Origin of the sequence: Arthrobacter sp. efr-133-TYG-104, from assembly GCF_030208915.1 — a bacterium.
Taxonomy (GTDB): Bacteria; Actinomycetota; Actinomycetes; order Actinomycetales; family Micrococcaceae; genus Arthrobacter.
Genome location: NZ_JARVTA010000001.1, coordinates 55,534 through 170,876 on the forward strand (window position 1 = coordinate 55,534; position 115,343 = coordinate 170,876).

Below are 115,343 nucleotides of genomic sequence, written 5' to 3' on the forward strand. Positions count from 1 at the left end.
CGGCATACACGCCGTATCAGCCGGAAATTTCGCAGGGCCGCCTCGAAGCGCTCCTGAATTTCCAGACCATGGTCCAGGACCTGGTTGGCCTCCCGATCGCCAACGCGTCGTTGTTGGACGAAGCCACGGCCGTTGCCGAAGCCGTCCTGATGATGCGCCGGGCGAACAAGTCCGCAGCGGCACGTGATGGCAAGACCGTCCTCGACGCCGACTGCCTCCCGCAGACCATCGCCGTGGTCAAGGGCCGTGCCGAGGCGTTGGGTTTCGAAGTTGAGGTCGCGGACCTGTCGCTCGGGCTTCCCGAGGGTGCCATCAACGGTGTTGTGCTGCAGCAGCCCGGCGTTTCTGGCCGGGTGTTCGATCACTCTGCTGTGATCGCTGAGGCCAAGGAGCGCGGTGCGTTGGTCACGGTTGCTGCCGACCTTCTGTCCCTGACGCTCATCACCCCTCCCGGTGAGCAGGGCGCTGACATTGCGGTCGGTTCCGCGCAGCGCCTTGGTGTGCCGTTGTTCTTCGGCGGCCCGCACGCGGCCTACATGGCCGTCCAGAAGGGCCTGGAGCGTTCCATGCCGGGCCGCTTGGTGGGTGTTTCCAAGGACGACGCCGGCGTCCCGGCCTACCGCTTGGCGCTGCAGACCCGTGAACAGCACATCCGCCGTGAGAAGGCCACGTCCAACATCTGCACGGCCCAGGCGCTGCTCGCGATCGTTGCTTCGATGTACGCGGTGTACCACGGCCCCGACGGCCTGAAAGCGATCGCTGAGACGGCTCACAACCACGCCCGTACCCTCGCGGCATCCCTGAAGGCTGCCGGCGTCGAGGTCCTTCACGGTTCCTTCTTCGACACCGTCACCGTCCGCGTCCCCGGTCGCGCTGCAGAGATCGTGGCTGATGCCGAGACCAAGGGCATCAACCTCCGCGGCATCGACGCCGACACGGTTGGCATCTCGGTTGATGAAACCACCACGACGGCGGTAGTGGCCGACGTTGCTTCGGTCTTCGGCGCTTCGGTTGCCGAGTCCACGGAGGGCTTCGCACTTGAGGGGTCCGTGGAGCGTACGAGTGACTTCATGCAGCACCCGGTATTCAACACGCACCGTTCCGAGACCCAGCTTCTCCGTTATATCCGTAAGCTCTCTGACCGGGATCTGGCGTTGGACCGCACCATGATTCCGCTGGGTTCGTGCACCATGAAGCTGAACGCGACCGCTGAGATGGAAGCGATTTCGTGGCCGGAGTTCGCCTCCATCCACCCGTTCGCCCCGGAGTCCCAGACCGAGGGGTGGCGTGAACTGATCAGCGACCTTGAGGCGCAGCTGACCGAGATCACCGGTTATGACCAAGTGTCCATCCAGCCGAACGCCGGGTCCCAGGGTGAGCTCGCCGGTTTGCTCGCGATCCGCGGGTACCACCGCTCCAATGGCGACGACCAGCGCAACGTGTGCCTGATCCCCGCATCGGCGCATGGAACCAACGCAGCGTCCGCCGTGCTGGCCGGGATGAAGGTTGTCGTTGTGGCCACCGCACCGGACGGCACCATCGACCACGTGGACCTCAAGAACAAGATCGAGGCCCACCGGGACGCGCTCTCGGCCATCATGATCACCTACCCGTCCACGCATGGTGTCTACGACGCCGACGTCCGTGAAGTGTGCGACGCGATCCACGAGGCCGGCGGCCAGGTGTACATCGACGGCGCGAACCTCAACGCACTCGTGGGCCTTGCCCAGCCGGGCAAGTTCGGCGGGGACGTTTCGCACCTGAACCTGCACAAGACCTTCTGCATCCCGCACGGCGGCGGCGGACCCGGTGTTGGCCCGGTCGCAGCGAAAGCACACCTGGCACCGTTCATGCCCGGCGATGCTGCGTCCTGGACCGAAGGCAACGGCGTCCCGATCTCGGCGTCCCGTTTCGGTTCGGCCGGTGTCCTGCCGATCTCCTGGGCGTACGTGAAGCTCATGGGCGGCCAGGGCCTGACCGACGCCACCAAGTCCGCGCTGCTCGCGGCGAACTACATCGCGTCCCGTCTCAACGACCACTTCCCGGTCCTCTACACGGGCGAGGGCGGACTCGTTGCCCACGAATGCATCCTGGACCTTCGCGAACTGACGGCCACTACGGGTGTTACCGCTGAGGACGTGGCCAAGCGTCTCATCGACTTCGGCTTCCACGCCCCCACCCTGGCGTTCCCGGTTGCGGGCACCCTGATGGTGGAGCCCACCGAGTCCGAGGACCTGGCCGAGATCGACCGGTTCATCGAGGCGATGATCACCATACGTGCCGAGATCGACCAGGTCGCCGCCGGGGACTTCTCCGTGCAGGATTCCCCTCTCCGCCGCGCACCGCACACGGCAGCCGCCGTCGTCAGTTCCGATTGGGACCGCGCGTACCCGCGTGAGCAGGCCGCGTTCCCCGTCCACCACCTCAAGCAGGACAAGTACTTCCCGCCGGTAGGACGCATCGACGGCGCAGCCGGTGACCGGAACCTCGTGTGCTCCTGCCCTCCGATCGAAGACTTCGAGAACTAAGGGGTTCCTGCAATGACTGAGAATTACACCGCTCTCTACGAAGAGCACAAGAAGCTCGGCGCGTCCTTCACGGACTTCGGTGGTTGGCAGATGCCGCTGAAGTACTCCTCCGAGTTGGCCGAGCACCACGCCGTCCGTAAGTCCGCAGGCCTGTTCGACCTCTCCCACATGGGCGAAGTCTGGGTCACGGGCCCCGAGGCGGCCGCCTTCCTGGACTACGCGCTGGTGGGCAAAATTTCCGCCATGGCCCAGGGCAAGGCAAAGTACTCGCTGATCTGCAACGCCGACGGCGGCATCATCGATGACCTCATCACCTACCGCCGCCCCTCCTCAGTGGAAGGCGAGGACAAGTTCCTCGTGGTTCCCAACGCGGGCAACGCCAAGGTTGTGGCCGCCGAGCTGCTGGAACGCGCTGCCGGCTTCGACGTTGTGGTGGAGGACGCCTCCGCGGCGACTTCCCTGATTGCCGTCCAGGGCCCCCTCGCGGAAGCCATCCTCCTGCGCCTGGTGCCGGCCGAACAGCACGCGCTGGTCCAGGATCTGAAGTACTACGCCGCCGTCGAGGTCCCGTTCACGTTCGACGGCGGAACCCAGGACCTGCTGCTCGCCCGCACCGGATACACCGGCGAAGACGGCTTCGAGATCTTCGTGCCCAACGAATCCGCGGCTGCGCTCTGGCAGGCGATCACCGAGGTCGCAGAAGACGGAGAGCTCGTCCCGGCAGGACTCGCCTCGCGTGACTCCCTGCGTCTGGAAGCCGGAATGCCCCTCTACGGGAACGAGCTCTCCCGCGAAGGGAACCCGTTCGCTGCAGGGCTCGGGCCTGTGGTGGCCGTGTCCAAGGAAGGCGACTTCGTCGGCAAGGATGCACTCGCGGCCCTGAAGGCAGACGGCGCCGGTTCCACCAACGGGCGCAAGCTCGTGGGCCTCAAAGGCCTGGGGCGTCGCGCTGGACGCGGGCACTACCCGGTCTTGAAGGACGGCGCAGTGGTCGGTGAGGTGACCTCGGGCCAGCCGAGCCCCACGCTCGGCTACCCGGTAGCGTTGGCTTATGTCAACGTCGAATTCTCCGAGGTTGGCACCCCGCTGGACATCGATCTCCGGGGGAAGAGCGAGCCGTTCGAAGTCGTAGCACTGCCGTTCTACAAGCGCCAAAAGTAAAACCCGCCGGTTTAGTTGTAGTCACCACACGTAAAGGAAACAGAATGCCCAAAGTAGCGCCCGAACTGCAGTACTCCGACGAGCACGAGTGGGTCTCCCGCGGCGAGGGAAACTCGGTGTCCGTTGGGATTTCCGAGGTTGCCACCGACGCACTGGGCGACATCGTCTACGTTGACTTGCCCGAGGTTGGAACTGCCGTAACTGCTGGCCAGACCTGCGGAGAGGTCGAGTCCACCAAGTCCGTCTCGGACCTGTACTCGCCTGTCACCGGCGAGGTCACCGAGATCAACGACGCCGTTGTCAGTGATCCGGCCCTGATCAACAACGACCCCTACGGCGCGGGGTGGCTCTTCAAGGTAGCCGCTGAGTCCGAGGGGCCGTTGCTTTCCGCCCAGGAGTACGCCTCCAAGAACGGCGGAGACCTTTCCTGATCTCTGTGCCCGCCATTTCGTGGGCTCGCTGCGCAGGACGCCGTACGCACGGCACTATCCGCAGCGAGGCCCCGAAACGGGCGCGGATGGGCGTAGCGTTGAATGCAGTAACTGAATAACTTGCGACGCCGGATTGCCGCCTTTGGGGGCCGTCCGGCGTCGTGCTTCGGTCGCCTTCCGTCACGAGCGGGAGTGGCCATCCGGCAGGACCATCTGCCGGAACGCCTCAAGTTTTATGAAGGAATCACGGCTATGGCTGTTGGTGTTTTTGATTTGTTCACGGTCGGCATTGGTCCGTCGAGTTCGCATACGGTGGGGCCGATGCGGGCTGGCGCGGTCTTTGCGCGGGAGCTTGTGGATAGCGGCGTGCTGGGGGACGTTGCGGGTTTACGGGTGGATTTGTATGGATCGTTGGCTGCGACGGGTCGTGGGCACGGGACCATGACGGCGACGTTGTTGGGGTTGGAGGGGTTTCAGCCCGAATTGATCCTGCCCGATGAGGTGGAGGAGCGTCTCGCGGCGATCGCTGACACCGGGTTGTTGAACCTTGCTGGTGCTTCGGGTGGGGGTGTGCAGCTGCCGTATGCGGTGGAGGATATGGTGCTGCATCCGTTGACGGTGTTGCCGCGGCATACGAACGGGATGAGGTTCGCGGTTTCTGATGCTGAGGGGAACGTTCTCAAGGAGGCGACGTTTTTCTCGGTAGGTGGCGGGTTCATTGTCCGTGAGGGTGAGGAGAACGCGGCCCGGGCTGAGTTGGAGGAGTCGAAGAAGGAGTTGCCGTTGCCGTTCCGGACGGCGGCCGAGTTGCTGGGCCGGTGTGCCTCGAAGGGGTTGGGGATCAGCGACATCATGTTCATCAATGAGCGGGCGTCCCGGTCTGAGGAGGAGATCCGGGAGGGCTTGCTGCATATTTGGGCTGTGATGGAGGCCTGTGTTGAGACGTCCTTGAAGCGTGAGGGTGTGTTGCCTGGTGGGTTGCGGGTCCGGCGTCGTGCTCCTGATTGGTTGGAGCGGCTCCTGAAGGAAGACAAGGACCGGAATGATCCGAAGTACTGGCAGGAGTGGGTGAACCTGATCGCGCTGGCGGTTAACGAGGAGAATGCCTCCGGTGGCCGGGTGGTCACGGCTCCCACGAATGGTGCTGCGGGGATCATCCCGGCAGTGTTGTATTACGCGTTGCACTACGCCCCGGGCATGGAGAACGCCACCCAGCGGGACCGCGATGATGTGGTGGTGAAGTTCTTGCTCGCTGCCGGTGCCGTGGGTGTGTTGTATAAGGAGCAGGCGTCCATTTCCGGTGCTGAGGTGGGGTGTCAGGGCGAGGTGGGGTCGGCGTCGTCGATGGCTGCTGCCGGGCTGGCTGAGGTGATGGGTGGTACGCCGGGTCAAGTGGAGAACGCCGCGGAGATCGCGATGGAGCACAACCTGGGGCTCACCTGTGATCCGATCGGCGGGTTGGTGCAGATCCCGTGTATTGAGCGGAACGCGATTGCTGCGGCGAAGGCGATCAATGCCGCGAAGATGGCGTTGTGGGGCGACGGGACACACCGGGTGTCCCTCGATGAGGTGATCGTGACCATGCGGGAAACGGGCAAGGACATGTCCGATAAGTACAAGGAAACCGCGATGGGCGGCCTCGCCGTCAACGTCGTCGAATGCTGAGCGCAACCACCTGATTTTTTGATCCCGATAGACTGGGTCCTGCATGTCCGCATGCACGCTCCACTCTGAACACCTACGCTCAACACGGCACCAAACCCTGAGATTGGACACGGCCACCTTGCGAGAATTTACCGCCCGCTTTGCCACCGCCGAGGAAACCGATAACTGGGACAAGCACGTCACGGCGAATCCCAACGGCGGCAACATGCTGCAGTCGGACGCCTATGCGGCAGTCAAGGACGGTAACGGTTGGCTGGTCCGCCGCCTGGTGGTGGAGACTGCCGACTACGCCAGCTACAACCTGTTGCTGGAGAAGAAGTTCCCGGTCCTCGGCCGCCTCTGGTACCTCATCAAGGGGCCAGACGCCGCCTCAGTCGAGGACATCAAACCCATGCTCACGGCCGTTGCGGCCCTGGCGAAGGAACAGAAGCTAAACGTCTTCACCATCAAGGTAGAGCCCGACGTCGTCGAGTCACCTGAGGTGACAGCGCAACTGCGGGCAGCCGGTTTGGTCAAGGCTCCGAACATCCAGTCGAACGACTTCACGGCGATCCTGGACATCTCGGCACCGGCCAATGAAGTGCTCAGGAGCATCTCGTCACGGGCCCGGAACGCCGTCCGCAGGGCTGAACGCGAGGGGTGCGAGGTTCTGCCGGCCGAGCCGGGCGAGGACAGCTACCGCAAGCTCTACGCCCTGATGCAGAACACCGTGAACGCCAAAGGCGCCATGCCGCTACGCAGCTACGAGTACTACGCCACTTTCTGGGGCGAGTTCTGCAGCCGCGGCCAGGGACACTTTTTCTTCGTCTACGAGGACGGGGCACCGAGCGTCGGCGCGTTCGTCATCAATTACGGTTCTAAGGCTACGTACAAGGACGGCGGTTCCACGCAGAACCGTAAGCAGTACGGCGACTCGCACTTGGCCCAATGGGCAGCCATCCAGCGGATGCAGGAACTCGGCTGTGTTGAGTACGATTTCTGCGGAACCCCTCCGGCTGCCCGCATCAAAGACAAATCCCACCCGCTGTACGGCCTTGGATCCTTCAAGACGAGCTTCACCAAGACCGTCACGGATTTCGTGGGGTGCTACGACATGGTCCTGAGCCCGCTCCGCTACAAGCTGTGGCTCAAGGGTGCCGAGAAGGTCTTCCGTCGACTCGAAACAATGCGCACCGGCGGCCAGTTCTACTGAGCGCGTAAGAACAGGCAACAAGCACGGCCCGGCCCGGCTACTCACGGGTGCAAAATCTACTTTTAGGTGAGGTAATTTCTTTGACACCGATTCAGGCTGGAACCGAGATGGAATTCGTGATTCTCAGCGACACTGATTACGAGACGTTCGCCAAAGGACACCCTCAGGGTAGCTTCATCCAATCCATGGATCTGACCAGGTTCCAGCGCGCACGCGGGCAGGAAGTGGAGCTCTTCGGCGTTACCAGGGGTGGAAGCCTCATCGCTGCCGGGAAACTCGTCTACGCGTCGAATCGCTTCGGTTACAAGACCGCGGACTGCGCCAAGGGCCCGCTGATGGATTATTCCGACGCCGTGGCGGTGCGCTTCGTCGTCGAGCAGTTGAAGAAGCACGCGGCTACCAAGAAGGCTGCTGAACTGCGGATCTCACCCAACGTCCGGTACATCGCGCGGGATGAGGAAGGCGCGGAACACCCGGAGATCGAGGACAACCGGCCTCTGATGAAGGAATTGCAGGGCCTTGGATTCCAGCACCAGGGTTTCGATATGAACTTTGCCAACATCAACTGGATGTTCGTGAAGCAGCTCGACGGGATCGCGGATTCCGAGGAACTCATCATGGGCATGAACTACCGGACCCGCAAGGCCATCCGTAAGGCCGAGAAGAACGGCGTCTACCTAGAACAGGCCACCCTGGAAACACTGGACGACTTCTACAATGCCCTCAGCACGGCAGGGGATGAGAAGGGCTTCACCTACCGCGAACGCGAGTACTACGAGCAACTCCTCCGCAACACCTCCGATGAGTTCACCAAGCTCATGATGGCCAAGATCAATATCCCTGAGTATCGGGCGTCCATCACCGAGCGCCTGGAAGCTGAATCCAAGACGTTGGCCGAGCTCAAGCGTGAGGTCGAAGAAACCGGCAGCAAAAAGAAGGCCAACCGGATCAAGGTTGTACAGGACCTCGTGGACAGCTACGAGCGGAGCCTAAAGGACATTGAACGATTCCCGGACTCGGTGGGCGTGGCCACCGTTGCCGCCATCCACTTCGCATGCTCAGGTGATGAACTGGTGTGCGTCATAGGTGGAACCGTCCAGGACTACATCTATTTCAACGGCGCAACATCCCTTTACTGGGGCATGATGCTCCACGCGCTGAACAACGGGTACTCCCGTTACAACTTCTATGGCACGTTCGGAATCCAAGGCCAGGACGAGACTGGTCACGGCGGTTACGAATTCAAGAAGGGATTCGGCGGCGAAGTGGTCCAACTGGTTGGTGATTTCGTGGCGCCCGTGAATCCCTTGGCATTCACCGCGTACCGCACGGCCAGGAAGCTTGCAGGGACTGTCCAGACGGTTCTGGGAAGATTACCAGTAGAGAAGTTGCCCGTACTGAGGAAACTCCGGAGAAACCGCTGATCAAAAAGGCGCTGATCAAAAAAGCAACGGGAGGATCGCTGCGTGACTGAATGGCCCGAAGGGTCCGGCGGCCGTCCGCCAACGGATGGCTTGCCCAAGACCCAGCCGCTGCGACCATCGCAGGTGCGGCAGAACGTCACCGCAAAACGCATGCTGATGCGCTTGGTTCAAGGGGACAGTCCGCCCACCGCGCCCATGAATATCGTGGACCGGCTGGCGGGAAGTCCTTACGCCAATCCCACCATCCAGGTGGCGGGCGTGGATGCCTCCGCCCGGAAAACGATCGACTTCGCCCTGCATTTGGCCGAAGTCATGTTCCGTTACGGTGCCGGTGCCCTTGAGGTTGAGACCAGCATGATTGCCGTGACAGCAGCCCTGGGCCTCAAAAACGTTGAAGTGGACATCACCAACCAGTCGGTCGCCATCAACTACGCGCCCAAGGACCAGACCCCCATTACGCTTCTTCGCGTGGTCCGTTCCTGGACGAATAATTATGCGGGACTCGCCCAGGTCCACCAGCTGGTGACCGACATCATCGCAGGGGGAGTGGGCCGTGACGAAGCAGTTCGTCGCCTGAACGGCATCATTCGCAGCGCCAAGCCGTTTCCCCGCTGGATGGTAACCATGGCCTTCGCAGTATTTGCCGCGGTCTTCGTGGGCGTCCTGGGTGGGGGCCTCGGAGCGTCCGCCGTTGCTTTCGCTTCCAACCTCATGGTCAGCCTGCTGGCACGTCGACTGACCAAGTGGCGGACCGCGGATTTCTTCGTCACCATGGCGTGCGCGTTCCTGGTGACCTTTATCGCGTTGATGCTTCGATGGGCCGGCGTAGACATCGCGCCATCGATTGTGGTTGCTGGCGGGATCTTGCTGTTGTTGCCTACAGGTCGGCTCGTTTCAGCCGTGCAGGACGCCATCAATGGCTTCCCCGTCACAGCCGCGGGACGGTTCCTCTCAACATTGCTCACCTTTGGCGCCATCGTTGCGGGCATCGCCGTCGCTGTGGTGGTGGGAACGGTGATGGGAAGCGCGGTGCTGGACGTCACCCAAACATTCCCGGACGCGTACCCTTTGTGGGGCAAAGCGGTCTTGATAGCCATCGCTGTGCTGGCCATCGGTGTTACCGAACAGACCCAGATGCGATTGCTCCTCCCGACGGCGGCCGTAGGTATCGTGGGCTTCTTTGTCCTGTGGGGGGTCGGCCAAGGGGGTGTCGGGGACCGCCTGTCTCCGGCCGTTGCCGCCGTCGTCATCGGATTGTTGGCCAGGGTCCTCGCGCTCAAACTGGGCGCCCCGCAGCTGGTGGTCGCTGTTCCGGCGGCACTGATCCTGCTTCCCGGGCTAACTATATTCCGCTCCATGTATGTTTTGACCGTTGAGGGTGGCAACATTTTGGTGGGCGCCGGAGGCATGCTGAATGCAGGTGCGATTGTGCTCGGGGTGGCAGCCGGAATTGTGCTCGGTGACAACCTTGCCAGGCCGCTGACCAAGGGGCTGTCCAGCAATGAGCGGCGCCGGGTACGGCGGCGTTAGTTCCTGAAAGGCCTAGATTTTGCCTACGGGCAATTTCTTCTCGGCTTGGAATACTTCCTCCACGCGGCCCTGCGCCCAGTACCCCGAGAGGGAGACCTGAGAACGCTCCAAGCCCCTTTGGCTGAAGAAGATCTCGCGGAGACCCTTCATATAGCCACGCTCCCCATGGGCGAACACGTCTACCTGGCCCGGTAACCACTCGATGCCGCGGAGCGACTCAAGCAGCAGCTCGCTGGATCCGGCGGGTACTCCGCGGCGGAACAGCCAGTGAAGTTCGACGCCCGGGGGCCCCGCGATCGGGAGAATATCGGCCTCGCTGTCCACCTCCAGGAACACCATGCCCCGGGCTTCTTCGGAGAGGGACTCGACGCAGGCTGCGATGGCCGGAATCGCGGCGTCGTCGCCGGCAAAAAGATGCCAGTCGGCGTCCGGCGCTGGGCTGTAGGCACCACCGGGACCAGTGAAGATCAGGTCGTCTCCGGGTTGGGCGGCGGCGGCCCACGGTCCAGCCAGGCCTTCGTCGCCGTGGACCACAAAGTCGATGGCCAGTTCCTTGACTTCCATGTTGACCCAGCGGACGGTGTAGGTCCGTGTGTGCGGCCACTGCTCGCGGGGCATGGTTTCCCGGATGGCCCACAAGTCCAGCGGCAGTTGGTAGTCGACGCCCGGCTGCGGGAAAACGATCTTGACGTATCTGTCTACGTGCTCGTTGTTTTCGTAGTCCGCGAAGCCCTCTCCGCCCGCCACAATCCGCACCATGTGGGGCGAAAGGAGCTCTTTACTCAGCACTGTCAGGTTGACCTGCGGGCGGGTTTTGCGTGTGGCAGAGGATGTCGATGGGAGTGCGGCGTTCATAGAAGCAAGCCTAGGCCACTGCGTCTCAGCAACCGCCCCCTCGTTGTGGGGCCCGCTCTGCAGCCTAAATCACCCTCCAACCCTGCAGAGCGGGCCCCACAACGGAGCAAGGGCGACCCTCCAGCTCGTGGGGCCGCCACTCGTGGCGCCGCTACTCGTGGCCCTTTAGAGGACCGGGAGTTCCCAGTCAATCGGGGCGGCGCCCTGCTCGCGCAGCAACTCATCGGCCTGGCTGAAGGGCTTGGAGCCGAAGAAACCGCGAGAGGCCGAAAGCGGACTGGGATGGGGAGACGAGATGGACGGGGCACCTCCCAGCAGGGGTTCGACGGACAACGCATCTTTTCCCCACAGGATCGCCACCAGCGGGCTCTGCCGGCCCGAGCCGTCGGTGCGTTCCGCCACCGCCGTGACGGCCGCCGTCGTGATAGCCTCCCAGCCTTTCCCTCGATGCGAGCCGGCAGCTCCCGCGGAGACACTGAGGACCCTGTTCAAGAGGAGGACGCCTTGATCGGACCAAGCGCTGAGGTCTCCGTGGACACGGGGCGGCAGGCCAAGGTCATCGTGGAGCTCGCGGTAGATGTTTGCCAGACTTCGCGGGATGGGCCGGGTCTGCCTGGCCACGGCGAAGGAAAGTCCGACGGCATGTCCCGGCGTCGGATACGGATCCTGGCCGAGTATCAGTACCTTGACATCGGCGAGGGGGCGCCGGAACGCCCGCAGGAGGTTGTCCGCAGAGGGCAGCACTTGGATGCCGGCGTCGGCCTGGGCCGCGACGAAAGCGAAAACGTCGCGGAACTGTCCTTCCAGAGGAGATAAGGCAGCCGCCCAGTCGGGCGCCATCAGCTCATCCAACGGCCTGCCCACCAGTTCGGCAAAGCCAAGGTCCGGCACCGCCGCCGGTTCAAGATCAAAGAGAGCATCCTCGCCAGTCACCACGCCATTGTCTCCTGCGTCCGGCGCCCATGCGAATGACAGCGTTGTTATTCGCCCCTAACATGGGGGTAGGTCTTTTCCCATCTGAGCGTCGAAGGAGCCTGCCATGGCCGAACCAGCACCGGATCCGATGGCGCAGCAAGCCACCGACTTTGACCGCGCGGACTTTGTCGGAAATACCCGCCCTGATTCCCCGCTCAGTGAGCGGGATCAGCAGATGTTGTCCTTGGAAAGGCAATGGTGGAAGTACTCCGGCGCCAAGGAACAAGCCATCCGTGAGCTGTTCGATCTCTCGGCGACGCACTACTACCAGATCCTGAATGCGCTGATCGATACGGAAGATGCGTTGGCGCACGATCCCATGCTGGTCAAGAGATTGCGTAGACTACGTACGTCCCGCCAGCGCGCGCGGACTGCGCGCCGCTTGGGGTCCGACGCGTAAAACGCCCGGCTGATCTGTCAGCAGCAACCAGCAAGGACAACGCTTCACCATGACCAAATATGCCAGGGACGAGTTCGACCAGGTCCCAGAGAACAGCTCCCGGCAAGGCGTCCACCGCGACGCCCAAGCAACGTCCCGGCCCGCTTTGTGGCCGGTCCTCACCGTCGGGGCAGTGGCCTTGGTGCTTGGCTTGGTGGCGTTCTTGATCCTTCCGCGCCTTGGGTTTGTGGCACCGAGCGCAGCCCCTGGCGTTTCGACGTCGGCACCCCGCCAGAGCAGCGCGCCGCCGTCGGCGGCCCCCAGCGCATCGAGCAGCGCCCCGGCTGCGTCCCCGGCGCCCAGCGCGACGCCGTCCGAAACTCCCTCCGCGACCCCGACGGCGGCTCCCGTGGACAAGTCCACCCCGGTGGCTGTCTACAACGGTGCCGGCACGGCCGGTTTGGCCTCCAAGGTCGCCGGCTTGGTCCAAGGCGGCGGCTGGACCTTGGGTACGGTGGGCAACTGGGGCGGCCTGCCACAGAAATCTTCCGTCATCTTCTATAACGCGCCGGCCCAGAAGGCTAATGCCGAAGCTTTGGGTACCCTTCTCGGGATCCAGCAAGTAGTCGAGGCCCCTGACGTCCAGCAGCCGCTCGTGGTGGTCGCAGGCCCGGGCTACCAGTAAGCGCCGGGTTACCAGCAAACGCAGGGTCACCAGTAAACACGGCACCATCCCGGTTAAGCCTCAATAACAAAAGCGATGCACTTCGCCAGCGCGGCACCGCGTTGCGATCACAGTGGTTACAGTGGATTAACTCCGGCCCGGAGATCCCGGCTACCGGACTTTGGCTACTGTGAAAGTGGGCATCATGGCTTTGGGAACCGTCAAATGGTTCAACGCCGAAAAGGGTTACGGCTTCATCACTGTGGATGATTCCGGCGACGACATCTTTGTACACTGGTCCGCCCTTCAAATGGACGGATTCCGGGCCCTTGAGGAGGGCCAGAGGGTTGAGTTCGAATTGGGGGAGGGGCAGAAGGGCCCCCAAGCGGAGAGTGTACGCGTCGCCTAAGCCGCGGACACTGGCGGCGGACGCCGGCAGGAACCTTTTCGTTTATAGCGCAGCGTGGAGCCGCTGCTTGCACTCTCCCCGGGTGAGTGCTAATTATTGAGTTAGCACTCCAACGGTTCGACTGCTAAGTGCGGCCCGGTTAATCCGGCCCAAAAGCTAGCGAACCGGCGGGGGATCAAGAAACACCTTTTGGTGGGGTGAGGTCCGGAAGCGCGCGGCATACAGAGGCCGCAAGCGAAAGGCCGTCCGTCGCGGGCACTCCATCAGACAGGTACCTTCTTAACGACTGTCCCGAAAGGACTACCGCCGTTATGGCCAAGATCATTGCATTTGATGAAGAGGCACGCCGCGGCCTCGAGCGGGGTTTGAACATCCTCGCAGACGCCGTCAAGGTCACCCTCGGTCCGCGTGGACGCAACGTCGTCCTCGAAAAGAAGTGGGGCGCCCCCACGATCACCAACGATGGTGTTTCCATCGCCAAGGAGATCGAGCTGGACGATCCTTACGAGAAGATCGGTGCGGAACTGGTCAAGGAAGTTGCCAAGAAGACGGATGACGTCGCTGGCGACGGAACCACCACCGCAACGGTTCTTGCCCAGGCATTGGTCAAGGAAGGCCTGCGCAACGTCGCGGCCGGCGCTGACCCGCTGTCCCTCAAGCGCGGCATCGAGAAGGCTGTTGAAGCAGTCATCAAGGAACTGCTGTCCTCGGCCAAGGAAATCGAAACCAAGGAAGAGATCGCAGCCACGGCTTCCATCTCCGCCGGCGACCCGGAAATTGGCGCACTGATCGCCGAGGCCCTGGACAAGGTGGGCAAGGAAGGCGTCATCACGGTCGAGGAATCCAACACCTTCGGCTTGGAGCTTGAGCTCACCGAGGGCATGCGCTTCGACAAGGGTTACATCTCCGCATACTTCGTCACCGACGCTGAGCGCCAGGAAACGGTCCTCGAAGACCCGTACATCCTGATCGTGAACTCCAAGATCTCCAACGTGAAGGAACTCGTTGCAGTCCTGGAGAAGGTCATGCAGTCGAACAAGCCGCTGCTGATCATCGCTGAAGACATCGAGGGCGAGGCCTTGGCCACCCTGATCGTCAACAAGATCCGTGGCACCTTCAAGTCCGTTGCCGTCAAGGCTCCGGGCTTCGGTGACCGCCGCAAGGCACAGCTCGCCGACATCGCCATCCTCACTGGTGGCCAGGTCATCTCCGAAGAAGTTGGCCTCAAGCTCGAGAACGCCGGCCTCGAACTCCTCGGCACCGCCCGCAAGGTCGTTGTCACCAAGGACGAGACCACCATCGTTGAAGGTGCCGGCGACGCCGAGCAGATCGCTGGCCGCGTGGCCCAGATCCGCGCCGAGATCGAGAACTCCGATTCCGACTACGACCGCGAGAAGCTGCAGGAGCGCCTGGCCAAGCTGGCCGGCGGCGTTGCAGTCATCAAGGCTGGCGCGGCTACCGAAGTTGAGCTGAAGGAACGCAAGCACCGCATTGAGGACGCTGTCCGCAACGCAAAGGCTGCCGTTGAAGAAGGCATCGTTGCCGGTGGTGGCGTGGCCCTCATCCAGGCCGGCGCCAAGGCGTTCGCCAACCTCAACCTCGAAGGTGACGAGGCAACTGGTGCCAACATCGTCAAGGTTGCCATCGACGCTCCGCTCAAGCAGATCGCTTTCAACGCTGGCCTCGAGCCGGGCGTTGTAGCGGACAAGGTTCGCGGCCTGCCCTCCGGCCACGGCCTGAACGCTGCCACGGGCGTCTACGAAGACCTTCTGGCTGCCGGCGTCAATGACCCCGTAAAGGTCACCCGCTCGGCTCTCCAGAACGCTGCTTCCATCGCTGGTCTGTTCCTGACCACCGAGGCAGTGGTTGCTGACAAGCCCGAAAAGAACGCCCCGGCTGCCGGTGGCGACGACATGGGCGGCATGGGCGGCTTCTAAGCCCTCCCGCTCTTTGCAGTAAGAGCATCACGACGGCGGTCCCCACCATTTGGTGGGGGCCGCCGTTTTGCTGTGCCCGAGTACTTTGTGTGGTCTTTGAGCTGCGCGTTTTAGTGTCAGTAAGGTCTGGCAGGATTAAGTCCATGACGATTATTGCTGCCGCCGACGGGTCCGCCCTCGGTAATCCTGGGCCGGCCGGTTGGGCCTGGTACGTTGACGATTCCTGTTGGCGGGCAGGGGGATGGCCGCATGGGACCAACAACCAAGGCGAGTTGATGGCTGTCCTGGACTTGTTCCGGTCCACGGCGCATGTTCCCGACCAAGATTTGCTGATCCTGTGCGATAGCCAGTACGTCATCAACTGCATCACCAAGTGGATGCCGGGTTGGAAGCGGAAGGGGTGGCGGAAGGCAGACGGCAAGGCTGTCCTGAATGTGGATCTGCTCAAGGACATCGATCAAGCCATCACCGGACGCAAGTACACCTTTGAATGGGTAAAGGGCCATGCCGGGCATGACCTCAACGAAGCGGCGGACGAGCGTGCACGCGCGGTGGCCGTTGCTTATCAGCAGGGCGTAGCTCCCCGCAGCGGGCCGGGCTTCCCGGGAGCTCCGGCTGCGGTAGGTAGCGAGCTTGGGGACCGTCCTGCCGGGCTGCAGAGCCCAGCCGCGAAGCCCCAAGCGCTGGCCTCGTTAGCCCAGGGCACCCGCCAGCAAACCCCCGCCGGTCAGCAGCAATCTCGGGCAGGGCGGACATCCTGGCCGCATTCGGAGCCGACCCTTTTTGGCGAGTCCGGAATCTTTGGCCAACCTGACCTTTTCAGCGAACTCGACGAACAAACTTCGGTGGTGCCGCCGTCAGCCGAAGACACGGTCTTGGCGTTGGAACGCGAGATGCTCAGGCCGGAGGTGCGGGCGGACATCGGCAGGATTGGCGTTTTGCTCCACCCGGACTTTGCCGAGATCGGGAGCTCCGGCCGATTTTGGACCCGGGATGCCATGATGATGGCCCTGGAGGAAGATCCCGGTGAACCCACTGAGCTAGAGCTCCTGAGCGCAGATCGCCTGAACGAGGACACCATACTCCTGAACTATCGCAGTCTGGCACCTGCAGGAGCTGCTTTACGCAGCTCCGTGTGGATGCTGGACCGGGGCCAATGGCGGCTGAGGTTCCACCAAGGGACACGTGAACAGTAGCGGAACGCGCTAGCCGGCCGGACCAGCCCAATCAAGACCTGCGAGGGCCGCCTTCAAGGGGGAAGAGAGGGGCCCCGCAGGAGTCATCTCGGCCGATGGCCGGGCAATGAAAAGGCTAGAAAGCGAAGCGCTGTGTGTTGCCCTGTTCCACCTCAAGGTAACTGGTAGCTGCTGAGGAGAGCGCGGCGTCAATGGACGCAAGCGACGCTTCCACCTTGCTCTGGGTCAGGGACCACTCCACGAGGAGTGCTTGGAAATTGGTAGCGGCCGAGCCCTTCCAGGTGGCCTGTAGTTCCTCCAAACCCCGCCTCATGGCTTGGACGTCGGTACTGACTCTGTCCACTGTTGCCTTGACGTTGGCGGACTTGAGCTGGAGCAGTTCGGTATCGACGGAGATGACGCTCATAGGGGATGCCTTTCGACGAAGATGTTCCGCTGGATGCGGCGGGTTGCGTGGCCACACCAATCAGCCTAGGTATCCGGCACCCTGGGCAGTACCAGCCATCACCTCTATGTGGATAACGGTCGGTGGAACAGCTACGTGGACAAAAGCTCGGCGGGCTCTTCGTGGAAGGGGAGGCTGACCACCATGGTGGCACCGCCGCCGTCGGTCTCTTTGACCCGGACGGAGCCGCCGTGTGACCCGACGATCGCAGCAACGATAGCCAATCCGAGTCCGCTGCCACCGGTTTCCCGGGTGCGGGACGTGTCCGCCCGATAGAAGCGCTCAAAGATCTTGTTGGTTTCTTCTTCGGGAATGCCGGGGCCGTGGTCCCTGATCTCTATGACCGATTCCGCGCCGGTGGGAGTGTGCTGAACTCCCACAGCAAGTTCGATGGGACTTCCCTCCGGCGTGTATCGCAGGGCATTGCCAACGAGGTTTCCGATGACCTGGCGGAGCTTCGCCTCGTCGCCCTGTACGGGGGCGGGGGTTGGTGCAGCGCCGGCAAGTCCTTGCAGCGTGATGGAACGGTCGCCGCAGGAAGCCTTGGTATCGACCACGGCGTCGTTGGCTAGGAGTTGAAGGTCCACCGGTTTGAGCTGCAAGGGGCGCTGCTCATCCAACCTGGCCAAGAGCAGCAGGTCCTCCACCATGGAGCCCATCCGTTTTGCTTCGCTTTCGATGCGCCCCATGGCCATGGCAACATCTTCCTCGGTGGACAAGGCGCCATGGCGATACAGCTCGGAGAAACCACGGATGGTCACCAAAGGAGTGCGGAGTTCATGGGAGGCATCAGCGGCGAAGCGGCGCATGCGCCCCTCGGACGCCGCACGCGCAGCGAACGAGGCCTCAATGTGGGAGAGCATGGTGTTCAGTGACCTGCCCAGCCTGCCCACCTCGGTGTGCGGGCTGTCGAATTCCACGCGGCGGGAAAGGTCACCCGCAGCAATGGCCGCAGCTGTTTTCTCCACCCGTGCCAGCGGCCGGAAGGACCGCGCGACCGTCCAGGTGGCGATGAAGAATGCCAGCACCAGCGTCAGCAAACCAACGCCCACCACCACCAGGAGGGCGTGCTCCATGACCTTGTCCACAGGGGTAAGGGGGAGCCCGATGATGACAACGCCGCTCTGCCCGTTGGCGACCACTCCCACGGCAACTACACGCCAGTTGGTACCGGCCGTGCCCCTGACCTGGAAGGGGACATTGCCGCGATCCTTGGCTTCGGCCGGAGTGATGTTGGAGATCGCCGGCCGGTCGTTCTGGCTTCCGCCGAACGGGTAGGGGGCAAGGTTGGGTACGTAAAGGGTCAGCGAATAATCGGTGGGCACCGCAGTGTTGGGCTCAGACAGCTTGTCGAAGGATTGCTGGTCCTGGGCCAGCGCTACTGCGGCCTTGAGCTTATCGTCCACCTGGCCTTGCAGATAGCTCTTGACGAGGGTCAAGGTGCCAGCGCCGGTGGCCGCCAGCGCCAACAGCAGCAGTCCCATGATGATCGCGACCAGCTGCGACCTCAGGGACGCCGACTTCCAGCGTTGCAGCAAGGTCAGCGCTTCTCTGCCGTCCGCAGCACGTAGCCGACGCCGCGCTTGGTCTGGATGAGGGCGGCAGCGTCAGGATCGATGTCCACTTTGCGCCGTAGGTAGGAGATGTAGGACTCGACGATCGACGCATCACCGTTGAAGTCGTACTCCCACACGTGGTCGAGGATTTGCGCTTTGGACAGGACGCGGTTGGGGTTGAGCATCAGGTAGCGCAGGAGCTTGAACTCTGTCGGCGAGAGCTCGATGACCGTCCCGCCGCGGCGGACCTCGTGGGCGTCGTCGTCCAGTTCAAGATCGTCAACCCGGATCACGGCGTCGTCATCTTCAAGCGGCTGCGTCCGCCGGAGGACCGCCCTGATACGTGCAACTACTTCGTCGAGGCTGAAGGGCTTGGTGACGTAGTCATCGCCGCCCACCGTGAGGCCGGTGACCTTGTCCTCGGTGTCGTCCTTGGCCGTGAGGAACAGGACCGGGAAGTGCTTGCCCGCCGCGCGAAGGCGCCGGGTGACGGTGAAGCCGTCCATGTCCGGCAACATCACATCCAGTACGGCGAGGTCCGGAGCATGGAGTTCCGCGGCAGCCAGGGCCTCGCGACCGTTCGACGCAGCAACGACCTCGAAGCCTGCAAAGCGCAGCGACGTGGACAGCAGCTCGCGAATGTTGGGTTCGTCATCGACGACAAGCAGCTTTGCTTCCGGACCGTTCTTTTTCATGCATCCATGATGCTCCCAGTTTCTGGGAGTTTTCTGGATACCGCATGTGTGCTTACTGCGCGTCGCCGTTGGTGCCGCTGGTGGCGGGCCCATGTGGATTCGCTGCCGTCACCGGCCGAGTATCAGCCCGAGGCCCAAGGCCACCATCGTGACGGCGATGGTGCCGTCAAGGATTCGCCAGGACAGGGGGCGGGCGAAGAAGCCGCGCAGGAAGCGCGCTCCGAATCCCAGGGAGCAGAACCAGAGGAGACTTGCAGCCATGGCGCCGGCGCCGAACCACCACTGCAGGGCAGCCCCCTGTGCGCTGGCCAGCGAACCAATGAGGGCGATGTCCAAGTACACGTGTGGATTAAGCCACGTCAGTGCCAGCATCGTAGTCACGAGGGCAATCGCGCCCCGCTTAGGTTCCCCCGGCGCTGGAGCCGCGTCCGCGCTGAGCGATTGCGGAGTCAGCGCACGCTTGGCCGCCATGACGCCATAGGTCACCAGGAAGGCCGCGCCAACAAAGCGAAGCACGACGACGGCGGTAGGCGCCGCCGTCACGAGGGCGCCGACGCCCAATACTCCTGCAGCGATAAGGACGGCGTCGGACAGGGCGCAGACCGCAACAATCGGAATTATGTGCTCCCCGCGGATTCCCTGCCGTAGAACGAAGGCGTTCTGAGCGCCTATGGCAACGATGAGGGCCAGTCCCGTGGCGAGGCCGAGGCCGGCGGCGTGGAGAAAGTCTTGGTAGGTCACTCGTTCAAGCTACTGATAGACGGGTGCATTAGACCAGCTAAAGAAACTTCGTTCGCATAAGATCTGCTTATGTCCAGTTTCTCGTCCGAGCAGTTGCTCACGTTTGCCACGGTCCTCTCGGAGGGCACATTGGATGCTGCCGCGCGGGTACTGCACATCACGCCGTCGGCCGTTTCGCAGCGCCTTAAGGCCTTGGAGCAGTCGGCCGGCAGGGTTTTGCTGCAGAGAAGCAACCCCGCCCACGCCACTGAAGCCGGCGAGGTGGTGTTGCGTTTAGCGAGGCAGGTGGCCCAACTCGAGGCGGACGCCGGGCGGGAATTGGGGCTCAGCCTGGACGGGGCGCAGGTGGCTGTCCCCATCGTGGTGAACGCTGACTCTTTGGCGGTCTGGTTTTTGAAGGCCCTGGCCCAGGTCTCCGACGAACTCAACCTCACCTTTGATCTCCATCGCGACGACGAACAGTATTCCACCTCGCTGCTACGCTCCGGGACGGTCATGGCAGCGGTTACGTCAACACCTGAGGCCGTTCAGGGGTGCCGCGTGGAGAGCCTCGGGGTCATGAGGTACCGAGCTGTCGCGCGACCCTCCTTTGTAGAGCGGTGGTTCTCCGAGTTTCCGCAGGGGATGGACGCCAACGTCCTCAACGCAGCACCTGCGGTCGATTTCGATCGGAAAGACACATACCAGTGGGCGTATGTGCAGGCACTCGGCAGAGCGAAAGGGGCTGTGGTTCCTGAGGGCAAGGGACCGCGACACTATGTACCGGCAACCCAGGACTTTGCGGACGCCATCCGTCTGGGGCTTGGCTGGGGCTTGATCCCCGAGGCCCAATGCGCACCGGATATCGCCAGGGGCCGGCTGACGGAACTCTTTCCGGACCGCCCCTTTGATGTGCCGTTGTATTGGCAACGGTGGAAGACGGCATCCCCGGTCCTGGATGCGCTCAGCGAAACCGTGCGGGCGGTCTCCGGACAGTACCTGCTGCAGATGCCCTGAACAGGGTCCGTTGAAATTCAGAACACGCCCACGGATGCTGCTAAAAATGTCAGTGCCCGGTTCCACACTTGAGACATGGCAAACTCAGCAGCTCCAGTAAGCATCCACCAGCTCCAAGACCTCGAGGGTGTCGAGTTCCACGTGACTTACCTGGACACCGATACCGGCCGGGTCCGCCGCGAAGACTTCCAGGACCTCGCCGCGGCGGAACGCTTTGCCAGCGCCCAACTTCGCGACGCCGACTGCTGGGCTGTCGTGGACCACGTCAAGGTCGCGGCCACCAGCAGGATGGTTGCATAGCGGCTGCCATGGTTGCGCAGCGGTCGCCCATGGTTGCCTGGCAACTGCGCACGCATCAAGTTTGGAGCCGGTGTTCCGGGTTCCTCAGCAATGACGGAACACCGGCTCTCGCGGCCCAAGCCGCGCGGATGGCGGTCCGAGGCAAGTTGCTGGTCGCCCGATCGATGGGCCAGACCACAACTGCCCGCCACCAAAGCAGGAAGGAGACACTGACAACAGCAAGCAACGGATAGTTCCCGCGTACATCACTGATCCAAGCGTGGACCACCGGGCATTACGCAGGTGGCGTGCTCGTGGGAATATCGCAGGATTTCAGGCCCGTAAACCGTCGGCTCCCTGGCTACGGGCTACCCCCACCGCCGACGACTGGCCGCCAAGTTGCCTGGACCAGGGGCAACGCTTCAGGGCGGAAAGCTTCACTTCGAATCGTAAAGTCGCTGGAGGCTAACCGCAAGACCCCCGGCTGGGATAACAGTGGCTACTGGCCTTGCTCGATGCCCTTCCCAACGTCTTTGGCGTCCATGATCCGGTACGCGTAGCCTTGCTCAGCCAAGAAGCGTTGGCGTTTGGCCGCGAAGTCCTGGTCCAAGGTGTCCCGGGCCACCAGCGAGTAGAAACGCGCGGCACGGCCGTCTTTTTTGGGACGCAGCAGCCGACCCAGCCGCTGCGCTTCTTCCTGGCGAGAGCCGAAGGAACCGGAGACCTGGATGGCTACCGAAGCTTCTGGCAGATCGATCGAAAAGTTGGCCACTTTGGACACCACCAGCGTGGTGATTTCGCCCTTTCTGAAGGCGTCAAAGAGGCTCTGGCGTGCTTTGACCGTGGTTTCGCCTTTGATAAGCGGGGCACCCAAACGCTCGGCGATCTCGTCCAGTTGGTCAATGTACTGCCCGATCACCAAGAGCTGTTCGCCTTTGTGCACGTCAACGAGTTCCTCCACCAGGGCAGTCTTGGTTTCCGAGGTAGCACAGAGCCGGTATTTGTCCGCGTCGTCGGCCATGGCGTAGGCCACCCGTTCGTCCCTGGGGAGGTCTACCCGTACCTCCACGCAGTCCGCGGGCGCGATATAACCTTGGGCCTCGATGTCCTTCCACGGGGCGTCATACCTCTTGGGGCCAATCAGGCTGAAAACCTCGCCTTCACGGCCATCCTCCCGCACCAGGGTTGCAGTTAGTCCCAGCCGACGGCGGGCCTGGAGGTCTGCTGTCATGCGGAAGATCGGGGCGGGCAGCAGATGGACCTCGTCATAGATGATGAGCCCCCAGTCGTGGCCGTCCACGAGTTCCAAATGCGGATAGAGGCCTCCGCGCTTGGTGGTAAGCACCTGGTACGTGGCAATGGTGACAGGCCGTACTTCTTTGACGGCACCGGAGTACTCGCCAATCTCATCCTCCGTGAGTGAGGTCCGCTTGAGCAGCTCATCCCTCCACTGCCGGGCCGAGACCGTGTTGGTCACGAGAATGAGCGTGGTGGTGGAGGATGTTGCCATCGCTGCGGCGCCCACGAGCGTCTTTCCGGCACCGCAAGGAAGTACCACGACGCCGCTTCCGCCGGCCCAGAAATTCTCGGTGGCCACCTTCTGGTAGGGGCGTAGCTGCCAGTTGCTTTCATCAAGCCTGATTAGGTGCGGCTGCCCATCGACGTACCCGGCCAGGTCTTCCGCCGGCCAGCCGAGCTTGAGCAGCAGTTGCTTCAGCTGACCACGCTGGGAGGAATGGACCACCACGGTTTCGCCATCGATTCTGGGCCCGAGCAGCGGGGCGATCTTCTTGGCCCGGATGACCTCCTCCAAGACTGGGTAATCGTCGGTGCGCATCACCAAGCCGTGCTGGGGGTCTTTCTCGAGGCGAAGCCGCCCATAGCGGGACATGGTTTCTTCGACATCGATCAACAGCGAGTGCGGCACGGGAAACCGCGAATACTTCAGCAGCGTGTCCAGCACCTGCTCGGCGTCCAATCCGGCAGCCCTCGCGTTCCAGAGACCCAGAGGAGTCAAACGGTAGCTGTGCATATGTTCAGGGGCACGCTCAAGTTCGGCGAAAGCGGCGATGGCATGCCGGGCCTCCGTGGCCAGCTCATGATCCACCTCGAGCAGGATGGTCTTGTCACTTTGAACGATCAGGGGACCGTCGGTCACGGTTGATTCCTCACTAGCACGGCTTGGGCGAAGGCAGCCGTCATGAATGCACTTCTCCTGCGGGTTCCACATCGATAATCCGATGAATTGACAGCACACGCTCTGTTTCTTTGGCGGGATCGAATACGCGCACACGTCCACCGGACACGGACACTGGAACAACGGTTTCAGTGTTTGCATTCCCCAAGCTGTCCACCACATTCATGGTCACAGCCTGCTTAAGCCGGATGGCCTTTTGGAGTGTTTCCAGCCCCAGTTGCGTGGCAGTTTCACCGGTGGAATCAGCCGGAGCCGGCTGTTGGCGCCGCAGAACCGACAACTGCGCCTCGACGTCGTCGTCAGGGGGAGCTGTGCGCGGAGCCGTATAGACGGGGCGGACACTGCCGGGACCCGGCGCCGTCCGCTTGAAACGTACGACGGCGGGTTCGGCCTCTTGCAAGGCAGGGGAGAGTCCCAGCTCACGCAGCACGCGCGCCGTTTCGCGCGGGCTGGCCGAAGAGGTCAAGACAGTGGGCGCGATACGCACCAGGCTCAGGGCGGACGTGCGGGCTTCGCGCAGCAGGTCCATAATGGCTGTCTCGTCATCGCTTTGAATGAAGCTGGCACTCGTGCCGATCCGCAAGCGGCCGTGCCTGGACGCTGTGTCCTGCACGAGGTACGCCAGCGGTTGCGGCACCGGGGTTGCGGAGTGTTCGCGGAGGAACGCCAACAGCGAGTCCGCATCCTGTCCGGCGTCGAGCGCCCTGCGGATGGTGGTGGGGGAGAACCGGTAGATCGACGCCGGGCCCTGGCCTTCGGCGTCGGCCATTAACAGGAGTGTCTCGCTGAGTTCGGGGGCCAAATACCCGGGTGCCACGGCCGTGAGGTCCGCCTGCAAGAGGATGTGGTTGACGGCAGCAGGCAGGTGTTCGCCGAGGATATCGAGTGCGCGCTCAGGTTGGCCGGCCGCGATCGCTGAGCCCAACTGCGTGAACGCACCGGAGCCCATCAGCCCCAGGATTTCCGCCTCTTCCAGGATCCCGCGGACCAGCGAGCTGAACCGGCGGGCCATCCGGGGCTGGGCCCACTCGGCACGCTGCAGCACGGCCTGGGCATCCAGGACAGGCGCCTTGCCGTCCGGCGCGGCTGCTTCGGCCGTGAGTTCGTTGAGGATTTCCAAGATCCTCCGCCGGACCACCGGGGCGTCGGGACGCTGGGCCTCTGCGGACAGCACGTTAATGGTGGCCGAAGCCCCTCCCGGGTGGGCTGCAGACGTGGGACCCGCGAGCCGTTGACCCACCAATGAGGGTGCGCGCTCACTGGCCAACCACGCGTTGACAAGCCATAGCCACTGCTCCTGCCGGGGCAAGCCGAGCCACTCCAGGGACGGTGGCTGTACCCACGACGAGCTGTCCACATCCAGGCGAACAAGTCCCGCCAAAGCGCACAGCTCAAGCAGCACCGCAGTCTGGTGCTCGCCGCAACGGATCGATTCAGCCAAACGGCGTAGCTCGCGGACGCCCACCCCACCGCTGCGAAGCGTAGCCAAGGGTTGCTCACGGACCGCGAAGAGCAACTCCCCGGCCAAGCGCAGCGTCTCGGCGATGGCGCCCATGGCCGCGTTGCGGCGAAGGGAGGCACTGGTGCTGCCGAGCTCCGGCGCTGGCGGTGAGAGCGTGAAGTCCTCCACGATGTAGCCGCCACGAAGAGCCAGCCCCACGCTGTGGGGCAACTCCACGTGGCCAGCGTCCAGGGGGACTAAGAGACTGCGCGCCAGTAACCAATCGATAGGTCCGACGTCGGAATTCTCGTGGGTTACGGAAGCCCGGCGTTGCGCTTGGGGCACAGCGCCCATGGCCCAGTCGCCGAACTTTTCCAATAACGCCAGGGTACGTTCGGGGGCTGTGGCCAGAATGGCGTGCACTTTCTCCGGCGTTGCCGTCCAGCGTTGCAGGGCGAGCGCCGCGTCCATGGGGGTGCTTGCCGCTTGTATGTCTTCGCCGCTGTGGTGGAGTTCGGCCACGAGTTGGACCACGCGCTGGGCGTAAGCAGGCTGGAGCCGGACCAGTTCCGTATAGCTACGACCCAACCCCGCGGGGTAGATGCCGATCACGTCCTTAAGGCTTCCAACGGGAAGGTAGAAGCGCTGCCGCGCTGTCGCGGCCGGCGACCCCGCGGGCGGATCCGCACGGTGGACCAAGGCCAGCTCCTGCAGTTTGGCGAGGAGGCGGTCCAGGGCCGTTAACGTGGACCCGGCGATGACTTTCTTCAGCCCGGCAGCTGAAACGCTGTGGCCGGTATCGGTATTGGTGCAAAGGTGCAGTGTTTCCAGGACCTGCATTTCCGGTTTATTCAGCCGTTCCAAGGCCCGTTGCACACTGACACGTGCGCTGGCCCGCGCTGCCAGGGCGGCGAAATCCGGTGCCATGGGGGAGATCAAGTCCGGTCGCGCAGCAAACAACGCCCGCAGCGAGTTATCGCTGCGCGCTTCCAGTTCCTTGCTGAGCGCGCGAATAAGGGACATCAATCCAACGTTACCGCCAGTGGAGCGCCGCTGGTTGTTCGCGGACTTTCTTGGGGGTTGTTATCGCCGGTATTGCAGGCTCATGCCGCGCTACTGGCGGCGGCGCTCCCGGATGGCACCCAGCATCACCAGGGCAGCGAGTACGAACGCCAGCGGCAATCCGTACAGCGCCGTTGACGTGACCCACACCGGTGCCACACCGCCGTCGAACGCCACAGCCATGACAACCCCGACGGCGGCGAGGGACACCGCTGCTACCAGCGCGGCCAAAACCAAGAGGGGGCGGCGAGGGCCCGGAGAAGTCATATCCCAACGCTAGCAGCAGCATTCGCAGGAGGGTTTAGCACGAGGAGGCACCCCTCCACTGCCGCCGCGGGCGTGCAAAGCGGGAATAGCGTGTCCGGCAGGATAACCTTGGAGGAACAGACCAACACGGACCGGGCTGCCACCCTCGATCCCGCAGAATCCTGCGGATGCGGTGTAGGCCCGGCGTGTCTCCCAGAGCAAGAACGAAGAAGGTTGATTACGTGCCTACCGGCAAGGTCAAATGGTATGACAAAGAAAAGGGCTTCGGGTTCCTCGCGGCCGAAGACGGGCAGGAAGTATTCCTGCCCAAAACGTCGCTGCCTGCCGGCGTCACCGAACTGAAGGCTGGAACGCGGGTCGAATTCGGCGTCGCAGATGGCCGTCGGGGTGCCCAAGCATTGGGACTGCGCGTACTTGAAAAGACGCCGTCCGTTGCCAAGGCCAAGCGGATGGGAGCCAAGGACCTCGCGCCCCTGGTGCAGGATCTGGTGACGGTGCTTGATAACTTGTCCGGCACGCTTTCTGCAGGGAAGTACCCGGAGGGCAATAAAGCCAAGGCCATCGGTATGGCGCTCCGCAAGGTCGCCGACGAGCTGGAAGCCTAGGACCCCGCATGACACCCGAATCCGCACAGGATGCGAAGGCCGGAAGGCGCACGGGCTTGCCCTCATGGCGCACGGGAAAGCCGGACGCATTCCTCGCAGCGGCCGTGGATACCGCCCGCCAAGCAGTGGAAACCATAGCCAAGCCGGGTGAAATTGGCGCGCACATCGGCGCCAAGTCAGAAGGTGACCGCGTGGTGACCCACTTGTTCGAGTCCAAACTTGCCGGTTACGGCGGCTGGCAATGGTACGCCGTGGTCACCCGCAATTCGCGATCCAAGGTGGTGACCGTCAACGAACTCGGACTTCTTCCGTCTGAGGACTCCATCCTGGCACCCGAATGGGTTCCGTGGGCCAAGCGTGTTCGGCCGGAAGATGAGAGGCCCTTGGTGGAAGAAAGCGTTGAAGAGGTCTCCGAGGAGTCCGTCCAAGCGGACGAGGACGACGCTTCGGCGTCCGATGACGACGCGTCGGACGACGACGAGGCCTCCGACACTCTCGAAGAGTCCGGTGCTGCCATGGACGAGTCCGGCACCTCCGACAACAACGGAGCTGGCTAGGTCTTCACGACGACGGCGGACCTCGCCCGGGCGTTAAAGGCAATCGGCGCCGTCCGGACCCAACCGAACGACGCCGACCCATGCATGCGCGGCAGGCGCGCCTGAGGCTACTTCTTCAGCTCGCCCACCACGTAGTCGATGCTGGCCAGGAGCGCGGTGACATCATCCGGCTCGATGGCCACGAAGGTGGCGATCCGGAGCTGGTTCCGGCCAAGCTTGCGGTACGGTTCGGTGTCTACCACTCCGTTGGCGCGCAACACCTTGGCAATGGCGGCAGCGTCAATGGAATCGTCAAAGTCGATGGTGGCGATCACGTTGGAGCGGTCCTCGGCGTTGGCCACAAACGGCGTGGCATATTCGGACGCCTCTGCCCACGAGTAGATGCGGCCGGCTGAATCAGCCGTGCGTTTGCTGGCGAAGTCCAGGCCGCCGTTGCTGTTCAACCACTGCACCTGTGCATCCAGCGTTACCAAGGTGGACAGGGACGGGGTGTTGTATGTCTGGTTCAGCTTGGAGTTGTCGATGGCGGTCTGCAGATCCAGGAAGTCCGGAATCCAGCGGCCGCTCGCCTTGACGCGGGCCGCGCGTTCCAAAGCGGCGGGGGAGAACAGTCCCAGCCACAGGCCGCCGTCGGACGCGAAGTTCTTCTGGGGCGCGAAGTAGTAGACATCCGACTCGGCAACGTCAACGTCCAAGCCGCCGGCCGCTGACGTTGCATCGACCAAAACCAGCGCCCCGTCGTCGGTACCTTCAACGCGCTTGACGGGAGCGGCGACGCCGGTGGACGTCTCATTCTGCGGCCATGCGTAAACATCCACGCCTGCCTCGGCTGTGGCGACGGGACGGGTGCCAGGCTCCGATTTGATAATGGATGACGCGTCCAGGAAAGGCGCCTTGTCAGTGGCCGCGGCGAACTTGGATCCGAACTCGCCGAAGGAAAGGTGCTGGGCTTTCCTCTCCACCAAGCCGAAGGCTGCGATGTCCCAGAACGCCGTCGAACCGCCTACTCCCAAGACGACCTCGTAGCCCTCCGGGGCACGGAAGAACTCGCTGAGGCCTTCACGGACCGAGCCCACCAGGTTCTTGACAGGGGCTTGGCGGTGCGAGGTGCCCAGAATGGTGGTGGCTGCGGCAGACAATGCCTCGACCTGTTCCGGACGGACCTTGGAGGGTCCTGCGCCGAACCGTCCGTCCTTGGGCAGCAGGTTGGCGGGAATGGTGATGCTGTTGTCGCTCACGTTGGCTCCATGGGGTATCGGTTAGAGGGGGGTCGTGGCAGGTGGCATCTACTGCCCCTTCGACTCCCCAATTCTGCCCGAACACCCTCCTTGGCAGGAACCTGGAGTTGTCATAGTCCGCCACGTGGAACGCACCCAGACCATATGCAACCGGTCCCGTTGACGGAATTATCAAGAGTAATTCCTAATAAGCTAGGCTGGTCTTGCGTTAAGGGCGGGCGAATCAAGCCCCGCCCACCGAGTTGGGCGCGGTACGGTGGAGCTACGCAAGAGACTGCGTTCGAGGAGAGCTGAGCGGGATGACGGATCTGATCGATACCACTGAGATGTATCTTCGGACCATTTTGGAGCTTGAAGAAGAGAACATTGTTGCCCTTCGCGCACGAATTGCCGAGCGTCTCCGACACTCCGGCCCCACCGTGTCACAGACCATCGGACGAATGGAAAGGGACGGCCTGGTCATAGTTTCCAATGACCGCCACCTGGAACTGACCCAAGCGGGCCGGAAGCGGGCCACCGAAGTAATGCGTAAGCATCGGCTGGCCGAGCGGCTCTTGGCAGATGTGATCGGATTGGATTGGGCCTACGTCCATGACGAAGCCTGCCGTTGGGAACACGTTATGAGCGAACGCGTCGAACGCAGGCTTTACGAGCTTCTTGAGCACCCCACCGAATCTCCCTACGGCAATCCGATTCCAGGGCTTGAAGCAATCGGTGGTTTGGCCGCCGTCCCTGCGGGCCGGCCGGATGTCAACCTTTTGCAGGCCATGGACGGTTACGGCTCCGATTCGCGGGTGCTCATCAGCCGCCTCGCCGAACCTATCCAAGTGGAGCCGGAGCTGTTGACCCAGTTGGATGAAGGCGGAATCCGGCCAGGAGCATTAGTGTCACTGGAGCGAGTGGGCGAGTACATCTCCGTTCGGGTCCCCGGCATTGAAGGCGCCTTGGAACTCCCTCCTGAGGTCGCCGGCCACGTCTTTGTTTCCCTCGGCTAATACGCCGGGCGACATCTAGCGCGGCTGCAATTCTCCCGCTGCGGCACGGCTTAGCATCACCCTTTCCTGTTGATAACGAATTTATTACTGGGGGACTTAATCCCCTATAGTTGATTATTGGCGCCGATACCAAAGCGTTACCTGATCCGGAGCCAAACTCTGCCAGCGGATCAGGTGTTCCACCCCTTACTGGCAGAGGCGGGGGAACCACTAGCGGCTGTCTAAAGAAGCAGCCTTGGGGTGAAGTCCGCAGCAGAAGTGCCCACTGATACAGGTCCTCCTGGGGATACCTGTGTGCCGTGAGCGCTGAGCGCGGGCCGGGTCTTTGAACTCTCTGACTCGAATCCGACAGCTAACTTCGCAGGCTTTTCAGAGAGGAATAGAGTTTGACATCGCAGAACGTCAGGGGCCGCCGTCGCGCATCCGGCCCTGCTGCTGAGGTGGGGCCTGCCCGCGTTGCTACGGAAATCCGGCCCCGCGAAGCCAGCCGCCAGCGCCGTCGGAAAGGTCCGCTGCGTCAAGTGGCCGACTTCGCCGCAGCCAGCGGAGTGGGTCAGAAAGCCGGCATCGCACTTGCTGCTACCGGCTTGGCACTGACAGTCGGCCTGCCAGGCACCAGCCCGATGATGGCTACCTCGGACTCTGGCCAAACCGAGTCTGCGCTGTCTGTAGCCGGTACCCAGCCGGAGGTATCCGCGGCGGCATCGGCCAAAATCGACTTCAGCCGTGCTGCCGTTTCCACGGCAGCGGATCCCGATGGCAAGCTGAAGCAGCTGCTGAGCGCCCAGTCTGTGGCCAGCATCCAGCGTTCATCGTCCCAAGGCACTTTGGGTGCCCCCTTGGACACGCTCGTCACGGCATCGCCGTTCGGTTACCGCGTCAGTCCGCTGACGGGCGGCACCGGTGACTTCCACCGCGGCCAGGACTTCGTGGCGCAGTGCGGCACCGCGGTCCATGCTGCCGCGGCCGGCAAAGTAACTTTCGCAGGATGGCACGAGTACGGTGGCGGCAACCGTGTGGTTATAGATCACGGAAACGGCTTGGAAACTACCTACAACCACCTGTCGTCCTTCAACGTCAAGGTGGGCCAGACGGTCAGCCGCGGCGACGTTGTGGCCCTCAGCGGCACCACGGGAGCCTCCACGGGCTGCCACCTCCACTTTGAAGTCCAGGTCAATGGCGAAGTCGTTGACCCCATGGGCTGGCTCTGACCAACGTGATGGCCATCTCTCGATTCCGTGAGGCCGCTCGTGACCTGAATGTGACATTCGCGTTCAACTGTTGTACCGTACATAACGCATCGGCTTTTTAGGGGGCCGGTGCACTTGAGTGGATTGCCTAGCTCTGCCACCGCTCGAGTTCCGTTCGCAAAATCGTCTGGCAGGGGCGGGGGAACCACTTCTGGTCTTCGCAAGAAGACCTTGGGGTTAAGTCGCAAAGCTTCTCTGAAGCAGCGCGGCCGGATGACTCCCATCCGAATCCGACAGCTCACCTCGCAGGCATTGGGAGAGGCTACCTACGTGTCATCACGCACTACCCCTGCGCGCCACCGCGCCCAAGCGGTTCGAAAGAACCCCTTGAACACTCTTTCCACGGCTGTTTCTTCCAACGCAGGTACAGTAGGCCGCCAGGCCGTCGTGTTGGCAGCAGCCTCCGGTCTTATTCTCAGCGTTGGTCTGCCCGCACAGGCTGCCGACACCGGCGTTTCCGCTTCGGAAGCTTCCGGTACCCAGCAGATGGTAGCCACGGCAGTGGTAACCGCGGAGCCCACCGCTAACGTTGCCTTCGAGAGCCCCGTTGTGGCCACTCAGGAGGCTCCGAAGGTTGTCCAGGCGGTCGCCGGGACTCCCGATGCCACAACCCAGACCACTGCAGGCGCCACAAACAACGCAGGCACTTCGGAAACTGTTACCGCACAGTCGGCCGTAGCCAAGGATGGCGTTTCCAGCGCCGCCGCTTCGGGCCTGGCAGCAATCGCCTACACCGGCATCGGCCACCCCTACGTTTGGGGCGGCACCACGCCCAACGGTTGGGACTGCTCCGGCTTCGCCCAGTGGGTCTACGCCCAGGCAGGCATCAGCATTCCTCGCACGAACGCTTGGACCGTCATGAAGCCCACCAACACTCCTGCTCCTGGCGATCTCGTCATGCAGAATGGCGGCGCCCACGTTGGCATCTACGTTGGCAACGGCATGATGATCAGCGCCTTGAACCCGAGCCAGGGCACGTTGCTGCATGCAGCAGCTGCCACGGGTACATCCTCCTTCTTCACTCTCCGCTAGAAAAATACCCAGTTCACGACTGAGCAGCATTCCCCCAAGTGCTGGTCGGTCACTACCCGCGCGTAACCCCATAGCGCGGATACGAAAGAGAAAAAACATCATGATCAGTGCAAACAAGGTTGCACGGCACCGCGCGGAAGCTCCCAAGACGAGCTCGCTTGCCGTCATCGCAAAAGCAGTCAGTGAGAACGCAGGTGGCGTCGGCCGCCAGGCCGCAGTAATTGCCGCCGCTTCAGGCCTTGTCCTGACCAGCGGTGTAGCTGCCAACGCGGCTGATACGAACGTTCAGCGTGAGTCGACCTCCACGTCCACGCTCGACGTCCAGTCGGTAGCGCAGGCAACGATCGCAGCTGATTCCACTGTTGCCATCTCTTACGAGAGCCCCGTGATCACCACGGTCGAAGCTCCGGCCCCCGTGGTTGAGCAGGCTCCTGCCAAGGCGGAAGCTGCGCCGACGGCTGCTGCGCAGACCACTGCCCCCGCGACCACCGCCACCACCGGCGGTAACGCAACCCTGGCTGTGAACTCCACCTCCAGCGCAACCAAGGCTCCGGTTGCCTCCAGCGGCCTCGGTGCTGCAATTGCTGCAGCCGCCTACGCGCAGCTGGGCGTGAACCAGGACTGCACCATGCTGGTCACCAACTCCCTGGCCGCCGTGGGCATCCACTTCCACGACTGGCCTGCTGGTTACCTTTCCCTCGGCCGCACGGTTAGTGCAGCAGAAGCACAGCCCGGTGACCTCGCCTACTACGCCAACGGCGGTTTGGCCGGCGAGGCCCACATCGCCGTGTACGTAGGCAACGGCATGGCAGTCCACGGTGGCTGGGACGGCTACACCACCAAGCTGTTCAGCGTAAACGTAGGCTCCGGCCCGGTGTTCATCCGCGTCAACGGCTAAGTTCACCGCTTCGGAACACCCTGCTGGCTCCATGCCGGCGGGGTGTTCTGCTTTAAACCGGTGTGTTCTTCTTGAACCTGCAGAGGATGCTCTCGAACGCCGCACATGGGGCGCCTAATCCTGAACACCGCACAAATTTTTGCCGACATCGCACGTGAAACGACAGATAAATTCGTTGATATGGCGTAGAAGTGCTTACCCTTATGGTGTCGATCCACAGCCCGTACATGCAGAGGGCAGCCGGCCCTCGTGCCCCTGACGGGTGCGGCCGTGAAGAGGTACGTGCATGCGCACACTCGTTCTGAATGCTGGATATGAACCGCTGGCGGTTGTAACTTTCCGCCGGGCGCTGGTCCTTGTGCTCACTGGGAAAGCAAGCGTGGTAGCCGAAGGCGACGATCCCGTCGTCGGGCCGCAAGAGATTCTCGGAAGACCTTCCGTGATCCTCCTCAACCGCTACATCCGACCCAAGTACAACCGGGTCACCGCCGTGAGCCGGCGCGGTGTTCTTCGCCGCGACGGACACCGCTGCGCCTATTGCGGCAAAACAGCACACACTATTGACCACGTCCACCCCAAATCCAGGGGCGGCGCGGATTCTTGGGAAAATTTGGTTGCGGCGTGCCTTAAGTGCAATAACGCCAAGAGCGATCACACGTTGGCGGAAATGGGCTGGAAACTCCGTTTTAAACCCGGCGTGCCCCAAGGAGCAATGTGGCAGATCAAGGAACTTGAGAAGCCTGCCCCGGACTGGGATCCCTTCCTGTTGCCTGAATCCGCTGCCTGACATACGGGATCGCGGCTTACGGTGAGTCCGGCCCATGACCGGTAGTGTGGGCGGATGGAATTCGACGCCATAATTCTCGCTGGCGGCAAGGCCACGCGGCTGGGTGGTGCGCCCAAGAACGAACTGCGGTACGACGGCGACACCCTCCTGACGCATGCCCTGCGCGCTGCCGAAGGTGCCGGTGGAGTGGTGGTTGTGGGACCATGCAGCTTGGAGGTCCCTGAGGGGATCCTCAGTGCGCGTGAAGAGCCCGTTTTTGCCGGGCCAGCCGCCGCTATCGCGGCCGGGTTGGATCGTCTTGACGCCAACGGTGGTTCCGCGCCCTGGACGTTGGTACTGGCATGCGACATGCCACATGCTGTTCGTGGCGTAGCCCCTTTGGTGCAGGGGCTCCAATCGGAGCCGGGCGTGGATGGTGCCATGGCGGTGGCCACCGATGGCCGGAAGCAGCCGCTCCTCGGGATGTACAGCACGGCCGCCCTCCAGCGGGAAGTTAAAGCGGCACGCGATTCGGGTAGGTTGACCAACTCCTCTGTTTTCGGGCTGCTTGCTAGGCTGAACCTGCTGACTGTTGCCGTCCCTGCCGGATCCACCGATGACGTAGATACTTGGGCGGACGCAGCGGCTTTGGGCATTGAGGACCTTGGGCATTGACGATGAGTTGGAGGCGGACGTGAAGAGCCAGGAAGAGACGCTCGAGGAATGGTGCCGCGTACTGTTGCAGGCTTTTGAGCTAGAGGGTGTGGAAGTAGACGTCAATGGGGTCCTCTCCGTAGCAGGGGTAGCCGCGCATTCGGTGGTGCGGCCTGCGGCACCCCTGACCACGTTCATCGCCGGTTATGCAGCGGGCATGGCCCGGGGCATTGGCCAGGCAACCGACGCCGACTCCATGGCTGCTGCCTTGGATGTGGCCCGGAAAGCTGCCATTGACTACACGGAGCCGGGGACCGAAGCGGAATGACCGAGGCCCCCCACCCGGGCCACCACGCGGCACATACGTGGGCTGAGGCCCGGCAGCGTGCCTTTGAGGTCGCCACCCCGATTCCGCCGAGCCCGGTTCCGCTCCGGCGAGCCCTCGGGCGCGTCCTGGCCAAGGACGTCGTGGCAGTCCAGGACATGCCCCACTACGCATCGTCAGCCATGGATGGCTGGGCAGTGAACGGCAGCGGGCCGTGGATCTTGAGCGAGCGGGACCACAGGCTGGCGCCGCACCAAGCCAGCCCCATCGTCACCGGAGGACTCATCCCGCCCGGTGCCAAGGCGGTTCTCCGCAGCGAAAGCGGCGTCATTGCCACCGATGATGACGGGCTGCCTGTCCTTGTCTTGGGCGGGGCCGCAAAACCGGGTGAGCCCCGCAACGGGCAGCACATCCGGAAGGCCGGGGAGGAAGCCGCTGCAGGTGAAGTGCTGATCAAAGCCGGGACTGTGCTAAATCCAGCCCATATAGCGTTTGCCGCCCTTGCCGGGCTGGACGAACTCAACGTGCTCGGCAAGCCCTTGGTCAGATTCCTGCTGACGGGATCGGAAGTGGTGACCTCGGGTGTCCCACTGCCGGGGCAGGTCCGGGACACCTTCGGGCCGCAACTGGGAGCCGTCGTCGAAATGTTGGGCGGTATCGCGGGCGAACAAACAAGGGTGGGAGACGACTACGGCCAGTGGCTCGCTGCGCTTCAGGAGCCCGAACCACACGTGGCTGGAGCGGAGCTCATCCGCCCAGAACCAGCCGTTGAAACGGAAGTTCCTGCCGACGTCGTCATCACCACGGGCGGGACGGGGGGCTCGGCGACGGACCATCTCCGGCGAGCCGTGTCCGAGCTGGGCGGCCGGTTGCTGATCGACGGGATCGCAATGCGGCCAGGCCATCCCGCGGTGCTTGCAGAGCTCCCGGACGGACGGTTCATACTCGGCCTGCCGGGCAACCCGCTGGCTGCCATGATGGCACTTCTTACCATCGGTGGTCCGCTGCTGGCAGCCCTGGGCCATGGTCGCATGGACACCGCGCAAGACGTTCCCTGCGGCACGATGATCGACCCCGATCCGGGACGGACCCGCCTCATGCCGTTCAAGCTGCTGTACGGCTTGGCATCTCCTGCGGGTCATTCAGCCGCCGGAATGATGCGCGGTCTGGCGGCCGCCGACGGCGTCATGGTGGTCCCGCCGCACGGCGTGCAGCTGGGAGATATGGTCCCGGCTTTTGCATTGCCCTGGGGCAAACCACTTCCTTCGCCCAAGCCTGCCGAGGACAAACCCCGCAAGCCGCCTGTGCGGGCAAGGGGTAAGGCGCCGGCAGGGCCTGTGGACTGGAGCGCTTTGGACGCTTGAGGCGTTTGTTGGACTGAGGTGGCCAGCGGTGGTGCGGCTTGCCATGATGGACTCATGAACAGGGAAGAACGGAGCGTGACATGGGACGCGTGACCCAGCGCCGCAAGGTGCACAAATTTGTCCTGGACGGCTCCCCCCAAGCCCTGGAACACCCCGTCCGTTACAAGGAGGACGTCCTTGCGGTGGAAGAACCCCTAGAGATCCGCCTTGGGGACATGTCCTTCTCCGTGACCATGCGGACGCCGGGGGACGATTTCGACCTCGTGGCCGGATTCCTGGTTTCCGAAGGCATCATCTGGGAACCCTCGCAGTTGATCTCGGAGCGTTTCTGCGCAGGAGAAGACGAGAACGGGGTGCAGACGTTCAACGTGGTGGACGCGCAACTGAGGCCTGACGTGGCACTGCCGGCCACCGGACGGAATGTATACACCTCCAGTTCGTGCGGAATTTGCGGCACGGATTCCATCGAGGCGGTCCGGAAGTCCTCGCATCACAGCCCTGCCGACGACGATCTGGTGGTTCCGGTGCGTACGCTCGCCTCGCTCCCGGACAGGCTTCGGGAGGCTCAGGCTGTCTTCGCGAAGACCGGCGGGGTCCATGCCGCCGGCCTTTTCAAGATCCACGACGACGGCGGGGCGGAACTGCTCTGCCTGCGCGAGGATGTGGGGCGGCATAACGCGGTGGACAAGGTTGTAGGCTGGGCGCTCCGTGCGGGCCTGTTGCCGTTGCGGGGGATGGTACTCCAGGTATCCGGCCGGGCCTCATTCGAACTCGTGCAAAAGGCGGCCATGGCCGGTGTCCCAGTACTGGCCGCCGTTAGCGCGCCGTCGAGCCTTGCCGTGGAGCTTGCCGAAGAGTCCGGAATCACCGTGGCCGGATTCAGTCGGGGAGCAAGCCTGAACGTCTATACCGGCCGGGAAAGGATTTTGGCCGAAGGTCCGGAATGACGCGGGCCGGGTACGGCGAGCCTCGCCTGGCGTTGCTTGGTTATGGGGCCGCAACCACGTAGATTTTATCCATCGATTGGAACCGCGGACGGGTTGGAATCGCCGCCTGCGTCAACTCGCGGGGAGCATGCTGCCAGCCTCGACCGAAAGCTGATGCCCAAAGGGGAATTCATTGCACGATGACCGCCGGATCACTGAACAGCGCCTGGACAGGTTTGTCAGGGATCGCCTTCTTCCGGCCATCTATGGCAGGTCCGTGCCACTGCGCCTCAGCAGCTGGGAAGCGCCCGATGAACCGGTTCCGGCCGCGGAGGCTATCAGGCAGGTGTTCAGTCCGCAGGAGCACGGAGCACCGTGGGGCAGGGCGTGGAGTACCAAATGGTTGCGCTTACAGGGCGAGGTTCCCCAGGGATGGGGCAGCGGCGACGCCACGGCCGTGGAGATCGTGGTGGACCTGGGCTTCACAAGCGACGTACCCGGTTTCCAATGCGAAGGCACGGCCTGGTCCGCTGACGGCAGCATCATCAAGGCCATCTCGCCGCGCAATTACCACGTTCCGCTGAAACTGCTGGGTGGCGGAATGTCCGTGGACTTCTACGTGGAGGCCGCTGCAAATCCCGATGTCTCACAGGGGTGGTCGTTCGCTCCCACACCGCTGGGCAGCAAGGCAACGTCCGGCCAGGGGCCCCAATACCGGTTGGGCCGGATCGCCATCGCGGAACTGAATGAGACAGTCTGGGAACTGAACCAGGATGTCTGGACGCTGAACGGTTTGATGCACGAGCTTCCTGTGGAGCTACCGCGCCGACAAGAGATCTTGCGGGCGCTCGAACACATGCTTGATGTCATGGACCCGGACGACGTCGCGGGGACGGCTGCAGCGGGCCGGGAAGCATTGGCCGAGGTTCTCAGCCGACCGGCCTACGCTTCTGCCCACCAACTGCTGGCCACCGGACACGCTCATATCGATTCGGCGTGGCTATGGCCGGTCCGTGAAACCATCCGCAAGTGCGCCCGTACGTTCTCCAACGTGGTGGCATTGATGGAGGAGAACCCGGATTTTGTGTTTTCGTGTTCCTCCGCCCAACAGTTGGCCTGGATCAAGGAATATTTCCCGGAGCTCTTTGTCCGCATCCGGGAAAAGGTGAAATCCGGGCAGTTCGTCCCTGTGGGCGGAATGTGGGTGGAGTCGGATACCAACATGCCTGGCGGGGAAGCCATGGCCCGCCAGTTCATCGAAGGCAAAAGCTTCTTCCTGAAAGAGTTCGACGTCGAATGCCAGGAAGCCTGGCTGCCCGATTCCTTCGGATACTCCGGGGCCCTCCCGCAAATCGTCAAGGAGGCCGGTTCGCGTTGGTTCCTCACCCAGAAGATCTCCTGGAACAAGGTCAACCGCATGCCCCACCACACCTTCCTGTGGGAAGGCATCGACGGTACCCGGCTCTTCACGCACTTCCCGCCGGTTGATACCTACAACGCCGAGTTGCATGGGCGGGAACTGGCCCACGCGGAGCGGAATTATCGTGAGCATGGCCGCGGCACCATGTCCCTGGTTCCGTTCGGTTATGGCGACGGCGGCGGCGGGCCCACCCGGGAGATGGTGGCCGCCGCGCATCGCACGGAAGACCTGGAAGGCTCGCCCAAGGTCCGGATGGGGACAGCAAAGGACTTCTTCATCGCTGCTGAGGCCGAATATGCCAACCCACCGGTGTGGGTGGGGGAGATGTACCTGGAGATGCATCGTGGAACCTACACGAGCCAGGCCAAGACCAAGCGTGGTAACCGTCGCAGTGAGCACCTGCTGCGGGAAGCGGAGCTGTGGTGCTCTACCGCAGCAGTCCGCCTCGGTGCCGCTTACCTCTATCCCCGGGACGAGCTCAAGCGGCTGTGGCGGCTGGTATTGCTTCAGCAATTCCATGACATCCTGCCAGGTAGTTCCATCGCTTGGGTGCACCAGGACGCTGAACGGAACTACGATGCCATTGCCCGCGACCTTGAAGCCATCATCACCGAGGCAGCCCAAGCCTTAGTGGGGCACGGCGGGACGGAATTCCTTCTCAATGCCACGCCGCATCAGCGCGACGGCGTAGTGGCGCTGGGGGCCGCCGAAACCCGCGCCCCCGCCTCAACCGTTCAGGTGACCGAAGCGGACAGCATCATCCTGGACAACGGAATCATCCGCGCAGTGATGGACGCCAACGGCCTGCTCACCTCCTTGGTGGACCACGCCAGCGGCCGCAACGCGATCGCCCCCGGCCAGGCCGGCAACCTCTTGGAGCTGTTCCGGGACACACCCAACGAATGGGACGCCTGGGACATTGAAGAGTTCTACCGCCGCAACGTCACGCCGCTCACGCACGCGGACGCCGTCGTCGTCGAACGGACGGCTGGCGGGGTGGTCGTTGTGGTCAAGCGCCAGGTGGGCACGTCCGCCATCACGCAGCGCATAACCCTCGACGCCGGTTCGCCGTCGCTGGGGATTGCTACCACCGTGGACTGGCAAGAACGCGAAAAACTGCTGAAGATCGCCTTCCCGCTGGACATCAGGGCGGACCGTTCAGCGTCCGAAACGCAGTTCGGGCACGTGTTCCGGCCGACGCATACCAACACCTCCTGGGACGCGGCAAAGTTCGAGATCTGCGCGCACCGTTGGATCCATGTGGCCGAACCGGGTTACGGCGTGGCCGTCAGTAACTCATCCAGCTACGGACATGACGTCACCAGGGCCGTCCGCCCGGATGGTGGAACCACGACGACGGTGCGCACCTCGCTGCTGCGTTCTGCCACCTTCCCGGACCCGGACGCGGACCGCGGCGAGCACACGCTCGAACTGACCATCCGCCCGGGAGCCAGCATCGCGGACGCAGTGGAGGAAGGCTACCGGACCAACCTCAAGCCCAGGTTCGTCGCTGGTGGCCGGCCGGTAGAGCCTCTGGTGTCCGTGTCCAACCCAGGGATAGTGGTCGAAGCCGTGAAGCTGGCCGAGGACGGATCGGGCGATGTCATCGTCCGCCTGTACGAATCCCTGGGAGAGCGTTCCACGGGCACGGTCACGCCCGGATTCGCTGCGACAGCGGCGACCGCGACGGATTTGTTGGAACGGTCCCCGTCAGCAGACGTAATAGCAGCGGTTGGAATGACAACCGGCGGAGTGGCAGCGGTTGAAGCGGCAGAGGATTCTGCCGTCCACTTGGTGCTGCGTCCGTTCCAGCTGGTGACTTTGCGCTTCAGCCGCTAGCTGTCCACCTCAGACGTCGTGCTGGAGGCGTTTGACGAAGAGCTTGGTCCGTTCCTGACGGGGTGCGCGCAGCACCTCTGCCGCCGGACCGCGCTCCACCACAACACCGCCGTCCATGAAGATAACCTCATCGGCGACATTTCGGGCGAACGCGAGCTCGTGGGTCACGATCACCATGGTCCATCCTTCTTCGGCGAGTTCCTTGATGACACCCAGGACGTCGCCCACGAGTTCGGGATCCAAAGCCGACGTCGGCTCGTCGAACAGAAGCAGCTGCGGCTTCAAGGCGAGAGCCCGCACAATGCCCACCCGCTGTTGCTGCCCGCCTGAGAGCTCAAAGGGATAAGCGTCACGCTTATCGGCGAGCCCCACACGCTCCAACAGCCGTTCTGCCTCGGCGATGGCCTCGGAGCGTGGCCGCTTCTGGACCTGGACCGGACCCTCGATGATGTTCTTCAGCACGGTCATGTGCGGGAACAAGTTGTAGTGCTGGAACACCATGGCGCTGCGGTCGCGGAGCTCCGCGACGTCCTTCTTGCCTACCTTGGCAGCGAAATCGATGGATAGTCCCGCGGAAGAATCACCATCGACGCCGGTCCCGCCGAAGGTGACCGTTCCGCCGTCGGGAGTTTCCAAGCCGTTCAAGCACCGCAGCACCGTTGTCTTACCCGAACCCGAAGGTCCGATAAGGGCCACGACCTGCCCGCGGTGGATATCGATGTCGATATCCTTCAGCACCGTGTTGCTGCCAAAAGCCTTGGCCAGGTTCCTGGCCTTCAACACGGAGGGGGAGGAGGAATGGTTAGTGGGCGACATAGCGGTCCAATCTCCTCTCCACGGCGGACTGCGCCGTGGACAGGACCAAGCAGATGACCCAGTAGACCAAGGCTGCCTGCAGGTACAGGGCCATGAACTCCTGGCTGAACGCAGCAATCTGCTGGGCGTTCCGGAACAGTTCGGTGACCAGGATCAGGGACGCCAGCGACGTGTCCTTGACCAACGAGATAAAGGTATTGGACAAGGGCGGGACAGACACCCTGGCGGCCTGGGGGAGAATGATGCGCAGTAGGGTCTGCGGGCGGGACATGCCGATGGTGTGGCCGGCTTCCCACTGCCCCTTGGGCACGGACAGGATCGCGGCGCGGATGATTTCGGCAGCGTAGCCGCCGACGTTCAGGGAGAACGCGATGATGGCGCTGGGCCACGGATCCAGTTTGATCCCCATACTGGGCAGGCCGTAGAAGATCACGAACAGCTGCACCAGAAGTGGCGTTCCGCGAATCACGGAGACGTAGAAGCGTCCGATCCCTGCAAGCAGCCAGTTGGGGCTAAGCCTCAGGAGGGCGACCACCAGTGCCAGTACCAGGCCGAAAGCAAAGGACGCCAGGGTCAGGGGAATAGTCCCCGTCACTGCGCCGGTGATCAGCGGGCCGAAGGAACTCCAAACGAGGTCCCAGTTCATCTACTTGGTGACGTCCGAGCCGAAGTACTTCTCTGAAATCTTAGCGAGCGTCCCGTCAGCCCGGAGATCATCCAGGGCCTTGTTCACTGCGTTGGTGAGTTCGTTCGCGCCCTTCCGGAAGGCCATGGCGCTTTGGCTCTTGTCCGGTGCCTCGGCGGCGACTTTCAGTCCCGCATTCGGGTTGGTCTTGGCGTAGTCGAGGTAGGTGAGCTTGTCATTGACGGTGGCGTCCACCCGTCCCTGCTGAACCAGTGTCACGGACTGGGCCCAGCCTTCAACGGCCTGGACGTTTGCTCCGGCTTGCACAGCCATCTTGTAGAAATTGCTGGTCAGCGACTGGGCAGTGGTTTTGCCCTTCAGGTCAGCGAAGCTCTTGATGCTGGAGTTATCGGACTTGGTGACGACGACGCCGGTGGAAACGGTGTACGGCGTCGAGAGGTTGTACTTCGCTTTGCGGTCATCGTTGATCGAGATTTGGTTTGCGATGGCATCGAAGCGCTTGGCGTCAAGGCCGGCAAAGATACCGTCGAACTGGGTTTCCTGGAAGGTGGCTTTGACCCCCAGCTTCCCGGCCACGGCCTTGGCGATTTCGACGTCGAAGCCGGTGAGGTCGCCTGCGCCTTCAGCATGGAAGGTGAAGGGGCGGTACGTTCCCTCAGTGGCAATAACGAGTTCGCCCTTGGACTTCACGTCGGACAAGGAAGTATCTCCACCCGATTGTGCTGATGTGGAACCTCCACCGCACGCAGAGAGTGCCAGGGCGGCGGAGGCCAAAGTGGCTGCGAGGACAGAGCGGCGTGTGTGAACGGTGGTCATGGAGCAATCTTAGTCATCGTGACGGGCCGGTCCGGTCACCTGCCATGGGAAACGAAGAGATGCTGCCTGATTGCCGCTTAAAAAGGCTGAGTGGGGGCGGTCCCCAACAGTCCGCCACCACTCATCCCCCCAATTGCGTTCACATGAGCGCCACTTCCGCCGGAGACCCGTTCCCTGTCTCCGGTGTTGGGTCGCTGCCTCGTTCACACATTCATGATTGTGCCACGATCTAATGCTTTTGTGAAAGTCCTAAACCGAAATTTTACGTTTACGACGCGCGTACGCCTTGGAAAGCCATATTCCCGCTAGGCCCAGCGCGGTAGCGAGCACCGCGGAGTAGTTGATGAGCGAGCGCAGCCATAGGTGGACTGCAGGGATCAGCGGGAACAGTTGCGATACCAGCAGGAGGGCCAGGCCCACGAAGAGGAGCGCGGCTGCGCCGCGCAGTAACGCCGGGGGTCGTCCTGTGACAGTGCGCCAGATCGCCGGCAGCAGGCACGCGGCAACGAATCCGGGATAGAAGCGACCCAGCGCCGCGTAGGCCTCCATGGAAGGTCCCCACGTCAGCCCGTTCATGCCCACTGTGGATCCCCGCGTGTCCGTGATGACGAAGAAGAACGTGGTCAGCCCCACCGTGAGGCCGAGGACGGTCAGCCCCCACGGGCCACGGATGGCGCGTTCGGCCGAGGCGGAAGCGAACCCCATGGCGATCTTGACACCCATCAACAGGAACGTTCCGTACAGGAGGAAACGGAGGATGAGGTTGGTGACATTGACGCCGCCGAGCACAGCGTCCAGCGCCAGGTAGGGGCCTTCGATGCTGAGGAGGATATCCAGGGTCATCAACGCGAAGATGTAGAACAGAACCCGATTTTCACCCCGCAACAAGCTTGGTAGCCGAGCAATGGTGATAGCCAGACAGACCACGAGCGTGGCCCAGGGCAGGACAGCCGTCATCCGAGGTTCTCCCAAATCCGTTCAGTGCGTTCGTGGTCTTGTTCTTGGCGGCGCAACGTTTTGCCGAGGGCTTGGAGCCGCTCTCCGGCCAGCGTCACCAGCTCGCCCTGCGTCATGGCGTCCAAGGCTTCTTGCCGGGCGTTTGGCGGCCACCCCGCCTCCGCCTCAGTGATCAATCCGCCGGCCACCAGCCCGCCAGCGGGTCCGACGCCGGCAGCGCGCGAAGTAGCGATGGCCAGTTCCGGGGGAAGCCTGTTCGCGGTCAGATGTGCCGAGAAATTCTGTGGCGCGATTCCGGTTGCCTGGCTGACCCGGTGCCGCAACTCGCCGTCGTCGATCGCGTCCACCCAGTTCCGCACAGCGGTGGGATGCGGTGTGGCGGACAGGACCATGGCCGGGATGGAACCTGGTTGGCTGCGTTCAACCACTGCCCGGAGCAGGTCAACTGTTGCTATTTGGCTCACCAGTTCGCCGGCTGTGGGAGGGACCGGGTCACCTCGAAGGACGGCGTAGAGATCGAAGGTGGCGAGTGCCTGCACCGGGTTGATGTCAAAGCCGCGGCTGATGCTCACCAAAGTGGACTCCGCCACCTTGCCGCGGACCAGTTGCTGAGCCAGCGTTGTCCGTTTGATCCCGGCAATCCTGCAGACGTCCGCCGTGCTGGCATGTGGCGCAACGCCATGGAGCCAGCGTTGGAACGACTTGGACTGTAACGGCATGTGGGTCTTTCCGGGATGAAGTTTGGGCCGGGGTGATGTTCGGGCCACGACGATTTTACGCCGACGCCACATTGAATTATGCTTGATGCTTGAACCCGTTGGTCCGTACACCCCCCAAGTCCGGACCAACGGGTTTTTCCATGCCTGCGCATATCGCGGCCTGAATCTCGCGTTTTGAGGACTGACAATGACTGCAACCTTGGTGGCCAAGGATCTCGCAGGTGGTCATGGCCACCGTACCCTCTTTTCCAAGCTGTCCCTGACCGTGGCTCCCGGCGACGTTGTGGGGGTCGTTGGCGCGAACGGGGCCGGCAAGTCGACGCTGCTGCGCATCCTCGCGGGCGTGGACCAGCCCCAAGAAGGGGCCGTCAGCTTGGCGCCGTCGGATGCCTTCGTCGGCTGGTTGCCGCAGGAACATGAGCGCGTAGAGGGCGAGACCATCGCGGCCTACATCGCCAGGCGTACCGGCTGCGCCCAAGCCACCGCAGAGATGGAGTCCTCGGCAGAAGCGCTCGGCTCGGGTGCCCCTGGATCTGATGATGCCTACTCGTTGGCGTTCGATCGCTGGATGGCGTCCGGAGCTGCCGACATTGACGATCGGATTCCCGCCGTCCTTGCCGACCTGGGCCTGGAACTTGGCGCGGACGCCCTGATGACCGGGCTCTCCGGTGGCCAGGCTGCCCGCGTTGCGTTGGCCGCGCTGCTGCTTAGCCGATTCGACGTCGTGCTTCTTGACGAGCCGACCAACGACCTCGACTTGGACGGCCTTGCCCGCCTTGAGGCCTTTGTCCAAGGTTTGCGGGGCGGGGTGGTCCTGGTATCACACGACCGTGAGTTCCTGGCCCGCTGTGTCACAACCGTGGTGGAACTCGATCTTGCCCAGAACTCCGTTGCTGTGTACGACGGCGGCTATGAGGCTTTCCTCGAGGAGCGGGCTGTGGCTAAACGCCATGCCCGTGAGCGCTTCGAAGAGTTCGCCAACACCAAAGCGGATCTGGTGTCCCGCGCGCGCACACAGCGGGAATGGAGCTCCCAAGGTGTACGCAACGCCATGAAGAAGAGCCCGGATAACGACAAGATCCGCCGCGCGGCGAGTACTGAGTCCTCCGAGAAGCAGGCTCAGAAGGTCCGCCAGATGGAGTCCCGGATTGCGCGGCTTACCGAGGTGGAGGAGCCGCGCAAGGAATGGCAATTGCAGTTCAGCATCGGCCAAGCACCGCGTTCCAGTGCCGTCGTGGCCACCTTGCGTAACGTCGTCGCACGCCAGGGCGACTTCACGCTGGGACCGGTCAACCTCCAGCTGAACGGCGGTGAGCGAATCGGTATTACGGGCCCTAACGGCGCCGGCAAATCCACGCTGCTGCGCCTGTTGCTGGGTACACAGGAACCCGACGACGGCGACGCTTCCATGGGTGCCTCGGTGGCCATTGGCGAGATCGACCAGGCCCGCGGGCTGCTCGACGGCGAACGGCAGCTCGGTGACGCCGTGGAGGCTGTGCTGGCAGACTGGAACAGTGCAGAAGTTCGCACGCTGCTGGCCAAGTTCGGTCTCAAGGCGGACCACACCTCACGCACGGTGGATTCGTTGTCCCCGGGTGAACGGACGCGTGCCGCGCTTGCCCTGCTCCAGGCCCGGGGCGTGAATCTTCTAGTGCTCGACGAACCTACCAACCACCTGGATCTTCCGGCAATCGAGCAACTCGAGGAGGCGCTGGAGGGCTACGAAGGCGCGCTTTTGCTGGTCACCCATGATCGCCGGCTTCTGGAGAACGTGCGGCTCGACTCGCGCTGGCACTTGGAAAACGGCCAAGTCCAGGAATTGCATCACACCTCAAGCCAGGAGAAGTAACCAATGAGCATGGACCGCGTGGCTTGGAGCTCGCTGTACAACATCACCACGGCGAAGAGTGGCTCACAGCCATTTTCCCGGGCCACCCTGAAGCGGGTGCTGGGTTTCGCTGCTCCGCACAAAGCAAAGCTGATCGCCTTCGTCATCGCCTCAATCGTGGCCGCCTTCCTGGCTGTTGCCACTCCGGTGCTCGCAGGCCAGGTAGTTGGTGCGCTAATCGCTAAGTCCGGAGTGGACAAAGTAGTGTGGCTTGCCATCCTGATCGCCATCGTGGCTGTTGGCGAGGCCGGTGTTGGGCTCCTGACCCGATGGTTGTCCTCCACGATCGGTGAGGGCGTCATCGTGGACCTCCGTACCCGCGTGTTCGATCACGTGCAGCGGATGCCCATTGCCTTCTTCACACGAACCCGGACCGGCGCGCTGGTCAGCCGGCTGAACAATGACGTCATCGGCGCGCAGTCCGCTTTCGCCGGAACACTTTCCGGCGTGGTGAGCAACGTGGTGGCCCTGGCTTTGACTTTGGCCGTCATGCTCAATACTTCGTGGCTGGTGACGGTGCTCGCCATGATCCTGCTGCCGATCTTCCTCGTTCCGGCCCGGCGCATGGGTTCCAAATTGGCCGATCTGCGGCGCGAGGCGGCAGCGCACAACGCGGCCATGGGCACCCAGATGACGGAGCGCTTCTCAGCCCCGGGCGCCACCTTGGTGAAGCTTTTCGGCCGGCCGGACGAGGAGTCCCGTGAGTTCGCGGCCCGGGCAGGCCGTGTGCGGGACATCGGCATCCGCATGGCAATGCTCCAGTTCACGTTCGTCACCGCCCTGACCCTGGTCTCGGCGCTTGCTTTGGCTTTGGTGTACGGCCTCGGTGGGTGGCTGGCGCTCGGCGGGCAGTTGGCGCCCGGCGACGTGGTGGTTCTGGCCTTGCTCTTGACGCGCCTCTACGCTCCGCTGACCGCGCTGTCGAACGCCCGGGTTGAAATCATGAGCGCTTTGGTCAGCTTTGAAAGGGTGTTCGAGATTCTGGACCTGCAGCCGCTCATCACGGAAAAGACGGATGCCGTGGCTGTTCCGGCAGGGCCGGTTGCCGTGGAATTCGACGACGTCCGGTTCTCCTACCCTTCCGCGGACAAGGTCTCCCTTGCTTCCCTTGAGGATGTCGCCACCCTGGATACCAGGGGCGGCGAGGAGGTTCTCCACGGGATCAGTTTCAGGGTGGAACCGGGACAAACGGTGGCCCTGGTGGGTTCCTCCGGTGCCGGTAAGTCCACCGTGGCCCAGCTGCTCTCGCGGCTGTACGACGTCGACTCCGGAGCCGTGCGTTTGGGCGGACACGGGCCAGGCGCCGGCGTTGACGTGCGCGATCTCCGCTTTGATTCGCTGCGGGACACCTTGGGCATGGTGACCCAGGACGGGCACCTGTTCCACGAAACCATTGCCTCCAACCTCCGTCTCGCACGGCCCGGGGCCACCGAGGAAGAAATGTGGAGTGTCATCCGGCGGGCCCGGTTGGAGCCCATGGTCCGGTCATTGCCTGACGGGTTGGAGACCGTGGTGGGGGAGCGGGGTTACCGGCTTTCCGGCGGCGAACGCCAACGTCTCACCATTGCCCGCCTGCTCATCAAGCAGCCGCGCGTCGTGATTCTTGATGAGGCGACTGCCGCGCTTGACTCCACCAACGAAGCAGCAGTCCAAGCAGCCTTGGGGGAGGCGCTCGAGGGGCGCACCGCCGTCGTGATTGCTCACCGCCTCTCCACCATCCGTGCCGCGGACGTCATTCTGGTGGTTGAGGACGGAACGATTGTGGAGCGCGGTACCCACACAGAACTGCTGGCCGCCGACGGCCGATATACGGAGCTGTACCAAACCCAGTTCGCTGAGGCCACCGCGGCTGTCCAGGAAGCGCTGCCCGAGCTCTAAGCCATCTGCCAGCTGCTGGGCCCCGTCTGCGAGCTACTTGGGCGGGGTCAGCAGCGGGATGATGTGGTCGGTCAGCAAGGGGGCCAGGTCATCGGGCAGGGGAGCGGCGACGTCCAGCCACCGAATCTCCGCGATCTCCGCGGACGGGTGTGCCTCCCACGTTCCGGGCGCAGTGAAAACCGTGGCCTCGATGTTCGTGGCAGCTTCATTGGCGGCGGCCGCGAGCCACACGCCCAACGGTTCAAGATCCGCCGCCGGCACGTCGATGCCGACCTCCTCGGCGAGTTCCCGCGAGGCAGCCTCGGCGGCGGTTTCGCCCTGTTCCGGCTTGCCGCCGGGGTGCATGAACTTGTCCGTGCCGCGCTTGCGCACGGTCAGCAGGTGGCCTTCTCTGTTGTAGACGCAGACGGCGCTGACGATGATTAGGTCCGTGTCGGTATGGCGCACATTTACCTCCCGGAGTCGATTCTGCTCAGGTGCGATGTGAGCAACAGATCTTTGGCAGGGCCGCGCACGTCCCAGCTGAAGCTGAACGAGTCCGGCCCGAGGTAGCTGTAGTTGACGCGGTAATCGTCCGGATCGCACCAGTGCTCGTCCTGATGGCCTTGCTCGGAGAAGCTCATGACGTGGAATGGCCTGCCGTCGGGGAAGAATACGTCCATCGAGGCGGCATCCGGCCCGGCTTTGAGAACGTACTCGCGGAAGGCCGGGCCCGAGTGGGTAGGCCAGTGCATGGTGCCGTCTTCACGGTAGTCAAGGCCGCCGTCGAGGTTCTGGAGGTAACGCACGACGCCGGTAAAGGTGCCGCGGGTGCCGGTGGAGCGGTCCACGAGATCCCTTTTCACCCTCCAGTTTCCGGCCAAGTAGGACCGCAAATCCTCGGGGGGCTGCTGGTGGTTCAAGTGCCCTCGATTGGAATCGAACCAACGACACCGGCTTTAGGAGAGCCGTGCTCTATCCACTGAGCTACGAGGGCCTGTGTGTCCACGGCTCAAATCCCGCTGCTGGAGCTCCAGGTCCTGGACACGACTACAAGCATACAAGCTGGCAGGGCAGTGCTCGAACACCGCTAGGCTGGCTTCCATGAAAGGTCATGCGGCTGTAACGGCAGGAGCCGGCTCCATCCTTCACTCCGTCCGGCGGATCAGGGCAGACATCGGTGCCTGGGCGCAGCTAAGTGTGCTCCAGTACTTCCTTGCTGAAGCTGCAGTCATCGAGGCTTGGGCAGGACCCGAGCCGTACAGCAGGGCCACCGGACTCATCAGCGATCTCGGGGCCAAATATTGCGGCATATATGACGATCGCGCCGTGTGTTCGCCGTTGCACGAGCTGATGAACGCCTCCTTTGTGGTCCAAGGCCTGGCATTGATCTTCGGCGCCATCTTCCTCACAGCCGGCCTGCTGTCGGTGGCAGCCCGCCCCGGCGTGGAACCGCAACGGTTCCGGCTGGTCGAAAGCTCCAACAACCCTTCCGATGCCGCCCGGGCCAGGCTGGTTGCCCCGCCGTGGATCATGGCCGTAGCCATCCGGATTCTCACGGGAGTCGCGGGTGTGGGAACCGTAGTGGTGGGGCTGGTTCCAGAGGACCTGCATTCACCGTGGCACTTCGCCGGGGCGTTGATGTTCTTTGGCGGGGGAGCCGTAACGCTCCTCTTGTTGGGAATCCTGTGGTTCCGTCAGACCCCGGTCAGTTGGTTCCTGTTGGCCTGCGGTCTCGTTTCCCTTGTGGCTCTGGTGACGGGAGGCCTTACGCGGATGGAGGTGGCGGAACCCGGCCTGCTGGAACGGCTCATGGGATATCCCGTGACGATCGGCCTGGCCGTAGCCGGGTTGGTGATCGCCCGTCGCGTTCACAAGGCACGGAAAGAAGCTGCTCGCTAGCGCTGATCCCGCTGTTCCGCCCGAGCCTGTTCCGCCCGAGCCTGCTTTGACCGCTTTCGGCCGAGGTATACCGCTGCCGCGCCACAAAGGATGCTCAGCAGGAAAAGTACCCAGGAAGCAACGGTGACGGCCGAGGCCAAGGCCACCAAACCGGCGTCGGGCGTGGCCGCGGCCACCATCGAATCGATGGCGATGTTGGACCACAAGTGGGCCACCACGAAGAGCAGGGGAGCGGCCCACATGGCCCGTCGCCACGACCTGCGGGACACATTGGTCCCTATCAGCAGAAGCCAACTGAAGCCGAAGATCAGCGGAAACAGCGTCCCAGCGGTCTTGTGGAGATAGCTGAGCTGCCCGCGGGCGGCATCATCCATTGCGGCATGCAGGTGGGTGATGTAATCGGTCGAGAACCCACCGATCAGCGAGTCGGGCATGGCCATCCCGCCCGAGAGCTGAGTCATCTGGTTCAGCGTGAGCAAGTGCAGGTACCAAAAAAGGAACAGGCTGGCCACAACACCGGCGATCACGATCAGCTTTGAGTTGTTCGGCGCCTGCTCCGGCGAGCGCCCGGCAGGCGTGCTGGTGCCGGCGGCCGGTTTGATCACGGGAGGCGGGGTGTGATCCACAACCACTGCCTTGGCTCCGTGCTTCTTGATGCGCTGCGCTTGTGTTTTGGCCATGGTATTCATTATCCCGCCACATAAGCTGTAACCATGACCACCGGCAGGCACACCGCAACTGAACTGGACCCCACGCTCGATGACTACCAACTGGCCAGCGCCTTGGTTCGGGAAGCAGGCCAGCTCGCCCTCCTCATGCGCATGGGCGGGCTGGAAGGTGAACGGAAGACCTCGGTGTCCGACGTCGTCACGGCAGCTGACCACGCGGCCGAGGCTTACGTCATGGAACAGCTGCGACGCTGCCGCCCGGAGGACGGCATCTTGGGTGAGGAAGGCGCATCTGTTTCCGGAACCAGCGGCCGTACGTGGGTGATCGATCCTGTGGATGGCACGTACAACTTCCTGCACGGATCCACCTACTGGTGCTCCGCAATCGCGCTGAAGCACGACGACGGGACAGATGCCGGGCAGCGTACCGTTGACCCGTCCGTGGTGCTTGGCGCCATTTACCAACCGGAGTTGGATAAGTTGTGGCTAGGCGGCCAGGAGCACGCTGCCACGTTGAATGGCGAGCCCATCTCGGGTCCAGGCGGAGCCTCGGTTGCTGGGATCTGCGCCGCCACCTACATCCATCCCACGTGGCTTGCCGATCCCCGCACGGCCATGCCGTGGCATGCTGCCGCCGTTTCCGCAGCGTCGCTGCGCATGTTCGGTTCCGGCTCATGCGACTTGGGCCGCGTAGCCGACGGCGAACTCGGTTGCTGGTTCCAGCACAGCTGCCCGGAATGGGATTGGTTGCCGGGCAAGGCGATCGTCCGTGCCGCAGGTGGGGACACCGCCGTCGTGCAGGTCAACGGAATGAATTGGTTCGTCGCTGGAGGCCCGACGGCGGTTCGGGAGTTGAGCGCGGCGCTCACCTCAGTCCCGCAGTTTACCTAGCGCAGGCTCGCCGCGGGTGGCTGGCTTCTGGATGATCCGGGCCACCGCTGAGCGCGTGCGGTGAGCGTCCGTCGTGAGTGTCAGGGGCACCGCCTAGACTGGTAGGCACCATGGATATGTTGTTTGACCCTTACGCAAACGGACCCTTCAAAGCAGGCACCAAAACCGCAGTCAAGGCTGCCCCGGAGCTATCCCGCACTGGTGGAGGCTCCATGGCAACGCCTGCGCCCGCTCCAGAGGGTCCGGCAGCAGGCGGTTGGGGCAACCAGGCGTCCTCGGGACTCCCGACGGCGGATGCCCTCCTTCAGGGGTTGAACCCACAGCAGGAAGAGGCCGTCAAGCACGCAGGAAGCCCGTTGCTCATCGTGGCCGGCGCGGGTTCGGGCAAGACCCGCGTGCTGAGTAACCGCATCGCCTACCTCATAGCCACCAAGCGCGCCCATCACGGCGAAATCCTGGCCATCACCTTCACCAACAAGGCAGCGGCGGAAATGCGGGAACGCATCGAGGCTTTGGTGGGTGGCCGGGCCAAGTCCATGTGGATCTCCACCTTCCACTCCTCCTGCGTCCGGATTCTGCGGAGGGAGGCCGCGAGCGTTGGCCTGAACTCGAATTTCTCCATCTATGACTCGGCCGATTCCCTGCGCCTGATCACCCTGGTCTCAAAGAACCTGGATCTTGATCCCAAGAAGTTCGCCCCCAAGGCCATCCAGCACAAAATCTCAGCGCTCAAGAACGAACTGATCGACGCCGATTCGTACGCCTCTTCTGCGAACTACAACGACCCCTTCGACACGGCCGTGGCCGAGGTCTTCAAGGGTTACACGCAGCGATTGCGCCAGGCCAACGCGATGGACTTCGATGACCTCATCGCAGAGACTGTCTACATGTTCCGGGCTTTCCCTGCGCTCGCAGAGTCTTACAGGCGCCGGTTCCGCCATGTCCTGGTGGACGAGTACCAGGACACCAACCACGCCCAGTACGCGCTGGTCAGGGAAATCGTGGGCACGGGAGCGGACACCGACGTCGAACCGAGCGAACTCACGGTGGTGGGCGATTCCGATCAATCAATTTATGCGTTCCGTGGCGCCGACATCCGCAACATCGTGGAGTTCGAGGCAGACTATCCCAACGCGCGCACCATCAAGCTCGAACAGAACTACCGCTCAACGCAGAACATCCTCAGCGCTGCCAACTCGGTCATCTCCCGCAATCCCAACCGCCAGGAAAAGCGCTTGTGGACCGCGGAAGGCGACGGCGAAAAAATAGTGGGCTACGTGGGGGAGAACGAGCACGACGAAGCCCAGTTCATCGCCAAGGAAATCGACCGCCTGCAGGACGAGGAAGGCCTGCGCCCTGGTGACGTCGCGATCTTCTACCGGACCAATGCCCAGTCACGGTCCATCGAGGACGTCCTGGTCCGGGTGGGCTTGCCGTACAAGGTTGTTGGCGGCACCCGGTTCTACGAGCGCAAGGAAATTAAGGATGCCCTGGCGTACTTGCGCGTGTTGGTGAACCCGGACGACGACGTCAACCTCCGGCGCGTGTTGAACGAACCCAAACGGGGGATCGGCGATCGCGCTGAAGGTGCCGTGGCGGCCTTGGCTGAGCGGGAACGGACATCATTCATGACGGCCGCCCGCCGCGCAGACCAGGCACCTGGCATGGCAACCCGCTCCGTTAACGCGGTGCTGGGCTTCGTTAAACTGCTGGACGACCTTGCCGAAGTCGCGTCCGGTTCAGGCGCGTCGGCAGCACTTGAAGCCGTCCTTGAGCAGACCGGCTACCTTGCCGGGCTTCGGGCCAGCAACGACCCCCAAGATGAGTCGCGGGTTGAGAACCTCGCCGAACTTGTGGCTGTGGTCAGGGAGTATGAGCGTGACAACCCGGAAGGCTCGCTCGGCGAGTTCTTGGAGCAGGTCTCGCTGGTGGCAGACGCTGACCAGATTCCGGATGCTCCCGGTGGGGACATTGATGCCGCAGTGGCTGAGGCCAAGCGCATGGGAGTGGTCACGCTGATGACCCTCCACACGGCCAAGGGCTTGGAGTTTCCCGTCGTCTTCCTCACGGGCATGGAGCATGGAATTTTCCCCCACCAACGCTCGGCAACGGACCCGAAGGAGCTCGCGGAAGAACGCCGGCTCGCCTACGTGGGCCTCACGCGTGCTCGGAAACGCCTCTACGTGACGCGCTCAGAGGTCCGCAGTATGTGGGGCCAAAGCCAGTACAACCCTGCCAGCCAGTTCCTCGAAGAAATCCCCTCCGAGCTCGTGGAGTGGAAGCGCGAAGGCATGAGCCGCCAAGCAGGCGGCTGGGGGAGTGCCCCCATCGGCTCAAACCGGTACGGTGGCTCGTTCTGGGGTGCCGGAACCTCCCGCGGCGCTGCCGCCAGCCCCACCGCAGGATTCGACGCCGACGTCCCTGCCGCCGTCGTCCGCAGCAGGGTTCAGCCCCAAAAGGAAGTCATTTCCGTGGTGGTCGGGGACAAGGTGAACCACACGAGCTTCGGCAACGGCGTGGTGCTGGGTATCGAAGGCGCAGGGGACAAGACGGTTGCCAAAGTGAAGTTCGACGTCGGCGAAAAGCGCCTGCTGTTGCGCTACGCGCCGTTGACGAAATTGGACGTATAAGAGCGTGATTCTGCGGCATTTCTACACGTGATAGAAGTGTAAGGTTACTCACTTAACAGGTAGTGTGTAGCTGGCGGGACTCCTCAACGGGCTAAAGTTCCGAGAGGACCTTACGCAATGTGACTGGCTTTAAACCCGGTTGTTTACCGCGTACTTTCCGCAGCTGGCTAACGCGGTCATCGCGGTTCCCGGCTGAACAGAAAACTACTTCGACGTAGAAGGACACTAAACCGTGGACCTGTTTGAATATCAGGCGCGCGATATGTTCGAGGCGCACGGTGTACCCGTGCTCGCTGGCATCGTGGCGCACACCCCTGAAGAAGCAAAGGCAGCTGCTGAGAAAATCGGCGGCGTAACTGTCGTAAAGGCACAGGTTAAGGTCGGTGGCCGCGGTAAGGCTGGCGGCGTCAAGGTTGCCAAGACTGCCGAAGAGGCACTTGAGTACTCCACCAACATCCTGGGCATGGACATCAAGGGCCACACCGTCAACAAGGTGATGATCGCCCAAGGCGCGGACATCGCCGAGGAATTCTACTTTTCGGTCCTCTTGGACCGCGCCAACCGCAACTACCTGGCCATGTGCTCGGTTGAGGGCGGTATGGAAATCGAGCAGCTGGCAGTTGAGCGTCCCGAGGCTCTGGCCAAGGTTGCCATCGACCCCGCTGTCGGCATCGACCAGGCCAAGGCCGACGAGATCGTCGCAACAGCAGGCTTCCCCGAGGAATTGCGCGGCAAAGTTGCCGACGTCATCCTGAAGCTCTGGGATGTCTTCAAGAAGGAAGACGCAACGCTGGTCGAGGTCAACCCGCTGGTTCGCACCGGTGCAGGCGAGATCGTTGCTCTCGACGGCAAGGTTTCCTTGGACGAGAACGCAGACTTCCGCCACGTGCACCACGCCACGTTGGAGGACAAGGACGCAGCTGATCCGCTCGAGGCCAAGGCCAAGGCGCAGGACCTCAACTACGTCAAGCTCGACGGCGAGGTCGGCATCATCGGCAATGGCGCCGGTCTTGTGATGTCAACCCTCGACGTCGTTGCTTACGCCGGCGAAAACCACGGCAACGTCAAGCCCGCCAACTTCCTTGACATCGGCGGTGGAGCGTCCGCTGAGGTCATGGCCAACGGACTGGACGTCATCCTCGGCGATGACCAGGTCAAGAGCGTTTTCGTGAACGTGTTCGGTGGCATTACCGCGTGTGACGCCGTCGCAAAGGGCATCGTGGGTGCGCTTGCTGAGCTTGGTTCCTCCGCGAACAAGCCGCTGGTAGTTCGCCTCGACGGCAACAACGTTGAGGAAGGCCGCCGCATCCTGACCGAGGCCAACCACCCGCTGGTTACCCTGGCCGCCACCATGGACGAGGGCGCCGACAAGGCCGCCGAGCTCGCCAACGCAGCTAAGTAAAGGGACCCGAGAATGTCTATCTACCTCAACAAAGACTCCAAGGTCATCGTTCAGGGCATCACCGGCGGCGAAGGCACCAAGCACACCGCCCTGATGCTCAAGGCCGGCACCAACATTGTTGGCGGCGTCAACGCCCGCAAGGCCGGCACCACGGTCATGCATGGCGAGAATGAAATCACGGTCTTTGGCACCGTCAAGGAAGCCATGGCTGAGACGGGCGCGGACGTGTCCATCGTCTTCGTCCCGCCCGCATTCACCAAGGACGCCGTCGTCGAAGCAATCGAAGCAGGCATTGGCCTGGTCGTTGTCATCACTGAAGGCGTACCGGTCCAGGATTCCGCCGAGTTCTGGGCGCTGGCCCAGTCCAAGGTGGACGCCGACGGCAAGCAGGTCACCCGTATCATCGGCCCGAACTGCCCCGGCATCATCACCCCGGGTGAGGCCTTGGTTGGCATCACCCCGGCCAACATCACGGGCAAGGGCCCCATCGGCCTCGTGTCCAAGTCCGGTACGTTGACCTACCAGATGATGTACGAACTCCGCGACCTCGGCTTCTCCACCGCGATCGGCATCGGCGGCGACCCCATCATCGGCACCACGCACATCGACGCCTTGGCTGCGTTCGAAGCTGATCCCGAGACCAAGGCCATCGTCATGATCGGTGAAATTGGTGGTGACGCTGAAGAGCGCGCCGCTGATTACATCAAGGCCAACGTCACCAAGCCGGTTGTCGGCTACGTGGCCGGCTTTACCGCTCCCGAGGGCAAGACCATGGGCCACGCAGGCGCCATCGTGTCCGGTTCCGCCGGTACAGCACAGGCAAAGAAGGAAGCTCTCGAAGCTGCAGGCGTGAAGGTCGGCAAGACGCCGTCCGAAACGGCCACGCTCTTGCGCGAAGTTTTCGCCACGCTCTAGTTCCCAGAACGCCAGTACGACGACGGCCCGGTGCCTTCCCACGGAAGGTACCGGGCCGTCGTCGCGCGTTAACCACTCGTTGTGGGGCCCGCTCTGCATGTCAATCGCGCGTCCGAGGGAGCAGAGCGGGCCCCACAACGAGCCGTGCATAGCTGACGCGGGCCGAAGAGTCTGGGGGAAAACTCCGGCCCGCGCCAGGTTCATGGAGCCGGTCAGCCGATGATCTTCATCGACTGCCAGCCAGTGCCAAGGCTCGTGGGGGTGCCGAATCCTCCACTTCCTGTGCCCGGATAGAGCCAGAGCGTGTCGCCGATGCGGCCAATGACGTCGTTTTTACCGTCGCCGTTGAGGTCCCGGGGGCCGGCTATGGCTGTCCGGTCGCTCCAGCTTGTGGTGATCTTGCTCCACGTGCTCCATCCGCCCGCTCCGTTTCCGAGGTACAGCCAGAGGGAACCCGAGCTGGCGCCGCGGGCCAGTACGTCCGGCTTCCCATCACCATTGAAGTCGCCCGTGCTGAAGATCGTATCCATTACGTCCCAGCCGGTGCCGACCGTCGTCGGCGTCCGGAGCCCGCCGGTGCCGGTGCCTTGATACAGCCGCAGATCACCGTTGGCGCGCATCGCCATCACGTCAGGGATACCGTCTCCGTTGAAGTCCCCCGGGGAGAACAACTGCGTCAGGAGGCTCCAGCCGGTACTGACCTGGATCCTGGGTCCGAAACCGCCTGCGCCGTCACCCGGGTACAGCCAGAGGACATCTCCGGCCCGGGCCAGCAGGTCTGGCTTGCCGTCTCCATTGAAGTCTCCCGGAGTGATCACATCAGTCACGGTGGACCAATTCGAGGCAGGTATCGCGAGCTGCCGCGGCAGCAGGCCGCCGGCGCCGTCACCCGGATAGAGGTACAGATTTCCTGAGGCATCCGAGGCCAAGACATCGGCTTTGCCGTCCCCGTTGAAATCATGGGCCGACGGCGGCCCGGCTGCTGGGACGCTGTACGTCTGCGTTCCGACGGCGGACGTGTTGCCGGCGGTGTCCACGCCAATGTACTTCAGGACCATGGCCGAGTTGCCCATGGTGATGGGTCCTGTGTACTTGAAGTCCGTGGCAGACGTGGTGGCCGAAGGGGCGCTGCCATCTTGCGTGTAGTAGATCGTGGCCGGCTCATTTGCCGTCAGGGTGATCGTTGCACCGCTGGCCAGGGCGCGACTGGTGGGATTGGCAGTCACCACAGGAGCGGTTGTATCCGGTGGCACTGTATACGTCTGGGTGACGACGTCGGACACGTTGCCCGCCGTATCACGGGCGAAGTACTTCAAGGTCATGGGGTCAGGACCGTTGAAGGTTATTGGCGAGCTATATACCACTCCCGCCGTCAGCGGATCGCTGCCGTCGGTGGTGTAACGGATCTCCGCCGGCTCGTTTGCGGTCAAAGTGATCTTAGTGCCGGGCGTGTAGGCCCCGCTCAAGGGATTTGCCGTGACCACGGGTTTAGTGGTGTCTGGGCCGGTGGAGTACGTCTGGGTTACTACCGCGGACGAGTTATTCGAGGAATCCACGGCGAAGTACTTCAGGGTCAGCGCACCGTTGAGGGTGATCGGAGTGGTGTACTTGCTGCTGGCTGCCGTGGGAGTTGATCCGTCGGTGGTGTAGTAGATCGTCGCGGTCTCGTTGGTGCTCAAGGCAACTTGTTGACCTGGATTGTATGTTCCTCCGGCTGGAGTGGCGGTCACTACGGGAGCAGTGGTGTCTGTTCCCAAGTAGGTCTCGAACTCGGCCAGCCCGACGTCGGTGGTGGTAGAGCTGACGGAGGTGATGTTGAACCGGACGGAGCTAACGGTCCGTGCCGGGAACTTGATGGTGAGCCCTGATCCATTGTTGGGCAAAGCCGGTACCTGCACGGTGCTTCCATCCGAGAACTGGAGATTTCCGCCGGTCACTTGGTTGTTGAGGTCAGGGCGATCGAACAACGTGACTGAGCCAATGGTACGGGTCGGAGCGTAGTTGTACTGGATCCAAGCCCCCGCTTTTTCTCCCGACGTCACCCATTCGCGGGTAGCGTCCATCGGAGCTCCCCAGTCGTACCCGTCGCGCGCCTTTTCGGGACTTTGGTCCGGTCCCTTTTGGGAGGAGGCGGTGACAGTAGCTCCTGTGGACTTGTCCGCGTTGCCCGTCCATTCAATGGCTGTGATGTACTGCCGCTTGAGCCATTGGTCATACGGCGAATCCGGGCAACCTTCGCCGGGCGAATCACAAATGTACATGTCATAGCCGGCAAACTTCACGAACGTATCCACCTTGGCGGTGAGCTCCGCGCCCGTGACGTTTTGTGGGTACTCGTCAATAACGTAGGCGTCGTAGGCCGTCGCCGTATGTGGTCCGGTGTAGCTCCGCGAGGCAAGTTGGGCGAACTTGGCAGTGGCCCAGTGGTCGCTGTGGTCATACGGTTGCTTGTACGTTCCGGTCCAATCCTGAGTGCGGAATGTGGTGGGCTGGAAGTCGGCGACCAGGCGGTTCAGCGTGTTCTGGAACTGTGTTTTGGTGAACGTCGCGGAGTTGTCCACCGGTCGGATGGCTGAGAGCCTGCCGTCCCAGAGCTTCAAAATGCTTTGGTCGTTGTACGCGGCGCTACCGTCTCCGTTGGGGAAACCATCGGGCAACCGCATGAAGATCACAGAGATATTGGGAGCAGCGTTGAGGGTCTCCTTGGTCAGCGCACGGTTCGGCAGACCGGCGTCGCCTATGGTCCAAGAGTCGGCGACGCCGGCCATCTTGGCGTAGCTGGCCCGGATTCCTGCTTCGAGGCTGTGCCAGTAGGAGGGCCCCTCGCCTGCCTCGCCAGCGGTGGTGTACACGGTCTCGAGGCAACGCTTGGCCTGGATATCACGCATGAAGTCCGGGCTGAGGAAGATCAGGTCGTCGTCGGTATGCGCAACAATTTGCATTGCGCCGCCCGCGCCCGAACATGACGGACTGGCAGCAACAACTGCTGGCGCGAAGCCGAAAACCAGGGTGGTCAGGCCAAGCGAAAGGCCTGAGAGGAATCCCAAAGCGCGCCTGGGTATGGAGGCGCGCTGGGACACAGAGGAATCACGGCGAGCGTGGGAGGAAAAGTGGGTGCCGCCAAGCGGACGGCGAAGGGAATTTGAACGGACCACAATCATGCTCCTTGAGCAGATGTTGGGCCCCCCAGCCGGCAAGCTTACGGCGTCCCTTTCGACGCCGATTCAATGGCATTGGCTACTTCAACCGCGTTCCCCGAGGTACTAAGGACGTGGTGCGTGTCACGATACTCCCTCCGCTTGGATCTGGAAAGTGCCCGGCTGGCCCCAGATTCACGGTCATCGGTCCCTTAGGCTAAACCCATGAATCGAACCGGAGCTTTGAGTCCGAGCCCCCGGACACTCGACGTCGAAAGCGTGGCCCGCTTCGATGAATTGGTGAATGCAGGTGCTCGCTCCCTCCACGGTTGGCACGCACAATCACTGGATCTTCGCGGCCGTTCCCGTGAGCTCAAGGCCCTCGACCCCCGCGGGGCTGTTTTCTTGGGGTGCACGTTCGACAATGGTGTGGAGGAGAGCTTGAGAAGCCGCGGTGCGCTCATCTTTCCCCAGCTTCGCGGTGTCCCCTTCAACCCTTACCGCGCCAGCCTCTACAGTGCGCAGGAACTCTACGAGGACATAGCCACCGAGGAATACGAGTCCACACTGGACGCCCGCGTGTATCAGTGGAGCATCCTTCCAGGCCGGCGTGGAAGCCTGGACTCAACACTCGCTGCCGCCCTCCATGACCACGCGATCGGCGATGCCTTGGATGAGTTGCTGGAGCACGGAGTTCTCGCGGGAAGGAAGCTCGTGGGTGTCATGGGCGGGCATGCTGCCCAGCGTGGCACCAGCGAGTTCACCGACGCCGCCCGGTTAGGCCGCCTGCTGGCCCAATCCGGCTTCACTGTCGCCACAGGAGGCGGTCCGGGCGCGATGGAAGCCGCCAACTTAGGTGCCTACCTTAGCGGAATGCCCGACGCCGATTCCGCGGCTGCCCTTCAGGCGCTCGGCGCAGTGCCCGGGTTCCGGCCCTCGGTGACGGCTTGGGCGCGTCAGGCGGCCGCCGTCGTCGAGCGTTATCCCCAAGGCACGGCGACGCTGGGGATTCCGACATGGTTCTACGGCCACGAGCCGCCTAACCTCTTCGCCACCCACATCGCCAAGTACTTTGCCAATTCAGTCCGGGAAGCTATCCTCCTGGAACTCTGCAACGGAGGTGTCGTCTACCTTCCCGGTGCGGCCGGCACAGTCCAGGAAATCTTCCAAGATGCCTGCGAAAACTACTACGGCACACCGGAAACGGTCACTCCCATGGTGCTGGTTGGCCGCGATTACTGGGTCAGGGATTTCCCGGCGTGGCCCATGGTGCAGAGCCTCGCGGCGGGCCGTCCCATGGCGGACCGTATCTTCCTGGTGGATACCATCGAGGATGCGCTGGCGGTCCTGACGCGGTAGCCCTCAGATGTCCTTCCGGCAGGGCGCTGATGCCAGGCGGTAGAGGCCGTTGAGGTCCCCGGGGGCGAGGCCATCCGGGGCGCCGATTTCCGGGTACATGAGTTGGACCGGATCATTCACATGGTCCAGCCCCATCACGTGCCCCAGTTCGTGTTGCATGACGGCCAGTACGTAGTCCTTGCCGCCCTGTTCGGCGAGCAGTTCGGTGATCTGGGGAGTGTCCAACTCCAGGCTGCCGGTGATGTAGCTTTTAGGCCCTTTGTTGAGCGAATACATGGTGCTCCCGCCGGTCCCTATGACGTTCCCGGCCAAGGCCGGAGCCACGTCCGGAGTTGTCCAGGAGATGAGTAGGGGAGCCCAGCGGTCACCGTATTTGGCCCGCTGATACGGTTCGCGGTGGGGCACTGGAAGCTCGTCCGTGCTGCCATCATTGACGAACCTGATGCCGGTGGCGGTCGAAATCTTCGCGATGGCAGTGCTCAGGAGCGCGTCGCTCCCGGGCGGGGCGGTGGCGTTGTTCACCACATAGTGCAGCGGCCGGCATGGCGAGTACCCCACGGGAGTGCCGTCGTCGTTAGTGGCCAGGAACTTGTATGAGTCGCTGGCCGCAGCTGGTGCGGGAGGCGAGGCCAGCGGGGCGGCCGCCTCTTCACGGCCCGGCGGCGGCGCGTTGTCTGCCCGCGGAGGCGACGGATGGACGATTCCTGCTTGCGGGGAAGCCATCGCGCTGAAGGGCGGGAGCAGTTCTTTGAATCGGGGGTTGCCGTGAAGGAACAGGCCGATGACGACGGCAAGCACCGCCGACGCTACCACCAGGAGACTTCGCGCCGCCGCCTTAACGCCTCGGTGTCTCGGCCGATTCAAACTCAGACGATCAAGGCGCCGAATAGCAGCCCCAGCCCGTAAGTGGCAGCAGCCGCACCGAAGCCGATAGCCAGCTGCCGGAGGCCGCGGCTCAGCGGCGATGTTCCGGAGAGTAATCCGACGACGGCGCCCGTGCCCATGAGTACGATACCCACCAATACAGCGGCTACTGTCAGCGCTCCCAAGCCTGTCATGCCAAGCAGGAAGGGGATGACAGGCACGATAGCGCCGGAGGCGAAGAAGCAGAAACTGGACATGGCCGCGCCCCACGCAGAGCCCACGGTTTCGTGATCGTCGGTGGGCGGCTTCTCCGGCTGCAACGACAGGCTGGGGTCACAGTCGCAGGTGAACAACCCCATGCGTTCGGCTACGCGGTGCTCGGCTGCTTCCCGTGTCATCCCGCGGGCCAGATAGACCAGAACGAGTTCGTTGTGCTCGATGTCCAGGGAAGGGGCCGCTGTCAGCGTTGCCTGGGTTGGCAAGGTGGCGTTGAGAAGCTCGCGCTGCGACCGCACGGACACGTACTCCCCGGCGCCCATCGAGAGCGCACCGGCAAGGAGCCCGGCCACGCCACTCATGAGGACCACTGAGCTGGATACGCCCGTGGCGGCCATGCCCATGACCAGGGAAAGGTTGCTCACCAGGCCGTCGTTGGCGCCAAAGACAGCCGCGCGGAAGGATCCGGACAGCCGGTTCCGTCCCCGTGTGGCCAAGCCGCGAACAACTTCCTCGTGGATTTGTTCGTCGGCCACCATGGCCGGGGTTGCAGCCGGTTCGGTTCCGTAGGGGGAGCGGCCTTCTGCACGCTGCGCCAACGCAAGGACGAATACCGAGCCGAAGTGCCGGGCCAGGAATCCGAGGAGCCGGCTCCGGTTGGACGCGGCCTTGGGCATCCCGGCGTGCTCGCCCAGGAGTTTGAGCCAGTGTGCCTCGTGCCGGCCCTCAGCCTCGGCGAGGGCCAGCAGGATCTGACGTTCTTCGCCCTCTCGCCGCTGTGCCAGTTGCCTGTACACGGCTGCTTCTGCTCGTTCATCGGCCAGGTATTGCCGCCAACGCCGCAGATCTGCTGCGGTGGGAGGCTTGGGGGCGGCGTCCGGAGCGGGGCTCGACGAACCGGGGGATTCTTGGTGCGCTTGCACGGTGTGTCTCCTGTGCTGGGTGGGGTAAAAGTCGGCCCCTTTGCACGCACCACTGTACCTCTTATCGGCGTCGAATTTTGGCCGGTATTCCTTAAACGGAATGTTCGGCGCACCTCAATTTCGCGCCATCCTTGACCGCCGATTGCGACGGTGCTCAGATGGAAGGACACCGGCGGGAACTCCCCGCGTTTCGGATGAGGGCTCTTGCCAGCCCACGGGATGGAGGTCGCATCATGAACTCTATTGATCCAACTGCGAACTACCCTGAGCGGACACGCATCGAGTCAGACCCGGCCTACGACTACAGCGAAGACCAAGAGGTTGACCAGCCTTGGGTGGAAGACGTCGACGCACCCGAGGACGATGAACGGGTGGTCCCGATTGATGAAACCGAGGAATTCCGGGGCGAAGAGGACGACATCTAGCCGGATTGCCCGCCCACGCCGTCCCCTCCGGCCCAGGTTACTTGGTGGTGACCGGGTGCAGCGCCGGGGGCAATTCCTCTGAAACCGCCCCTGCAACGCGGGCATCCCATGCAGCCCGGACCGCCGGATCCGTGGGCGGCGTGAGCAGTGAGATGACCACATAGGCGGTGAAAGAGGCAGCGAGGCCGTAGTAGATCGGTTCGTTGGCGTAAACGCCGTCCTCGCTTGCGATAGCGCCGGTGGCAAACAGGATCAGCAGGCCCAAGGTGAGGATCGAGCCAATGGCCATCGACCACGCTGCGGCTATGCCTGTTCCGCGTTTCCAGACCAATCCGCCGAGGATTGCCACCAGAAGTCCACCCACCAGGATGTCGTAGGCAATGGTCAGGGCTACCACAACGTCCTGTGCCGCCATCGAGATCAGTACGGCAACAACGCCCAGGCCCAGAACCCAATAACGGTTGGCCTTGACATCGTGCTCAGGATTTTCGGTGTCGTCGGTGGAGATCGTCTTACCGAACCAGCTGGCAACGAACGGTACGACGTCGGCGCGAGCCACCGTTGCGGCAGCGATCAGGGCACCCGATGCGGTGGACATCATGGCCGCGACAGCAGCTGCCATGACAAGGCCGCCGATTCCGATGGGCAGGATGTGGGTGGCCACCTCTGCGTACACCACGTCTTTACCGAGGGTGGCGACGTCGATATTGGGAAGAGCCACCCGGGCAGCCAAGCCGATCAGGGCACCTGCCACACCATAGAAGATGCAGTAGACGCCGGCGGTGGCGCCTCCCCACCGTGCCACCGTGGGGGTTTTGGCGGTGAAGACGCGCTGCCAGATGTCCTGTCCGATCAGCAGGCCGAGGGTATAGACCACGAAGTACGTGATGATCGTCTGGACACCGATGCCATCGATCTGGAAGAAGCTGGCGTTGACCCGTGCGCGGATCCCGTCGAAGCCACCCGCGGCGTTAAGGACGAAGGGGAGCATCAAGAAGAAGATGCCCACCGTTTTGATGATGAACTGGACCTGATCGGCCAAAGTGATGGACCACATGCCGCCGACGGTCGAATATACGAGGACGATGGCCCCGCCGATGGCGATGGCCAGCCAGCGCTCCCAGCCGAACAGGACAACGAAGATGGTGGCGTAGGCCCCGGTGGAGGTTGCGCAGAGCATCAAGGTGTACGCGAGCATCACGATGCCGGAGGTCTGTGTTGCCTTGCTTCCGTAGCGAAGGCTCAGCATCTGGGACACCGTGTAGATCTTCAACCGTTGGATGGTTCCGGCAAAAAGCAAGCTCAGGAGCAGCACGCCGGCGCCGATCGCCACCACCAGCCACATGCCGGAGATACCAAACTTGTATCCGAGGCCCACGCCACCAACAGTGGATGCCCCGCCGAGGACAACGGCTGCCATGGTGCCCGTATACAGGAAGGGTCCCAGGCGGCGCCCTGCCACGAGGAAGTCGCTGTTGTTCTTGGTGCGGGACTTGCCCCACCAACCGAACGCGAGCATGGCCAGCAGGTACACCACCACTATTGCGATGTTTAGAGCCGAAGATTCCATGGATGGTCCTTGAAGCTAATGCACGGTGGGGAACGACGCCGCTCCTGCAAAAGTCCTGCGGGCGTGGGTCTCCGTGCGGGCGAGGGGGAGTGGCTGAATGCCTACCAGTCAACACTTGTTGCCTGTGAGGATATGTTGTGACGGGCGCAACAGTCAAGCAAGGGCCTCCAGCTGTGCGGCAGGCGACTCCCGCGGACCGATCCGGCTACTATTGCTCCAATGAATGGGCCGGAGTGTAGGCCTGAAAGGTTCGTGAATGAAGGCTCTTCCCGTTGAACCGAGCAACGTACCTGTTGCCATAGGTTCCAGAATCCGTGCTGCCCGCCAGGCCCAGCGACTCACCATCGAACAAGTGGCAGACGCCACCGGCCTCACCAAGGGCTTCCTGAGCCGCGTGGAGCGCGACCTGACGTCGCCGTCGGTCGCGTCCCTCGTGACACTGTGCCAAGTCCTATCCGTCTCTGTGGGCGATCTCTTCATTGCTCCTGAGACCCACCTGACCAGGCGAAACGACGGTCCCCGGATTTCCCTCGGCGGCCAGGGCATCGTGGAACGGCTCTTGACCGCCCGCTCGGAACGCCGCCTGCAAATACTCCAGGCCACCATCGAACCGCGTGGGCGTGGTGAGAGTGAGTTGTACGCCGTGGACTGCGACGTCGACGTGCTGCATGTGGTTAAAGGCCGGATCAAGCTCGTCCTGACCAACGAGGAGTACGACCTCGAGGAAGGGGACACTCTTTCCTTCCCCGGGCGGGAACCACACACCTGGATCAACCCGACAGACCATCCCGTAGAGGTGCTCTGGGTTCTTGTGCCCGCGGCGAGCCGGTAGCGCGTTCCTCAGCCCACGTGGACCCAGGGGCGCCGGGTGATGTCCGGCTCCGCTTCCCGCAAGACCTCGCGGGTGACTGGCGCGATCTCGCCTTCTCCGAAGAACAGGAACCTGCTCAAGTTGGAGATGGGATTCCCCTCAGTCCAGCGGAAGTAGATGTGAGGCATGAATCCGGTGACGTCCCGGATGTGCAGCAGGACCGCGGCCACGGTGTTGGGAACGTTGTTGCTGTGGACCTCGAGGATTTTGAAGCCGAACCGCTCTTTGCCCACCACCTGGAGCTCCTGCTCAAAGTCGGAACTGTCGTCCACGATGACCTCGATGAACAGAACTTCGCTGTCCACGGGTAGGTGGTTGGCCTGTTGGGCGTGCTGGAGCTTTTCCCTGTATCTGTTGGCGCTGAGGCGTTTCGGTTCGTGGGCGATGATGCGCACGGGACCATCAGCGTTCTCTGCCGTGAATTCCAACGCTTTCTGGTCCATCTTGATGTAGGTGGCGCGCAGTTCGAAAGCCCGCCGGATACGGGATACAAAGCTCACCACCATGATTCCCAGGATGAACAAAGCTGCGATCTTCAAGCCATCCGGGCGCTCAATGGAGTTGACCACGGTGGTGTAGACAAATGCCACGGAAACGATCCCAAAGCCTATGACTTGTCCCCGCTGCTTCTTCCGCCGGGCGGACAGCGTCACGGCAATGGAGGCAGAAGTGATCAGCACCAACACTCCGGTGGCGTAGGCGCCACCCTGTGCGTTGACGTCGGCTTTGAAGATCAGCGTGACCACAAAAGCGATGACGGTGAAGACGAGCACCAAGGGGCGCAATGCCCGGGCCCACGCGGGAGCCATTCCATACCGCGGCAGGTACCTCGGCACGAGGTTCAGCAGTCCGGCCATGGCAGAGGCGCCTGCAAACCACAGGATGGCAATGGTGCTGACGTCGTACACGGTGCCGAATCCGTCGCCCAAATACTTGTGCGCAAGGTAGGCGAGTGCGCGGCCGTCCGCCTTTCCGCCGGCGTCGAACTCCGCAGCGGGGATCAGCATCACGGTGGTGAAACTGGACGTGATCAGGAACGTACTCATGATGATGGCCGCCGTGGTCAAGAGTTTGTGGGCTCCCGTGATCCGGCCTGCAGGATTGGCCTCTGTGTCGGCGTCGTGTCCCTTGATTTGGGGCATTACGGCAACGCCGGTCTCGAAGCCGGAAAGACCCAGGGCAAGTCGTGGGAACACGAGCAGCGCCAAAGCAAGCATCATGATCGGGTCACCGTGTGAGGTGGTGAGGCCCGTCCACCAGTCCGGAATGACTCGGGAGTCGCTAAAGACATGGCCGATGGATACGCCCACCACCACGAGGTTCAGGGTGAGGAAGAGGCCAACCAAGACGACGGCGACGTTGATGGCTTCCTTGAATCCACGCAGGAAGACGATACCCAGCCCGGCAATCAAAGCGAGCGTGATGACCACCTGCTGGCCTTCGAGGAAGTCCGGAGCGAAAGGATTCTCGATGAGGTGGGCGGTGGCGTCAGCGGCAGAAAGCGTGATGGTGATCATGAAGTCCGTAGCAGCGAAGCCGAGCAGCGCCAGGACGAACAGTTTGCCGCCCCAGCGGGGGAGCAGGCGCTCCAACATCGCAATGGAGCCTTCTCCCCGGGGACTCTCCTTGGCCACCCGGCGGTATACGGGCAAGGCGCCCGCCAATGTGGCGATGACGAGGAGAAGCGTGGCCAACGGGGACAGGAGGCCGGCAGCCAATGCCGCGATGGCAGGCTGGTACCCGAGTGTGGAGAAGTAGTCCAGGCCGGTGAGGCACATGACTTTCCACCACGCTTGGGGTTTGTGCGACTCCGCAGGGCGGCCGTGGGGACCTTGCCGCTTGCCCGAGGTTTCCGGCATTCCTTCCAACAACCACGATTTGAGGTTGAAGGGAATCTTTGGCCCGGTGGCCGGATCGGCCGGAGGCCTCGTCAGCGTAGTCACATGGTCCTTTCGTGCAGCACTGTGCTGCGTCCGCTAGGAGCGTATGGCTGCCGCCGGCGTCGAACTGCCGTTTTTTATGGAATCTTTACGTCGTGTGTGAGCGGGATCTCATGTGTTTCACGGGACTGTGCTTGGGGCTTCACTTGTGGCTGTGCTTGTAAACAACTGATGCATGCTACGAAACTTTGAGTGTATGATGGGTGTCACAGAGAACTGATCCCATTTCACCGATCCACTAAGGAGTGGCGCACTTTGGAAGAGCTCCGCATTGAGGCCAACGGCAACCTCGGCCCTATCGATTCATCCCGCATTCCGCGCTACGCAGGTGCTGCCACCTACGCCCGGTTGCCGCGTTTGGACCAGGTCTCCAAGGCGGACGTCACGGTAGTCGGCGTTCCTTTCGACTCCGGCGTTTCCTACCGCCCGGGCGCCCGCTTCGGCGCCAACCATGTTCGCGAAGCCAGCCGGTTGCTGCGCCCGTACAACCCGGCGTGGGACGTCAGCCCCTTCGAAAACATCCAAGTCGCCGACGCCGGTGACATGGCGGTAAACCCGTTCAATATCAACGAGGCCATCGAGACCATCCAGCAAAACGCATTGGACCTTACGGCAAAGGGAAGCAAGCTGGTCACGCTCGGTGGCGATCACACTATTGCCCTTCCGTTGCTGAGGGCCGCTGCCGAGCGCGCTGGAGAACCCATCGCCATGCTGCACTTCGATGCGCACTTGGACACCTGGGACACCTATTTCGGTGCTGAGTACACGCACGGGACCCCGTTCCGTCGCGCCGTCGAAGAAGGAATCCTGGACACAGAGGCCATCAGTCACGTGGGCACCCGCGGCCCCCTTTATGGCAAGAAAGACCTCGACGACGACCACCGCTTCGGCTTCGGGATCGTCACCTCAGCGGACGTCTACTACCAGGGCGTCCTCGAGACAGTCGCAAAGATCCGTGACCGTATCGGCAACCGTCCCCTGTACATCTCCGTGGACATCGACGTCCTGGACCCGGCCCACGCACCGGGAACCGGCACCCCTGAGGCCGGCGGCATCAGCAGCCGCGAGTTGCTGGAGATCATCCGCGGCTTCCGCGGCATGAACCTGGTGGGCGCGGACATCGTGGAGGTCGCCCCGGCATACGATCACGCAGAAATCACCGGTGTGGCGGGCAGCCACGTTGCCTACGAGCTCGTGACCCTTATGGCGGACAACGCAGTGGAACGCGATCGGCACGGCGCACCCAACGGGTACGCACAGCAGGCTCTGGGCGCCCGCATCGAAGAATTTGCGCAGGCATCCGGGGCGCAGGCCGGCGCAGCGAGCGCTTCCACAATCGGGGCCGAGCAGCGATGATCGACGTCGATCCCACAGCGGCAGCGGCGGCCGATGGAGTGTCGGGGACCGGCCAGCGCAATGGTGGGGACCTCGTCGTCGAAACCCTTGAGGCACTCGGTGCCAAGACCGTTTTCGGGATTCCGGGCCAGCACGCGCTGGGACTCTTTGACGCGATGGGCCGCGGCAACCTGCACTTTGTCTCTTCCCGGGTGGAGAACAACTCTGCGTTCGCCGCTGACGGCTACTCGCGTGCCACCGGCGAAGTCGGTGTGCTGTTCCTGTCCACCGGCCCTGGCGCGTTGACGTCCCTGGCCGGTTTGCAGGAGGCCTATGCAACGGGTGTTCCCATGGTGGTAGTGGCGAGCCAGATCCCCCTGGATGGCCTCGGTGCGCGCCGGAAGGGCATGCTCCACCAGCTCGATGACCAGAAGGCCTCGGCTGCGAACGTCACCAAGAGCCAGCGGTTGATCCAGCATGCCTCCGGAATCCCGTCAGCCATCCAGGACGCGTGGACCGAGGCGATCTCCTCGCCGCAGGGACCCGTGTGGATCGAAATTCCCCAGAACGTCCTGCTGGACCCGATCGTTGTCCCGCCCGTTGAGGACGCGCTCGCCGAAGCCTTCGACAACCCGCCGCGAGTCGAGCTGATCCGCGAGGCCGTCAAGTGGCTCTCGACGGCGGAACGTCCGGCCATCATTGCCGGCGGCGGCACACGTCGCGGCCGGGCGGAGAAGTCCTTGCTCTCCATCGCGGAGCAGCTACGGGCTCCGGTCATCTGCACGCCGGGTGGAAATGGGGCGTTCCCTTGGACCCATGAGCTGTCCCTGCAGTCCTGGATCGAGGACCGCTACATGACCGACGTGCTCGAAGATGCCGACGTGCTGGTGGTCATCGGATCGTCGCTGGGCGAGGTAACGTCCAACTACTTCACATTCGAACCCCGCGGCCGCATCATCCAGATCGACGCCGAGCCGCGCGTCCTTGAATCCAACCGGCCAGGTTTGGGTATCCGGGCCGACGCCGGCCAGGCTCTTGCAGCGTTGGACGAAGCCCTGTCCCAGGCAGGTCCGGGGGACCGGTCGTTGCGTTCATGGCATGGCACGACGCCGGAACACCTCACCAAAGAGACGCTGGCAAAGGTCCGGGCCCGCCTCGAATCACAGGATCTGGCCAAGGAACTGAAGTTTATGGCCGATATCCGCGAGGCTGTTCCGGCTGACATGCAAACGTTCTGGGACATGACCATCTCCGCTTATTGGGGCTGGAGTTGCTGGGATGCCCGGCAGGGTCAGTTCCACTCCGCCCAAGGCGCCGGCGGCCTGGGTTACGGTTTTCCGGCGGCCATCGGCGGCGCGGTGGGCTTGGAAACCACAGGCAAGCCGAGCAGGGTGCTGGCGGTGTCCGGCGATGGATCGTCCATGTACTCCATCTCCGAACTTGCCACCGCCAAGCAGCACAACATCCCGGTCACCTGGCTGATTGTGGACGACGGCGGCTACGGCATCCTCCGTGAGTACATGGTGGGAGCCTTCGGGAAAGCCACAGCCACCGAGCTCGCGCGCCCGGACTTCGTCAAACTTGCCGAGTCCTTCGGAGTCCCGGCGCGCCGTGTCGCACCAGAGGACGTCGGGGACGCGCTTAAGGCGTCCTTTGAAGGCGATGGACCCAACGTCGTCGTCGTGGAGACGCTCCTGAAGATGTTCGGTCCCACGCATTTGGGCGACTAGCTTTGTCCCCAGCCAGCCCCCTCACGGATGTTCCGTGCGGGGGCTGGCCCATTTTCGGCCTCATCTTCTTTAGTTTCCCAAAGCAATCATTTTAAGCTATGGTTGCTTAGGGCAAATAAAAAAGGGGTATTGGCAATGTCTGTCGGATCTGCCACGGCAACCGATTTGGTACATCAAATTTTTGATCTGCAGCGGACTCTGCGCTGCGTGGTGATGGCGCATCAGTCAAAGGCTGGCGACGTCGGAATGGCGATCCAGGGCGTCATGCGGTTCATCGGCGAAGGGGAAACCCGTGCCACCCAACTCGCTGCGCGCCTGGGTGTCAGCCCGCCGGTGCTGAGCAGGCATATTGCCGAGCTGGAAGATCTCGGGTTCGTCACCAGGCGGCCGGATCCAGCAGACGGCAGGGCCCAGCTTCTCGCGTTGACAGAAGAGGGCGCCACCAAACTCCGTGATTTCGAGGAGCAACGCAGTGTCAGGCTGCGGGACTACTTGGGCGGCTGGAGCGAGGAAGACGCCCGGGACGCATCCGAGGTGCTGCAGAAACTGACCGATTCACTCAAAGACTCACTCCGGGCAACGGCGGCCGGTTCCACTACGACGAACTACACAGTTTAGGAGCCTGGAATGGCTAAACCATCAACTCACACCCCCGTGGCGGCCGCCGCGATGGGCACTGCCGCGCCCATGACGCACCGCCAAATCATGGAGGCATTGACCGGCCTCCTGGCAGCATTCTTTACGGCAATCCTGAGCAGCACCATCGTGTCCAACGCGCTGCCCACCATCATGTCCGAGCTCAAGGGCACGCAGACGGACTTTGCCTGGGTTATCACTGCCGCCCTCTTGGCGAACGCTGCCACCACTCCCATCTGGGGCAAGCTTGCCGACCTGTTCGACAAGAAGCTCCTGGTTCAGTTGAGCATCGTTATTTTCGTCGCCGGTTCGGTCATGGCGGGCCTTTCCCAGACCATTCCGCTTTTGCTGACCGCCCGCGTCATCCAAGGCGTGGCACTGGGTGGCCTCACCGCCTTGGCCCAGGCCATCATCGGTTCCATGATTCCGCCAAGGGATCGCGGTAAGTACTCCGGATACATGGGCGCGGTCATGGCTGTTGGTACAGCCGGCGGTCCTTTGCTCGGTGGTTTCATTGTCGATAGTCCGCTCGGATGGCGCTGGACGTTCTTCGTCTGCGTCCCGCTTGCCGTCGTCGCGCTTATCCTGCTCCAGGTGACCCTGAAGATCGAGCACATCAAGCGGCCCGCAAAGATCGACTGGCTCGGCTCCATCTTGCTGACTTCAGGCGTGAGCCTGCTCCTCATTTGGGTTTCCTTCGCTGGCAACCCGGACTACTACGACTGGATCTCCTGGCAATCCGCCCTCATGGTCGGCGGCGGCGTGGTGCTGTTGGGCCTTTTGGTTCTTGTCGAAACCAAGGTTGCCCAGCCGATCATCCCGTTGAAGATCATCTCGGAGCGCACCACGGCACTGGCTATCGTCGCTTCGGTGGCCGTGGGTATCGCCATGTTCGGTTCCTCCACCTTCCTGGGTCAGTATTACCAGGTTGCCCGGGGTGCCACGCCTACTGAGGCAGGCCTGCTCACGCTGCCGATGATTGCTGGAAACCTGGTCGGTTCGGTCGCATCCGGCATCTTGATCAGCCGGTTCGGGAAGTGGAAGCGGTTCCTGATCGCCGGATCCGTCTTGCTGGTGGGCGGCCTCGCCTTTGCCGGCACTTTGGATCACACCACGGCTCTGTGGCTGGTGGCCATCTACATCGGAGTCTTCGGCCTGGGCCTTGGCATGCTGATGCAGAACCTGGTCCTCGCCGTGCAGAACACCGTCCAGGCCAAGGACATTGGAACGGCTAGTGCTTCGGTTGCCTTCTTCCGCTCTGTCGGCGGCGCGATCGGCGTATCAGTCCTCGGTGCCGTCATGGCCAACCACGTCAAGGACTTGGCGGTCAGCGGGATGGCCAAGGCCGGGATCCCGGTGCAGGGTGGTGGGGCCTCCGGCTCCAGCATGGACCTGACGGACATGCCGGCTCCGATCCGCGACATCATGCGTGCAGCCTATGGTGACGCGACGGCACAGATCTTCATGATCTCCGCGATCATCGCCGTGCTTGCCTTCGTATCCGTGCTGCTGATCAAGGAACGCCCGCTCCGCCGCACAGTCGACGCCACCCCGGACAAGGAACTTATCGCGACGGCATCCGCCGAGGCCGCGATGTCCGTGGACACCGCGTCGATGGACGCAATGAAGCTGAGCGACACTGAGGAATCTCCCGACGACGTCGAACGTCCGACGTCGGGACGCCCGCTTTCCGGGACGGCACGGCGCGAGTCCGCTCCAGCCGATGGGCCGGACCTCGACTTGGAGTTTGCCCGGATCCTCACCCAGGAACGGCCAGGCAGTGCGGGGGACGTGAGGGAGTTGCAGGAGCAACTGTCCAGGACGCAGTATGTCCTCGCTGAGCAGCAGCTGCAGTTGAGCCGGGCGAACGTTGAACTGCAGGCGCGCCTGCGGGAGCAGCAGGCCATGGCCGAACAGCAGGCCCGCACCGCCGCCGAGCTCGCCGCAATCCGCAAGGAACTCAAGCGCGAGCGTAAGCAACACGAGCGTATGGCCCTTCTGCTCCTGCAGGGAGTGGAAGCCCGCTCTGATCACGGCAAGCACGCAGGCTAATTTCGATGCACACCAAGGCACCGGCTGGGATTCCAGCCGGTGCCTTTGTTGTGTGCGGGGACTTAAATACTCCGCTGGGATGATCTTTTGCCGTGGTTGTTTCGCCGCGGCAAGGGATTTCGTAGAGTGGGGAGGCTAATAGTGTCAGCCCTTGCTGCAAAACTCTCTTTTACTTCATTCACGCACTCTTTCTAAGGACCCGTGGGCATGCTTGTCACCCTTATACGGCGGTATTCCAAGCCGTATTTGCCGCAGATAGTGGCCGTCCTCATTTTTCAGTTGGCGTCCACCATCGCCACGCTCTATCTCCCTAGCCTCAACGCCAAAATCATCGATGAAGGAGTGTCCAGGGGGGACACCGATTTCATTTGGCGTACCGGGGCGCTCATGCTCGCTGTGGCCCTCGGACAAGTCGTTTCGGCCATCATCGCGGTCTATTTCGGTGCAAAGACCGCAATGGCGATCGGCCGCGACCTGCGCCGCGGTGTCTACCGCCAGGTCAGCAGCTTCTCGGCGCAGGACGTGAACCGCTTCGGTGCCCCAACCCTCATTACGCGCGGCACAAACGATGTCCAGCAAGTACAAATGCTGGTGCTGATGGGCCTGAACTTCATGGTCTCAACCCCCATCATGTGCGTTGGCGGCATCATCATGGCTCTGCGCGAAGACCTCAGCCTTTCGTGGCTGGTCTGGGTGTCCGTGCCCGTCTTGGTGGCCGTGGTGGGTTACCTTGTGGTCCGCCTCATGCCGCTGTTCCGCTCCATGCAGAAAAAGATTGATGCCATCAACGGTGTGCTCCGGGAGCAGATCATCGGCATCCGCGTTGTGCGTGCGTTCGTCCGCGAACCTTATGAGGTCAAGCGATTCGGCGATGCCAACCAGGACCTCACAGCAGTTTCGGTCAAGATCGGCAACCTGTTCGTCCTGATGTTCCCGGCCATCGGCATGATCCTGCACCTGTCCACGGCTGCCGTGCTGTGGTTCGGCGGCCACCGTGTTGATTCGGGAGCTATGCAGGTCGGTTCCCTGACGGCGTTCCTCCAGTACTTGTTGCAGATCCTGATGGCCGTCATGATGGGTACGTTCATGGCCATGATGATCCCGCGCGCATCGGTCTGTGCGGACCGCATTGGTGAGGTCCTCGACGTCGAGCCTTCCATCCACAATCCGGTCTCGCCGGTGGCTCCTGCCGAGAAGAAGGGCCGCGTTGAGTTCCGCGACGTCACGTTCAAGTATCCTGGGGCCGAAGCGCCGGTCCTGAGCAACGTCTCGTTCACCGCCGAGCCCGGCAAGACGCTGGCCATCATCGGCTCCACCGGTGCAGGGAAAACCACCTTGGTGTCCCTGCTGCCGCGGCTGTATGACGTGGCTTCCGGCCAAGTACTGCTCGACGGCGTGCCGGTCACCGACCTTGATGCCTCCGAGATCACCAGCCGGGTGGCGGCTGTGCCGCAGCGGCCGTACCTGTTCTCCGGCACCATCGAGCACAACCTCCGATTCGGCAAGCCGGACGCCACGGACGCGGAACTGTGGGAGGCACTGGAAACCGCGCAGGCGAAGGGCTTCGTCGCGGAGAAGTCCTCGGGGTTGATCCGCCGCATCGCCCAGGGCGGCACCAACGTTTCCGGTGGCCAACGCCAGAGGCTCTCCATCGCCAGGGCTTTGGTGACCAAGCCGAACGTGTACTTGTTCGATGATTCGTTCTCGGCCTTGGACGTAGCTACCGATGCCCGGCTGCGGAAAGCCTTGAAAGCGAAGACGCAGGACTCCACGGTCATCATCGTGGCGCAGCGGGTCTCCACCATCGCCGACGCGGACGAAATCCTGGTGTTGGATAACGGCCGCATCGTGGACCGGGGGACCCACGATGAACTGCTGGAGACATCGCCTACGTACCAGGAAATCGTTGAATCCCAGCTGAGCGTGGAGGAAGTGGCATGAGCGAGCAGAACCAGCAGAAGAAACGCGGCTGGGCTGCCAAGGCAGAGGCCGCGAAGAACGCCAACGCGGCCGCCGTGGCTGAGACAGCAACCGAAACGCTTGACGACGACGACTTCGTCGAGGAGGAGTACGTTCCCTCCGAGGCCGACGGCGGCATGTTCGGTGACGTTCCCGCCAAGAAGGCCAAGGCCTTCTGGCCGTCCGCCAAACGCCTCATGGGTTTGCTCAAGCCCGAAAGTACCGGCGTGTACACGGTGATCGGCCTCGTGGTGGTCTCCGTGGTCCTCAACGTGATCGCTCCCAAGATCCTTGGCAACGCCATGGACGTGATTTTCGGTGGCGTCATGGGCAAGCAGCTTCCGCCGGGCGTCACTCAGGCGCAATTCGCTGACCTGATGCGCCAGCAGGGCCAGAACAACTTCGCGGACATGGTCTCCAAGATGGAACTGACCAATGGAATCAACTTTTCCAAGCTGACATTCCTGATTTCGATCGTGCTTTTGATGTACTTCGTGGCCAACATCTTCATGTGGGCGCAAGGGTGGTTGCTCAACAGGATCGTCATGCGGGTCATCAAACGGCTCCGTGACGATGTCCAGGCAAAGCTCAACCGGTTGCCGTTGAACTACTTCGACACCCGTCAGCGCGGCGACATCCTTTCCCGGGTGACCAACGACGTCGACAACGTCCAGCAGGGCCTCCAGCAAGCGTTCTCGCAGTTGGTCAGCTCCGTGCTCACGGTGCTGGGCATCATCGTGATGATGTTCATTGTGTCCTGGGAGTTGGCACTCATTGCATTGGTGGCGCTACCTCTCTCCGGGATCGTGGCCGGCGTCATTGGCGCACGCAGCCAGAAGCTCTTCGCTGCGCAATGGAAGAACACCGGAACCCTGAACGGGCAGATCGAGGAATCCTTCTCCGGACACGACCTCGTCAAGGTCTTCGGCCGGGATGCCGACATGCTCGAGCGGTTCGACGAACGCAACGAGGCCCTTTACAAGGCGTCCTTCGGTGCGCAGTTCGTTTCCGGCGTGATCTTCCCGGCCATGAACTTCGTTTCCTACCTCGCTTACGTCGGCATTGCCGTGGTGGGTGGGCTGCGGGTCGCCTCCGGTTCCATGAGCCTTGGTGACGCGACGGCCTTCATCCAGTACTCGCGCGAGTTCACCCAGCCTCTCGGCCAGATTGCCGGCATGGCAAACATGCTGCAATCCGGGGTCGCCTCGGCGGAACGCGTCTTCGAATTCCTCGACGCCGATGAAGAGGTTGTGGAGACGGGAACCCGTCATCTGCCGGCCAAGACGGACGGACATGTGGAGTTCGAACACGTCTCGTTCAGCTACGTCGCGGACAAGCCCCTCATCGAGGACCTGTCCTTTAGCGCAGAGCCTGGCCATACGGTGGCAATTGTCGGCCCCACTGGCGCCGGCAAGACCACTTTGGTGAACCTCGTGATGCGGTTCTACGAGCTCAACGCCGGCCGGATCACCCTTGACGGTGTGGACATCAACGACCTGAGCCGGGCGGAACTGCGTTCCAAGGTGGGGATGGTGTTGCAGGACGCTTGGCTCTTCGGTGGGACCATCTACGACAACATCCGGTACGGCAACTTGGATGCAACCGAGGACCAGGTCATGGAGGCAGCCAGGGCCACGTACGTTGACCGCTTCGTCCGTGCCCTTCCGGACGGCTACCAGACCATCATCGATGAGGAAGGCAGCAACGTCAGCGCCGGTGAGAAGCAACTCATCACCATCGCCCGCGCTTTCGTTTCCAACCCCTCATTGCTCATCTTGGATGAAGCAACCAGCTCCGTGGACACCCGCACCGAATTGCTGCTGCAGAAGGCCATGGCAGCTTTGCGGACGGACCGAACGAGCTTCGTGATCGCCCACCGGCTTTCCACCATTCGCGACGCCGACACCATCCTGGTCATGGAAAACGGCAAGATCGTGGAGCAGGGCAACCACACCGCACTGTTGGCCCTCCAAGGTGCCTACTACCGCTTGTACATGTCGCAGTTTGCCGGTGAGGAAGACGCGGCTGTGGACGACTCGACGGCGGTGCACAGCTGAGCACGTCGACAGAACCCGGGCAGTCCGTGGCATCCCGGCGCATCGAGGTACTTGTGCCTATGCGCTGGGGTGACATGGATGCCTACGGGCACATCAACAACGTTCAGATCGTGCGCATGTTGGAAGAGGCCCGCGTTGCCGCGTTCGGGCCGCCAAGCGGCGCAGGCTTGCCTGGGGCCGAGCCGCCCGCGGCGCTGTTCAACGACGTCGGACCCGGCGTCATGACCCTGGTTGTTGAGCACAAAGTCCGGTATGTGCGGACCTTGGAGTATCGCAATATTCCGGCCGTGGTAGAGATCTGGGTCGGGGCCATCAAGGGCGCCAGCTTCGATCTTCACTACGTCATCAAGGATCCTGTCACCAGGGAGGACTGCGTGAAGGCCACCACACATTTGGCGTTCGTCAGCGAGGCCAGCAGCCGGGTCCTCAGGCTCACCCCGGAGCAAAAAGCCAAGCTGGAGGCGTACCAGGCATGAACCGCAGGGTGCATGGACTGTGAATGCCGTCCGTGTTAATCCATGTGCCCGTAGAGTTTCCTTATGAAACTGGAAATCGCCGTGGTGAGCGCTACCGGAGCAGGCACGGCCGCATCAGAAGGCGCGGACCGGGTTGAGCTCTGCAGCAGCCTGGAACTTGGCGGAGTTACCCCGAGCCAGGGGTTGATGGAGGCAAGCCTCGAACACGTCGATGGGCGGTTAGAGATCCATGCCCTGATCCGCTGCAGGCCCGGCGACTTCCGGTATTCCGCCTCGGATGTTGACACGATGGTCCACGAGACCAGACACCTTCTGGCACAAGGCGCCCGTGGCGTGGTGTTTGGGGCACTGACCGGCGAAGGGGACGTGGACCTCACAGCGACACGACGACTTGTGGACGCAGCGAGGGAGGCAAACGCGGACGCGCAGCTGACATTCCACCGGGCCATTGACCAAGCCAGGGATCCGCTTGCCGTGCTGGATGAGTTGCTGGGGCTGGGTTTCACCAGGGTACTGACGTCAGGGCATGAACCCAGCGCAGGTGCCGGTTTGCCCACCTTGGAGCGAATGGTTCAGCGCGCACACGGTGATGGGGAGATCATGGCCGGCGGCGGCCTGACACTGGAAGATATTCCGGCCATGCATGCCGCTGGGCTCGCCGCCGTCCACCTTTCAGCCAAGAAAGTGGTTTCCTCGCGGGCCGATTCCTCCCCGCAGACAGGGAAGCCCATCGACGTCGGCAGTCACGGCTGGGATCCGACGGCTTACATAGTCACCGACCGCCAGACCGTCCGTTCGGCCCGGGCGATCGTGAACGCCTTGCTGGTGCAACAGTGATGCGGACGCCTACGAGTCCAGCTATGGCACGGGTAGAGCCCTCCAACGTCACTGTCACCACCATCCCGCTCACTATGGCGGACGTGGGACGGTCGAACCCGTTGCCCCCGGTGGCATCGGAGCTCCAGCAGTCCTACCTGGTGGGCGCCGGCGTCCCGGAAGAACTTCAGGCGTCAACCAGATACGGCGGGGTGCCCAACATCTATCCCTATCTGACGCAGGACGGCTACACCCGGGAAGCAACACCCCGCGTGGTGACCGCCGTCGTTCTTGAAAACAGCAAGCTCAAGGTGACGGTGTTGCCATCACTGGGCGGCAGGATATGGGAGTTGTTCGACAAAACGGCCGGTAAGCACCTTTTGCACACGCACCACTCGCCCCAAGTGGCCAACTTGGCGCTCCGGAACGCATGGTTTGCCGGCGGCCTGGAATGGAATATCGGAACTCGGGGCCATTCACCCACCACCTGCGATCCGCTCCACGCCGCAATCGTCCACACCGCTGACGGAAAGCACATCCTCAGGCTGTGGGAGTATGAGCGGTTGCGTGAAGTGGTGTTCCAAGTGGACTTGTGGCTTCCCACGAACTCGGAGGTCCTGCTCGCGGCGGTGCGGATACGGAACCCGAATGATCATGACGTTCCCATGTATTGGTGGAGCAATGCTGCGATCCCGGAGACGGATGGGACCCGGGTGATCGCGCCTGCCGATGAAGCCTTTGGCAGCGACTACGCCGCCGCCATCACCCGTGTCCGCCCCACAGACCACGAAGGCTACGATGCCACCTGGTTGGTCAACAACCCACACGCCGCCGACTACTTCTTCGACATTGAGGGTCCGCAGCGGCGCTGGATCGTCGCAGCAGATGACGACGGCGACGGCTTGGCCATGATGTCGACGGGCCTGTTGCGCGGCAGGAAGCTTTTTGTCTGGGGGCAAGGCCGCGGCGGTAAGCGCTGGCAGGAATGGCTCAGCCCCGGTGCTGGTCCCTATGCCGAAATCCAGGGGGGGCTCGCCCAAACACAATTCGAACACTTGGCTATGCCGGCCGGCGCCGAATGGGCGTGGGTGGAGGCCTACGGGAACGGCCACCTGGATCCGGAAACCTCACATGGCCCGGACTGGGATGCTGCCGTGGCGCATGCGGGCGAACGTCTCGAGCACCTGACGCCTCAGGCATACCTTGAGGAGATGCTCCCGGCGGCGCTGCGTGACGGCGACGTACCGCCGTCGACAATGTTGTCGGTGGGAAGCGGCTGGGGCGTGGTGGAGCGGGCCCGCCGCCGGAAGACCGGCCGGGAGTGGATTGACGAGTCGGGCACGCCGTTCGTGAATGAGAGTGTGACCGGAGAGCAGCGCCCGTGGCTCGAGCTCCTCTCGGGGAAGGAGTTCGGCGAACGGCCGGACGTTGATGCACCAAGCTTTGTTGCCGGGGCTGATTGGGAGGAATTGCTGGCCACCGCCGGCAACCAAGCCAGCCCGGAAGCACAGTTTCACGTGGCCACCATGAAGCATGCGCGGCAGGAGCTGGCGGGCGCAATGGACGGGTATCGCGCGGTATTGGCGAATCGGCACGCCCGGGCCCGCACCACGGCACTCGCACACCGGGGATTGGGCTTGGCGATGATTGCTGCCAGTTTGGAGGGGCCGGACGGGCTGGACGGGCTGGACGGGCTGGAGGGGTTGGCCGAGCTCGTCAAGGGTGTCGAGGCGGACCCCTCAGCGGTGCCACTGTTGATCGAAGCGGTGACGCTGTGTATTCGCCACGGACACCCTCAGGCTGCCCTGGAACTGCTGGAGAAGAGCCCTGGGGCGGTGGCCGTCGTCGGGCGTTTGAAGTTCCTGAAAGCCGCGGCCCTTGCAGGGATCGGTGACGACGACGGTGCAGCCGCCATACTGCGTGGGGGCGTTGAGATTCCGGACCTGCGCGAAGGCGAGGACGCCATCGCGCACCTTTGGGAACGGGTATGTCCGGGGGAGCCCGTGCCCGAAAAGTACACGTTCGGGATGCGCTGAGGGAACGTCCTCAGAAAACCGGCGTACGGCAGAAAGCTTCCCCGTCGGGCTCGTGGGGCTGTGGATAGCCGGATGCTTGGGTAAGCCAAACAAGGTAAGTTGTCAGGGTGACTCCCACCGCCAAACCTGACCTTGACCGCGCCCCCGGGATCTCCAAGGAGATCGAGGATGCAGCGTGGTTTGTGCTCGGTCCTGCGCTGCAGGGAAAACCTTCGGCGTTGGATGGCAGCACTCTGACGTGGACGGCCGAAGCCGCTGCGGAGTTGCTCGAACGGCTGGAACGCGGGGTCGGGGACTCCAAAGCGCCCATGATGACCAACCTGCGCCAAAACCTGGAAGGCGCGTCCCGCGAGGCCAAGATCCTGGCTGTGGAGTTGCTGTTCCTGCAGTCCTTGCCGCTGGCCCACGAGGTCAAGTCCCTCAGGGTGAAGCGGGCACGCGTCGCAGAGGCTGCGTCCTGGGTGGAGCCGCCAATTGAGCTTCCCGAGGAACTCTACGAGGGATTGACGGACCACGGCGTCATCCGGGACCGCACCGCGGAGTTCAACTGGACCATTTGGGACCACCTGATGTGGCTTTGCCGCTTCGTCATCCATCTGGACACCCAAAGCACCGCGACCATCAACAAAGCCCTCGCGGATCCCCTGAAGTTCCACGAACTCGCCGCCGGCACCCCCGAGGACCAGCCCGCACTGCGGCGCAGCATCGAGTACCTGGTGTGGCCCAGCTACTTTGAGCCGGTGGTGGCGGACGTTGAGCGCCAAGAGATCCGGGACGCTTTTGCCTCGTTGGTCGGCGGGGCCAAGGGTGACTCGGATGAGGACATTACCGCGGACATCCACAGGATCCGGCTGCACCTTGACGAGCAGGCCGGCCAGCGGATCGATTGGTATGACCGGCAGTTGGTCAGCCAGTGGCGCAAAGTAGGCGATCCCGGCCGCCGGTCCTGGCTTCTTCGGACCCACCACGACAACGCCGAGTTGCTCGCCGCGTGGGCGGCCGAGGAGAAGGCAACCCTGGACGTGGAACACCTGCGATCACTGTCGGCCGGTGTGACCGCTGGCGTGGTGCAACGTGCCGTTGACGAGGATTACAAGCACTTGGGCTACGTGGAGAGGGAGGACACCAAGACCGCGGTTTTCGCCTTCCTCACCGTCATGAAACCAGGGGACCTCACGCTGTACCAGCATGCCGGCCGCGTGCGCGTGGGCGTCGTGTTGGGCGAGCCGGAACACCAGGAGGACAACCGCGGCATCCGCCGCAAGGTCCGCTGGTTCGAGGACAGCTATGCCATCTCCGAACTCCCTCGCCACGCACAGAGGCAGCTCTCCACCCCGGGCATCATCGTGGACGTTACCCGGGTCATCCAGGCCCTGCAGGAGCTGCTTCCCGTCGAGGCCGAAACCGACGGCGAGGAAGAGGTCCCGCCCACCGCCGTCGTCGAGGTTGTCCAGCAGGGTTTCCGCCCCCTGACGGAGGCGTTCGCCGAGTCCCTCCACATGGACCTGGAGCCCTTGCAGGAGATTGCGGAACTCCTTGAAGAGAACCGGCAGCTGGTCCTGTACGGTCCTCCCGGTACCGGAAAAACGTACTTGGCCAAGCACCTCGCTGCCGAGCTCGCGGGGGACAGCACCGATGAGCGTGTGAAGCTGGTGCAGTTCCATCCGTCATATGCCTATGAGGATTTCTTCGAGGGTTACCGACCCGACAAGACCGACGACGGCCAGGTCTCCTTCAAGCTCGTTGCGGGTCCGCTTCGCCGCCTTGCGGAGGAAGCAGCCAAGCCGGAGAACGCGCACAAGCCCTACTTCCTGATCATCGACGAGATGAACCGGGCAAACCTGGCAAAAGTCTTCGGTGAGCTGTACTTCCTCCTTGAATACCGGGACGATCGCATCTACCTGCAGTACAGCCCCAACGAACCCTTCAGCTTGCCGGACAACCTGTACATCATCGGCACCATGAACACCGCGGACCGATCCATTGCCATGATGGACGCCGCCATCCGCCGTCGCTTCGCCTTCATTGAACTCCATCCCAAAGTGGAACCGGTCCGGGGTTCCCTGCGCCGGTTCCTGCAGGCCCGCGGACTGGACACCCTCAATGCCGATCTTTTGGATGCGCTGAACGATGCGATCGATGATTGGGACCGAGACCTCATGATTGGGCCCTCCTATTTCATGAAAAACGCCGCGCAAAACCCCACAGGGTTGGGCCGTATCTGGAAATACGAGCTCATGCCGCTGCTGGAGGAGCACTATCACGGACAGTTGAACCGGGCGCAGTTGGAAGAACGCTTCGGCCTTGACCAGTTGCTGGGACGACTTGCGGCCCGCTGACCGCCGTCCTACGGGTGCAGTTCCCCGGCATGTGGTCATGGACGAGCTTTCCGGCGGCATGGTGGACAAGCTCGATCCCGAGTCCGCGGCATTCATCAACGCCAGTGGCCTGGCCAAGGTTTCGCCCATCGGCCTGGGTCTTTACCGGATTGAGCCCGTCGGAAAGGTCGGCTCCGTGCGGACCGCCTCGGTCCAACTTGAGGTTCGGCCCAAGGATCGGCTTGGCCTCAGCCGATTGCTCTTCCTGCTCAGTTACGCCGGGGAGCAAGGATTCGGCGAGCACTTAGTAGAGGCAGCGGAGCACCCGGATTTATGGAGCGCGCTGGCCGAATCACTGGCACAGCTAGCTGACCGGGCTTTGAGCCGGGGAGTCTTGCAGGGTTATCTGACGGTGGAGGAGTCCCTGCGGACGGTCAAGGGCCGCATCCGCATTTCGGACCAGATTTCGCGTCGCCCCGGGATGATGGTCCCGCTGGAAGTCTCCTATGACGAATTCACGGAGGACATCGCCGAGAACCGGATCCTCCGGGCCGCCCTGGAGCGGATGGGGCAAGTACCCGGAGTTCGTCCTGACGTCCTTAGCCGTTTACGCCAGCTCAAGGGAAAGCTCGACGCAGTCACCCGCCTCCAGTCCGGCGCGCCGCTGCCGCCGTGGCGTGCCAGCCGCATGAACGCGCGGTACCACGCCGTGTTGCGGTTGGCTGAGGTCATCCTGCGGAATGCTTCGGCAGAGGCCGGAGTCGGCAAGCAGCAGACGGCGTCGTTCGTGGTGGACATGGGGCAGGTCTTCGAAGAGTTTGTGGGGACGGCCCTGCGCAGTGCCATGAGCGCCTACCCAGGTGAGATGCGCCTGCAGTACGGGGCCATCCTGAATGAGGCTGTGCGTGACTCGGACCGCCTGACGGTAAGGCCGGACGCGGTACATTTCCTCGGTGGCCGGCCCGTGGTGGTCTATGACACAAAGTACAAGGCAGCCTCCGACGCCGGCGCCTCCGTAAGTGCCGACCACTACCAGCTGCTGGCGTACTGCACAGCGCTCCGGGTACCCACGGCGTGGCTCGTGTACGCAGGGTCCGGGGAGATCAAATTGCGGCGCATCCTTAACACGGACATCGACATCGTGGAGTACCCGCTGGACCTGTCCAGGCCGCCGTCGGAGATCCTGGCAGCCGTGGCGGACCTCGCCCAACAGTCGTGGGGCGAGGTAGTCCGCCAAGCGGTAGCAGACCTCCCCGGGGAGGACGGCTAGGCAGGCACCTTCACGGTGAACGTGGTTCCCCGGCCGGGTTGGCTGTCAAGGGTGATGGTACCGCCATGGGCCTCGACGATTGCCTTGCTGATGGGAAGGCCAAGGCCGACGCCGGGGATGGTGCTGTTGCGCACGCCGCCCGCCCGGAAAAACTTGGTGAACGCCTCCGCCTGTTCATCATCGGTCATGCCCATCCCGGTGTCAGTGACGCGGCAGAAGACGAAGTTCGAGTCCTCCCACGCCGCTACCTCCACGTCGCCGCCGTCGGGCGAGTACTTGATGGCATTGGAGACCAGGTTGTCCAGCACTTGTGCCATCCGTGAGGAGTCCACATGTGCTTCCAGGGCGTCAGGGACGTCCATGGAGAGACGGATGCCGGCCTTCGCGGCGCGGGGCTCGGCTGATGTGACGGTTCCCCGGACCAGTTCGGCCACATCCACAGCGTGCGGCTGGATGACGATGTGGCCTGAGCGCACTGACAGCAGGTCCGAGACGAGGGTCAACAGGCGTTCGGCGTTGCGGCGGACGATGTTCAATTGGGCTTTGGCTGCAGCGTCGAGTCCATGAGGATCATCAAGGATGAGTTCAACATAACCAAGAATGGATGTCAGGGGAGTGCGGAACTCATGGGAGACGTTGGCAACGAAGTCGTCCTTCGCGGCCAGTGCGTTGACCAGGTCCGTGACGTCGCTGAAGACCACCACGGAACCTGCAAACTTGCCGTCGTCGTCCGTCATGGGCCGGGCACTCGCGGTGAAGGCGCGCTGGTCTTTGGCTGTGCCAATCCAGATCAGCTGATCGGTGAATCGTTCCCCGAGGACCGCTCGCCGCACCGGACGGCGATCTGCCGCCAAGGGTGAGGTCCTGTCCCTATCGAAGACGAGCAACTCCGCCTCGGCGGGGTTCGGGTTACCTGGTGGCGCGGCAAGGGCATGTGTTTGGCGTTGCCTGCGGTTCATGAGGATATCCTGCCCGTCACTGTCGACGGCGACGACGCCCAACGGGAGCGCCTCCATGACGGTGTTCAGGAGCCGTTCCTGCGTGGTGCTGACATCCAACGCCTTCTTCAGTGCTGCATCTTTTTCCTTCAAAGCACGTTGCTGGCGCACCACACTCAGGGTCAACACGCTGACCGAAATGCCAATGCCAAGCATCAGGATCGGGAACAGAAGGGGCTTGGTGATGTCTTGCTCGGTAAGGGCGCCGCGGACGAATAGCGGCACCCACACTATTCCCAGAGGTCCGAGGAATGACATGAAGATTGCGAGCCTGGGGTAAAGACCGGAGGCGCACAGCCAAATAACCGGCAGAACCACCAGGACGCTGAGGCCGGTAATGGAATCCAGCGACCCTTCGCGGGCGAATCCTATGGAGACCATGTCCAGGATCGGGATGGAAAGGAAGCTCGCATAGGGCAGGCGGTCCCATGGCAACAGCACGCACAGGGCCAAGAGGATCGTCTGACTTAACAGGTAGATGACGAACAGTTCATTATCCAGCGTTGCGGGGAAATACAGCCACACCAAAATGGCGGAAATACACACACAAACGGACAACGGCAATTGGCTGAGGACCACCCGTATCCGGAGCGAATGTTCGTGGAATGAGCGCTCAAACACCAAGAGCTTCTTCTTCTCGCTGATGTCCCACGGCGAGGGGTGGGTCATGGCAGGACCACAAAGGTTGCAGAAGAAGTTCGATTCATGAGAATAGCCTAACCATAATGGATATACTGCTGAGGTTATCGAACGGGGCTGAGGGGCGCGATGAGTGAAGCACGTGTGGGGCTGGTCATTGAAGATGACCAGGATATTCGCGAGTTGGTTCGCGTCGTCCTATCCCAGGCAGGGTTTGACGTGCACGTTGCGTCCACCGGATCTGCCGGTGTGACCTCTGCCCGGGAGCTGAACCCGGACGTCATCACCTTGGACCTCGGGCTGCCGGACATCGATGGCTTCGAAGTCGCGCGCCAGATCCGCAAATCCTCCGACGCGTACATCATCATGCTCACAGCGCGCGCCGAGGAGTTGGACACCTTGATGGGCCTGGAAGCAGGTGGCGACGACTACCTCACCAAACCGTTCCGCCCGCGCGAGTTGCGCGCCCGCGTAGAGGCCATGATGCGCAGGCCGCGTGCGTCGTCCGAGTCCAAGCCAGTGCCGGAAGACCTGCCGGATCCGGAGATAACGCACAACGGCTTGGCTGTTTCCGCCGGCTCGCGCACCGCAGAGCTGAACGGCAGGGAGCTCAAGCTCACCCGCACCGAATTCGACCTCCTCCTCGCACTGCTGGAAACCGGCAGGATCGTGCGGACCAAGGCGGATCTGGCGCGTCGCCTGCGGAACGAACAGTACGACGTCGGAAGTTACGTCAGCGACGCCGACGAGCGTGCCGTTGAGGTGCACATGGGGAACTTGCGGAAGAAGCTCGGGGACAGTATCCAGACTCCGCACTGGCTGGAAACAGTCCGCGGTGTCGGCTACAGGCTGGCCCCGGCCGCCAGCAACAACCAGGTGGTCAGCAACAAATAGGCGACCTTAGGATAGCGGTGTCTCGAGCTCGTAAATCGTGCCGAAGACAAAGTGCTCCATTTCGGTGACCTGCGGCTTGAGCTCGCTCAGGTGTTGGCCGCTGGGCAGCAATCGGAGCCGGATTTCCATGTCGGTGGCGAGGCGGTTCATGCAGATAGCGCCCACCATGGCGCTTGATGTCTTCAGGCTCAGTACGGCGTCCATGGCATCTTCCATGTCCAGGTTTTCCAAGGCGCGATGAAGGCGGGATACCCGCCACGGCAGAAGCGCAACGTAATTTCGGACGAAGGCAAGGATGATGCCCTGATCGCCTCCCAGCTCCGCTTGAAGCTCTGTCAGGACGGTGTGGTCCACCAAGGAATCGGTGCACTCGTCATACTCAGACACCAGACTCCTCCCGTCCCGAAACAATAGATTCACGCTTCAACAGTAGGACTCGTGGAAGTGCCCGCAGGCCATCCGAGCAAAGATTGATCCAATCTTGAGCGGACTCAGAGGCAGACTTGATCCCCCTCTCCGAGAGTGGAAAAGTACCGAAGATATGGTCGCTGATTGGGGAGCACAGGCGTGGACGAAAGCACCGGAAAATGCGTGAACCAGAGGGCTCGCCCACCAGTGGGGATTGCGGCGGCCGTAGGCATTTGCCTCGTCGTCTTGCTGGGCATCGGCGGTTCCTCGGCGTACTCTCTCTGGGGCCAGGGCTCCGTCCCTGACCGCTCGACCCAGTCAGGAATGTCCTCACACGCCGGACGATAACTGGCTGTTTTTTCCCGCAGCGGCGTCGAGAAACGCCCTCATTCGGTCTTCGAGAGCCGAGCGGTCTCTGAGTTCGCATTCCCACACTGTCAACACTTCCCAGCCGGCGGCCTCCAGTTCCTGGCGCTTTTGGGCGTCCCGCTCGCGGGTGCGCGTCCTTTTGGCCGCCCAGAATTCTGCGTTGGCGGCCGGTGCGTGCTGCCCCGCTTTGCAGTCATGGAAGTGCCAAAAGCAGCCGTTGACGAAGATGACCTTGCGCCGCCCGGCAAAGACGAGGTCGGGGCGGCCTGGGAGGCGCGTCTGCCCGTGCTGGCCGTGCAGCCGATACCTATAACCCTTGGCATGCAGCAGGGAACGGACCAGCAACTCCGGCTTGGTGTCCTTGCCCCGGATTTTGGACATGTTGCTGCTACGCTGCTCCCGCGTCAGGCGGTCCCGTCCTTGGTCCACCACTGCTATGGCTTGAGCACCACCTTGATGCAGCCGTCCTGCTTCTTCTGGAACTTTTCGTAGAGCGCAGGTGCATCATCAAGTGAGCCCGTGTGGGTGACCAGGTGCATGACTCCCAGCGGATCGGCGTCGTCCTCTACCAAGGGGAGGAGTCGGTCAGTCCAGCTTCGAACGTTGCATTGCCCCATCCTCAACTGGATTTGCTTATCGAACATCGTCATCAGCGGCATCGGGTCTGCTTGCCCGCCATACACGCCGCTCAGGGAGATGGTTCCGCCGCGGCGTACGAGGTCGATTGCCGTATGGAGGGCTGCCAGCCGATCGACGCTCATCGTTTCCATCGCCACTTGGGCCGGCTTGTCCGGGAGCAGTGAGACGGCCTTGTGGAGGAATGACGCTACCGGGGAACCGTGGGCTTCCATCCCCACTGCGTCCACCACCGAATCCGGTCCTCGTCCCAATGTTTCCTCACGGATTTTGCCGGATACGTCCGGACTGTAGTCCATCGTCTCCACGCCGTGTGCCTCAGCCATGGCACGGCGCTCGGGGACGGGATCCACGCCAATCACCCGGAAGCCTTTATGGACGCCGATCCGGGCGGCAAATTGCCCCACGGGTCCGAGCCCCAACACGGCCAAGGTCCCTCCCTCCGGAACGTTGGCATATTCCACGGCTTGCCAGGCTGTAGGAAGGATGTCCGAGAGGAAAAGGTAGCGCTCGTCCGGTGCATCCGAGTCGACTTTCACAGGGCCATAGTCCGCGAAGGGAACACGCAGGTACTGTGCTTGTCCGCCCGGAACGGAGCCATACAGTTCCGAGTAGCCAAATAGCGCCGCCCCTGATCCCTTCGAGGTGACTTGCGTGGTTTCGCACTGGGACTGCAGGCCTTGGTTGCACATGTAGCAATGCCCGCAAGAGATGTTGAACGGAATGACAACCCGGTCGCCCTTCTTGAGCCGGTGGACCTCCGAGCCCACCTCTTCCACAATCCCCATGGGTTCGTGCCCGATGACATCCCCTTTGTGCATGTACGGGCCAAGGACTTCGTAGAGGTGCAGATCAGAGCCACAAATCGCAGAGGACGTGATGCGGACGATAGCGTCTGTCGGTTCCTGGAGAGTGGGATCGGGTACGTCGATGACGCTCACGCAGCGCCGGCCTTGCCAAGTAACTGCTTTCACGGTGTAGTACTCCCTGCGTTGTGGCTGGGTTGTCCCGCGCTGCAGGAGACCTCTCCAGCGAAGCAGAGAAGATGGGTCGGCACAAGGCATTCGCAAGAACAACTAGTAAGCAACCTGATCATTGGTTTACCATTACTGCAAGGGGGGAGTAACCGGGCAGAGCTGACCGAGGAGTGACCACATTGTCCACCACAAAGAAACCGTATATCCCGGGGGCCGCATCTCATGTTGAGGTGAAGGCCCTGGTCTGTTCGGCCTGCCATTCCGCAGACCACCTGAATTTGGAAATGATCGAATCCATAGAACCGCACCCCGGAGATCTCCTGGTGATGGTTTCCTACAAGTGCATGACGTGCGAGGCGTCCTACTCCCATACTGCGGCGTTCCATGATGTGGCCGAGGTCCTTAACCGGGCTGGAACAGTGTCCGGCCTTCTGCAGTTCGGCGGGGAATACTTTCACTGCGGCGAACCAATGAGCTTTGCTAACTCCTCGGCGCGGAGCCTCTACGCGCCCATGTCCACCGAAGAGGTGGACGACGGCCTCCTCGATGTCTACCTGCAGACCCGCGTGTTGCAATGCCGCTGCGGATTTCGGATGGAGCTACCCGCCTAAGTTCCCGGAGATTGGGGTGCTCATAGGGGTTGCGGCGCTGCGGCTTCGTTTAGGACGATGTGAGCAGGGGTACAGCTCGGGTAGAAGGTCAAGGGCGGCGCCGATAAAGGCCGCATAACAGGAGGTAGCCGGCATGGACACTGGACAAGTGGTACTGATCGTCGTCATCGTCGTCATTGTCATTGCGGCGATAGTTGTGGTCGCAACCATCGGCCGCCGGAAGAAGGCGGAGGTGAACCGCCGTCGAGCCGCTGAGTTGCGCGAGAAGGCGGACCAAGAAGCCATAGGCGCCCACCAGGCCAAAGCCGAATCCGCCCAAGCCGAAGCCGCCGCACTGCAGGCGGAGGTGGAAGCTAACCGCCTTCGCCGCGACGCCGAGCAGCACGCCCAAAAGGCTGACGAGGCCCACGGGCGGGTGGAAGAACATCTACGCCATGCCGACAAGCTTGATCCCAATGCAGGCAGGGACTCCGGTTCAAACGGCTTGCCCTCTGGTGGTTCCCGCACACATGACGCGGACCGCTCCGATGCCGCCGAAGGTGAAAACGTGACCCGCGACCGTGCAGGGCGCGACGGCGGTGCCACCCGCGAAGACGACGGGAACCGTTAGCTTTCGATCAGGCAAAAGGGAGGCGGGTAGTGAGCATCGTGGTGAGGAGAACAGGCCGGGACGTGCGCTCGAACGAGTCGAAAGCGAACCGGCATGCAGTGGATGTGGTTCTTGGACATTTGGGCGAGATTGGGCCGGCGGTAGCTGCGCTCCGCAGGGAATCCTCGCGACTTGCCGAATGGGGCGAGGAGTTAGCTCGCGTACGGCGGCGGGGAGGCAGTGTTTTCGCTGCCGGAAGCGACGGTTCGGCGCACGAGGCGGAACGCTTCACGTCCGAACTGGCAGCCCACGATCCCACGGGAGGCTCGGGCTTCAAAGCAATATCCCTGAGCAAGGACTCCGATGGCGCCGGAAGCCTCGCCGATCAGGTCCCGCACTTGGTGCGCGAGGGCGACGTCGTCGTCCTGCTGGCTGCCAGGGAAATCACTGATGATCTCCGGGATGCCGCGGCTGCGGCGAAATCTGCGGGAGCCCGCGTCTGGGCACTGACCGGCAGCGAATCCAAGGACCTTGACCGTTCGGTCAACGAATCCATTTGTATCAACACAGATCCGCCGCATGCCGAGGAAGCCCACTTGGTGGCTGTGCTGGCCTTGTGCGAGTGCTTTGACGACGCGCTCAAAGAGGGCCAGTCCGGTTAGCCGGAGTGTGATCTGCCCCTCCTCCGGAATAGTTGCAGGCGCCGTGCAGTTACGCAGAATGAACGTGTTTCACTCTGAAAGGAACTGCGCATGCTGTTTTCTCCCCTGGCCCTCGGCGAACTCGAACTCTCCAACCGACTGGTGATGGCCCCCCTCACCCGCCTCCGTGCGGGAGAAGATGGCGTGCCGGGTCCTTTGATCGCCGAGCACTACCGCCAGCGGGCTTCCCTCGGCCTGATCGTCAGCGAAGGCACCTACCCGGTCCGGGCGGGGCAGTCCTACCCCGGGCAGCCTGGCCTTGTCACTGAGGAGCAGATCGCGGGCTGGAAGAAGGTCACCGGCGGCGTCCACGCCGAGGGTGGCCGGATGTTCGCCCAGATCATGCACGGTGGGCGAGTCTCGCACGCCGATATCACCGGTGGTGCAGAGATCGTGGGCCCAAGCGCCGTCGCTATTGACGGTGAAGTCCGCACCCCAAACGGCAAGCAGCCTTATCCGGTGCCGCGCGAGCTTCGCACGGACGAACTGCCCGGTGTCATCCAGGAAATCGTCACAGCGTCCAAGAACGCTATCGAGGCCGGATTCGACGGCGTGGAACTCCACTCCGCCAATGGCTACCTGCTCCACGAATTCCTGGCCCCCAACTCGAACGTCCGTACCGATAGCTATGGCGGCTCCCCGCAGAACCGGGCACGGTTCGTGATCGAGACGGTCAACGCAGTAGTGGAAGCCCTTGGGGCAAACCGCGTGGGCATCCGGATCTCGCCCGAACACAATGTCCAGGGCATCGCGGAGACGGATGCCGCTGACGTGCGCGCAACGTACGAGGTCTTGGTGGAAACCATTGCGCCCCTGAACCTGGCTTACCTGAGCATCTTGCACCACGATCCCAAGAGTGCCTTGGTTCAGGACCTGCGGGAGCGTTTCAATGGGACTTTCCTGGTGAACACGGGTTTCAGTGAGATCACCACCCGGGAAGATGCCCTTGCCATCATGGAAGAGGGCCTGGCCGATGCAGTGGTGGTTGGCCGCCCGGCCATTGCCAACCCGGATCTTGCCAGGCGCTGGCGTGAAAGCTTGCCGCTCAACGAGCCGGACGCTTCCACCTTCTACGCGGACGGCGCCACGGGGTACACGGATTACCCGTTCTACGCGAACTAAAGCAGGGCGGCATGTGACACAGGCGTAGGGGCCCCGCGCCGGGTTCCTATAGGATTTGTGACATGCCTGATCCATCCGCTGCCCGTGCCGGCTTTCCCGTAAGCCGCCAAGTTCTGGCCGACCATGTCTATGAGGCGCTCCTCGAGTGGCTCATGGACGGTCGGCTGGAACCCGGGGCAGCGGTAAGCATCGATGGCATGGCCCGCGAGCTTGATGTTTCGCCCACGCCGGTGCGGGAGGCGCTCGCCAGGTTGGAGCACACGGGCATGGTCCGCCGGGTAGCGCTCAAGGGATATCGGGTTGCTCCGGTATTCACCCGTGAGGACTTCGCGGAGCTCATGGAAGCCCGACTCTCCATTGAGCCCGTCAACGCACGGCTTGCCTGTGCCCGAATGACGGCGGAGGGGCTGGAGTCACTAAAGCAGGCCGTGGAGGACCTCCGGAATGCGCCTCGTGGCGGCAGTTTCGCCGAATACCGAAGCTATCTCGAGGCCGATGAACGCTTCCACCAGATCATTGCAGCCCAAGCCAAGAACCAGTTCCTTCTCACTGCCTACAACACCCTAGGTGGTCAGATCCAGCGGTTCCGCCTGTTCGGGGGAGTAGGGATCACCGATGCTGAGCAGGCAATAGCTGAACACCAAGCGGTCCTCGATGCATTGGCCAGCGGCGACCCTGAGAAGGCCGCCGCCATGATGACCGAGCACGTGCAGAAAGTACGGGGCCGGGCTATGGCGGACGCGCCGGCTGAATGACGGGCGAAAGGCTCATCGCCGTCGGGTTTCGTGTTTCTCCGGTCCTTTCTAGGCGCCAGCACCGGACCTGTAGGATCTAGGAAACTCCTTAAAACTCTTGACAGGTCTCGCTCGTTCGTAAATCCTATAGGAAACAGGATTCCACGAAGGAGTGACCACTATGGCGTACACTGCCAAGGATTGGCCCATAACAGCGGCCCTCCTGCAGTTCCCCGGCACCGACGCCGCGGGTCAGGACATCAACGACGCCGACGCTTCCACCTGGGCTTCCGTCCTCCAGGAAGTCAAGGAAGCCGGCTTTGAGAACGCAGACCTCACGGACAGTTGGGTCCGCCCGGGAGACCTCGGCAAGGAGCGTCTGGCCGAGTTCAAGCAAGCCGCGGAACAGGTTGGCATCGGCGTGCCGGTCATCTCTGCTATCCGTCGCAGCGTGATCCACCAGACGGACTGGGCCGAGAACCTTGCCTATAGCCACCGCACCATAGACGCCGCAGCTGAGCTTGGCTGTGAAGTTGTTTCCTTCGGACTGCACCAGGCCATCACGCCCGAACAGCAGAAACAGCTCTGGTTCTGGACTGTGGAGGGCTACAAGGACCCGGTGGGAGACAAAGAAGCCTGGGGCAACGCCGTCTCCCGCATCCGTGAGCTCGGCAAGCACGCGGCTGAAGCCGGCATCCTGGTGTCCCTTGAGATGTATGAGGACACCTTCCTCGGCACCGCTGACTCCTCGGTCCAGTTGGTCCAGGACATTGGGTTGGACAACGTAGGCCTCAACCCCGACATCGGCAACCTGATCCGCCTGCACCGGCCCATCGAGGACTGGCGGGAGATGGTGGCCAAGACCCTCCCGTACTCCAATTACTGGCACATGAAGAACTACCTCAGGGATGAAGACGTGGCCCGCGACAGCTACATCACCATGCCTGCTCCCATGGAAAGCGGCCTCATCAACTACCGCGAGGCCTTCAAACTTGCCCTCTCCGTGGGCTTCCAAGGAATCCTCTGCACCGAGCACTACGGTGGCGACGGACTCAGTGTCACAGCGAGCAACCAGGAGTACCTCCGCAGGCACGTCCTGCCGAAGACGGACGGTTACGCACTCGGCAAGAGCCAGGTAGCGCAGGGCCGCCAAGAACCGGCAACAGAGCTCGCAGGAGTGTAGGGAAATGACTCAAATCTTTGACAATCCAGCAGAATTTGCCGATGAAGCCCTCGACGGTTTCGTTGCCGCCAACCGCGGCTACGTGGCCCGCGTTGATGGGGGAGTGGTCCGTTCAACCGAGATCCCTGCCGGTCAGGTTGCCCTTGTTGTGGGCGGAGGCTCCGGTCACTACCCTGCGTTTGCCGGACTGGTAGGCCCGGGACTGGCTGCGGGTTCAGCCTGCGGCAACATGTTTGCCTCCCCAGCTGCAGGGCAGGTCTACCGGGTGGCCAAGGCCGCCAACGCCGGAGGCGGAGTCCTGCTCAGCTACGGCAACTACGCCGGTGATGTATTGCATTTCGGACAAGCCCAGCTCCGGCTCAACGCGGAGGGCATCGAAACCCGCACTGTGACTGTCACGGACGACATCGCCAGCGCACCGATAGACCAACTCGAGAAGCGCCGCGGCATCGCGGGGGACCTCACCGTTTTCAAGATCGCCGGCGCCGCCGCCGAAGCGGGCCTGGACTTGGACGACGTCGAACGCCTGGCCATCAAGGCCAACTACCGGACGCGGTCACTCGGTGTTGCCTTCGATGGTTGCACACTGCCCGGTGCCAACCATCCGCTGTTCCACGTACCGGCCGGGCAGATGTCGCTTGGCTTGGGAATCCACGGCGAGCCCGGGATTTCCGAGCATCCCATGCCCACGGCGTCCCAGCTCGCTGAACTCCTGGTGTCCAGGCTCCTCGCGGACAAACCTGAGGATGCGGGCGAACGCGTGGTCGCCATCGTCAATGGTTTGGGCACGGTGAAGTACGACGAACTTTTCCTGCTTTACGGCAAAATCGAGAAGCTGCTGACGGCGGCTGGGCTCAGCGTCGTGGAGCCGGAATGCGGCGAGTTGGTGACCAGCCTGGACATGTCCGGCCTGTCGTTGACGCTCTTGTGGTTGGATGCGGAACTCGAACAGTTGTGGGCCGCGCCCGCCGATGCGCCCGCCTTCCGGAAAGGCAGCATGTCGCCCCGCGCCGCGCGGGCCGATGTCGGGGCCACCCAAGCCGGCGTGACCCAAGCAGGGGCCGTGACCGAGCAGCCCACAGTCGCTGCCGCCGAGCTCGGACGGCTGGCGGTTGCTGTTCTCGCCGAAGTCCGGGACGTCGTGGTCGAGCATGAGGCCGAACTTGGCAGGCTCGATGCCATCGCAGGCGACGGCGATCACGGCATTGGTATGCGCCGCGGCGTGGATGCAGCGGCCGCGGCCGGAATAGCAGCCTCCGGCTCCTCGGTGCAACGCATTCTGGAAGCCGCCGGGGAAGCCTGGAGCGAAAAGGCAGGCGGAACCTCCGGCGCGCTGTGGGGTTCGGCTGTCATCGCGGCCGGGCAATCGCTCGCAAACCGCGAAACGTACGCTTCTGCAGATGCAGCCGCGGTGGTCAAGGCATTCGTCCGTGCCATCACCGAACTAGGCAAGGCCGATCCTGGCGACAAGACCATGGTCGATGCCCTCCTGCCCTTCCGCGACGCTTTCCTGGCAGAGCTCGACGGCGGCACCCCGGTTGACCGGGCGCTGGCGGCAGCAGCCGCAGCTGCGCAGTCCGCTGCCGCAGCGACCGCTGAACTCCGGCCCCTCAAGGGCAGGGCACGTCCCTTGGCTGAGAAGAGCCTCGGCCACCCGGACCCCGGTGCGGTGTCCTTTGGCTTGATCGCAGCGCGCATCTCACAATTCATCGATTCAGAACTGGCGTCAGTTGCGGTAGCAGGACAGCTGCCGGAACCAGCCGGAAACGGAGCTTGAGCATGAGCAACAACCAAGGCTGGCGCATCGTCGTCGGCAATGACGAGGCAGGCGTCGAGTACAAGCAGGCGCTCCTGGCGATGTTGGAAGCGGACCCGCGCGTGGCGTCCGTGACGGATGTGGGGGTGGGTCCGCACGACTCCACCGCGTACCCGCATGTGGCTGTTGACGCAGCCCGCAAAGTGGCCGACGGCGAAGCGGACCGTGCACTCCTGATCTGCGGCACTGGACTGGGCGTGGCCATCTCCGCCAACAAAGTTCCCGGCATCCGGGCAGTTACCGCGCACGACAGCTATTCAGTGGAACGCTCGGTGCTGAGCAACAATGCCCAGGTCCTCACGCTCGGCCAGCGGGTCATCGGCCTGGAACTGGCCAAGAAACTCGTAGGTGAGTGGCTGCAGTACCGCTTTGATGAAAACTCCTCCTCCGCCGCCAAGGTGGATGCTATCTGCTCTTACGAGCCCAACTACACGAAGGCAGTCTGATCATGACGTCAACAACTCCCGCTACCGCATCCGAAGGCACCGGGGCCCGGAAGATCGCCGTCGTTGGTTCCGGTTACATGGGTGGCGGCATTGCACAGGTTCTCGCGCTGGGCGGGGCTCGCGTGGCGTTGGCCGACGTGTCTGCGGAGATCGCACAAAAGAACTACGAGCGCTTGTTGGTTGAATCTGACCAGTTCGTGGCCGATGGCCTCTTCCCGGCAGGATCCACGGAGATTCTCAAGCAAAACCTGTGGGCTGCCAAGGACATCGAGGAAGCTGTTGGCGATGCCGAATTCATCGAGGAATGCGTCCCTGAGGTCCTTGAGATCAAGCACCAGACGCTCGCCCGGATCAGCGCCGCGGCACAGCCGGATGCTGTCATCGGTTCCAACACGTCCACCATTTCCATCGCGGCCCTTGCCGAGGCGGTGACGGGGCCGGAGCGGTTCCTTGGGGTGCACTTCTCCAACCCGTCGCCCTTCATTCCTGGCGTGGAGGTGATCCCGCACGCTGGCACCGCCGCGACCACTATCGGCACAGCCTGCGATCTCGTCCATGCAGCCGGCAAGCAGACCGCCGTCGTCAAGGACGTCACGGGCTTTGTCCTTAACCGCCTGCAGTACGCGCTGTTCCACGAAGCCGCGCAGCTGGTGGAACAGGGCATCGCAACAGCCGACGACGTCGACACCCTGGTCCGTACGACCTTCGGCTTCCGCCTGCCCTTCTTCGGGCCCTTCGCCATCGCCGATATGGCCGGTCTGGACGTCTACAACTTCTGCTACAAGTCCCTGCAGACCGAGTTCCCGGAACGCTTTGCTACGCCCAAGATCCTTTCCGATCTGGTGGAAGCAGGGAAGCTCGGCACCAAGACCGGCTCGGGGTTCCTCAACGTCCCCGCTGATCGGACACCGGAACTCATCGCGTACCGCAACAAGGCCTACGTCGCCATGCAAAAACTCATCGAAGAGCTTGGCCCGGCCCCCATCAACTGAGCTTCCCAGGAGCATCACAAATGAACTTCCCCGCAACGCGCACGGCGATTGTCACCGGCGCAGTATCCGAGCGCGGCATCGGCCGCGCCACCGTCAATTACCTGGCCGCCCAAGGCTGGAACATCGGCATCATCGACCTGGACGACGCTGCCTGCAAAGCGGCAGCCAAGGAGATCGCAGCTGAACATGGCGTCAAAGCACATGGTGTTGGTGCCAACGTGGCCAACGAAGCCGAGGTCCGGGCGGCGATCGATGAGCTCGAAGCCGAGTTGCCGCAGATCGTTGCGCTGGCCAACGTTGCCGGCGTCAGCTCACCCATTGGCTACCTCGAACTTGAGCCCGCTGAGTGGGACCGCGTCCTGAACATCAACCTCAACGGCGTCCATTACGCGACCCGCCGTGTGGCTGAGTCCATGGTCAAGAACCGCATCGGCCGGATCGTCAACATCTCCTCGGTCTCAGCCCAGCGCGGAGGCGGCACGTTTTCCAAGACCCCTTACTCCGTCGCCAAAGCGGGAGTAATTGGCTTGACCCGTGCCACGGCGCGGGAACTGGGCGGCTATGACATCACCGTCAACGCCATCTCACCTGGCCCCATCGATACCGACATCATGGGCGGCACGCTCAGCCAAGAGCGCAAGGACGAGCTCACCAAGGACCTGGTGGTCAACCGCGTGGGTTCCACCCGTGACATCGCCGCCGCCATCGCCTTCCTCATCAGTGAAGACGCCGGATACATCTCCGGGCAGACGCTGAATGTGGATGGCGGACTTTACATGCACTAAACCCCCACAGATTACTCAAAGAGGAGTTTCCATGTCTGCTGCTTCAACTTCCACAAGGGAGTTGCTTGCTTCACCCGTCCTGAAGTCGGCAATCTCCAAGGCGTCGCTACGGCTGATGCCCATGATCGTCATCCTTTACGTCGTGTCCTTCCTGGACCGCACCAACGTTGGATTCGCTGAAGCCGCCCTCGGCGTGGACAAAGGAATCGGAGCAGGCGCCTACGCCCTGGGTGCCGGTATCTTCTTCATCGGATATGCACTGTTCGAGATCCCCAGCAACCTCCTGCTGACAAAGTTCGGTGCCAAGATTTGGCTTGCCCGCATTTCCATCACCTGGGGCATTGTCTCCGCGTGTTTCGCCTTTGTCCAAGGCGAGACGTCCTTCATCATCCTTAGATTCCTCCTGGGTGTTACCGAAGCCGGTCTTTTCCCAGGTGTCATCATGTTCCTCGCCGCCTGGTTCCCCAACAAGGTACGGGTAAAGATGTTTGCCATCTTCTACCTGGCCCAACCGTTGTCACAGATGCTTGGTGCTCCGCTGTCCGGCTGGCTCATCAACATCGGAGACCAGATTCCCGGCGTCGCTGGTTGGCAGGTCATGTTCTTCGTTGAGGGCTCGCTGGCCGTCGTCGCGGGCATTGCCGCGTTCTTTTTCCTCATCAACAGCCCCCAGGATGCCAAGTTTCTCAGCAAGGAAGAAAAGGTTGCCCTGACCGATGTCATGGAGCTGGAGGACACCGTCAAGGAAGAAACCGGCCCTCGCGGCATTCTGGCCTCCATGCGCAGTGGCCGTGTCTGGTACTTCACTGTGATCTACTTCTGCCTGCAGATCGCCGTTTACGGCGTCACCTTCTACCTGCCGCAGCAGGTGGCCCAGTTGACCGGCCAGAAGGTTGGGTTCGCCGTCGGGCTCTTGGCTGCCATCCCGTGGTTCTTCGGAATCTTCGCCTGCTACTTCGTGGGCAAGGCTGCCAACACCGTGGCTCTGCGCCGGCGGTGGGGCACCGTGCTGTTCCTCTCAACGGGGTTGTGCATTTTCGGATCGGCCTGGGCTGGAGCAAACCACCTGCCTGCGTTGGGCATCATCTGCATCACCTTGGCTGTGTGCAGCTTCTTGGCCATCGGGCCCATCTGCTGGTCCTATCCGACGGCGTTCCTCACCGGTACTGCCGCCGCTGCCGGTATCGGCCTCATCAACTCCTTGGGCAACCTGGGTGGTTTCGTCGCACCGATCCTGCGCACCACGGTCAACGAGGCCACCGCCTCCGACACCGGCACCATGGGGGTCTACGCCCTCGGCGTGCTGCCGTTCCTGGCGGCGCTCATGATGTTCGGTACCCGGGCATTCAGCAACAAGGCCGATGAACTGCTGGACAAGTAAGCCGTGAGCCCCGAAGCTTCCATGCAAGACACCCTGTTCATCGGCGTCAGCAGCAAGATGTACTTGGGCTACGCACAGAGCCTGGTGTGGCTGGAGCAATTGCTCGCAGAAGTGGACGCCCGTCCGGCCCTCGCGGCCGGGCGGGTTGTCCCCTTCGTCATCCCGTCCTTCCCGCTGCTGCCCGAGGCTGCACGCTTGATGGCCGGTACCCCCTTGCTTCTCGGTGCGCAGAACTGCGGTTGGGCTGAGGGACCGTGGACGGGGGAAGTTTCACCGTCGATGCTGGCGGAACTCGGTGCTGGCTTGGTGGAGATCGGCCATGCGGAGCGACGACGTTTCTTCGCGGAGGACGACCACACGGTGGCACTGAAGGTCCGCGCGGCGTTGGACGCGGGGATCACACCCTTGCTCTGCGTGGGGGAGGCGGAGATTGCCGATCCGGAAGCAGCAGCAGGTACGGCCTTTCGCCAGATCGAGGCAGCCGTGTCCGGCGACTGGTCCGCAGCCTCGAAACTCCTCATCGCGTACGAACCGGTGTGGGCAATAGGGGCACCCGAACCGGCGTCGTCCGCTTATGTGTCCCAGGTAGTTGCCGCCTTGCGCGCTGCCCTTTCCCAGTACGGCCTCTCGAGGTTGCCCGTGATTTACGGCGGCTCGGCCAAGCCGGGGCTGTTGCCCGGGCTCTCCGGGGTTTCCGGACTTTTCCTTGGCCGCTTCGCCCATGATGCCGCGAACTTTGGTGCTGTCCTCGACGAGGCACTCACACTCGCCAACCAGGCCGCACCTCAGGCCGTTTAGTGGGAACCGATCGTCTTCATCTGCTGCTTATTTGGGTGAACCCGGCGTGATGGGGCGGCCGCGCTGGCAGAGGGCCACGAAGCCACCGAGGTTCTCCAGGCCCTCGGGGTGCGTCGGGAGGTAGTTGGTCAGTTCAGGTGAACGCACGACGACGGCACGCCACTGACCGCGTGAGACCGCCACGTTGATCCGGTTGCGTGAGAGCAGGAACTCCATGCCGCGGGGAACCTCTCCGGCAGCGGACGCGGCCATGGACACGACGACCACGGGCGCTTCCTGGCCTTGGAACTTGTCCACGGTTCCTACGCGCACCTTGCCCAGACCCGCGGCCCGGAGTTCGTGCTTGATGAGCTGGACTTGGGCGTTGTAGGCCGCGACCACCAGGATGTCGGGTTGGTCGAGTGGTCTGCTGTGTTCTGAGTGGGATGGATCGAGCCAGAGCAGGCCGAGGTGTGCCTGGACTTGCCTCAACACTTCGGCTGCTTCCTCGGGCGAGGACGTCGAATTACCGGTGTGATGCACGTACACGCAGGAGACGCCGGGCTTTACTCCCTCCAGACGGCGCAACTCAGCTGCCGGTGCGGACTCGAGGCGATTGTCATAGGACAACTCGGAGACGGCGCTGCAAAGGTCCGGGTGCATCCGCCACGACGACGCCAGGAAGTAACCCAGCTCTGGCGGCAGGATGTTATGGCCGTCCGATAGCCAGCCCAACGCGGATTCATCCACCGGCTCCGGATGCTTTCCTTGGGTCACTTGCGGCAACTGTTGGGGATCGCCCAAGAGCAAAAGCCGTTTGGCCGCGCGGCTCACGGCCAGGGTGTTGGCGAGGGAGAACTGCCCGGCCTCGTCGATCACCAGCAGATCCAACGCACCTGCTGGAACGTCCTTGCCCACCATGGTCCATGCTGTCCCACCAATGAGGCCACCGCCGGGGCTGGAAAGAACTTCCTGGACATGGCCTTTGCCGCATTGCTTCCAGGGCACGGGGTCGTTGTGCTTGACCTCTTTTGCTACCCGGTAGGGATCGACTCCGGCTTTTTCCACGGCAGCGCACAGCAGGTTCTCCACCACCGCATGTGATTGCCCAACTACTCCCACCTTCCAGCCACCCGCTACGAGGTTGGCAATGACGTGCGCGCCCACATACGTTTTGCCACTTCCCGGGGGTCCTTGGACGGCGAGGTAGGAGTGTTCGAGGTCTTGAACTGCCTCAGTGATGGCTTGGATGTAGCCGTCCGGTCCTGGCCTCACGGCTGGAAGCGCTGCGAGCGTGCTGAGCTTCGGGGGCTTCCGCCGAACGAGGTCCAGTGCCGGGTCTTGGGGCCAAGCAGGCAATGAGTCACCCAGTTTTGCAGCCAAGGCAGCCAATGCAGCCTTCTGGCCGTTGGTGGGAATGGGGGTGTCCGGAGTCAGCGCCATGGGCACCTGGCTGAACTCGGTGGAGTCTTTGCGGAGACCTTCCCGGATAGTCACTGTCTCCGCGTCGCCTCTTTCCCCGATCCCGATAACTTCAGTCCCTGGCCAGCCCGCCCGGCCAAGTGCCGCTGATGCCTTCTCAGCCAGGGCGTCGGGCAGGGGCGCACCATACATGCGGAAGTACGTCTTCCCCGGCTCCAGGCCAGAGCCGTCCCCTGAACGGCCTATCAGTTCAACGATCCGGGCTGGGTTACTACGAGGTGTTGGTTTGGCCCAATCCTGCAGGACAAGGGCCTGTTCCACGACGAAAATGTCCCGCTCGTCAGGCCACTGGCTGGCGGGTTTCTCCAAACGGTCAAAGTGTCCCCACCAGTACTGTTTGTCCTCGCGGCGGTGATAGCCGACGCCCGCAGCAACGATAGCGATGGCCCGTGAATCTGCCGAGGCCCGCTGTTCCTCGGGGAGGCCGGCCAGGTAATCCAAGAGGACCGTTTCCTCAGGGGCTGCCTCGTACCCGGGCGCGGATTCTTCCGGGCCGCGGGGCAGGTCACCCTCCATGCCGCCAGCGCCGCCCGGCTCAATGTCACGTTCAGCCGCGAGCCCCAGCAGCCAGTTCCGCAGTTCCAACGTCGACAGGCAGTCGTACTCGTTGTAGTCGCGGATGCTCTCCAGAATCGTGGCGGCGTCTTCGGCCCGTCCGACGTCCCGGGCCGTGCAATAGTCAGCGTAGGCAACCACGGAAGCTCCGGCGTCGACGACGTCCCCCGAGCGCAGATGCTGACCCATATACAGCGGTTCAAGCTTCTTGATGCTGTAGGAGTTTTCCGAGATGCGGATGCTGTGCCGCACGGTGTCATACAGGTCCACCAAGACGCCGTCCCGCAGGAGGTCGTCGACGGCGTTCTCACCCACAATGTGCGTCAGGGACAGGTTCCTCAGCGCCGTTTTCTCATAAGCGGCATAGTGGTAGATATGCATGTTCGGATACTTGGCGCGCCGTTTGGCCACGTAGTCGAGGAACTCTACGAATGCTTGGCCTTCCTCGGCCCGGGAGTGGGCCCAGAAGGGCCGGAACACCGGATCAGCCCGGGGGCTCAGCGGGTTCTCAATGACGCCGAAGAGATACTCAAGGCCCCACTTTCCTGTGGCAGGATCCTGCCACAGGGGGTCGCCTTCAAAGTCGAAGAAGATATCACCGGGATCGGGTGCGGGAATGCGGCCCAAGGTGTTTTCAGGCAACACTTCGTAGCTGATGGCTTTGGCTTGTCCGGCTCTATCCGTGTACTTGACGGTCCCGTCGGGATGACCGGTTCCGGTCTGAAGCCGTGCTTGCCCGCGCAGGCGCATGAACGTGGAATCGTTGGTATCCGGGGGCGATGCCGCCAGCTGATCGATGGTGGTGATGCCGGCCATGATCAGCTTTTTCCTGCGGCTCATGCGCATACCAGCAACCATCAGGAGATCCCGGTGCAAGGTGACCTGTTCCGCGCAGTAGTCGCACCTGCCGCAGGCAGAGAAGCCGGAGTCACCCCACTCAACCGGGCCGCTGCCGGAAATATGCATGGCCGCCATGTCGAGGAAGCGCTCGCGGCGTTCCTTGAACACGGGAAGGATCTGGGAAAGGGGATGATCGCTGTGCACCCTATTGCCAAGAACCAACGTGAGGGTGGGATCCGGAGTGAGGCCCGCCTGCAGGAGCTGGTCGCCATACGCCGCGAGCTGCAAGAGGGCTGTGACTTTGGCGTGCCTGGCCAGCTTGGTGTCGTACACGGCGTACTGGCCTCCGTGCCTCTTCACCAGGAAGTCCGAGCGGCCGTGGAATCGACCGTCAAAGAAAGCGGCTTGGAAAACCACATCCGCCCCTGACCGCAGGGCTTCAATGGACTCCGCATGCTTGGCCGCAAGGGTGGCACGATCCATTGCCTCGGCGGGAACGACGTCGTAAACGCCTCTTCCCGTGACCGGATTCCAGGCACCGAAAGTGTCCACGAACTCGTCAAGGACGCGGTGTTCGTGGACGTCCCCCAACCGTGAGGTCCGCTCCAGCATGGCATCAGCGGGGAAGTCAGGCCTTGCTGAGCGGCCAAATTTCTCGTCAAGTTTGCGCAGCAGTTGGTATTCGCACGTAGCGGCGATGACGAGGTCACTGGCGGAAAAAACCAGGTCCGGCTGCGCCCCCGCTATCTCAGGATCGAGAAAGAACACCGCGGTCCACCTACCTTCCGTGCCAGGAATGAATGCCTTCCAGCCAAGCTATCAGCGGGCACCGACAAAATAGAGGGCAAGGCATTCCGGATCGGAAGGAAACCTACTTCCCGCGGACGAACGTGCTAGTCCGAGTCAAGAGGCTTTTGCCAAGTATTCGGCCAAGGCGGTGCGGAGGATTTCGCTGGGATTGCGGTGTTCGAGTTCGGATCGAGCGATCAGCTGCTCGTCCATGTCCTTTGGGAGCCTGATCGAGCGCGAGTGTGAGGTGCCCTTGCTGCTCAAAGATGGCTTGCCCACTGCGCGTTTTAGCGCCTCGGGGGAACCCAGCGCGGCTTCGAGCAGCGCGCGCCCGGCCTCGGGCCCGTCGTGCTTGCTGATGCGCGCACCGGGGGCGATGTCTGCGGTCTCCGCCCATTCGGCGAGCTCGTGGTAGAGCGCCTGTTCCTGTGCGCTCAGTTCCGCGCCTTGGCCGCCCTTGGCCTTCTTTTCAGTCATCCCGTGCTTCCCCTTTCTGCGAGGTCGAGTATTTTCCGCCGTGCTTCCATTACGTGGAAGTCCAGAATGTCATCGGGTTCAGTGATGATGGCCATGACCTCCACAATCATCCGCCGGTCCCGGCTGGGGCCGATGAACAGATCTGGCCGACTGCCGCCCGTTACGCGTGGCTCGTCAAACCGCTCTACATGATAGAGCTGGTGCAGGATCGCGTTGAGCGCATCTTCACGGGGGATTCCGTGCTTATTTGCGCTGTCTGTCCACCTGATCGCCATATCAATATTGTCGTACAATAATAATTGTATTGCAAGACAATACTGATGTGGGTGGTGGCAACGCTTCCGGAAAGAGAATTTGTCCGTAGCGCCGAAAACGGACCCCTAGAACCCCAGCCGCCGCGAGGCATCCGTGGCAGAACGCCTCGCGGCCCGCTTGTTCAAGCCTGATTCAACTACAGCACTAACCCGGCCCCCGGGATAGCCCTTGTGGAAAAGCGAACTGAAACTGTCGGCCGGGTGAGGCAAACTGTCATGGTGACTTTAAATCTCCAGCGCCAGCCAGCAGATTCCGTAGATACAGCCATCCATGCCTTGATCGCTTCTGAACTCGGCGTCAAGGCATGGCAGGTTAAGGCAGCGGTGGAACTGCTCGACGGCGGATCCACCGTCCCCTTCATCGCCCGCTATCGCAAGGAGGTCACCGGGACGCTCGATGACACCCAATTGCGGGACCTCGAAGAACGGCTCCGTTACCTGCGTGAACTGGAGGAACGCCGCCGGTCCGTCCTTGAGGCGATTGCTGCCCAAGGCAAACTGACCCCGGAACTGGAGGCCGCCGTCGTCGGAGCGGACACCAAGGCCAGGCTGGAAGATATCTACCTTCCGTTCAAATCCAAGCGCCGCACCAAAGCCCAGATCGCGCGGGAGGCGGGGCTGGAACCGCTCGCCGATGTCCTGCTGGCGAACCCGCAACTGGACCCCGCGGCTGAGGCCGCAAAATACCTCAACGCCGAGCATGCAATCGGGGACGCTGCCGCCGCGCTCGCGGGTGCCCGCGCCATTTTGGTGGAGCGGGTGGGGCAAGATGCGGATCTGGCAGAGGATCTGCGTGAGCGCCTGTGGAAGCAGGGGTGCATGGTGTCCCGCGTCAAGAAGGGCATGGAGGCCGAAGGCCAAAAGTTCAAAGACTACTTCGAGTTCACGCAGGTACCTTCCGGCATGCCGTCGCACCGCGTGCTCGCCCTTTTGCGCGGCGAGAAGGACGGGATCCTGGAGTTGGATCTCGCCGAGGCGGACCCGGCCGACGACGACGCCCTGGCCGCCGCCCGCAGCCGTTACGAGAACGCTGTGGCCACGCGCCTTGGCGTCGCCAACCATGGCCGGCCCGCTGACGCCTGGCTGATGCAGACCGCCCAACTGGCGTGGCGCGGCCGCATCTTGGATCGCCTCACAACGGACCTCCGCGGACGCATGTTTGCCGACGCCGAGGACGAAGCCGTGCGGGTCTTCGCTGCCAACCTCCGTGATGTCCTCCTTGCCGCACCCGCCGGGAACAGGGCCACACTGGGCTTGGATCCAGGGCTCCGGACGGGTGTGAAGGTCGCGGTGGTGGACGGCACCGGCAAAGTTGTCACCACGGACACCATCTACCCGCACGCTCCTGCCAGGAAGTGGGACGAAGCACTGGCCACACTGGGGCGGCTGGCCAAGCAACACAACGTGGAACTCGTCGCGATCGGCAACGGGACAGCCTCCCGAGAAACTGACAAGCTGGCCACTGAGCTCATCAAGTCCCTTGAAGCCGCCGGCTCCAAGGGCGTCCAGAAGCTTGTGGTGTCCGAGGCCGGCGCATCGGTGTATTCCGCCTCCGCCTTGGCGGCCTCTGAACTTCCCGGCATGGATGTTTCACTCCGCGGCGCGGTCTCCATTGCCCGGCGGTTGCAGGATCCGTTGGCCGAACTGGTCAAAATCGAACCCAAGTCCATTGGCGTGGGCCAGTATCAGCACGATGTCACTGCCGCGAAGCTGGATAGATCCCTTGATGCCGTAGTAGAGGACTGCGTGAACGCTGTTGGTGTTGACGTCAATACAGCCTCCCCGGCGCTACTTAGCCGGGTGGCCGGCGTCGGACCGCTCCTCAGCGAGAACATCGTGGCGTACCGCAACGAGAATGGACCTTTCGCCAAGCGAAGCGACCTGAAAAAAGTCCCGAGGCTCGGTGCCAAGGCGTTCGAACAGTGCGCGGGGTTTCTCCGGATCACCGGGGGAGCGGAACCACTCGATGCTTCCAGCGTCCACCCCGAGGCGTACTCCGTAGCGCGGAAGATCCTGGCGGCGGCGAGCGGTGGACCCACAAGCGTTCTGGATCCGCAGGCTTTCGTTGACGGCACCTTTGGCCTTCCCACAGTTCGGGACATCATGACCGAACTCGAGAAGCCCGGCCGTGACCCCCGGCCGGCGTTCAAGGCTGCCGCCTTTTCCGAAGGGATCGAGAAGATCTCGGACCTCAAACCAGGCATGATCCTTGAAGGCACGGTGACCAACGTGGCCGCGTTCGGTGCCTTCGTCGACGTCGGAGTCCACCAAGACGGTTTGGTGCACGTATCCGCACTGTCCGACAGGTTCGTCTCGGATCCGCGGGAGATCGTGAAGTCAGGGCAAGTGGTCCGGGTCAAGGTTCTCGAGGCCGACCCCGAACGCAAGCGGATCTCGCTGACGCTAAGGCTCGACGACGAGCCAGGCACCGCTGGCGGGCGCGTTTCTGGTGGGCGTGGTTCGGGTGCTCGCGATGCCGGCGCACAGCGTGCAACTGCGCAGCGTGCAGGCGGCCAGCCGGGCCAGCACGGCGTCTCGCAACCGGGGCAGGGCGAGCGCCGGCAGGGGAACTCTCGCCAAGGAAAGCCCCAAGGCAAGCCCCAGCAAGCCCAAACTGCTCCCGGCAACACAGCCATGGCCGAGGCACTCCGCCGCGCCGGACTTGGCAAGTAGCCTGCTGTCGGCATGATCCACCGTGCCGCACGGTGGGATTCGCCGGCGCGTCACAAGTCAGCCGTCCTGGCCTTCCACACGAGTGCGTCAGCTTGCTGTAGCGCCACCGGCAGCCAGCGGCCGATGCGTTCGAGGGCCAGCCGCCGGATTGGCTCGGACGACAGGAAGATGTCGTGCAAAGCGTTGGGCAGGCGGCTGATTGTGACCGTGTCCGCCAATGACAGCGCCCGGTGGGCGACGGCGTCCACGTTGAGTGCGACATCTGCTGTGAGCGCGTTGGCGGACCACTTTGGCTGGAGGTAGCTCTTGTCCGAGAGCAACACGAGCACCGGGATGTCGATGCCAAGGCCTGCGGCCACGGTTGCCTGCCCTCGAAACACGGCGTCAAGGAATGCGGGGGTGATGGGAAAGCCGCGGTCCGGCCGCCATTGAAGGTTGTAGTCCCATTCGCCGTCGAGCGTGGCTGACACGGCTCGGGTGTAGATGCCCGGATCCACTGGCGGCAACGGCACCAGGGGGTGAAGGCGGGCGCGCAGTCCTACTAGGGGCGCAATGGCACGCCGGCCGAACTCGGTGGCTTGGAATTCCAGCCACGGACTGTTGAGGATCAGTGCGTCCGCGGCGCCGGGATGGCGGTGGGCCCACAGGCTCAGGGTAAGCCCGCCGGTGGAGTGGCCCAGCAGGATCAGGGGCCGCTTTGTTCCAGCCGCAGTGCCTGACCGGCCCATGGCTTCCAATGCGGCTTCGATATCGGCGTCGTAGTCGGCAAGGTCCGTCACGAAACCCGGAGTCAGTCCCGGACGGAGGCTCCGGCCGTAATTGCGCAGGTCCAAGGCATAGAAACGTGCTCCGGCTCGGTGCCAGAACTCCGCCACATGGCGCTGGAAAAAGTAATCGGACCAACCGTGCACGTAAAGTACGTCTGCGTCGATGGACGGCGTCGCTACTGGGTCCGCCGCTCCCGCCCGGGGCTGTCCGGCGCCGTCGGGGTGCGCGCCGAGGTACCTGACCAACGTGGCGACAGCACCGGCGTCGAGCTTTAGCGTTAGTTGCTCAAAGCCTTCACCCAGAATGTCAGGAGTCCACGGCGGCGTCATAGTCAGATCGTCCCTGGGCAGTACACCTAGGACGGAACCGAGGTGCTGGGCGTCGAGGTACCACTTCCGGGGTTCTTTTCCTTTTGCCATGGCCAGCGGCCGGTGATTTCCAACTCGAGGGAGAAGCTCAAGAATGTCCGGATCAGAACAATAATCGCCAGGACTCCGACACTTTCAAACGTCGGGGTGACGGCGACGGTGCGGATGATGTCGGCAGCCACCAGGAGTTCAAGACCCAGCAGGATCGATCGCCCGAGTAGTTGCCGGTAGGCCCGGTACGGCGAGAACGGTGCCAGGCCCTCAGCACGCTTGGGTTGGTAGCCCCGGAGCGCCATCGGAAGCGAAACCACGGCGCCCACCACCATGATGGCCACACCGGCAGCGTCCATGTAGCTGCCGACCTGTTCAATGATGTGCTGGAAATCCATGGTTCTCCCGAGTACGTGCGTCCCTCCACCGTCTCACAGACCCGGTTCCGCACGCAGCGCGGCACGCGCTCCAGCAAGGTGCGGCCCGCATCAGAAAGGTGCGGCGCGCCACTGGCGCACCGCACCTTTCTGATGCCACTTCGCTGATGCCATTTCAGGTCAGGGCTTAGCGCCCAGGGATTCCCACGCCTTGCTCTTCTGCTCGGCACGCTCCTTGCGGGCGACGATGGCCTCGTCCTGGCTGACCGCGACGAATGTGGTCACCGTGCCGGGAGCCGCGCGGGCAACGAGGTCCATGTCCGCACTGATGACGGTTGCCACCATGGCGTAGCCTCCGCCGGAGACAGCGTCGCGGTGCAGGATGATGGGCTGGGTGCCTCCGGGGATCTGGATGGAACCCACGGCATAGCCCGCATCCACGATGTTGGAGGGATCTGATCCGGCGCCGAAGGGCTGTTCGCGTTCCTTCCACTCCACGCCTGGACCGGAGTAGCGCAGGCCCATGCGGTCGGCCACAGGAGTGACTTTCCATTCCCCGTTCAGGAGGTTGTCCTTTCCTGCCTCGGTGAGCCGGTGATCGTAGAGGCCCAGGACGATCCGGACAGACTGTTCCTTGGCAAAGGAAGGACGGAAGGGCTCGGGAAGCGTCTCGACGGAGGGAAGGTCACCGCGGGGCGAACCAACCGGTACAAGGTCTCCGGCTTCGAGTTTCCTGCCGTTGAGCCCGCCGATACCGCCCAAGGTGTACGTGGAGCGGCTACCCAGGACTTCAGGAACGTCGATCCCGCCCTGGACGGCGATGTAGTACCGGGTGCCGCCCTGGATCACTCCGAAGCTGAGTTCGTCGCCGGCCGCCAGGTGAAGCCGCGTCCACTGGGGCTTGGCCTCTCCGTTGACTTTGACCTCCACGGGGGCGCCGGTGATCGCTATGACGGCCTCGGCGTCGGTCACCAGGATCGGGCCCAAATAGGTGCACTCCAGGACGGCATCGCCGGGACCGTTGCCAACCAGCGCATTTCCCAGTTCCGCGGAATACTGGTCCATCGACCCGCTCTGCGGGATGCCCACGTTGTAGTAGCCCGTGCGGCCTTGGTCCTGAACCGTGGTGGCGAGGCCGGGGTTCTTGATTTCAAATGCCATTGAGGGCCTCCATGAGTTCCTGGTTGTAGGCCTGCGGATCGGACAGCGCCTTGCCGGCGTCGAAGGTGACAGGGACTTGACGGTACCGGTAGCTGCCGTCCTCAACCTGGGCTTGGATGGCGTTGTACTCGTCCTCGGTGACCGGCTTGAACTTGACGATGTCCCCGGGGCGGAAGAAGACCATGAAGTCATTGAAGTCGGCCAGCGACTGCGCGGGATCGTAAATCGGAGCTGCGGCTACCCCGAACATCTGGTAGCCGCCTGCGCCGCGCACTGAATAGATGGCCGCGAAGCAACCACCGTGGCCCACGGTGAGTTTGGGCGTATCGGTCCGAGGACTGAGGTACTTGGGGACCTGCAACTGCTTGTCGCGCTCCACCAACTGAAAGAGGAACGGCAGCCCGGCCACGAAGCCCACCATGGAAACAAGCCAGGGTTGTTCGTGGTGGCGGCGGATGAACTCTGCAGCGTCCTTCAGCCCGTTGACTTTCGCCGCGTAGTCAAGGTCCGTGCCGTCGGGTTCTTGGTGGAAGCCTTCGCGGAACCGCTGGGCTACCTCGGCCGTGAATGGGTCGTCGTACCAGACAGGGACCTCGATGATCCTGGTTTCCAGCGACTGTTCGTGGTGGTTCCGGAGTTCCAGTTCGATGTTCCGGACCGTTGATTCCAGGGTCGACGGCGGCAGGATGTCCGGGTTGAACCGCACCAGGAGCGAGGCGTTGGCGGGGCAGATATCGACGACGCCGGACAGTTCGGCGTCGGCCAGTTTCCTGGCGATCGACATGACCTTGAAGTTCGCGGCGAGGCTCATGGACTCGTCCACTTCAACGAACAGGAACTCGTCAGCACCCCAGGTGTAGCGGGCTTCACTCCGCACGGAGTTTGTCGGGAGCGCTGTGCTGGGCGTGGTCATTTCGCCTCCAAAAGATCGGGAGCGGACTCGATGAACTTGGAATGGTGGGTGACGGAGGCGAATTCGGGACGCGCCAGCAGCATTTTATGCACCGGAACGGTTGTTTTGACTCCCTCAACGTGGACGTTGTCGAGGGCTGCAAGGGTGGCGGCGATGGCGGCGTCGCGGTCAGCTGCGTGGACGATCAGCTTTGCCAGCATGGAGTCGTAGTAAGGGCTCACCACCGATCCGGTGTCGACGCCGGTGTCAACCCTGATGCCTTCACCTGCAGGCCATTCGACAGAGCCGAGTTCGCCGGGGCTGGGGAAGAAGTTGTTGCTGGGGTCCTCGGCGTTGATCCGGCACTCGATGGCGTGGCCGGTGAAATGGATGTCGTCCTGGGTGAGGGACATGGAACCGGTGCCGGCGATGAGGAGCTGCTCACGGACCAGGTCCACGCCGGTGATCTGTTCGGTGATGGGGTGTTCCACTTGGATGCGGGTGTTCATCTCGATGAACGCGGCCTCGTGATTCCGGGGGTCGTAGAGGAACTCAACGGTCCCGGCTCCCCGGTATCCGCACTGCCTCGCCAGTTCCACGGATGATTCGCGGATGGTGTGCCGCACGGCTTCCGGGAGATCAGGAGCCGGTGCTTCTTCGATGACCTTCTGGGAGCGCCGTTGCATGGAGCAGTCACGGTCGCCGAGGTGGATGAAGTTGGTGCCATCGCCCAGGATCTGGACCTCCACGTGGCGGGCATGCTCAACGAAGCGTTCCAGGTAGACTGTGGGATCGCCGAAGACCGACGCTGCCTCGCCACGGGCCATCTCGATAGTCTGCAGCAGTTCGTCCTCGCTGTTGACGAAGCGGATGCCGCGCCCACCGCCGCCGGCAGATGCTTTGACTACCAAGGGGTAGCCGATCCCGGCTGCGATGGCCACAGCGTCGGCGGCCGGATCCAAGGGACCGTCGGAGCCGCGCAGCACCGGGACCCCGGCCTTGTGGGCCGATTCGCGGGCAAGCGACTTGTTTCCCATCATCTCGATGGCATCGGCGTCCGGTCCTACCCAGATCAACCCCGCGTCCGCCACTTTGCGGGCAAAGGAGGCGTTCTCGGAGAGGAAGCCGTAGCCAGGGTGCACGGCGTCGCAACCTGTTTCAAGGGCAGCGGCGATGATCGCGTCCTGATTAAGGTAGCTGGCGGGCGCTGGTGCGGGACCAACCACCACGTACTCGTCGGCGGTTCGGGCGGCGAGGGACCTGACATCGGCCTCGCTCACGACCACGACCGTGCGGATACCCATGTCCCGCGCGGTCCGGAGGATCCGGACCGCGATCTCGCCTCGGTTGGCGATCAGCAGCTTCTGCATCATGGCTGCCTAACCTTCACGTACGACGACGATGGGGTCGCCCGGGTTGACCATGTCACCTTCGGCCACCTCGAACGATTCGAGGACGCCGGCAACGTCGGACTGGATCTCCGTGAACTGCTTCATGATTTCAACGATGCCCAGTGTTTGGCCTACTTCGATAGTGTCGCCTTCGTTGGCGAACGGCGGCTTGCCGGGACCGGGCTTCCGGTAGAAGATGCCGGGAAGCGGGGAAACGATGGTTCCCATAGGGTGTTCTCGCTTTCAGAGGGTTGTTGGAAATCAGTGTGAGGACGGGGAGGGGTCAGCGGGCGTCGAGCACGGCTCGGACGGCCGAAGCCACCGCCACCGAATTCGGGGCGTCAGAGTGGACGCAGATACTGCCGAAAGTGATGTCCAGTTCGGTGCCGTCGACAGCCAGGACGGGACCGCCGTCGAGCGCTTTCCTGACGCGGTCAGCCGCGGCATCGGGGTTGGTGGGCTCGGGCCTGCGCTGGATCAAGAGCTCGCCGGCCGGGCCGTAGTTGAGGTCCACGTACAGCTCGGGGATGAAATCCACGCCCATGGCCTTGCAGACGGACTCGTGCGCTGTGCCTGCGAGGCCGAAGAACGGGACGTTGAACAGTTTGGCAACGCCGGCAGCAGCGGCCATGAGCTCCTCGTCACCGGCCAACATTCCATACAGGGCGCCGTGGGGCTTGATGTGGTTCAGCGCCAAGCCGTGTTTACCCAGGAACGCGGTCAACGCGCCGGTCTGGTAGAGGATGATCGACTCAACCTCTTCCGGCCGGAGGACCATGCGCCGCCGGCCAAAGCCAACGGGATCGGGAAGGCCTGGGTGGGAGCCGACGGCCACGCCGTGTTCGGCGGCGAGTTCCACGGTCCTGTTCATGACGTCCGGATCGCCCGCGTGGTAGCCACAGGCCACGTTGGCGACGTCGATGATCCGCATCAGCTGTTCGTCGTTGCCGAATTCGTGAAGGCCCACGCCTTCGCCCAGGTCCGAGTTCAAGAGCACAGCTCTCACAGTGCTGGCCTCAGGAGCGCTGGACGCAGGAGTGCTGGAGGTCACATTCGTTTGCATGGGGCAACGCTATCCAAACGAGGCCTGCAGGGTAATTGTGCAAGCTGCTGAATATTCGTGGGTGGATTATGATGGCTGCACTATTAGGCGGCCGAAGCGCCGGCAATGTTGGAGGCTCACATGCGTGTTTCGGACTTGGTGGAAGACCCGGACCTGAAGATTGCCCTCCGGGTTGAAGGAGCGCCCGGCCGCTTGGCGAGGCCCATCACCTGGTGTGCGCCGACGGAACACATGGACCCTACCCCCTTCCTCAGCGTCAACGCTTTGGTACTCACCAACGGGATGGGGCTGAATGTCAAGGACTACCGGATCTGGGAAGCCTACGTCGAGCGCCTGATGGAGGTTCCGGTAGCGGGGCTGGTGTTCGGTTTGGGGGCAGCCCACCGCCAGCTCCCGTCGGGTTTGGTGGAAGCCTGTGAAGCACAAGGCCTCCCGCTGTTGGAACTGCCCCCAGAGGTCCCCTTCGTCCTGGTCATGCGACACGTCGAGCAGGTGATCGCCACCGAACGGTATGAGGAACTCCGTTCGGGGTGGGAGCTGGCCGACGAGTGTACCCGCTTGGCAGCTGACGGCCGCTCGCTGGCCACGGTCCTCGAACGGGTAGCCTCGTTCGTGCAAGCGCGCGTCACGGTGGTGGACGACGTCGGGTTCGAACTTATCGGGGCAGGAGACGCCGGGGGAGGTACTGCGCGGACAACCCTGCGCATTCCCAGCGGAGAGTCGCAGCGTTTCCGGCTCATGATCGAGGGCATCAAAAGCACCGTGGTACTGCAGCCGATCCTCGGCCCGGTGGCAGCAGTAATAGCCATGCAGTTGAGCTACACACTGGGATCGCGCTCGCCCTTGCACTCCCGTGAGGCCGCGCGTTTCATGGAGGCGCTCTACGAGGACAGGGGAACCACACCGGCGCAGCTAAAGCGCCTGGCTGTCGATACTGGCTTTGATCCGCAGGAGACGTGGGGGTCCGTGCTGATCGGTGCGTCAAAGGACATCCCGCGGCTGAAACTCCGGGCCATCGCATGGAGGGCCAGGGTGGGGCTTGAAACCAACTTCGGCATCGTCCGTTTCATGGAGGAGGAGGGGCTGACCACGCTGCTCGTGCAGCACAAGAGGGCGGCGCTGGGACTTTTGGACATGGTCCGGCACTTCTTCAACGACGCACCCGAACTTGCCGTGGTGGTCACGGAGGCGAGCACCCTGAACGAGCTTCCGCTGGCCCTCAACCTGGCCCGGCGCCACGTGGGCAAGCCCGGCGTCAGGGCCGCTCCACCGGCCGATCTGACGGGCATCGTCCAAGGGCTGCCAAGTGCCGGGCTCGTGGCCATGTCCCAGCGGCTGCTGGCGCCGCTGACGTCCGACGGTGGCAGCGCCCTGCGCGAGACCCTCGCCTCGTACTTGCGGCACAGCGGCAGCTCACGGGAAATCTGCGATGAGCTCTTCATCCACAGGAACACCCTGAGCTACAGGCTGCGGAAGATCGAGGGCGCCCTGGGCCTGGATCTTTCCAACGGTGAAGTGCGTGCGACGTGCCTGCTGGCCCTCAGCATCGTCGCGGCCCATCCCCAAGGCACGCACGCCTAAGGCACGTGCCCGGATGAGGCTTTCGGGGCTACTGCGGTGCCGGAACCGGGAAGAACACGCGCGGATCCTGCAGCAGCGCCGGGTAGTCGAAGTCGGAACGCTTGACCACGTTGGTGACCTCGAAGTTGCGGGCGAATCGTCCGTCTACCGTGATAGGACGGCCCTGAACGAGTCCGACGGCGAAGATGCGGCCGCCGTCGAACGGAACGGCGAGCTCCGACTTGCCGGGCAGCGTGTTGAACGCCCGCTCCTGGGCCTGGCGCTTCCGGGTGGGCTTCTTCTCCTGCTGCTTTACAGGCCGCTTCTTGGGCCCGCCTACCTGTCGGCGTGCCTTCTCCTCGGCGTACACGAATTCGTAACCGTCCTCAGAAGAAGCAGCAACAGGCTTCGCCTTGCCGTGCGGCGGCATGCTGACCGTGGTGAGCTGCTCCGGGCGGAGATCCTCCACGTTGGCGCGCAGGATCCAGAGGCTGTCTTCCTCGGGGTCCTCCGGGTGGAATTCGTGCTTGGGCTCCGGCCAAATGTACTCGAGCCTCTCTTCGGTGCCTGCAAAGAGCTCGCTGTAGTGTTTG

100 protein-coding genes, 1 tRNA gene and 2 riboswitches (2 of these 103 only partly in view) are annotated in these 115,343 nt (G+C 62.9%); of the genes, 62 read left to right on the forward strand and 39 right to left on the reverse strand.

What is annotated here, in order from left to right:
- From gcvP to QRN04_RS00330, 7 genes are all read left to right on the forward strand, one after another.
- On the forward strand, positions 1-2,528 hold the 3' portion of the coding sequence (gcvP, locus tag QRN04_RS00300) for an aminomethyl-transferring glycine dehydrogenase (protein ID WP_284974146.1). Its footprint begins 319 nt before the window's first position; the window shows 2,528 of its 2,847 coding nt (coding positions 320-2,847); the start codon falls outside the window, past its left edge; the stop codon is at positions 2,526-2,528.
- Positions 2,529-2,540: 12 nt separating this feature from the next.
- A complete protein-coding gene (gcvT, locus tag QRN04_RS00305) occupies positions 2,541-3,689 on the forward strand; it encodes a glycine cleavage system aminomethyltransferase GcvT (RefSeq protein WP_284974147.1) in 1,149 nt (382 codons plus the stop codon).
- Positions 3,690-3,733: 44 nt separating this feature from the next.
- Complete coding sequence (gene gcvH, locus QRN04_RS00310) at positions 3,734-4,120, forward strand: glycine cleavage system protein GcvH (RefSeq protein WP_284974148.1); 387 nt, start codon at positions 3,734-3,736, stop codon at positions 4,118-4,120.
- 252 nt (positions 4,121-4,372) lie between these two features.
- Complete coding sequence (locus QRN04_RS00315; RefSeq protein WP_284974149.1) at positions 4,373-5,785, forward strand: L-serine ammonia-lyase; 1,413 nt, start codon at positions 4,373-4,375, stop codon at positions 5,783-5,785.
- 103 nt (positions 5,786-5,888) lie between these two features.
- Positions 5,889-6,977, forward strand: coding sequence for a lipid II:glycine glycyltransferase FemX (locus tag QRN04_RS00320; RefSeq protein ID WP_284974150.1), 1,089 nt, complete (start codon positions 5,889-5,891; stop codon positions 6,975-6,977).
- Between the two features lie 107 nt (positions 6,978-7,084).
- Positions 7,085-8,401, forward strand: coding sequence for a peptidoglycan bridge formation glycyltransferase FemA/FemB family protein (locus QRN04_RS00325; protein ID WP_284974151.1), 1,317 nt, complete (start codon positions 7,085-7,087; stop codon positions 8,399-8,401).
- Positions 8,402-8,443: 42 nt separating this feature from the next.
- Positions 8,444-9,931 carry a threonine/serine exporter family protein gene (locus QRN04_RS00330; RefSeq protein WP_284974152.1) on the forward strand — a complete coding sequence of 496 codons (1,488 nt, stop codon included), beginning with the start codon at positions 8,444-8,446 and terminating at the stop codon, positions 9,929-9,931.
- 12 nt (positions 9,932-9,943) lie between these two features.
- On the opposite strand, the gene QRN04_RS00335 is transcribed toward QRN04_RS00330, so the two are convergent.
- A complete protein-coding gene (locus QRN04_RS00335) occupies positions 9,944-10,786 on the reverse strand; it encodes a siderophore-interacting protein (protein ID WP_284974153.1) in 843 nt (280 codons plus the stop codon).
- A 165-nt stretch (positions 10,787-10,951) separates the two neighbouring features.
- The gene (locus tag QRN04_RS00340) at positions 10,952-11,722 is read right to left on the reverse strand and encodes a uracil-DNA glycosylase (RefSeq protein ID WP_284974154.1); all 771 of its coding nucleotides are present in this window, start codon (positions 11,720-11,722) and stop codon (positions 10,952-10,954) included.
- A 103-nt stretch (positions 11,723-11,825) separates the two neighbouring features.
- On the opposite strand from QRN04_RS00340, the gene QRN04_RS00345 reads away from it, so the two are divergent.
- From QRN04_RS00345 to QRN04_RS00365, 5 genes are all read left to right on the forward strand, one after another.
- On the forward strand, positions 11,826-12,161 hold the full coding sequence (locus QRN04_RS00345; protein ID WP_284974155.1) for a DUF3263 domain-containing protein: 336 nt from the start codon (positions 11,826-11,828) through the stop codon (positions 12,159-12,161).
- 49 nt (positions 12,162-12,210) lie between these two features.
- Complete coding sequence (locus tag QRN04_RS00350) at positions 12,211-12,825, forward strand: LytR C-terminal domain-containing protein (RefSeq protein WP_284974156.1); 615 nt, start codon at positions 12,211-12,213, stop codon at positions 12,823-12,825.
- 184 nt (positions 12,826-13,009) lie between these two features.
- On the forward strand, positions 13,010-13,213 hold the full coding sequence (locus QRN04_RS00355; protein WP_284974157.1) for a cold-shock protein: 204 nt from the start codon (positions 13,010-13,012) through the stop codon (positions 13,211-13,213).
- 311 nt (positions 13,214-13,524) lie between these two features.
- Complete coding sequence (gene groL / locus QRN04_RS00360; RefSeq protein ID WP_284974158.1) at positions 13,525-15,150, forward strand: chaperonin GroEL; 1,626 nt, start codon at positions 13,525-13,527, stop codon at positions 15,148-15,150.
- Between the two features lie 143 nt (positions 15,151-15,293).
- Entirely contained in the window at positions 15,294-16,346 is a 1,053-nt protein-coding gene (locus QRN04_RS00365; protein WP_284974159.1) for a ribonuclease HI family protein, read from the forward strand.
- Between the two features lie 115 nt (positions 16,347-16,461).
- Here QRN04_RS00365 and QRN04_RS00370 read toward each other — a convergent pair whose 3' ends face one another.
- From QRN04_RS00370 to QRN04_RS00385, 4 genes are all read right to left on the reverse strand, one after another.
- Positions 16,462-16,752: a WXG100 family type VII secretion target gene (locus QRN04_RS00370; protein WP_284974160.1), complete on the reverse strand. Its 291-nt coding sequence runs from the start codon at positions 16,750-16,752 to the stop codon at positions 16,462-16,464.
- Between the two features lie 131 nt (positions 16,753-16,883).
- Complete coding sequence (locus QRN04_RS00375) at positions 16,884-18,329, reverse strand: sensor histidine kinase (RefSeq protein WP_284974161.1); 1,446 nt, start codon at positions 18,327-18,329, stop codon at positions 16,884-16,886.
- 2 nt (positions 18,330-18,331) lie between these two features.
- Positions 18,332-19,042, reverse strand: a complete 711-nt coding sequence (locus QRN04_RS00380; protein ID WP_284974162.1) for a response regulator transcription factor — start codon at positions 19,040-19,042, stop codon at positions 18,332-18,334.
- Between the two features lie 108 nt (positions 19,043-19,150).
- Entirely contained in the window at positions 19,151-19,783 is a 633-nt protein-coding gene (locus QRN04_RS00385; RefSeq protein ID WP_284974163.1) for a LysE/ArgO family amino acid transporter, read from the reverse strand.
- A 69-nt stretch (positions 19,784-19,852) separates the two neighbouring features.
- Here QRN04_RS00385 and QRN04_RS00390 point away from each other — a divergent pair, with 69 nt between their 5' ends.
- Positions 19,853-20,779, forward strand: a complete 927-nt coding sequence (locus QRN04_RS00390) for a LysR family transcriptional regulator ArgP (protein ID WP_284974164.1) — start codon at positions 19,853-19,855, stop codon at positions 20,777-20,779.
- 75 nt (positions 20,780-20,854) lie between these two features.
- The gene (locus QRN04_RS00395; protein WP_284974165.1) at positions 20,855-21,079 is read left to right on the forward strand and encodes a hypothetical protein; all 225 of its coding nucleotides are present in this window, start codon (positions 20,855-20,857) and stop codon (positions 21,077-21,079) included.
- 478 nt (positions 21,080-21,557) lie between these two features.
- Here the strand turns inward: QRN04_RS00395 and QRN04_RS00400 are convergent, their stop codons facing one another.
- The 3 genes from QRN04_RS00400 to QRN04_RS00410 form a co-directional block, all read right to left on the reverse strand.
- Complete coding sequence (locus QRN04_RS00400; RefSeq protein ID WP_284974166.1) at positions 21,558-23,216, reverse strand: DNA repair helicase XPB; 1,659 nt, start codon at positions 23,214-23,216, stop codon at positions 21,558-21,560.
- A gap of 40 nt (positions 23,217-23,256) precedes the next feature.
- A complete protein-coding gene (locus tag QRN04_RS00405) occupies positions 23,257-25,719 on the reverse strand; it encodes a helicase-associated domain-containing protein (RefSeq protein WP_284974167.1) in 2,463 nt (820 codons plus the stop codon).
- 90 nt (positions 25,720-25,809) lie between these two features.
- Complete coding sequence (locus tag QRN04_RS00410; RefSeq protein ID WP_284974168.1) at positions 25,810-26,025, reverse strand: hypothetical protein; 216 nt, start codon at positions 26,023-26,025, stop codon at positions 25,810-25,812.
- A gap of 221 nt (positions 26,026-26,246) precedes the next feature.
- Here QRN04_RS00410 and QRN04_RS00415 point away from each other — a divergent pair, with 221 nt between their 5' ends.
- A complete protein-coding gene (locus QRN04_RS00415) occupies positions 26,247-26,630 on the forward strand; it encodes a cold-shock protein (RefSeq protein ID WP_284974169.1) in 384 nt (127 codons plus the stop codon).
- A gap of 8 nt (positions 26,631-26,638) precedes the next feature.
- A complete protein-coding gene (locus tag QRN04_RS00420; RefSeq protein WP_284974170.1) occupies positions 26,639-27,187 on the forward strand; it encodes a DUF3027 domain-containing protein in 549 nt (182 codons plus the stop codon).
- Between the two features lie 107 nt (positions 27,188-27,294).
- Here QRN04_RS00420 and serC read toward each other — a convergent pair whose 3' ends face one another.
- A complete protein-coding gene (gene serC, locus QRN04_RS00425; RefSeq protein ID WP_284974171.1) occupies positions 27,295-28,425 on the reverse strand; it encodes a phosphoserine transaminase in 1,131 nt (376 codons plus the stop codon).
- A gap of 299 nt (positions 28,426-28,724) precedes the next feature.
- On the opposite strand from serC, the gene QRN04_RS00430 reads away from it, so the two are divergent.
- From QRN04_RS00430 to QRN04_RS00475, 10 genes are all read left to right on the forward strand, one after another.
- Positions 28,725-29,420: an iron-dependent transcriptional repressor DtxR gene (locus QRN04_RS00430; RefSeq protein WP_284974172.1), complete on the forward strand. Its 696-nt coding sequence runs from the start codon at positions 28,725-28,727 to the stop codon at positions 29,418-29,420.
- A 170-nt stretch (positions 29,421-29,590) separates the two neighbouring features.
- Positions 29,591-29,802, forward strand: a riboswitch (cyclic di-AMP (ydaO/yuaA leader).
- A 4-nt stretch (positions 29,803-29,806) separates the two neighbouring features.
- A complete protein-coding gene (locus QRN04_RS00435) occupies positions 29,807-30,631 on the forward strand; it encodes a M23 family metallopeptidase (protein ID WP_284974173.1) in 825 nt (274 codons plus the stop codon).
- Between the two features lie 145 nt (positions 30,632-30,776).
- A riboswitch (cyclic di-AMP (ydaO/yuaA leader) is annotated at positions 30,777-30,936 on the forward strand.
- 61 nt (positions 30,937-30,997) lie between these two features.
- On the forward strand, positions 30,998-31,702 hold the full coding sequence (locus tag QRN04_RS00440) for a C40 family peptidase (protein WP_502868746.1): 705 nt from the start codon (positions 30,998-31,000) through the stop codon (positions 31,700-31,702).
- A 100-nt stretch (positions 31,703-31,802) separates the two neighbouring features.
- On the forward strand, positions 31,803-32,600 hold the full coding sequence (locus QRN04_RS00445) for an NlpC/P60 family protein (RefSeq protein ID WP_284974175.1): 798 nt from the start codon (positions 31,803-31,805) through the stop codon (positions 32,598-32,600).
- Positions 32,601-32,886: 286 nt separating this feature from the next.
- Positions 32,887-33,387, forward strand: a complete 501-nt coding sequence (locus QRN04_RS00450) for an HNH endonuclease (protein ID WP_284974176.1) — start codon at positions 32,887-32,889, stop codon at positions 33,385-33,387.
- Positions 33,388-33,441: 54 nt separating this feature from the next.
- Positions 33,442-34,041: a molybdenum cofactor guanylyltransferase gene (gene mobA, locus QRN04_RS00455; RefSeq protein WP_284974177.1), complete on the forward strand. Its 600-nt coding sequence runs from the start codon at positions 33,442-33,444 to the stop codon at positions 34,039-34,041.
- A complete protein-coding gene (locus tag QRN04_RS00460; RefSeq protein ID WP_284974178.1) occupies positions 34,031-34,348 on the forward strand; it encodes a DUF6457 domain-containing protein in 318 nt (105 codons plus the stop codon). Before mobA ends, QRN04_RS00460 begins: the two co-directional genes overlap by 11 nt.
- A complete protein-coding gene (locus QRN04_RS00465) occupies positions 34,345-35,709 on the forward strand; it encodes a molybdopterin molybdotransferase MoeA (RefSeq protein WP_284974179.1) in 1,365 nt (454 codons plus the stop codon). The genes QRN04_RS00460 and QRN04_RS00465 overlap by 4 nt, the downstream gene beginning before the upstream one ends.
- An 80-nt stretch (positions 35,710-35,789) precedes the next feature.
- Positions 35,790-36,656: a formate dehydrogenase accessory sulfurtransferase FdhD gene (fdhD, locus tag QRN04_RS00470; RefSeq protein ID WP_284974180.1), complete on the forward strand. Its 867-nt coding sequence runs from the start codon at positions 35,790-35,792 to the stop codon at positions 36,654-36,656.
- Positions 36,657-36,828: 172 nt separating this feature from the next.
- The gene (locus tag QRN04_RS00475; protein WP_284974181.1) at positions 36,829-39,894 is read left to right on the forward strand and encodes an alpha-mannosidase; all 3,066 of its coding nucleotides are present in this window, start codon (positions 36,829-36,831) and stop codon (positions 39,892-39,894) included.
- A gap of 9 nt (positions 39,895-39,903) precedes the next feature.
- On the opposite strand, the gene QRN04_RS00480 is transcribed toward QRN04_RS00475, so the two are convergent.
- The 5 genes from QRN04_RS00480 to QRN04_RS00500 form a co-directional block, all read right to left on the reverse strand.
- A complete protein-coding gene (locus QRN04_RS00480; protein WP_284974182.1) occupies positions 39,904-40,710 on the reverse strand; it encodes an amino acid ABC transporter ATP-binding protein in 807 nt (268 codons plus the stop codon).
- Positions 40,697-41,356, reverse strand: a complete 660-nt coding sequence (locus QRN04_RS00485) for an amino acid ABC transporter permease (RefSeq protein ID WP_284974183.1) — start codon at positions 41,354-41,356, stop codon at positions 40,697-40,699. The genes QRN04_RS00480 and QRN04_RS00485 overlap by 14 nt, the downstream gene beginning before the upstream one ends.
- A complete protein-coding gene (locus QRN04_RS00490) occupies positions 41,357-42,172 on the reverse strand; it encodes an amino acid ABC transporter substrate-binding protein (protein ID WP_284974184.1) in 816 nt (271 codons plus the stop codon).
- Between the two features lie 249 nt (positions 42,173-42,421).
- A complete protein-coding gene (locus QRN04_RS00495) occupies positions 42,422-43,129 on the reverse strand; it encodes a hypothetical protein (protein WP_284974185.1) in 708 nt (235 codons plus the stop codon).
- Positions 43,126-43,848 carry a hypothetical protein gene (locus tag QRN04_RS00500; protein WP_284974186.1) on the reverse strand — a complete coding sequence of 241 codons (723 nt, stop codon included), beginning with the start codon at positions 43,846-43,848 and terminating at the stop codon, positions 43,126-43,128. Before QRN04_RS00500 ends, QRN04_RS00495 begins: the two co-directional genes overlap by 4 nt.
- Before the next feature lie 187 nt (positions 43,849-44,035).
- Between QRN04_RS00500 and QRN04_RS00505 the strand changes: the two genes are divergently transcribed.
- The gene (locus QRN04_RS00505; protein WP_284974187.1) at positions 44,036-45,697 is read left to right on the forward strand and encodes an ABC-F family ATP-binding cassette domain-containing protein; all 1,662 of its coding nucleotides are present in this window, start codon (positions 44,036-44,038) and stop codon (positions 45,695-45,697) included.
- 3 nt (positions 45,698-45,700) lie between these two features.
- Positions 45,701-47,614 (forward strand): ABC transporter ATP-binding protein, encoded by a 1,914-nt coding sequence (locus QRN04_RS00510; protein ID WP_284974188.1) that lies wholly within the window; start codon positions 45,701-45,703, stop codon positions 47,612-47,614.
- Positions 47,615-47,647: 33 nt separating this feature from the next.
- On the opposite strand, the gene QRN04_RS00515 is transcribed toward QRN04_RS00510, so the two are convergent.
- The 3 genes from QRN04_RS00515 to QRN04_RS00525 form a co-directional block, all read right to left on the reverse strand.
- Positions 47,648-48,061 (reverse strand): NUDIX hydrolase, encoded by a 414-nt coding sequence (locus tag QRN04_RS00515; RefSeq protein WP_284974189.1) that lies wholly within the window; start codon positions 48,059-48,061, stop codon positions 47,648-47,650.
- 2 nt (positions 48,062-48,063) lie between these two features.
- Positions 48,064-48,516, reverse strand: a complete 453-nt coding sequence (locus QRN04_RS00520; protein WP_284974190.1) for a DUF6314 family protein — start codon at positions 48,514-48,516, stop codon at positions 48,064-48,066.
- A 1-nt stretch (position 48,517) separates the two neighbouring features.
- Positions 48,518-48,590: transfer RNA gene (locus QRN04_RS00525), tRNA-Arg, on the reverse strand.
- Between the two features lie 107 nt (positions 48,591-48,697).
- Between QRN04_RS00525 and QRN04_RS00530 the strand changes: the two genes are divergently transcribed.
- Positions 48,698-49,495: a hypothetical protein gene (locus QRN04_RS00530; protein ID WP_284974191.1), complete on the forward strand. Its 798-nt coding sequence runs from the start codon at positions 48,698-48,700 to the stop codon at positions 49,493-49,495.
- Here QRN04_RS00530 and QRN04_RS00535 read toward each other — a convergent pair.
- The gene (locus tag QRN04_RS00535; protein ID WP_284974192.1) at positions 49,492-50,175 is read right to left on the reverse strand and encodes a hypothetical protein; all 684 of its coding nucleotides are present in this window, start codon (positions 50,173-50,175) and stop codon (positions 49,492-49,494) included. The two genes, QRN04_RS00530 and QRN04_RS00535, sit on opposite strands and share 4 nt — an antisense overlap.
- A gap of 33 nt (positions 50,176-50,208) precedes the next feature.
- Between QRN04_RS00535 and QRN04_RS00540 the strand changes: the two genes are divergently transcribed.
- The 4 genes from QRN04_RS00540 (at position 50,209) to sucD (ending at position 56,001) form a co-directional block, all read left to right on the forward strand.
- Complete coding sequence (locus tag QRN04_RS00540; RefSeq protein ID WP_284974193.1) at positions 50,209-51,054, forward strand: inositol monophosphatase family protein; 846 nt, start codon at positions 50,209-50,211, stop codon at positions 51,052-51,054.
- Between the two features lie 110 nt (positions 51,055-51,164).
- A complete protein-coding gene (gene pcrA, locus QRN04_RS00545; protein ID WP_284974194.1) occupies positions 51,165-53,684 on the forward strand; it encodes a DNA helicase PcrA in 2,520 nt (839 codons plus the stop codon).
- 232 nt (positions 53,685-53,916) lie between these two features.
- Positions 53,917-55,086 carry an ADP-forming succinate--CoA ligase subunit beta gene (sucC, locus tag QRN04_RS00550; RefSeq protein ID WP_284974195.1) on the forward strand — a complete coding sequence of 390 codons (1,170 nt, stop codon included), beginning with the start codon at positions 53,917-53,919 and terminating at the stop codon, positions 55,084-55,086.
- Positions 55,087-55,098: 12 nt separating this feature from the next.
- Entirely contained in the window at positions 55,099-56,001 is a 903-nt protein-coding gene (sucD, locus tag QRN04_RS00555) for a succinate--CoA ligase subunit alpha (protein WP_284974196.1), read from the forward strand.
- A 212-nt stretch (positions 56,002-56,213) separates the two neighbouring features.
- Here sucD and QRN04_RS00560 read toward each other — a convergent pair whose 3' ends face one another.
- On the reverse strand, positions 56,214-59,162 hold the full coding sequence (locus tag QRN04_RS00560; protein ID WP_502868741.1) for a chitobiase/beta-hexosaminidase C-terminal domain-containing protein: 2,949 nt from the start codon (positions 59,160-59,162) through the stop codon (positions 56,214-56,216).
- A 201-nt stretch (positions 59,163-59,363) separates the two neighbouring features.
- Here QRN04_RS00560 and QRN04_RS00565 point away from each other — a divergent pair, with 201 nt between their 5' ends.
- Positions 59,364-60,497, forward strand: coding sequence for an LOG family protein (locus tag QRN04_RS00565; RefSeq protein ID WP_284974198.1), 1,134 nt, complete (start codon positions 59,364-59,366; stop codon positions 60,495-60,497).
- 3 nt (positions 60,498-60,500) lie between these two features.
- On the opposite strand, the gene QRN04_RS00570 is transcribed toward QRN04_RS00565, so the two are convergent.
- Together QRN04_RS00570 and QRN04_RS00575 are read right to left on the reverse strand one after the other, a co-directional pair.
- Positions 60,501-61,313 carry a matrixin family metalloprotease gene (locus tag QRN04_RS00570; RefSeq protein ID WP_502868747.1) on the reverse strand — a complete coding sequence of 271 codons (813 nt, stop codon included), beginning with the start codon at positions 61,311-61,313 and terminating at the stop codon, positions 60,501-60,503.
- Between the two features lie 50 nt (positions 61,314-61,363).
- Positions 61,364-62,500 (reverse strand): VIT1/CCC1 transporter family protein, encoded by a 1,137-nt coding sequence (locus QRN04_RS00575; RefSeq protein WP_284974200.1) that lies wholly within the window; start codon positions 62,498-62,500, stop codon positions 61,364-61,366.
- A gap of 233 nt (positions 62,501-62,733) precedes the next feature.
- On the opposite strand from QRN04_RS00575, the gene QRN04_RS00580 reads away from it, so the two are divergent.
- Complete coding sequence (locus QRN04_RS00580; RefSeq protein WP_284974201.1) at positions 62,734-62,925, forward strand: hypothetical protein; 192 nt, start codon at positions 62,734-62,736, stop codon at positions 62,923-62,925.
- 37 nt (positions 62,926-62,962) lie between these two features.
- On the opposite strand, the gene QRN04_RS00585 is transcribed toward QRN04_RS00580, so the two are convergent.
- Positions 62,963-64,495, reverse strand: coding sequence for a sodium:solute symporter family protein (locus tag QRN04_RS00585; RefSeq protein WP_284974202.1), 1,533 nt, complete (start codon positions 64,493-64,495; stop codon positions 62,963-62,965).
- 256 nt (positions 64,496-64,751) lie between these two features.
- Between QRN04_RS00585 and QRN04_RS00590 the strand changes: the two genes are divergently transcribed.
- A complete protein-coding gene (locus QRN04_RS00590) occupies positions 64,752-65,327 on the forward strand; it encodes a helix-turn-helix domain-containing protein (protein WP_284974203.1) in 576 nt (191 codons plus the stop codon).
- 8 nt (positions 65,328-65,335) lie between these two features.
- On the opposite strand, the gene QRN04_RS00595 is transcribed toward QRN04_RS00590, so the two are convergent.
- The gene (locus QRN04_RS00595) at positions 65,336-67,309 is read right to left on the reverse strand and encodes an APC family permease (protein WP_284974204.1); all 1,974 of its coding nucleotides are present in this window, start codon (positions 67,307-67,309) and stop codon (positions 65,336-65,338) included.
- Positions 67,310-67,561: 252 nt separating this feature from the next.
- Between QRN04_RS00595 and speB the strand changes: the two genes are divergently transcribed.
- The 11 genes from speB (at position 67,562) to QRN04_RS00650 (ending at position 83,991) form a co-directional block, all read left to right on the forward strand.
- On the forward strand, positions 67,562-68,662 hold the full coding sequence (gene speB, locus QRN04_RS00600) for an agmatinase (protein WP_284974205.1): 1,101 nt from the start codon (positions 67,562-67,564) through the stop codon (positions 68,660-68,662).
- Entirely contained in the window at positions 68,659-70,371 is a 1,713-nt protein-coding gene (locus QRN04_RS00605; RefSeq protein WP_284974206.1) for a thiamine pyrophosphate-binding protein, read from the forward strand. The genes speB and QRN04_RS00605 overlap by 4 nt, the downstream gene beginning before the upstream one ends.
- Before the next feature lie 135 nt (positions 70,372-70,506).
- Entirely contained in the window at positions 70,507-70,989 is a 483-nt protein-coding gene (locus tag QRN04_RS00610) for a MarR family winged helix-turn-helix transcriptional regulator (RefSeq protein ID WP_284974207.1), read from the forward strand.
- Between the two features lie 9 nt (positions 70,990-70,998).
- Positions 70,999-73,059: an MFS transporter gene (locus tag QRN04_RS00615; protein ID WP_284974208.1), complete on the forward strand. Its 2,061-nt coding sequence runs from the start codon at positions 70,999-71,001 to the stop codon at positions 73,057-73,059.
- A 207-nt stretch (positions 73,060-73,266) separates the two neighbouring features.
- Entirely contained in the window at positions 73,267-75,000 is a 1,734-nt protein-coding gene (locus QRN04_RS00620; RefSeq protein WP_284974209.1) for an ABC transporter ATP-binding protein, read from the forward strand.
- The gene (locus QRN04_RS00625) at positions 74,997-77,075 is read left to right on the forward strand and encodes an ABC transporter ATP-binding protein (protein WP_284974210.1); all 2,079 of its coding nucleotides are present in this window, start codon (positions 74,997-74,999) and stop codon (positions 77,073-77,075) included. Before QRN04_RS00620 ends, QRN04_RS00625 begins: the two co-directional genes overlap by 4 nt.
- A 59-nt stretch (positions 77,076-77,134) precedes the next feature.
- Positions 77,135-77,551 carry an acyl-CoA thioesterase gene (locus tag QRN04_RS00630; protein WP_284974211.1) on the forward strand — a complete coding sequence of 139 codons (417 nt, stop codon included), beginning with the start codon at positions 77,135-77,137 and terminating at the stop codon, positions 77,549-77,551.
- A 63-nt stretch (positions 77,552-77,614) separates the two neighbouring features.
- Positions 77,615-78,388, forward strand: coding sequence for a copper homeostasis protein CutC (locus tag QRN04_RS00635; RefSeq protein WP_284974212.1), 774 nt, complete (start codon positions 77,615-77,617; stop codon positions 78,386-78,388).
- 23 nt (positions 78,389-78,411) lie between these two features.
- Positions 78,412-80,403, forward strand: a complete 1,992-nt coding sequence (locus QRN04_RS00640) for a DUF5107 domain-containing protein (RefSeq protein ID WP_284974213.1) — start codon at positions 78,412-78,414, stop codon at positions 80,401-80,403.
- Between the two features lie 107 nt (positions 80,404-80,510).
- Entirely contained in the window at positions 80,511-82,742 is a 2,232-nt protein-coding gene (locus tag QRN04_RS00645) for an McrB family protein (protein WP_284974214.1), read from the forward strand.
- A 37-nt stretch (positions 82,743-82,779) separates the two neighbouring features.
- Complete coding sequence (locus QRN04_RS00650) at positions 82,780-83,991, forward strand: 5-methylcytosine restriction system specificity protein McrC (protein WP_284974511.1); 1,212 nt, start codon at positions 82,780-82,782, stop codon at positions 83,989-83,991.
- On the opposite strand, the gene QRN04_RS00655 is transcribed toward QRN04_RS00650, so the two are convergent.
- Entirely contained in the window at positions 83,988-85,658 is a 1,671-nt protein-coding gene (locus tag QRN04_RS00655; protein WP_284974215.1) for a sensor histidine kinase, read from the reverse strand. The two genes, QRN04_RS00650 and QRN04_RS00655, sit on opposite strands and share 4 nt — an antisense overlap.
- Before the next feature lie 99 nt (positions 85,659-85,757).
- On the opposite strand from QRN04_RS00655, the gene QRN04_RS00660 reads away from it, so the two are divergent.
- On the forward strand, positions 85,758-86,522 hold the full coding sequence (locus QRN04_RS00660; RefSeq protein ID WP_284974216.1) for a response regulator transcription factor: 765 nt from the start codon (positions 85,758-85,760) through the stop codon (positions 86,520-86,522).
- Between the two features lie 6 nt (positions 86,523-86,528).
- On the opposite strand, the gene QRN04_RS00665 is transcribed toward QRN04_RS00660, so the two are convergent.
- From QRN04_RS00665 to QRN04_RS00675, 3 genes are all read right to left on the reverse strand, one after another.
- Positions 86,529-86,909 (reverse strand): Hpt domain-containing protein, encoded by a 381-nt coding sequence (locus QRN04_RS00665; protein WP_284974217.1) that lies wholly within the window; start codon positions 86,907-86,909, stop codon positions 86,529-86,531.
- Positions 86,910-87,260: 351 nt separating this feature from the next.
- Positions 87,261-87,728, reverse strand: a complete 468-nt coding sequence (locus tag QRN04_RS00670) for a very short patch repair endonuclease (RefSeq protein WP_284974218.1) — start codon at positions 87,726-87,728, stop codon at positions 87,261-87,263.
- Between the two features lie 5 nt (positions 87,729-87,733).
- Positions 87,734-88,909, reverse strand: a complete 1,176-nt coding sequence (locus QRN04_RS00675; RefSeq protein WP_284974219.1) for a zinc-dependent alcohol dehydrogenase — start codon at positions 88,907-88,909, stop codon at positions 87,734-87,736.
- 287 nt (positions 88,910-89,196) lie between these two features.
- Here QRN04_RS00675 and QRN04_RS00680 point away from each other — a divergent pair, with 287 nt between their 5' ends.
- From QRN04_RS00680 to QRN04_RS00735, 12 genes are all read left to right on the forward strand, one after another.
- Positions 89,197-89,523: a hypothetical protein gene (locus QRN04_RS00680; RefSeq protein WP_284974220.1), complete on the forward strand. Its 327-nt coding sequence runs from the start codon at positions 89,197-89,199 to the stop codon at positions 89,521-89,523.
- A 133-nt stretch (positions 89,524-89,656) separates the two neighbouring features.
- On the forward strand, positions 89,657-90,133 hold the full coding sequence (locus QRN04_RS00685; RefSeq protein ID WP_284974221.1) for a hypothetical protein: 477 nt from the start codon (positions 89,657-89,659) through the stop codon (positions 90,131-90,133).
- Positions 90,134-90,162: 29 nt separating this feature from the next.
- A complete protein-coding gene (locus QRN04_RS00690; protein WP_284974222.1) occupies positions 90,163-90,774 on the forward strand; it encodes an SIS domain-containing protein in 612 nt (203 codons plus the stop codon).
- A 90-nt stretch (positions 90,775-90,864) separates the two neighbouring features.
- The gene (locus QRN04_RS00695) at positions 90,865-91,935 is read left to right on the forward strand and encodes an alkene reductase (RefSeq protein WP_284974223.1); all 1,071 of its coding nucleotides are present in this window, start codon (positions 90,865-90,867) and stop codon (positions 91,933-91,935) included.
- 62 nt (positions 91,936-91,997) lie between these two features.
- A complete protein-coding gene (locus QRN04_RS00700) occupies positions 91,998-92,690 on the forward strand; it encodes a GntR family transcriptional regulator (RefSeq protein WP_284974224.1) in 693 nt (230 codons plus the stop codon).
- 160 nt (positions 92,691-92,850) lie between these two features.
- On the forward strand, positions 92,851-93,852 hold the full coding sequence (locus tag QRN04_RS00705) for a sugar phosphate isomerase/epimerase family protein (protein ID WP_284974225.1): 1,002 nt from the start codon (positions 92,851-92,853) through the stop codon (positions 93,850-93,852).
- Between the two features lie 4 nt (positions 93,853-93,856).
- The gene (gene dhaL, locus QRN04_RS00710) at positions 93,857-95,629 is read left to right on the forward strand and encodes a dihydroxyacetone kinase subunit DhaL (protein ID WP_284974226.1); all 1,773 of its coding nucleotides are present in this window, start codon (positions 93,857-93,859) and stop codon (positions 95,627-95,629) included.
- Positions 95,630-95,631: 2 nt separating this feature from the next.
- Complete coding sequence (locus QRN04_RS00715) at positions 95,632-96,114, forward strand: ribose-5-phosphate isomerase (RefSeq protein WP_284974227.1); 483 nt, start codon at positions 95,632-95,634, stop codon at positions 96,112-96,114.
- 2 nt (positions 96,115-96,116) lie between these two features.
- A complete protein-coding gene (locus QRN04_RS00720) occupies positions 96,117-97,106 on the forward strand; it encodes a 3-hydroxyacyl-CoA dehydrogenase family protein (protein WP_284974228.1) in 990 nt (329 codons plus the stop codon).
- Between the two features lie 20 nt (positions 97,107-97,126).
- The gene (locus QRN04_RS00725; RefSeq protein WP_284974229.1) at positions 97,127-97,891 is read left to right on the forward strand and encodes an SDR family NAD(P)-dependent oxidoreductase; all 765 of its coding nucleotides are present in this window, start codon (positions 97,127-97,129) and stop codon (positions 97,889-97,891) included.
- A 31-nt stretch (positions 97,892-97,922) separates the two neighbouring features.
- The gene (locus QRN04_RS00730) at positions 97,923-99,272 is read left to right on the forward strand and encodes an MFS transporter (RefSeq protein ID WP_284974230.1); all 1,350 of its coding nucleotides are present in this window, start codon (positions 97,923-97,925) and stop codon (positions 99,270-99,272) included.
- 21 nt (positions 99,273-99,293) lie between these two features.
- The gene (locus QRN04_RS00735) at positions 99,294-100,070 is read left to right on the forward strand and encodes a triose-phosphate isomerase family protein (RefSeq protein ID WP_284974512.1); all 777 of its coding nucleotides are present in this window, start codon (positions 99,294-99,296) and stop codon (positions 100,068-100,070) included.
- Between the two features lie 27 nt (positions 100,071-100,097).
- On the opposite strand, the gene QRN04_RS00740 is transcribed toward QRN04_RS00735, so the two are convergent.
- The 3 genes from QRN04_RS00740 to QRN04_RS00750 all read right to left on the reverse strand — a co-directional run bounded on the left by QRN04_RS00740 (position 100,098) and on the right by QRN04_RS00750 (position 104,485).
- Positions 100,098-103,694: a TM0106 family RecB-like putative nuclease gene (locus tag QRN04_RS00740; protein ID WP_284974231.1), complete on the reverse strand. Its 3,597-nt coding sequence runs from the start codon at positions 103,692-103,694 to the stop codon at positions 100,098-100,100.
- Positions 103,695-103,829: 135 nt separating this feature from the next.
- Positions 103,830-104,192, reverse strand: a complete 363-nt coding sequence (locus tag QRN04_RS00745; RefSeq protein ID WP_284974232.1) for a ribbon-helix-helix protein, CopG family — start codon at positions 104,190-104,192, stop codon at positions 103,830-103,832.
- Complete coding sequence (locus QRN04_RS00750) at positions 104,189-104,485, reverse strand: hypothetical protein (protein ID WP_284974233.1); 297 nt, start codon at positions 104,483-104,485, stop codon at positions 104,189-104,191. The genes QRN04_RS00745 and QRN04_RS00750 overlap by 4 nt, the downstream gene beginning before the upstream one ends.
- A gap of 237 nt (positions 104,486-104,722) precedes the next feature.
- Here QRN04_RS00750 and QRN04_RS00755 point away from each other — a divergent pair, with 237 nt between their 5' ends.
- Complete coding sequence (locus QRN04_RS00755) at positions 104,723-107,179, forward strand: Tex family protein (RefSeq protein WP_284974234.1); 2,457 nt, start codon at positions 104,723-104,725, stop codon at positions 107,177-107,179.
- A 50-nt stretch (positions 107,180-107,229) separates the two neighbouring features.
- Here QRN04_RS00755 and QRN04_RS00760 read toward each other — a convergent pair whose 3' ends face one another.
- The 7 genes from QRN04_RS00760 to pxpA all read right to left on the reverse strand — a co-directional run bounded on the left by QRN04_RS00760 (position 107,230) and on the right by pxpA (position 113,190).
- On the reverse strand, positions 107,230-108,276 hold the full coding sequence (locus tag QRN04_RS00760; RefSeq protein WP_350224902.1) for an alpha/beta hydrolase: 1,047 nt from the start codon (positions 108,274-108,276) through the stop codon (positions 107,230-107,232).
- A 26-nt stretch (positions 108,277-108,302) separates the two neighbouring features.
- On the reverse strand, positions 108,303-108,704 hold the full coding sequence (locus QRN04_RS00765; RefSeq protein ID WP_284974236.1) for a DUF1622 domain-containing protein: 402 nt from the start codon (positions 108,702-108,704) through the stop codon (positions 108,303-108,305).
- A 159-nt stretch (positions 108,705-108,863) separates the two neighbouring features.
- Positions 108,864-109,844, reverse strand: a complete 981-nt coding sequence (locus tag QRN04_RS00770; protein WP_284974237.1) for a 5-oxoprolinase subunit C family protein — start codon at positions 109,842-109,844, stop codon at positions 108,864-108,866.
- Positions 109,834-110,757 carry a 5-oxoprolinase subunit B family protein gene (locus QRN04_RS00775; RefSeq protein ID WP_284974238.1) on the reverse strand — a complete coding sequence of 308 codons (924 nt, stop codon included), beginning with the start codon at positions 110,755-110,757 and terminating at the stop codon, positions 109,834-109,836. Before QRN04_RS00775 ends, QRN04_RS00770 begins: the two co-directional genes overlap by 11 nt.
- Positions 110,754-112,109, reverse strand: coding sequence for an acetyl-CoA carboxylase biotin carboxylase subunit (locus QRN04_RS00780; RefSeq protein ID WP_350224900.1), 1,356 nt, complete (start codon positions 112,107-112,109; stop codon positions 110,754-110,756). The genes QRN04_RS00775 and QRN04_RS00780 overlap by 4 nt, the downstream gene beginning before the upstream one ends.
- A gap of 6 nt (positions 112,110-112,115) precedes the next feature.
- Positions 112,116-112,355 (reverse strand): acetyl-CoA carboxylase, encoded by a 240-nt coding sequence (locus QRN04_RS00785; protein ID WP_090820234.1) that lies wholly within the window; start codon positions 112,353-112,355, stop codon positions 112,116-112,118.
- Between the two features lie 55 nt (positions 112,356-112,410).
- Positions 112,411-113,190, reverse strand: a complete 780-nt coding sequence (pxpA, locus tag QRN04_RS00790; RefSeq protein ID WP_284974239.1) for a 5-oxoprolinase subunit PxpA — start codon at positions 113,188-113,190, stop codon at positions 112,411-112,413.
- Between the two features lie 120 nt (positions 113,191-113,310).
- Here pxpA and QRN04_RS00795 point away from each other — a divergent pair, with 120 nt between their 5' ends.
- Positions 113,311-114,771 (forward strand): PucR family transcriptional regulator, encoded by a 1,461-nt coding sequence (locus QRN04_RS00795; protein ID WP_284974240.1) that lies wholly within the window; start codon positions 113,311-113,313, stop codon positions 114,769-114,771.
- Between the two features lie 28 nt (positions 114,772-114,799).
- Here the strand turns inward: QRN04_RS00795 and QRN04_RS00800 are convergent, their stop codons facing one another.
- Positions 114,800-115,343, reverse strand: the 3' portion of a protein-coding gene (locus tag QRN04_RS00800) for an MSMEG_6728 family protein (RefSeq protein ID WP_284974241.1). It continues 368 nt past the right edge of the window; the window shows 544 of its 912 coding nt (coding positions 369-912); its start codon lies beyond the right edge, outside the window — the gene reads right to left on this strand; it ends in the stop codon at positions 114,800-114,802.

Coding starts and splice junctions, on each gene's coding strand:
- QRN04_RS00785 (WP_090820234.1), bottom strand. CDS start 112,355: ATGGGAACCATCGTTTCCCCGCTTCCCGGCATCTTCTACCGGAAGCCC.
- QRN04_RS00485 (WP_284974183.1), bottom strand. CDS start 41,356: ATGAACTGGGACCTCGTTTGGAGTTCCTTCGGCCCGCTGATCACCGGC.
- QRN04_RS00355 (WP_284974157.1), top strand. CDS start 13,010: ATGGCTTTGGGAACCGTCAAATGGTTCAACGCCGAAAAGGGTTACGGC.
- QRN04_RS00685 (WP_284974221.1), top strand. CDS start 89,657: ATGGACACTGGACAAGTGGTACTGATCGTCGTCATCGTCGTCATTGTC.
- QRN04_RS00705 (WP_284974225.1), top strand. CDS start 92,851: ATGGCGTACACTGCCAAGGATTGGCCCATAACAGCGGCCCTCCTGCAG.
- QRN04_RS00585 (WP_284974202.1), bottom strand. CDS start 64,495: ATGGAATCTTCGGCTCTAAACATCGCAATAGTGGTGGTGTACCTGCTG.
- QRN04_RS00745 (WP_284974232.1), bottom strand. CDS start 104,192: ATGACTGAAAAGAAGGCCAAGGGCGGCCAAGGCGCGGAACTGAGCGCA.
- QRN04_RS00535 (WP_284974192.1), bottom strand. CDS start 50,175: ATGGCCAAAACACAAGCGCAGCGCATCAAGAAGCACGGAGCCAAGGCA.
- QRN04_RS00760 (WP_350224902.1), bottom strand. CDS start 108,276: ATGACGCCGCCGTGGACTCCTGACATTCTGGGTGAAGGCTTTGAGCAA.
- QRN04_RS00335 (WP_284974153.1), bottom strand. CDS start 10,786: ATGAACGCCGCACTCCCATCGACATCCTCTGCCACACGCAAAACCCGC.
- QRN04_RS00565 (WP_284974198.1), top strand. CDS start 59,364: ATGAATCGAACCGGAGCTTTGAGTCCGAGCCCCCGGACACTCGACGTC.
- QRN04_RS00420 (WP_284974170.1), top strand. CDS start 26,639: ATGACACCCGAATCCGCACAGGATGCGAAGGCCGGAAGGCGCACGGGC.
- QRN04_RS00605 (WP_284974206.1), top strand. CDS start 68,659: ATGATCGACGTCGATCCCACAGCGGCAGCGGCGGCCGATGGAGTGTCG.
- QRN04_RS00720 (WP_284974228.1), top strand. CDS start 96,117: ATGACGTCAACAACTCCCGCTACCGCATCCGAAGGCACCGGGGCCCGG.
- QRN04_RS00465 (WP_284974179.1), top strand. CDS start 34,345: ATGACCGAGGCCCCCCACCCGGGCCACCACGCGGCACATACGTGGGCT.
- QRN04_RS00725 (WP_284974229.1), top strand. CDS start 97,127: ATGAACTTCCCCGCAACGCGCACGGCGATTGTCACCGGCGCAGTATCC.
- QRN04_RS00350 (WP_284974156.1), top strand. CDS start 12,211: ATGACCAAATATGCCAGGGACGAGTTCGACCAGGTCCCAGAGAACAGC.
- sucD (WP_284974196.1), top strand. CDS start 55,099: ATGTCTATCTACCTCAACAAAGACTCCAAGGTCATCGTTCAGGGCATC.
- QRN04_RS00430 (WP_284974172.1), top strand. CDS start 28,725: ATGACGGATCTGATCGATACCACTGAGATGTATCTTCGGACCATTTTG.
- QRN04_RS00615 (WP_284974208.1), top strand. CDS start 70,999: ATGGCTAAACCATCAACTCACACCCCCGTGGCGGCCGCCGCGATGGGC.
- QRN04_RS00625 (WP_284974210.1), top strand. CDS start 74,997: ATGAGCGAGCAGAACCAGCAGAAGAAACGCGGCTGGGCTGCCAAGGCA.
- QRN04_RS00345 (WP_284974155.1), top strand. CDS start 11,826: ATGGCCGAACCAGCACCGGATCCGATGGCGCAGCAAGCCACCGACTTT.
- QRN04_RS00610 (WP_284974207.1), top strand. CDS start 70,507: ATGTCTGTCGGATCTGCCACGGCAACCGATTTGGTACATCAAATTTTT.
- QRN04_RS00730 (WP_284974230.1), top strand. CDS start 97,923: ATGTCTGCTGCTTCAACTTCCACAAGGGAGTTGCTTGCTTCACCCGTC.
- QRN04_RS00635 (WP_284974212.1), top strand. CDS start 77,615: ATGAAACTGGAAATCGCCGTGGTGAGCGCTACCGGAGCAGGCACGGCC.
- QRN04_RS00405 (WP_284974167.1), bottom strand. CDS start 25,719: ATGTCCCTTATTCGCGCGCTCAGCAAGGAACTGGAAGCGCGCAGCGAT.
- QRN04_RS00715 (WP_284974227.1), top strand. CDS start 95,632: ATGAGCAACAACCAAGGCTGGCGCATCGTCGTCGGCAATGACGAGGCA.
- QRN04_RS00795 (WP_284974240.1), top strand. CDS start 113,311: ATGCGTGTTTCGGACTTGGTGGAAGACCCGGACCTGAAGATTGCCCTC.
- QRN04_RS00450 (WP_284974176.1), top strand. CDS start 32,887: ATGCGCACACTCGTTCTGAATGCTGGATATGAACCGCTGGCGGTTGTA.
- QRN04_RS00530 (WP_284974191.1), top strand. CDS start 48,698: ATGAAAGGTCATGCGGCTGTAACGGCAGGAGCCGGCTCCATCCTTCAC.
- QRN04_RS00395 (WP_284974165.1), top strand. CDS start 20,855: ATGGCAAACTCAGCAGCTCCAGTAAGCATCCACCAGCTCCAAGACCTC.
- gcvH (WP_284974148.1), top strand. CDS start 3,734: ATGCCCAAAGTAGCGCCCGAACTGCAGTACTCCGACGAGCACGAGTGG.
- QRN04_RS00755 (WP_284974234.1), top strand. CDS start 104,723: ATGGTGACTTTAAATCTCCAGCGCCAGCCAGCAGATTCCGTAGATACA.
- QRN04_RS00765 (WP_284974236.1), bottom strand. CDS start 108,704: ATGGATTTCCAGCACATCATTGAACAGGTCGGCAGCTACATGGACGCT.
- QRN04_RS00315 (WP_284974149.1), top strand. CDS start 4,373: ATGGCTGTTGGTGTTTTTGATTTGTTCACGGTCGGCATTGGTCCGTCG.
- QRN04_RS00410 (WP_284974168.1), bottom strand. CDS start 26,025: ATGACTTCTCCGGGCCCTCGCCGCCCCCTCTTGGTTTTGGCCGCGCTG.
- QRN04_RS00510 (WP_284974188.1), top strand. CDS start 45,701: ATGAGCATGGACCGCGTGGCTTGGAGCTCGCTGTACAACATCACCACG.
- pcrA (WP_284974194.1), top strand. CDS start 51,165: ATGGATATGTTGTTTGACCCTTACGCAAACGGACCCTTCAAAGCAGGC.
- QRN04_RS00630 (WP_284974211.1), top strand. CDS start 77,135: ATGCGCTGGGGTGACATGGATGCCTACGGGCACATCAACAACGTTCAG.
- groL (WP_284974158.1), top strand. CDS start 13,525: ATGGCCAAGATCATTGCATTTGATGAAGAGGCACGCCGCGGCCTCGAG.
- mobA (WP_284974177.1), top strand. CDS start 33,442: ATGGAATTCGACGCCATAATTCTCGCTGGCGGCAAGGCCACGCGGCTG.
- fdhD (WP_284974180.1), top strand. CDS start 35,790: ATGGGACGCGTGACCCAGCGCCGCAAGGTGCACAAATTTGTCCTGGAC.
- QRN04_RS00580 (WP_284974201.1), top strand. CDS start 62,734: ATGAACTCTATTGATCCAACTGCGAACTACCCTGAGCGGACACGCATC.
- QRN04_RS00480 (WP_284974182.1), bottom strand. CDS start 40,710: ATGTCGCCCACTAACCATTCCTCCTCCCCCTCCGTGTTGAAGGCCAGG.
- QRN04_RS00655 (WP_284974215.1), bottom strand. CDS start 85,658: ATGACCCACCCCTCGCCGTGGGACATCAGCGAGAAGAAGAAGCTCTTG.
- gcvT (WP_284974147.1), top strand. CDS start 2,541: ATGACTGAGAATTACACCGCTCTCTACGAAGAGCACAAGAAGCTCGGC.
- QRN04_RS00590 (WP_284974203.1), top strand. CDS start 64,752: ATGAAGGCTCTTCCCGTTGAACCGAGCAACGTACCTGTTGCCATAGGT.
- QRN04_RS00500 (WP_284974186.1), bottom strand. CDS start 43,848: ATGCCGTTACAGTCCAAGTCGTTCCAACGCTGGCTCCATGGCGTTGCG.
- QRN04_RS00365 (WP_284974159.1), top strand. CDS start 15,294: ATGACGATTATTGCTGCCGCCGACGGGTCCGCCCTCGGTAATCCTGGG.
- QRN04_RS00650 (WP_284974511.1), top strand. CDS start 82,780: ATGGACGAGCTTTCCGGCGGCATGGTGGACAAGCTCGATCCCGAGTCC.
- QRN04_RS00775 (WP_284974238.1), bottom strand. CDS start 110,757: ATGACCACGCCCAGCACAGCGCTCCCGACAAACTCCGTGCGGAGTGAA.
- QRN04_RS00495 (WP_284974185.1), bottom strand. CDS start 43,129: ATGACGGCTGTCCTGCCCTGGGCCACGCTCGTGGTCTGTCTGGCTATC.
- QRN04_RS00640 (WP_284974213.1), top strand. CDS start 78,412: ATGGCACGGGTAGAGCCCTCCAACGTCACTGTCACCACCATCCCGCTC.
- QRN04_RS00680 (WP_284974220.1), top strand. CDS start 89,197: ATGATCGAATCCATAGAACCGCACCCCGGAGATCTCCTGGTGATGGTT.
- QRN04_RS00540 (WP_284974193.1), top strand. CDS start 50,209: ATGACCACCGGCAGGCACACCGCAACTGAACTGGACCCCACGCTCGAT.
- QRN04_RS00780 (WP_350224900.1), bottom strand. CDS start 112,109: ATGATGCAGAAGCTGCTGATCGCCAACCGAGGCGAGATCGCGGTCCGG.
- QRN04_RS00370 (WP_284974160.1), bottom strand. CDS start 16,752: ATGAGCGTCATCTCCGTCGATACCGAACTGCTCCAGCTCAAGTCCGCC.
- QRN04_RS00445 (WP_284974175.1), top strand. CDS start 31,803: ATGATCAGTGCAAACAAGGTTGCACGGCACCGCGCGGAAGCTCCCAAG.
- QRN04_RS00770 (WP_284974237.1), bottom strand. CDS start 109,844: ATGGCATTTGAAATCAAGAACCCCGGCCTCGCCACCACGGTTCAGGAC.
- QRN04_RS00325 (WP_284974151.1), top strand. CDS start 7,085: ATGGAATTCGTGATTCTCAGCGACACTGATTACGAGACGTTCGCCAAA.
- QRN04_RS00490 (WP_284974184.1), bottom strand. CDS start 42,172: ATGACCACCGTTCACACACGCCGCTCTGTCCTCGCAGCCACTTTGGCC.
- QRN04_RS00700 (WP_284974224.1), top strand. CDS start 91,998: ATGCCTGATCCATCCGCTGCCCGTGCCGGCTTTCCCGTAAGCCGCCAA.
- QRN04_RS00505 (WP_284974187.1), top strand. CDS start 44,036: ATGACTGCAACCTTGGTGGCCAAGGATCTCGCAGGTGGTCATGGCCAC.
- QRN04_RS00695 (WP_284974223.1), top strand. CDS start 90,865: ATGCTGTTTTCTCCCCTGGCCCTCGGCGAACTCGAACTCTCCAACCGA.
- dhaL (WP_284974226.1), top strand. CDS start 93,857: ATGACTCAAATCTTTGACAATCCAGCAGAATTTGCCGATGAAGCCCTC.
- QRN04_RS00380 (WP_284974162.1), bottom strand. CDS start 19,042: ATGAAAAAGAACGGTCCGGAAGCAAAGCTGCTTGTCGTCGATGACGAA.
- QRN04_RS00660 (WP_284974216.1), top strand. CDS start 85,758: ATGAGTGAAGCACGTGTGGGGCTGGTCATTGAAGATGACCAGGATATT.
- QRN04_RS00390 (WP_284974164.1), top strand. CDS start 19,853: ATGTCCAGTTTCTCGTCCGAGCAGTTGCTCACGTTTGCCACGGTCCTC.
- QRN04_RS00735 (WP_284974512.1), top strand. CDS start 99,294: ATGCAAGACACCCTGTTCATCGGCGTCAGCAGCAAGATGTACTTGGGC.
- QRN04_RS00560 (WP_502868741.1), bottom strand. CDS start 59,162: ATGATTGTGGTCCGTTCAAATTCCCTTCGCCGTCCGCTTGGCGGCACC.
- QRN04_RS00620 (WP_284974209.1), top strand. CDS start 73,267: ATGCTTGTCACCCTTATACGGCGGTATTCCAAGCCGTATTTGCCGCAG.
- pxpA (WP_284974239.1), bottom strand. CDS start 113,190: ATGCAAACGAATGTGACCTCCAGCACTCCTGCGTCCAGCGCTCCTGAG.